This window comes from Rhodococcus spelaei (assembly GCF_006704125.1).
GTDB lineage: Bacteria > Actinomycetota > Actinomycetes > Mycobacteriales > Mycobacteriaceae > Rhodococcus_G > Rhodococcus_G spelaei.
In genome coordinates this window covers 1-114,781 of the sequence record NZ_VIGH01000003.1, presented here as the reverse complement: position 1 = coordinate 114,781, position 114,781 = coordinate 1, and the positions used below count along the sequence as shown (strand labels likewise).

The 114,781-nt window shown below is 69.3% G+C and carries 108 protein-coding genes, 3 tRNA genes, 1 other RNA gene, 5 pseudogenes and 1 riboswitch (1 of these 118 cut by a window edge); of the genes and pseudogenes, 52 read left to right on the top strand and 65 right to left on the bottom strand.

Annotation, left to right across the window (positions count from 1 at the left end):
- Together FK531_RS07235 and FK531_RS07230 are read left to right on the top strand one after the other, a co-directional pair.
- On the top strand, window positions 1-586 hold the 3' portion of the coding sequence (locus FK531_RS07235; RefSeq protein ID WP_142097027.1) for an ABC transporter ATP-binding protein. Its footprint begins 146 nt before the window's first position; the window shows 586 of its 732 coding nt (coding positions 147-732); the start codon falls outside the window, past its left edge; its stop codon occupies window positions 584-586.
- A 132-nt stretch (window positions 587-718) separates the two neighbouring features.
- The gene (locus FK531_RS07230; RefSeq protein WP_142098145.1) at window positions 719-1,657 is read left to right on the top strand and encodes an ABC transporter substrate-binding protein; all 939 of its coding nucleotides are present in this window, start codon (window positions 719-721) and stop codon (window positions 1,655-1,657) included.
- Between the two features lie 7 nt (window positions 1,658-1,664).
- Here the strand turns inward: FK531_RS07230 and FK531_RS07225 are convergent, their stop codons facing one another.
- From FK531_RS07225 to FK531_RS07210, 4 genes are all read right to left on the bottom strand, one after another.
- Entirely contained in the window at window positions 1,665-2,435 is a 771-nt protein-coding gene (locus FK531_RS07225) for a peptidyl-tRNA hydrolase (protein WP_246097989.1), read from the bottom strand.
- Window positions 2,432-3,652: a phosphoserine phosphatase SerB gene (gene serB / locus FK531_RS07220; protein WP_142097024.1), complete on the bottom strand. Its 1,221-nt coding sequence runs from the start codon at window positions 3,650-3,652 to the stop codon at window positions 2,432-2,434. Before serB ends, FK531_RS07225 begins: the two co-directional genes overlap by 4 nt.
- Window positions 3,653-3,775: 123 nt before the next feature.
- Window positions 3,776-5,509 (bottom strand): aa3-type cytochrome oxidase subunit I, encoded by a 1,734-nt coding sequence (ctaD, locus tag FK531_RS07215; RefSeq protein WP_142097021.1) that lies wholly within the window; start codon window positions 5,507-5,509, stop codon window positions 3,776-3,778.
- A 172-nt stretch (window positions 5,510-5,681) separates the two neighbouring features.
- On the bottom strand, window positions 5,682-6,455 hold the full coding sequence (locus tag FK531_RS07210) for a DUF427 domain-containing protein (protein ID WP_142097018.1): 774 nt from the start codon (window positions 6,453-6,455) through the stop codon (window positions 5,682-5,684).
- Between the two features lie 167 nt (window positions 6,456-6,622).
- Here FK531_RS07210 and FK531_RS07205 point away from each other — a divergent pair.
- From FK531_RS07205 to FK531_RS07190, 4 genes and pseudogenes are all read left to right on the top strand, one after another.
- A pseudogene (locus tag FK531_RS07205) lies at window positions 6,623-7,132 on the top strand (ABC transporter substrate-binding protein); the annotation flags it as partial.
- Between the two features lie 35 nt (window positions 7,133-7,167).
- Window positions 7,168-8,244 carry an ABC transporter substrate-binding protein gene (locus FK531_RS07200; protein ID WP_142097012.1) on the top strand — a complete coding sequence of 359 codons (1,077 nt, stop codon included), beginning with the start codon at window positions 7,168-7,170 and terminating at the stop codon, window positions 8,242-8,244.
- A gap of 28 nt (window positions 8,245-8,272) precedes the next feature.
- Entirely contained in the window at window positions 8,273-9,364 is a 1,092-nt protein-coding gene (locus tag FK531_RS07195) for an HtaA domain-containing protein (RefSeq protein WP_142097009.1), read from the top strand.
- Window positions 9,365-9,403: 39 nt separating this feature from the next.
- Window positions 9,404-9,613: pseudogene (locus tag FK531_RS07190) on the top strand (NUDIX hydrolase); the annotation flags it as partial.
- On the opposite strand, the gene FK531_RS07185 reads toward FK531_RS07190, so the two are convergent.
- The 5 genes from FK531_RS07185 to nrdH all read right to left on the bottom strand — a co-directional run bounded on the left by FK531_RS07185 (window position 9,582) and on the right by nrdH (window position 13,989).
- Complete coding sequence (locus FK531_RS07185) at window positions 9,582-9,968, bottom strand: VOC family protein (RefSeq protein WP_142097006.1); 387 nt, start codon at window positions 9,966-9,968, stop codon at window positions 9,582-9,584. The pseudogene FK531_RS07190 and the gene FK531_RS07185 sit on opposite strands and share 32 nt — an antisense overlap.
- Window positions 9,969-10,117: 149 nt before the next feature.
- A complete protein-coding gene (gene nrdF, locus FK531_RS07180) occupies window positions 10,118-11,080 on the bottom strand; it encodes a class 1b ribonucleoside-diphosphate reductase subunit beta (RefSeq protein ID WP_142098139.1) in 963 nt (320 codons plus the stop codon).
- Window positions 11,081-11,129: 49 nt separating this feature from the next.
- Window positions 11,130-13,316, bottom strand: a complete 2,187-nt coding sequence (nrdE, locus tag FK531_RS07175; protein WP_142097003.1) for a class 1b ribonucleoside-diphosphate reductase subunit alpha — start codon at window positions 13,314-13,316, stop codon at window positions 11,130-11,132.
- Window positions 13,274-13,732, bottom strand: coding sequence for a class Ib ribonucleoside-diphosphate reductase assembly flavoprotein NrdI (nrdI, locus tag FK531_RS07170; protein ID WP_142097000.1), 459 nt, complete (start codon window positions 13,730-13,732; stop codon window positions 13,274-13,276). Before nrdI ends, nrdE begins: the two co-directional genes overlap by 43 nt.
- Before the next feature lie 23 nt (window positions 13,733-13,755).
- Window positions 13,756-13,989: a glutaredoxin-like protein NrdH gene (gene nrdH / locus FK531_RS07165; protein ID WP_142096997.1), complete on the bottom strand. Its 234-nt coding sequence runs from the start codon at window positions 13,987-13,989 to the stop codon at window positions 13,756-13,758.
- Between the two features lie 475 nt (window positions 13,990-14,464).
- Here nrdH and FK531_RS07160 point away from each other — a divergent pair, with 475 nt between their 5' ends.
- Window positions 14,465-15,283, top strand: coding sequence for a siderophore-interacting protein (locus tag FK531_RS07160; protein ID WP_246097987.1), 819 nt, complete (start codon window positions 14,465-14,467; stop codon window positions 15,281-15,283).
- 83 nt (window positions 15,284-15,366) lie between these two features.
- Here FK531_RS07160 and FK531_RS07155 read toward each other — a convergent pair whose 3' ends face one another.
- The 5 genes from FK531_RS07155 to FK531_RS07135 all read right to left on the bottom strand — a co-directional run bounded on the left by FK531_RS07155 (window position 15,367) and on the right by FK531_RS07135 (window position 20,149).
- Window positions 15,367-17,106: an MDR family MFS transporter gene (locus tag FK531_RS07155; protein ID WP_246097986.1), complete on the bottom strand. Its 1,740-nt coding sequence runs from the start codon at window positions 17,104-17,106 to the stop codon at window positions 15,367-15,369.
- 71 nt (window positions 17,107-17,177) lie between these two features.
- Entirely contained in the window at window positions 17,178-17,636 is a 459-nt protein-coding gene (locus FK531_RS07150; RefSeq protein ID WP_142096994.1) for a MarR family winged helix-turn-helix transcriptional regulator, read from the bottom strand.
- Window positions 17,637-17,711: 75 nt separating this feature from the next.
- On the bottom strand, window positions 17,712-18,170 hold the full coding sequence (locus FK531_RS07145; RefSeq protein WP_181762878.1) for a MarR family winged helix-turn-helix transcriptional regulator: 459 nt from the start codon (window positions 18,168-18,170) through the stop codon (window positions 17,712-17,714).
- A gap of 96 nt (window positions 18,171-18,266) precedes the next feature.
- The gene (locus FK531_RS07140) at window positions 18,267-18,911 is read right to left on the bottom strand and encodes a response regulator (RefSeq protein WP_142096988.1); all 645 of its coding nucleotides are present in this window, start codon (window positions 18,909-18,911) and stop codon (window positions 18,267-18,269) included.
- A complete protein-coding gene (locus FK531_RS07135) occupies window positions 18,899-20,149 on the bottom strand; it encodes a sensor histidine kinase (protein WP_142096985.1) in 1,251 nt (416 codons plus the stop codon). The genes FK531_RS07140 and FK531_RS07135 overlap by 13 nt, the downstream gene beginning before the upstream one ends.
- 109 nt (window positions 20,150-20,258) lie before the next feature.
- Here FK531_RS07135 and FK531_RS07130 point away from each other — a divergent pair, with 109 nt between their 5' ends.
- The 3 genes from FK531_RS07130 (at window position 20,259) to FK531_RS07120 (ending at window position 25,346) form a co-directional block, all read left to right on the top strand.
- On the top strand, window positions 20,259-21,029 hold the full coding sequence (locus tag FK531_RS07130) for an ABC transporter ATP-binding protein (protein WP_142096982.1): 771 nt from the start codon (window positions 20,259-20,261) through the stop codon (window positions 21,027-21,029).
- Between the two features lie 2 nt (window positions 21,030-21,031).
- On the top strand, window positions 21,032-23,539 hold the full coding sequence (locus FK531_RS22865) for an ABC transporter permease (RefSeq protein ID WP_290367606.1): 2,508 nt from the start codon (window positions 21,032-21,034) through the stop codon (window positions 23,537-23,539).
- Between the two features lie 139 nt (window positions 23,540-23,678).
- Window positions 23,679-25,346 carry an amidase gene (locus FK531_RS07120; protein ID WP_220126929.1) on the top strand — a complete coding sequence of 556 codons (1,668 nt, stop codon included), beginning with the start codon at window positions 23,679-23,681 and terminating at the stop codon, window positions 25,344-25,346.
- A gap of 198 nt (window positions 25,347-25,544) precedes the next feature.
- On the opposite strand, the gene FK531_RS07115 is transcribed toward FK531_RS07120, so the two are convergent.
- The 7 genes and pseudogenes from FK531_RS07115 to FK531_RS07085 form a co-directional block, all read right to left on the bottom strand.
- Complete coding sequence (locus FK531_RS07115; RefSeq protein WP_142096976.1) at window positions 25,545-26,528, bottom strand: NADPH:quinone oxidoreductase family protein; 984 nt, start codon at window positions 26,526-26,528, stop codon at window positions 25,545-25,547.
- 62 nt (window positions 26,529-26,590) lie between these two features.
- Entirely contained in the window at window positions 26,591-27,346 is a 756-nt protein-coding gene (fabG, locus tag FK531_RS07110; RefSeq protein WP_142096973.1) for a 3-oxoacyl-ACP reductase FabG, read from the bottom strand.
- Between the two features lie 41 nt (window positions 27,347-27,387).
- Window positions 27,388-28,428 carry a phosphotransferase family protein gene (locus FK531_RS07105; protein ID WP_246097984.1) on the bottom strand — a complete coding sequence of 347 codons (1,041 nt, stop codon included), beginning with the start codon at window positions 28,426-28,428 and terminating at the stop codon, window positions 27,388-27,390.
- Complete coding sequence (locus FK531_RS07100) at window positions 28,421-29,203, bottom strand: SDR family oxidoreductase (protein WP_142096970.1); 783 nt, start codon at window positions 29,201-29,203, stop codon at window positions 28,421-28,423. Before FK531_RS07100 ends, FK531_RS07105 begins: the two co-directional genes overlap by 8 nt.
- Window positions 29,204-29,205: 2 nt before the next feature.
- On the bottom strand, window positions 29,206-30,432 hold the full coding sequence (locus FK531_RS07095) for an acyl-CoA dehydrogenase family protein (protein ID WP_142096967.1): 1,227 nt from the start codon (window positions 30,430-30,432) through the stop codon (window positions 29,206-29,208).
- Window positions 30,419-30,535 (bottom strand): annotated as a pseudogene (locus FK531_RS22965) (enoyl-CoA hydratase); the annotation flags it as partial. The pseudogene FK531_RS22965 and the gene FK531_RS07095, both read right to left, overlap by 14 nt.
- A gap of 34 nt (window positions 30,536-30,569) precedes the next feature.
- The gene (locus FK531_RS07085; RefSeq protein WP_142096964.1) at window positions 30,570-31,388 is read right to left on the bottom strand and encodes an SDR family oxidoreductase; all 819 of its coding nucleotides are present in this window, start codon (window positions 31,386-31,388) and stop codon (window positions 30,570-30,572) included.
- A 150-nt stretch (window positions 31,389-31,538) separates the two neighbouring features.
- Here FK531_RS07085 and FK531_RS07080 point away from each other — a divergent pair, with 150 nt between their 5' ends.
- On the top strand, window positions 31,539-32,018 hold the full coding sequence (locus FK531_RS07080; RefSeq protein WP_142096961.1) for a MaoC family dehydratase: 480 nt from the start codon (window positions 31,539-31,541) through the stop codon (window positions 32,016-32,018).
- 21 nt (window positions 32,019-32,039) lie between these two features.
- Here FK531_RS07080 and FK531_RS07075 read toward each other — a convergent pair whose 3' ends face one another.
- The 3 genes from FK531_RS07075 to FK531_RS07065 form a co-directional block, all read right to left on the bottom strand.
- A complete protein-coding gene (locus FK531_RS07075; protein WP_142096958.1) occupies window positions 32,040-32,732 on the bottom strand; it encodes a TetR/AcrR family transcriptional regulator in 693 nt (230 codons plus the stop codon).
- A 123-nt stretch (window positions 32,733-32,855) separates the two neighbouring features.
- The gene (locus FK531_RS07070) at window positions 32,856-33,143 is read right to left on the bottom strand and encodes a putative quinol monooxygenase (RefSeq protein WP_142096955.1); all 288 of its coding nucleotides are present in this window, start codon (window positions 33,141-33,143) and stop codon (window positions 32,856-32,858) included.
- Window positions 33,144-33,198: 55 nt separating this feature from the next.
- Window positions 33,199-33,885, bottom strand: coding sequence for a TetR/AcrR family transcriptional regulator (locus FK531_RS07065; protein WP_246097982.1), 687 nt, complete (start codon window positions 33,883-33,885; stop codon window positions 33,199-33,201).
- Window positions 33,886-33,991: 106 nt separating this feature from the next.
- Between FK531_RS07065 and FK531_RS07060 the strand changes: the two genes are divergently transcribed.
- The 5 genes from FK531_RS07060 (at window position 33,992) to FK531_RS07040 (ending at window position 38,600) form a co-directional block, all read left to right on the top strand.
- Complete coding sequence (locus FK531_RS07060) at window positions 33,992-34,810, top strand: putative protein N(5)-glutamine methyltransferase (protein WP_142096952.1); 819 nt, start codon at window positions 33,992-33,994, stop codon at window positions 34,808-34,810.
- 127 nt (window positions 34,811-34,937) lie between these two features.
- Window positions 34,938-35,522, top strand: a complete 585-nt coding sequence (locus tag FK531_RS07055; RefSeq protein ID WP_181762852.1) for a DUF3558 family protein — start codon at window positions 34,938-34,940, stop codon at window positions 35,520-35,522.
- Window positions 35,523-35,560: 38 nt separating this feature from the next.
- Complete coding sequence (locus FK531_RS07050; protein ID WP_181762851.1) at window positions 35,561-36,043, top strand: DUF3558 family protein; 483 nt, start codon at window positions 35,561-35,563, stop codon at window positions 36,041-36,043.
- 381 nt (window positions 36,044-36,424) lie between these two features.
- A riboswitch (M-box (ykoK) riboswitch) is annotated at window positions 36,425-36,597 on the top strand.
- A gap of 432 nt (window positions 36,598-37,029) precedes the next feature.
- Window positions 37,030-37,767 carry a DUF8020 domain-containing protein gene (locus FK531_RS07045; RefSeq protein ID WP_142096944.1) on the top strand — a complete coding sequence of 246 codons (738 nt, stop codon included), beginning with the start codon at window positions 37,030-37,032 and terminating at the stop codon, window positions 37,765-37,767.
- Between the two features lie 104 nt (window positions 37,768-37,871).
- Complete coding sequence (locus tag FK531_RS07040; RefSeq protein ID WP_142096943.1) at window positions 37,872-38,600, top strand: MgtC/SapB family protein; 729 nt, start codon at window positions 37,872-37,874, stop codon at window positions 38,598-38,600.
- A gap of 74 nt (window positions 38,601-38,674) precedes the next feature.
- On the opposite strand, the gene FK531_RS07035 is transcribed toward FK531_RS07040, so the two are convergent.
- The gene (locus FK531_RS07035) at window positions 38,675-39,238 is read right to left on the bottom strand and encodes an NAD(P)H-dependent oxidoreductase (RefSeq protein ID WP_142096940.1); all 564 of its coding nucleotides are present in this window, start codon (window positions 39,236-39,238) and stop codon (window positions 38,675-38,677) included.
- A gap of 121 nt (window positions 39,239-39,359) precedes the next feature.
- On the opposite strand from FK531_RS07035, the gene FK531_RS07030 reads away from it, so the two are divergent.
- Window positions 39,360-39,941 (top strand): TetR/AcrR family transcriptional regulator, encoded by a 582-nt coding sequence (locus FK531_RS07030; protein ID WP_142098123.1) that lies wholly within the window; start codon window positions 39,360-39,362, stop codon window positions 39,939-39,941.
- Window positions 39,942-39,959: 18 nt separating this feature from the next.
- Window positions 39,960-40,745, top strand: coding sequence for an META domain-containing protein (locus FK531_RS07025; protein ID WP_142096937.1), 786 nt, complete (start codon window positions 39,960-39,962; stop codon window positions 40,743-40,745).
- 5 nt (window positions 40,746-40,750) lie between these two features.
- Here the strand turns inward: FK531_RS07025 and FK531_RS07020 are convergent, their stop codons facing one another.
- Entirely contained in the window at window positions 40,751-41,305 is a 555-nt protein-coding gene (locus tag FK531_RS07020) for a nucleosidase (RefSeq protein ID WP_142096935.1), read from the bottom strand.
- A gap of 27 nt (window positions 41,306-41,332) precedes the next feature.
- Here FK531_RS07020 and nadE point away from each other — a divergent pair, with 27 nt between their 5' ends.
- Window positions 41,333-42,181 (top strand): NAD(+) synthase, encoded by an 849-nt coding sequence (nadE, locus tag FK531_RS07015; protein ID WP_142096932.1) that lies wholly within the window; start codon window positions 41,333-41,335, stop codon window positions 42,179-42,181.
- Entirely contained in the window at window positions 42,178-42,951 is a 774-nt protein-coding gene (locus FK531_RS07010) for an SDR family oxidoreductase (protein ID WP_142096930.1), read from the top strand. The genes nadE and FK531_RS07010 overlap by 4 nt, the downstream gene beginning before the upstream one ends.
- Here FK531_RS07010 and FK531_RS07005 read toward each other — a convergent pair whose 3' ends face one another.
- Window positions 42,952-43,206: a MoaD/ThiS family protein gene (locus FK531_RS07005; RefSeq protein WP_142096927.1), complete on the bottom strand. Its 255-nt coding sequence runs from the start codon at window positions 43,204-43,206 to the stop codon at window positions 42,952-42,954.
- A complete protein-coding gene (gene moaA / locus FK531_RS07000; protein WP_142096923.1) occupies window positions 43,199-44,266 on the bottom strand; it encodes a GTP 3',8-cyclase MoaA in 1,068 nt (355 codons plus the stop codon). The genes FK531_RS07005 and moaA overlap by 8 nt, the downstream gene beginning before the upstream one ends.
- Before the next feature lie 111 nt (window positions 44,267-44,377).
- Here moaA and FK531_RS06995 point away from each other — a divergent pair, with 111 nt between their 5' ends.
- The 4 genes from FK531_RS06995 to FK531_RS06980 all read left to right on the top strand — a co-directional run bounded on the left by FK531_RS06995 (window position 44,378) and on the right by FK531_RS06980 (window position 48,712).
- The gene (locus FK531_RS06995; protein WP_142096920.1) at window positions 44,378-45,562 is read left to right on the top strand and encodes a molybdopterin molybdotransferase MoeA; all 1,185 of its coding nucleotides are present in this window, start codon (window positions 44,378-44,380) and stop codon (window positions 45,560-45,562) included.
- Complete coding sequence (gene moaCB, locus FK531_RS06990) at window positions 45,559-46,557, top strand: bifunctional molybdenum cofactor biosynthesis protein MoaC/MoaB (protein WP_142098120.1); 999 nt, start codon at window positions 45,559-45,561, stop codon at window positions 46,555-46,557. Before FK531_RS06995 ends, moaCB begins: the two co-directional genes overlap by 4 nt.
- Window positions 46,550-46,963, top strand: coding sequence for a molybdenum cofactor biosynthesis protein MoaE (locus FK531_RS06985; RefSeq protein ID WP_142096917.1), 414 nt, complete (start codon window positions 46,550-46,552; stop codon window positions 46,961-46,963). Before moaCB ends, FK531_RS06985 begins: the two co-directional genes overlap by 8 nt.
- Window positions 46,964-47,212: 249 nt before the next feature.
- Complete coding sequence (locus FK531_RS06980) at window positions 47,213-48,712, top strand: DEAD/DEAH box helicase (RefSeq protein WP_142096914.1); 1,500 nt, start codon at window positions 47,213-47,215, stop codon at window positions 48,710-48,712.
- 3 nt (window positions 48,713-48,715) lie between these two features.
- Here the strand turns inward: FK531_RS06980 and FK531_RS06975 are convergent, their stop codons facing one another.
- Window positions 48,716-49,753 carry a CobW family GTP-binding protein gene (locus FK531_RS06975; RefSeq protein ID WP_142098119.1) on the bottom strand — a complete coding sequence of 346 codons (1,038 nt, stop codon included), beginning with the start codon at window positions 49,751-49,753 and terminating at the stop codon, window positions 48,716-48,718.
- A gap of 250 nt (window positions 49,754-50,003) precedes the next feature.
- Between FK531_RS06975 and FK531_RS06970 the strand changes: the two genes are divergently transcribed.
- A complete protein-coding gene (locus tag FK531_RS06970) occupies window positions 50,004-50,531 on the top strand; it encodes a hypothetical protein (RefSeq protein ID WP_142096911.1) in 528 nt (175 codons plus the stop codon).
- A gap of 86 nt (window positions 50,532-50,617) precedes the next feature.
- On the opposite strand, the gene FK531_RS06965 is transcribed toward FK531_RS06970, so the two are convergent.
- Window positions 50,618-51,739 carry an N-acetylmuramoyl-L-alanine amidase gene (locus FK531_RS06965; protein ID WP_142096909.1) on the bottom strand — a complete coding sequence of 374 codons (1,122 nt, stop codon included), beginning with the start codon at window positions 51,737-51,739 and terminating at the stop codon, window positions 50,618-50,620.
- 191 nt (window positions 51,740-51,930) lie between these two features.
- Window positions 51,931-53,256 (bottom strand): annotated as a pseudogene (locus FK531_RS06960) (MFS transporter); the annotation flags it as partial.
- 32 nt (window positions 53,257-53,288) lie between these two features.
- On the opposite strand from FK531_RS06960, the gene FK531_RS06955 reads away from it, so the two are divergent.
- On the top strand, window positions 53,289-53,936 hold the full coding sequence (locus FK531_RS06955; RefSeq protein WP_142096903.1) for a TetR/AcrR family transcriptional regulator: 648 nt from the start codon (window positions 53,289-53,291) through the stop codon (window positions 53,934-53,936).
- A 53-nt stretch (window positions 53,937-53,989) separates the two neighbouring features.
- On the opposite strand, the gene FK531_RS06950 is transcribed toward FK531_RS06955, so the two are convergent.
- From FK531_RS06950 to FK531_RS06940, 3 genes are all read right to left on the bottom strand, one after another.
- Window positions 53,990-54,062 (bottom strand) — tRNA-Ala (locus FK531_RS06950).
- Between the two features lie 189 nt (window positions 54,063-54,251).
- The gene (locus tag FK531_RS06945; RefSeq protein WP_142096900.1) at window positions 54,252-54,998 is read right to left on the bottom strand and encodes a DsbA family protein; all 747 of its coding nucleotides are present in this window, start codon (window positions 54,996-54,998) and stop codon (window positions 54,252-54,254) included.
- Between the two features lie 38 nt (window positions 54,999-55,036).
- Window positions 55,037-55,525, bottom strand: a complete 489-nt coding sequence (locus FK531_RS06940) for a MauE/DoxX family redox-associated membrane protein (protein ID WP_142096897.1) — start codon at window positions 55,523-55,525, stop codon at window positions 55,037-55,039.
- 39 nt (window positions 55,526-55,564) lie between these two features.
- Between FK531_RS06940 and FK531_RS22650 the strand changes: the two genes are divergently transcribed.
- Window positions 55,565-56,284 carry a VIT1/CCC1 transporter family protein gene (locus tag FK531_RS22650; RefSeq protein ID WP_142096894.1) on the top strand — a complete coding sequence of 240 codons (720 nt, stop codon included), beginning with the start codon at window positions 55,565-55,567 and terminating at the stop codon, window positions 56,282-56,284.
- Between the two features lie 6 nt (window positions 56,285-56,290).
- Here FK531_RS22650 and FK531_RS06930 read toward each other — a convergent pair.
- The 6 genes and pseudogenes from FK531_RS06930 to FK531_RS06905 form a co-directional block, all read right to left on the bottom strand.
- Window positions 56,291-57,466, bottom strand: a pseudogene (locus FK531_RS06930) (MFS transporter); the annotation flags it as partial.
- A gap of 12 nt (window positions 57,467-57,478) precedes the next feature.
- Window positions 57,479-59,110 (bottom strand): phosphoglucomutase (alpha-D-glucose-1,6-bisphosphate-dependent), encoded by a 1,632-nt coding sequence (gene pgm, locus FK531_RS06925; protein ID WP_142096888.1) that lies wholly within the window; start codon window positions 59,108-59,110, stop codon window positions 57,479-57,481.
- A 12-nt stretch (window positions 59,111-59,122) separates the two neighbouring features.
- Window positions 59,123-59,491 (bottom strand): fluoride efflux transporter CrcB, encoded by a 369-nt coding sequence (crcB, locus tag FK531_RS06920; protein WP_142096885.1) that lies wholly within the window; start codon window positions 59,489-59,491, stop codon window positions 59,123-59,125.
- Window positions 59,488-59,835 (bottom strand): DUF190 domain-containing protein, encoded by a 348-nt coding sequence (locus FK531_RS06915; protein ID WP_142096882.1) that lies wholly within the window; start codon window positions 59,833-59,835, stop codon window positions 59,488-59,490. Before FK531_RS06915 ends, crcB (FK531_RS06920) begins: the two co-directional genes overlap by 4 nt.
- Before the next feature lies 1 nt (window position 59,836).
- Entirely contained in the window at window positions 59,837-60,247 is a 411-nt protein-coding gene (gene crcB / locus FK531_RS06910; protein WP_142096878.1) for a fluoride efflux transporter CrcB, read from the bottom strand.
- Window positions 60,248-60,256: 9 nt separating this feature from the next.
- A complete protein-coding gene (locus FK531_RS06905; RefSeq protein WP_246097980.1) occupies window positions 60,257-60,889 on the bottom strand; it encodes an LON peptidase substrate-binding domain-containing protein in 633 nt (210 codons plus the stop codon).
- A gap of 85 nt (window positions 60,890-60,974) precedes the next feature.
- Between FK531_RS06905 and FK531_RS06900 the strand changes: the two genes are divergently transcribed.
- Window positions 60,975-62,162 (top strand): lipase family protein, encoded by a 1,188-nt coding sequence (locus FK531_RS06900; protein ID WP_142096875.1) that lies wholly within the window; start codon window positions 60,975-60,977, stop codon window positions 62,160-62,162.
- Between the two features lie 22 nt (window positions 62,163-62,184).
- On the opposite strand, the gene FK531_RS06895 is transcribed toward FK531_RS06900, so the two are convergent.
- Together FK531_RS06895 and FK531_RS06890 are read right to left on the bottom strand one after the other, a co-directional pair.
- A complete protein-coding gene (locus tag FK531_RS06895; RefSeq protein WP_142096872.1) occupies window positions 62,185-62,517 on the bottom strand; it encodes a hypothetical protein in 333 nt (110 codons plus the stop codon).
- Between the two features lie 32 nt (window positions 62,518-62,549).
- Complete coding sequence (locus FK531_RS06890; protein ID WP_220126928.1) at window positions 62,550-63,467, bottom strand: alpha/beta hydrolase; 918 nt, start codon at window positions 63,465-63,467, stop codon at window positions 62,550-62,552.
- Window positions 63,468-63,620: 153 nt separating this feature from the next.
- Between FK531_RS06890 and FK531_RS06885 the strand changes: the two genes are divergently transcribed.
- Window positions 63,621-64,772, top strand: a complete 1,152-nt coding sequence (locus tag FK531_RS06885) for a low temperature requirement protein A (RefSeq protein ID WP_181762850.1) — start codon at window positions 63,621-63,623, stop codon at window positions 64,770-64,772.
- Between the two features lie 62 nt (window positions 64,773-64,834).
- On the opposite strand, the gene ssrA is transcribed toward FK531_RS06885, so the two are convergent.
- Window positions 64,835-65,205: a transfer-messenger RNA gene (gene ssrA / locus FK531_RS06880) on the bottom strand.
- Between the two features lie 161 nt (window positions 65,206-65,366).
- Between ssrA and FK531_RS06875 the strand changes: the two genes are divergently transcribed.
- A complete protein-coding gene (locus FK531_RS06875) occupies window positions 65,367-67,484 on the top strand; it encodes a membrane dipeptidase (protein WP_142096865.1) in 2,118 nt (705 codons plus the stop codon).
- A gap of 77 nt (window positions 67,485-67,561) precedes the next feature.
- Window positions 67,562-69,601, top strand: coding sequence for an elongation factor G-like protein EF-G2 (locus FK531_RS06870; protein ID WP_142096862.1), 2,040 nt, complete (start codon window positions 67,562-67,564; stop codon window positions 69,599-69,601).
- On the opposite strand, the gene FK531_RS06865 is transcribed toward FK531_RS06870, so the two are convergent.
- The 7 genes from FK531_RS06865 to prfB form a co-directional block, all read right to left on the bottom strand.
- Window positions 69,602-70,462, bottom strand: a complete 861-nt coding sequence (locus FK531_RS06865; RefSeq protein WP_494338129.1) for an EamA family transporter — start codon at window positions 70,460-70,462, stop codon at window positions 69,602-69,604.
- Window positions 70,459-70,935 carry an SsrA-binding protein SmpB gene (gene smpB, locus FK531_RS06860; protein ID WP_142096856.1) on the bottom strand — a complete coding sequence of 159 codons (477 nt, stop codon included), beginning with the start codon at window positions 70,933-70,935 and terminating at the stop codon, window positions 70,459-70,461. Before smpB ends, FK531_RS06865 begins: the two co-directional genes overlap by 4 nt.
- A gap of 72 nt (window positions 70,936-71,007) precedes the next feature.
- Window positions 71,008-71,913 (bottom strand): permease-like cell division protein FtsX, encoded by a 906-nt coding sequence (ftsX, locus tag FK531_RS06855; protein WP_142096852.1) that lies wholly within the window; start codon window positions 71,911-71,913, stop codon window positions 71,008-71,010.
- Window positions 71,914-71,964: 51 nt separating this feature from the next.
- A complete protein-coding gene (ftsE, locus tag FK531_RS06850) occupies window positions 71,965-72,654 on the bottom strand; it encodes a cell division ATP-binding protein FtsE (protein WP_142096849.1) in 690 nt (229 codons plus the stop codon).
- A 66-nt stretch (window positions 72,655-72,720) separates the two neighbouring features.
- Window positions 72,721-73,128, bottom strand: coding sequence for an Rv3103c transmembrane domain-containing protein (locus tag FK531_RS06845; RefSeq protein ID WP_142096847.1), 408 nt, complete (start codon window positions 73,126-73,128; stop codon window positions 72,721-72,723).
- Window positions 73,125-74,015, bottom strand: a complete 891-nt coding sequence (locus tag FK531_RS06840) for a mechanosensitive ion channel family protein (protein WP_142098111.1) — start codon at window positions 74,013-74,015, stop codon at window positions 73,125-73,127. The genes FK531_RS06845 and FK531_RS06840 overlap by 4 nt, the downstream gene beginning before the upstream one ends.
- A gap of 9 nt (window positions 74,016-74,024) precedes the next feature.
- Window positions 74,025-75,128, bottom strand: coding sequence for a peptide chain release factor 2 (prfB, locus tag FK531_RS06835; RefSeq protein WP_142096844.1), 1,104 nt, complete (start codon window positions 75,126-75,128; stop codon window positions 74,025-74,027).
- A gap of 144 nt (window positions 75,129-75,272) precedes the next feature.
- Here prfB and FK531_RS06830 point away from each other — a divergent pair, with 144 nt between their 5' ends.
- On the top strand, window positions 75,273-75,770 hold the full coding sequence (locus tag FK531_RS06830) for a beta-class carbonic anhydrase (protein WP_142096841.1): 498 nt from the start codon (window positions 75,273-75,275) through the stop codon (window positions 75,768-75,770).
- 21 nt (window positions 75,771-75,791) lie between these two features.
- On the top strand, window positions 75,792-76,574 hold the full coding sequence (hisN, locus tag FK531_RS06825) for a histidinol-phosphatase (protein ID WP_142096837.1): 783 nt from the start codon (window positions 75,792-75,794) through the stop codon (window positions 76,572-76,574).
- 4 nt (window positions 76,575-76,578) lie between these two features.
- Here hisN and FK531_RS06820 read toward each other — a convergent pair whose 3' ends face one another.
- Window positions 76,579-77,427, bottom strand: coding sequence for a MerR family transcriptional regulator (locus tag FK531_RS06820; RefSeq protein WP_142096834.1), 849 nt, complete (start codon window positions 77,425-77,427; stop codon window positions 76,579-76,581).
- Between the two features lie 209 nt (window positions 77,428-77,636).
- Here FK531_RS06820 and FK531_RS06815 point away from each other — a divergent pair, with 209 nt between their 5' ends.
- Complete coding sequence (locus FK531_RS06815) at window positions 77,637-79,199, top strand: multicopper oxidase family protein (RefSeq protein WP_246097978.1); 1,563 nt, start codon at window positions 77,637-77,639, stop codon at window positions 79,197-79,199.
- Here the strand turns inward: FK531_RS06815 and FK531_RS06810 are convergent.
- Window positions 79,196-79,837, bottom strand: a complete 642-nt coding sequence (locus FK531_RS06810; protein ID WP_142096828.1) for a response regulator transcription factor — start codon at window positions 79,835-79,837, stop codon at window positions 79,196-79,198. The two genes, FK531_RS06815 and FK531_RS06810, sit on opposite strands and share 4 nt — an antisense overlap.
- Window positions 79,834-81,033, bottom strand: coding sequence for a sensor histidine kinase (locus tag FK531_RS06805; protein WP_246097976.1), 1,200 nt, complete (start codon window positions 81,031-81,033; stop codon window positions 79,834-79,836). Before FK531_RS06805 ends, FK531_RS06810 begins: the two co-directional genes overlap by 4 nt.
- 499 nt (window positions 81,034-81,532) lie before the next feature.
- Here FK531_RS06805 and FK531_RS23050 point away from each other — a divergent pair, with 499 nt between their 5' ends.
- From FK531_RS23050 to FK531_RS06785, 4 genes are all read left to right on the top strand, one after another.
- Entirely contained in the window at window positions 81,533-82,111 is a 579-nt protein-coding gene (locus FK531_RS23050; RefSeq protein WP_246097975.1) for a hypothetical protein, read from the top strand.
- 213 nt (window positions 82,112-82,324) lie between these two features.
- Window positions 82,325-83,737, top strand: a complete 1,413-nt coding sequence (locus FK531_RS06795) for an acyl-CoA dehydrogenase family protein (RefSeq protein WP_142096819.1) — start codon at window positions 82,325-82,327, stop codon at window positions 83,735-83,737.
- A 27-nt stretch (window positions 83,738-83,764) separates the two neighbouring features.
- Window positions 83,765-84,970 (top strand): acyl-CoA dehydrogenase family protein, encoded by a 1,206-nt coding sequence (locus tag FK531_RS06790; protein WP_142096816.1) that lies wholly within the window; start codon window positions 83,765-83,767, stop codon window positions 84,968-84,970.
- A 135-nt stretch (window positions 84,971-85,105) separates the two neighbouring features.
- A complete protein-coding gene (locus FK531_RS06785; RefSeq protein ID WP_142096814.1) occupies window positions 85,106-86,719 on the top strand; it encodes an acyl-CoA synthetase in 1,614 nt (537 codons plus the stop codon).
- A gap of 12 nt (window positions 86,720-86,731) precedes the next feature.
- On the opposite strand, the gene FK531_RS06780 is transcribed toward FK531_RS06785, so the two are convergent.
- Window positions 86,732-87,679 carry an NAD(P)/FAD-dependent oxidoreductase gene (locus tag FK531_RS06780; protein WP_142096811.1) on the bottom strand — a complete coding sequence of 316 codons (948 nt, stop codon included), beginning with the start codon at window positions 87,677-87,679 and terminating at the stop codon, window positions 86,732-86,734.
- A 94-nt stretch (window positions 87,680-87,773) separates the two neighbouring features.
- Between FK531_RS06780 and FK531_RS06775 the strand changes: the two genes are divergently transcribed.
- A complete protein-coding gene (locus FK531_RS06775; RefSeq protein ID WP_142096808.1) occupies window positions 87,774-88,361 on the top strand; it encodes a helix-turn-helix domain-containing protein in 588 nt (195 codons plus the stop codon).
- Window positions 88,362-88,413: 52 nt separating this feature from the next.
- On the opposite strand, the gene FK531_RS06770 is transcribed toward FK531_RS06775, so the two are convergent.
- Window positions 88,414-88,490: transfer RNA gene (locus FK531_RS06770), tRNA-Met, on the bottom strand.
- A gap of 195 nt (window positions 88,491-88,685) precedes the next feature.
- On the opposite strand from FK531_RS06770, the gene FK531_RS06765 reads away from it, so the two are divergent.
- Window positions 88,686-89,006, top strand: a complete 321-nt coding sequence (locus tag FK531_RS06765; RefSeq protein ID WP_142096805.1) for a hypothetical protein — start codon at window positions 88,686-88,688, stop codon at window positions 89,004-89,006.
- Window positions 89,007-89,098: 92 nt separating this feature from the next.
- Here the strand turns inward: FK531_RS06765 and FK531_RS06760 are convergent.
- A tRNA-Met gene (locus FK531_RS06760) sits at window positions 89,099-89,175 on the bottom strand.
- A 449-nt stretch (window positions 89,176-89,624) separates the two neighbouring features.
- Between FK531_RS06760 and FK531_RS06755 the strand changes: the two genes are divergently transcribed.
- On the top strand, window positions 89,625-90,209 hold the full coding sequence (locus FK531_RS06755; RefSeq protein WP_142096802.1) for a transglycosylase family protein: 585 nt from the start codon (window positions 89,625-89,627) through the stop codon (window positions 90,207-90,209).
- Window positions 90,210-90,277: 68 nt separating this feature from the next.
- On the opposite strand, the gene FK531_RS06750 is transcribed toward FK531_RS06755, so the two are convergent.
- Window positions 90,278-93,220 (bottom strand): UPF0182 family protein, encoded by a 2,943-nt coding sequence (locus FK531_RS06750; protein WP_142096799.1) that lies wholly within the window; start codon window positions 93,218-93,220, stop codon window positions 90,278-90,280.
- Window positions 93,221-93,343: 123 nt separating this feature from the next.
- Here FK531_RS06750 and FK531_RS06745 point away from each other — a divergent pair, with 123 nt between their 5' ends.
- Window positions 93,344-93,961 carry a PPA1309 family protein gene (locus FK531_RS06745; RefSeq protein WP_246097971.1) on the top strand — a complete coding sequence of 206 codons (618 nt, stop codon included), beginning with the start codon at window positions 93,344-93,346 and terminating at the stop codon, window positions 93,959-93,961.
- A gap of 6 nt (window positions 93,962-93,967) precedes the next feature.
- Here FK531_RS06745 and FK531_RS06740 read toward each other — a convergent pair whose 3' ends face one another.
- Window positions 93,968-94,990: a YlbL family protein gene (locus FK531_RS06740; protein WP_181762849.1), complete on the bottom strand. Its 1,023-nt coding sequence runs from the start codon at window positions 94,988-94,990 to the stop codon at window positions 93,968-93,970.
- A gap of 96 nt (window positions 94,991-95,086) precedes the next feature.
- Between FK531_RS06740 and FK531_RS06735 the strand changes: the two genes are divergently transcribed.
- The 4 genes from FK531_RS06735 to FK531_RS06720 all read left to right on the top strand — a co-directional run bounded on the left by FK531_RS06735 (window position 95,087) and on the right by FK531_RS06720 (window position 99,788).
- Window positions 95,087-96,472: a zinc-dependent metalloprotease gene (locus FK531_RS06735; RefSeq protein ID WP_142096796.1), complete on the top strand. Its 1,386-nt coding sequence runs from the start codon at window positions 95,087-95,089 to the stop codon at window positions 96,470-96,472.
- 98 nt (window positions 96,473-96,570) lie between these two features.
- Complete coding sequence (locus tag FK531_RS06730; RefSeq protein WP_142096793.1) at window positions 96,571-97,458, top strand: hypothetical protein; 888 nt, start codon at window positions 96,571-96,573, stop codon at window positions 97,456-97,458.
- Between the two features lie 7 nt (window positions 97,459-97,465).
- The gene (locus FK531_RS06725; protein ID WP_142096790.1) at window positions 97,466-98,794 is read left to right on the top strand and encodes an ABC1 kinase family protein; all 1,329 of its coding nucleotides are present in this window, start codon (window positions 97,466-97,468) and stop codon (window positions 98,792-98,794) included.
- A gap of 28 nt (window positions 98,795-98,822) precedes the next feature.
- Window positions 98,823-99,788 (top strand): exodeoxyribonuclease III, encoded by a 966-nt coding sequence (locus FK531_RS06720; RefSeq protein WP_142096787.1) that lies wholly within the window; start codon window positions 98,823-98,825, stop codon window positions 99,786-99,788.
- On the opposite strand, the gene FK531_RS06715 is transcribed toward FK531_RS06720, so the two are convergent.
- Window positions 99,733-100,026, bottom strand: a complete 294-nt coding sequence (locus tag FK531_RS06715) for a WhiB family transcriptional regulator (protein ID WP_142096784.1) — start codon at window positions 100,024-100,026, stop codon at window positions 99,733-99,735. The two genes, FK531_RS06720 and FK531_RS06715, sit on opposite strands and share 56 nt — an antisense overlap.
- A gap of 446 nt (window positions 100,027-100,472) precedes the next feature.
- Window positions 100,473-102,626 carry an ATP-dependent DNA helicase UvrD2 gene (locus tag FK531_RS06710; protein WP_142098102.1) on the bottom strand — a complete coding sequence of 718 codons (2,154 nt, stop codon included), beginning with the start codon at window positions 102,624-102,626 and terminating at the stop codon, window positions 100,473-100,475.
- Between the two features lie 69 nt (window positions 102,627-102,695).
- Between FK531_RS06710 and FK531_RS06705 the strand changes: the two genes are divergently transcribed.
- Entirely contained in the window at window positions 102,696-102,953 is a 258-nt protein-coding gene (locus FK531_RS06705) for a mycoredoxin (protein WP_142096781.1), read from the top strand.
- A gap of 18 nt (window positions 102,954-102,971) precedes the next feature.
- Here FK531_RS06705 and nudC read toward each other — a convergent pair whose 3' ends face one another.
- The 3 genes from nudC to FK531_RS06690 form a co-directional block, all read right to left on the bottom strand.
- Complete coding sequence (gene nudC, locus FK531_RS06700; protein ID WP_435531034.1) at window positions 102,972-103,853, bottom strand: NAD(+) diphosphatase; 882 nt, start codon at window positions 103,851-103,853, stop codon at window positions 102,972-102,974.
- Window positions 103,854-103,884: 31 nt separating this feature from the next.
- Window positions 103,885-104,952 carry a potassium channel family protein gene (locus FK531_RS06695; protein WP_142096775.1) on the bottom strand — a complete coding sequence of 356 codons (1,068 nt, stop codon included), beginning with the start codon at window positions 104,950-104,952 and terminating at the stop codon, window positions 103,885-103,887.
- Between the two features lie 72 nt (window positions 104,953-105,024).
- Window positions 105,025-105,357, bottom strand: a complete 333-nt coding sequence (locus FK531_RS06690) for a hypothetical protein (protein WP_142096772.1) — start codon at window positions 105,355-105,357, stop codon at window positions 105,025-105,027.
- Between the two features lie 71 nt (window positions 105,358-105,428).
- On the opposite strand from FK531_RS06690, the gene FK531_RS06685 reads away from it, so the two are divergent.
- Window positions 105,429-105,803, top strand: a complete 375-nt coding sequence (locus FK531_RS06685) for a DoxX family protein (protein WP_142096769.1) — start codon at window positions 105,429-105,431, stop codon at window positions 105,801-105,803.
- A gap of 2 nt (window positions 105,804-105,805) precedes the next feature.
- On the opposite strand, the gene FK531_RS06680 is transcribed toward FK531_RS06685, so the two are convergent.
- Window positions 105,806-109,162, bottom strand: a complete 3,357-nt coding sequence (locus FK531_RS06680; RefSeq protein WP_142096766.1) for an ATP-dependent helicase — start codon at window positions 109,160-109,162, stop codon at window positions 105,806-105,808.
- Window positions 109,159-112,470 (bottom strand): ATP-dependent helicase, encoded by a 3,312-nt coding sequence (locus FK531_RS06675; RefSeq protein ID WP_142096762.1) that lies wholly within the window; start codon window positions 112,468-112,470, stop codon window positions 109,159-109,161. Before FK531_RS06675 ends, FK531_RS06680 begins: the two co-directional genes overlap by 4 nt.
- A 70-nt stretch (window positions 112,471-112,540) precedes the next feature.
- Between FK531_RS06675 and FK531_RS06670 the strand changes: the two genes are divergently transcribed.
- The 4 genes from FK531_RS06670 to FK531_RS06655 all read left to right on the top strand — a co-directional run.
- Window positions 112,541-113,326: an alpha/beta hydrolase gene (locus FK531_RS06670; protein WP_142098099.1), complete on the top strand. Its 786-nt coding sequence runs from the start codon at window positions 112,541-112,543 to the stop codon at window positions 113,324-113,326.
- Window positions 113,327-113,623 (top strand): MGMT family protein, encoded by a 297-nt coding sequence (locus FK531_RS06665; protein ID WP_142096760.1) that lies wholly within the window; start codon window positions 113,327-113,329, stop codon window positions 113,621-113,623.
- Window positions 113,624-113,729: 106 nt separating this feature from the next.
- A complete protein-coding gene (locus FK531_RS06660) occupies window positions 113,730-114,128 on the top strand; it encodes an ACT domain-containing protein (RefSeq protein ID WP_142096756.1) in 399 nt (132 codons plus the stop codon).
- Between the two features lie 71 nt (window positions 114,129-114,199).
- A partial coding sequence (locus FK531_RS06655) for a DUF222 domain-containing protein (RefSeq protein WP_142096753.1) occupies window positions 114,200-114,781 on the top strand: 582 nt, incomplete at its 3' end.

The following is a 114,781-nucleotide window of genomic DNA, read 5'->3' as shown; positions in this document are numbered from 1 at the left end:
GGGCAAGTCGACGCTGCTGCGGGTGCTCGCGGGCCTGTCCGACGACCACACGGGCGATCTGCACATCCCGGACCGCCCGACCGTCGCCTTCCAGGAACCGCGCCTGCTGCCGTGGCTCGACGTCGCGACCAACGTCGAACTGGGACTCGCCGACCGCCGCCGCGCCGCAGGCAGGCGCGCGAAGGCGACCCGCGTCCTCGCCCAGGTCGGACTCGGCGGTCATGCGGATGCCTGGCCGCTGACCCTCTCCGGCGGCGAGTCGCAGCGGGCCGCGATCGCGCGGGCACTGGTCGCCGAGCCGAGCCTGCTACTGCTCGACGAGCCGTTCGGCGCGCTCGACGCCCTCACCCGGCTGTCGATGCACGACCTGCTGCTCCGGCTCTGGGACGAACACGGATTCGGGGTCCTCCTGGTCACCCACGACGTCGCCGAGGCGGTTGCGCTCGCCGACCGTGCGGTGATCCTCGACGGCGGTCGCATCGCGCACGAGGTGCCGATCGACCTGCCGCGCCCGCGCAGGCACGCGGCACCGGAGGCTGCACGGTACGCGGGCCGCCTGCTGAGCCTGCTGGGGGTCGATGCCTGAACACCTCGCCCCATCCGACCGAGCGTACCCACAGACACCGAAAGAGAAAGCACCGCAGTGAAACTCCACCACATTCGCCGTTCGTCCCGTGTCCGACTCGCGGGGATCGCCGTCCTCGCCGCCACCTCCCTGATGCTGAGTGCATGCAGCGGCGGCGACTCGACGCCGGCAGCCGCCGCTCCGACCGGTCCGGTGGATCTGTCGGCGGTGACGCTGAAGGTCGGCGACCAGAAGGCCATCTCGATCGAGGTACTGCTGCGGGCGTCCGGACAGCTCGGCAAGCTGCCGTACAAGCTCGAGTTCTCCACGTTCACAGCGGGACTGCCACTGGTCGAGGCGGCGAGCGCGGGCGGCATCGATCTCGCGCAGACCGGCAACACCCCAGTGATCTTCGGGGCGGCGTCCAAGGCGAACATCAAGGTCGTCGGCGCCCTCGAGGCGACCGGCAAGGGCGACGCCATCCTCGTCGGCAGGGATTCGCCGATCAAGTCGGTCGCGGACCTGAAGGGCAAGCGGGTCGCGACCTTCAAGGGCAGCTCCGCCCACGCGAACCTGCTGCTGCAGTTGAAGAAGGCCGGCCTGTCACGCGGCGACGTGGAGACGGTGTTCATCTCCCCCGCGGACGGCTACACCGCGCTGACCAAGGGCGACGTGGACGCCTGGGCCACCTGGGACCCGTACACCGCGATCGCGGAGAAGGAGTCGGGCGCCCGGGCGATCGCGACGGCGGATCAGGCCGCCAACGGGTACAACTTCTGGGCCGCGTCCACGGGCGCCCTGGCGGATGCGGGGAAGTCGGCCGCGATCGCGGACTTCTTCCAGCGCTACGCGGCGGCCACGGCGTGGTCGCAGAACAACCTCGACGAGTGGTCGACGAAGTACGCGGAGCTGACCTCGATCAGTCCGGACGCCTCGCGAACCACCTGGACCCGGTCCATCAAGCAGCCGATCGCGCTGACCGACCAGGTCGTGGCCTCGGAGCAGGAGATCGCGGACGCGTTCACCGCGGCGGGCGACATCCCGGGCACGGTGGACTTCGGCGCGGCCGTCGACCGGCGCTTCAGCAGCTGATCGGCTGTCAGTCGGGCAGCTCGGCGACAACGGTCGTCGAGCCCGGCGCCACCTCGGTGAAGCCGGCGTCGCGCACCGCGACCGCCCGGCCTGCGCCGACCGCGTCGACGAGTGCGGCCCAGCGGTCCGGGTCGGCGTCGCGGACGGCGCACCGGAAGTCGTCGTGGGCCCAGCGCCAGGCCTGCTCGGTGGTCATCGCGCCCGCGAGGATCATCGCCGCGTGCCCGACCTGTGCGGCGGCCTTGCCGACGGTCATCCCGAGCGAGCCGTCGACCCACAGCACGGGCACGCCGTCCGCAACGTCGCCGGGACTGTCGTGGTCGAGGTCGGTGCCGCCGATCTGCAGTCTGCGGATCCGCGGGTCGAGGGCGCCGACCGGACCCGGCACCAGGGCGCGCGCCTGCGCCCCGTCCACGTCGACGGTGACGCCGTCCACGTCCTGCGCGGCCAGCCACTGGGCGCCGCGGGCACGACGGGCGACCTTGCGGATGCGTGCACCGGTCCAGGCCAGGTAGTCGCCGCGCCACGGCCCCGGTTCGCCGTCCTCGCCGGTACCGACGCGCTCGTCGAGGCACAGCGTGACAGTCGCCGTCGCCGCGGCCTGCAGCACCGCACTGCGGGCGGGCGGCTCCGCCTTGGCGATGTGCAACACCAGCGGCATCGCGAGCACCAGCGACGGGTCCTCGGGGTCGGGGCGGTCGCCGTATCCGCGGGCGAGGACCGCGTGACGGTCCCGGAACCGGGCACCTGGCCGCGTGTCCGGAACCTCCTGTGTCACAGCGGGACCCGGCGTACCAGACCGTCCACTGCGTCGGCCGCCTCCACCTCGTCCCGGGTCACCCCGAGCACGAACAGAACGGCGTCGAGGAAGGGGTGGGACAGGGCCGTGTCCGCGACCTCGCGCAGGGCGGGCTTCGCGTTGAACGCGACGCCGAGGCCCGCGGCGTTGAGCATGTCGATGTCGTTGGCGCCGTCGCCGACCGCCACGGTCTGCTCCATCGGCACCCCGACCTGCGCGGCGAACTTGCGCAGCGCGACCGCCTTCGCGGCCCGGTCGACGACCGCACCGATCACGCGACCGGTGAGCTTGCCGTCGACCACCTCGAGTGTGTTCGCCTCGACGAAGTCCAGTTCCAGGTCGTGCGCGAGTCCCTCGATGACCTGACGGAAACCGCCGGAGACGACCCCGCAGTGGAAGCCGAGCCTGCGCAGCGTGCGGATGGTGGTGCGGGCGCCGGGGGTCAGTGCGAGGTCGCGGCCGACCTCGTCGATCACCGAGGCGTCGAGCCCGGCGAGTACGGCGACCCGCTGGTGCAGCGACTCGGTGAAGTCGATCTCGCCGCGCATCGCGGACTCGGTGACCGCGCGCACCTCGTCCTCCTTGCCTGCCCGGGCCGCCAGCATCTCGATGACCTCGCCCTGCACGAGCGTCGAGTCCACGTCGAAGACGATCAGACGCTTGGCGCGCCGGGCCAGGCCGGCGCGTTCGACCGCGATGTCCACCGCCTCGGCGGACGCGACCTCCGCGAGAGAGGTACGCAGGGCTCCGTTCGCATCCTCACCGGTCTCCGCGGCCGTGACCATCAGTTCGAGACCGGTGACCGGGTAGTCCGCGATGCCACGGATGGAGTCGATGTTCGCGCCCTGCTTGGCCAGTTCGCGCGCGATCTGGCGCAGCGCGCGGGCCGTGACGGGACTGCCGAGCACCACGACCGCGTGAGTGGACGGGGCGGGCTTGGCACCGGCGTCGGAACCGATCTCGACGTCGACGGTCATCCCGACGGTCGCCATCGCGTCCTCGAGCGCCTCCTGCAGGGCCTCCGGGTCCGACGGGCTGGACACCAGCACGCCCAGCGTCAACCGCCCCCGGATCACCACCTGCTCGACGTCGAGCAGACTCACGCCGTGGCGCGCGAGCGCCGCCAGCAGAACCGACGTCACACCGGGACGGTCCGGCCCTGTCACCGTGACCAGGACCGTGGTGTCTGAAGCCACCGAGAAACTCCCTCCATCCCGCGAATGCCGACGCGGGGTCTGCGAACCATTGTGCCAACCACAGTATTTCCCAAACACAAGGCCCCGCCCGATGCTCGGGCGGGGCCTTCTGTGCGGTTGTGACTAGTGCGCGTCCTCGAGCACCTTGGCCGACTTGTCGCCGTGGCCGGGGCCGACGTGCGCCTCGGCGCGCATCCGCTCGACCATGTGCGGGTAGTGCAGCTCGAACGCCGGGCGCTCCGAACGGATCCGGGGCAGCTCGGTGAAGTTGTGCCGCGGCGGCGGGCAGCTGGTCGCCCACTCCAGGGAGTTGCCGTAGCCCCACGGGTCGTCGACGGTGACGATCTCGCCGTAGCGGTAGCTCTTGAAGACGTTCCAGATGAACGGCAGCGTCGAGGCACCGAGGATGAACGCACCGATCGTGGAGATCGTGTTCAGCGTGGTGAACCCGTCCGAGGGCAGGTAGTCGGCGTAGCGACGGGGCATGCCCTCGTTACCGAGCCAGTGCTGCACCAGGAACGTGGTGTGGAAACCGATGAACGTGGTCCAGAAGTGCCACTTGCCGAGGCGCTCGTCCATCAGGCGCCCGGTCATCTTCGGGAACCAGAAGTAGATGCCGGCGTAGGTGGCGAACACGATGGTGCCGAAGAGCACGTAGTGGAAGTGCGCGACGACGAAGTACGTGTCGGTGACGTGGAAGTCGATCGGCGGGCTGGCGAGCAGCACGCCGGACAGGCCGCCGAACAGGAAGGTGACCAGGAAGCCGACCGAGAAGAGCATCGGCGACTCGAAGGTCACCTGCCCCTTCCACATGGTGCCGATCCAGTTGAAGAACTTCACACCGGTCGGAACCGCGATGAGGAAGGTCATGAAGGAGAAGAACGGCAGCAGCACGGCGCCGGTGGCGTACATGTGGTGCGCCCACACGGCGATGGACAGCGCGGCGATACCGAGCGTCGCGTAGACCAGACCGCTGTAGCCGAAGAGCGGCTTCCGGCTGAAGACCGGGAAGATCTCCGAGACGATGCCGAAGAACGGCAGCGCGATGATGTACACCTCGGGGTGGCCGAAGAACCAGAACAGGTGCTGCCAGAGCAGGACGCCGCCGTTTGCCGGGTCGAAGATGTGCGCGCCGAAGTGGCGGTCCACGAACAGGCCCAGCAGCGCCGCGGTGAGCAGCGGGAAGGCCAGCAGGATCAGGACGCTGGTGACCAGAATGTTCCAGGTGAAGATCGGCATCCGGAACATGGTCATGCCGGGGGCGCGCAGGCAGATCACCGTGGTGATCATGTTGACGCCACCGAGGATGGTGCCGAGGCCGCTGACGCCGAGGCCCAGGATCCACAGGTCCGCGCCGACACCGGGCGAGTGCAGGGCGTCGGTGAGGGGGCTGTACGCGGTCCAACCGAAGTCAGCGGCGCCACCGGGGGTGATGAAGCCGGCGGTCGCGATGGTGGAACCGAACAGGTACAGCCAGTAGCTGAACGCATTCAAGCGGGGGAATGCGACGTCGGGGGCGCCGATCTGCAGCGGCAGGATGTAGTTCGCGAAGCCGAAGACGATCGGCGTCGCGTACATGAGCAGCATGATCGTGCCGTGCATGGTGAACAGCTGATTGAACTGCTCGTTCGACAGGAACTGCATGCCCGGGACCGCGAGCTCCGTGCGCATCAGCAGGGCCATCAGGCCGCCGATGAGGAAGAACGCGAACGCGGTCACCATGTACATGATCCCAAGCACCTTGGGGTCTGTCGTGGTGACCATCTTGTAGATGTACGAGCCCTTGGGTCCCAGTCGCGCCGGGTAGGGCCGCTTGGCCGCTATCTCGGGGACTGGCTGGGGCGCTACGGCAGTCACTGATCCTCCTGAATGTGCCCTTGGTCGCTCCGCAGGCTCCGCTCTGGACATCCAGCCCCGGGCAGCGAGGCGAACGTCCTCATGGCTTGCGCTCTGAGGAATCGTAGACCGTCCCCCCTCGATCCGCGGAGTCGGTCCTACCCACTGTCGTACTTCGTGTCGCGTATCCTCGTCAGCCATTCCCTGACCAGGGAGTACGGGGCCGTTCGATCGGCACTCCGTCGACGCTGACGTCGATTCGCTCTTGATAGAAGGCGACCAGTCCGGCGATCTGCGGACAGTCCGGGAGTGGACTCTCGTAGCTCCAGGCGACGTCGATCCCGGCCTCACCGACGCCGTCGACCGAGAAGTGCGACGCCGCACCCTTGTAGGCACAGTAGGTGCGGGTCTCGCTGGGCGCCAACGGCACGCGGACGTCCTCGCGCGGCAGGTAGAACCGCGTGACCGGAAGCATGGTCTCGAACACCAGCGACGGTCGGTCCGACTCGGCGACCACCAGGCTCCCGATCGCCATCCGGACCCGCCGCGAACTGCGGCGGACGTCGACCCGGTGGAACGGATCGCGAGGGTGCCCGAGCACCGGCTCGTCCTCCTCCGACCAGTCGAATGCGGCGAAGTCCAGCAGCACCATGTCGGCCAGCTCCGGATCGGCGGGCCGGAACGCCACGTCCGCCAGCACCTCGCCCGCGACGGCAACACTGAGGGCGGCGCCGGGGCAGGTGTGCGCAGCGACCCGCGGATCGAGGACGGGTCGCAGCTCACCGAGGACGTCGGTGGCGGGCACCGCGTACGTGGGCACGACCCGGCGCGGCTCCCACACCAGGGCGGCCCGGGTCGAGTCGGCTACCACCGCACCGCCGCGAAGCGCCCGTATCCGCTTGTCCGTCGGCTGGAAGCGGAGCTCGCGGAGCGCGGTTCCCAGCACGGTGTGCATCGACACGGCCATCGCGTCATTGTGCGCCGTTCCCCGGCCCGGCGGGAGGCGGTGACCACAAGAAGTCAAGCCTTGCTAAGGTTTCGCTTACCTAAGCATTGATTGGAGTTTGCCGTGATCTTTCGAAGGGCACTGTTCGCACTCGCGAGCTGCGCGACGGTCGCCCTGCTCGGGATCACCGGCTGCTCGGGCGCGCGCTCGGCAAGGAGGACCTGGCCGCGGACAAGATCGGCGCCTACGAGCGGCGGGCTGCGGCGGTCGGAGCGGACGTGAACGCCGAGGCGGACGGCCCGACCGTCTCCGTGGTGCGCTTCGCCGGCGAGCCCACCGCACGGATCTACCGCAGCACCTCGTTCAGCGGGATCGTGCTCGCCGACGCCGGCATCGCCCGGCCCGCCAGCGCCGATCCCGACCCGGCCAAGCCGTCGAGTATCGCGAACGACATCAGCCCGGAACTGATCTCGCAGGCCGATGCCGATCTGATCCTGGTCAGCACGTACCACTCGCCGGACGACTCGGTCGTCGAGCACGCCAAGCCGTTCCTGACCAGCCCGATGTGGGCCGGTCTGGGTGGCCGCAAGGTCGATGTGGACGACACGATCTGGATGGCCGCGGTGAGCGTCCAGGGCGCCGACGGCATCCTCGACGACCTCGCGGCGGCCTTCGGCGTCGACCCGCACCGCGTCTAGTCTCGAACCGCCCCACTCGTCAGGAGGATCCACCCATGCGCAAGCCCGCGCTCATTCGCCGCCTCGCCCCCGCAGCCCTGCTCACGGCCTCGGCCGTGGTGCTCGCCGCATGTGGGGGATCGACCACCGACAACGCCGCGAGCAGCATCACGCGCAGCACCACCAGCGTGGCCGGCGCCGGCGTACTCGGCAACGATCGCGACACCGAAAATGTCTGCGGCCCAACCGCTCCCGTCGACCCCGAGGGCGTGACCGGGTCCGTCCGCAAGATCGTGCACGCGGCGGGCGAGACCGAGGTCCCCGCCGACCCGCAGCGGATCGTCGTCCTCGACACCGACAAACTCGACACCGTGTGTGCGCTCGGCCTGCAGGACCGCCTGGTCGGCGCCGCGGTGACCGGCGCGGTCGGGTCGCAGCCGAAGTACCTCGGCGCGAAGATCGCCGGGGTGGAGCCCGTCGGCACGTTGCAGCAGCCTGACATCGAGAAGATCGCGACGCTGCACCCGGACCTCATCCTCGGCTCGAAGTTCCGCACCCCCGAGCTCTACCAGCAGCTCAGCGCCATCGCGCCGACCACCTTCACCGAGAAGGTGGGCACCACGTGGAAGGAAAACATGGTGCTCGACGGCACCGCGCTCGGCCGCGGGGCCAGCGCGCGCCAGTCGCTCGACGCTTACAAGAGCGAGGCCACCGAGACCGGGAAGTCCCTGAACTCGTCGGAAACCCAGGCGTCGGTCGTGCGATTCATGCCCGGCGTCATCCGGATCTACGGACCGGACAGCTTCTCCGGCCAGGTTCTCACCGACGCGGGCGTGCAGCGTCCCCCCTTCCAGCGGCTCGAGGGCGCGAAAGACCGGCGGTTCGCCGAGATCAGCGAGGAGGAGTTGTCCAAGGCCGAGGGCGACGTGATCTACGTCAGCTTCTACGGCGACGAGGCGCAGGGTCAGGGCGTCAAGGTGATGGACGGCGGCCTGTGGCAGGGACTCGGCGCGGTCAAGGACAAGCGAGTGTTCAAGGTGGACGACGAGATCTGGATGACCGGGATCGGTGTGATTGCGGCCGGCGGAATCCTCAACGACCTGAAGGCCTCACTCAACGGCTACACCAACTAGTTTCACCGACCTTCGAACGAGGACCACCATGTCACTTCGTGTTCGCGTACTGCTCGGCTCACTCAGTGCGGCACTGATCGGATCGGTCGCAGTGGCCGGCCCGGCCGCCGCTGCTCCCGCCGCCGGGACGGCCGCATCGGCCCGCATCGAGTTGTTCGCGGCCGACGGCACCACCCCGCTCGGCACCAGTGCCGTCCATGAGGGCGACCGAATCGTCGTGCACGGCACCGGTTTCGATCCGAACGCCAACACCGGCGGGCTGCCCGTCCCGGTGCCGCCCGGCGTCCCGCACGGCACCTTCGTGGCGTTCGGTGCGTTCGCCCCGCAGTGGCGACCGTCCCAGGACGCGCCCGCCGAGTCGCGGGTCGGGCAGCAGCGTTCCGCCACGGCGTGGGTGATGTCCGAGGATGCCCTGAACCGGGTACCGGACGCGCCGTTCGACTTCCGGCGCACGATCCGGCAGCAGTGGGTTCCACTCGCCGGAGACGGCTCCTTCACCGCGACACTCACCGTCAAGAAGCCCGCGACGGTGCCGGCGGACGCCGCCTACGGCGTCTACACCTACGCCGCCGCGGAGGCGGTCAACGCGGCCGAGGAACTGTCCGTCCCGGTGAACTTCGACCCCTCCCCCGGACCGAATGCCCCGGCGACTCCCACGCAGGATCTGTTGTGGGCCTTCGCACCCGGCTACAAGGATCTCGTCAAGCGCACCACGCAGGGCTCGGTCGCAGGCAGCGACGGCGCGACGGTCCGCGGTGACGGCAGGCTGACCTTCGAGCTGGACGCGGACGAGGTCGACCCGTCGACCGGACTCGGTACCGTGCGCTATCGCGGAACCGTGGTGTCCTACACCCGATTCCACCTCGCCGAGATCGCCCTGGCGAACCCGTGGGTGGAGTTCACCCCGGAGGGCACGTTCCTGTCCGCGGAGACCTCGGACGGCAACATGGTCGGCACCGACAGGATGAACCGGATCCGGTTCGCGCAGTTGGACACACCGGCGAAGGCCGGGGCCACCGAGTTCACCGACGTACCCGCCAGGTTCGCGGCTCCGCTGCAGCCGAGCATCCTGCTGCCGTACTCCGGTCAGCAGGCCGCGCCGGTCACCTTCCGGTACTGAATGCCCGTCCCCCGATTCGTCACCGACCTCCGCGCTCACGTCGCGAGCTATCTCGACGTCTGTTTCCTCGCGCGGGCGGTCGCCGGCGAGGCCCGCGCCGCCGACGAGGAGAACCTCGAGGTCGGGTGGTTCGCGCCGGACGCTTTGCCCGGCGACCTCACCGCTAGCTCCACCCAGCGCATCGAGAAGGCATTGCGCGGCGAGGCAGAGGCCTGGTTCAGCCGCCCGCCAGCTCCCACAGGCCCATGATGTTGCCCTCGGTGTCCTTGAAGTAGGCCGCGAATCCCATCTCTCCGACCGGCTGTTTCGCCTGAATCGTCTGTCCGCCCAACAACTCGATCTTCGCCAGTGCGGCGTTGATACTGGGCACGTCGACCGTGATCACCGGACCCTGTGGGGTGTCCGTGCCGCGCTCGAACATGCCGCCGCCGATGTATCCGGGTTCCGCGGGCATCCCCGACTCCGCCGCCGGACCGGTCGAGACGATCGTGTAGCCCATCTGCGGCATCTCCGTGACCGCCCAACCGAACGCCTGCTTGTAGAACTCTCTCGCTCGGTCCCCGTCGCCGAACGGGACCTCGAAGTGCACCACTTTGCCGCTCATCGCCGTCTCCTCACCTGAGGTGACATCGGACGCCCTCGACGCTAGCCCTGTTCCCCATACGGGTGAAGGGAACCATCATTCGGTCAGACCGAATGATGGTTCCCTTCACCAGCTGTGCGGCGCGCTCTAGAAGTCCCGAGCGGGGCGGGTTAGAAGTCCCAGTCCTCGTCTTCGGTGTTGACGGCCTTGCCGATCACGTAGCTCGAACCCGAGCCGGAGAAGAAGTCGTGGTTCTCGTCGGCGTTCGGGGACAGCGCCGACAGGATCGCCGGGTTCACGTCGGTCTCGTCCTTCGGGAACAGGCCCTCGTAGCCGAGGTTCATCAGCGCCTTGTTGGCGTTGTACCGCAAGAACTTCTTGACGTCCTCGGTGAGCCCGACCTCGTCGTAGAGGTCCTGGGTGTACTCGACCTCGTTGTCGTAGAGCTCGAAGAGCAGCTCGAAGGTGTAGTCCTTGAGTTCCTCGCGCTCGGCGGCGGTGAGCTGCTCGAGGCCCTTCTGGTACTTGTAGCCGATGTAGTAGCCGTGCACCGCCTCGTCGCGGATGATCAGCCGGATCAGGTCCGCGGTGTTGGTGAGCTTGGCCCGCGAGGACCAGTACATCGGCAGGTAGAAGCCCGAGTAGAACAGGAACGACTCGAGCAGCGTCGAGGCGACCTTCCGCTTCAGCGGCGAGTCACCGTTGTAGTACTCGAGCACGATCTCGGCCTTGCGCTGCAGGTTCGGGTTCTCCTCCGACCAGCGGAACGCGTCGTCGATGTCGCGGGTGCTGCACAGCGTCGAGAAGATCGAACTGTAGCTCTTGGCGTGCACCGACTCCATGAACGCGATGTTGGTGTACACCGCCTCCTCGTGCGGGGTCAGCGCGTCCGGGATGAGGCTGACGGCGCCGACGGTGCCCTGGATGGTGTCTAGCAGCGTCAGGCCGGTGAACACCCGCATCGTCAGCTGCTGCTCGTGCGCGGTCAGCGTGTTCCAGGAAGGGATGTCGTTGGACACCGGGACCTTCTCCGGCAGCCAGAAGTTGCCGGTGAGGCGGTCCCACACCTCCGCGTCCTTCTCGTCGGGGACGCGGTTCCAGTTGATCGCCGACACGCGATCAATCAGCTTGATCTTCTGGCTCACGATGTCCTCATTCCGTTCGAAATACCGTTGGCAGGCCTCACAGCATGCACGAGACGCAACCCTCAACCTCAGTACCCTCGAGGGCCATCTGCCGCAGCCGGATGTAGTACAGCGTCTTGATGCCCTTGCGCCACGCGTAGATCTGCGCCTTGTTGATATCGCGGGTGGTGGCGGTGTCCTTGAAGAACAGCGTCAGCGACAGGCCCTGGTCCACGTGCTGGGTGGCCGCGGCGTAGGTGTCGATGATCTTCTCGTACCCGATCTCGTAGGCATCCTGGTAGTACTCCAGGTTGTCGTTGGTCAGGTAGGGCGCCGGGTAGTAGACGCGACCGATCTTGCCTTCCTTGCGGATCTCGATCTTCGACGCCACCGGGTGGATGGAGCTGGTGGAGTTGTTGATGTAGGAGATCGAGCCGGTCGGCGGGACGGCCTGCAGGTTCTGGTTGTAGATGCCGTGCTGCTGCACCGACGCCTTCAGCTCACGCCAGTCGTCCTGGGTCGGGATGTGCACGCCCGCATCGGCGAACAATGCGCTCACCCGCTCGGTCGCCGGCTCCCACACCCGGTCGGTGTACTTGTCGAAGAACTCCCCCGAGGCGTACTTCGACTCCGGGAAGCCCGCGAAGTACGTGCCGCGCTCCTTGGCGATCTCGTTCGACGCGCGGATCGCGTGGAACACCACGGTGTAGAAGTAGATGTTCGTGAAGTCGATGCCCTCGTCGGAGCCGTAGTGGATCCGTTCGCGGGCCAGGTAGCCGTGCAGGTTCATCTGCCCGAGACCGATGGCGTGACCCTCGTCGTTCGCCTTCCGGATCGACGGGACGGAGTCGATGGAGGTCTGGTCGGCGACCGCGGTCAGCGCACGAATGGAGACCTCGATGGTCTGCGCGAAGTCCGGCGAGTCCATCGCCTTGGCGATGTTCAGTGAACCGAGGTTGCAGGAGATGTCCTTGCCTATGTGGCTGTAGGACAGGTCGTCGTTGAAGGTCGACGGCGTCGAGACCTGGAGGATCTCCGAGCACAGGTTCGAGTGGGTGACCTTGCCCGCGATCGGGTTGGCACGGTTCACCGTGTCCTCGTACATGATGTACGGGTAGCCTGACTCGAACTGCAGCTCGGCGACGGTCTGGAAGAACTCGCGCGCCTTGATCTTCGACTTGCGGATCCGCTTGTCGTCGACCATCTCGTAGTACTTCTCGGTGACGTTGATGTCCGCGAACGGCTTCCCGTAGATCCGCTCGACGTCGTACGGCGAGAAGAGGTACATGTCCTCGTTCTTCTTCGCCAGCTCGAACGTGATGTCCGGGATGACCACTCCGAGCGAGAGCGTCTTGATGCGGATCTTCTCGTCCGCGTTCTCGCGCTTGGTGTCGAGGAAGCGGTAGATGTCCGGGTGGTGCGCGTGCAGGTAGACCGCGCCGGCGCCCTGACGCGCGCCGAGCTGGTTGGCGTAGGAGAAGGAGTCCTCGAGCAGCTTCATGATCGGGATGACGCCCGAGGACTGGTTCTCGATCTGCTTGATCGGGGCGCCGTGCTCGCGAACGTTGCTGAGCAACAACGCAACTCCGCCGCCGCGCTTGGACAGCTGCAGTGCGGAGTTGATGGAACGACCGATCGACTCCATGTTGTCCTCGATGCGGAGCAGGAAGCAGGACACGGGCTCGCCGCGCTGCTTCTTGCCCGAGTTGAGGAACGTCGGGGTGGCCGGCTGGAAGCGGCCGGCGATGATCTCGTCGACCAGCTTGGTGGCCAGCTCCTCATCGCCCGCGGCGAGGGTCAGCGCGACCATGCAGACCCGGTCCTCGAACCGCTCGAGGTAGCGCTTACCGTCGAACGTCTTGAGGGTGTACGAGGTGTAGTACTTGAATGCGCCGAGGAACGTGGGGAACCGGAACTTCTTCGAGTACGCGTGGTCGATCAGCGTCTTGACGAAGTTACGGGTGTACTGGTCGAGAACCTCACGCTCGTAGTAGTTCTCCTTGACCAGGTAGTCCAGCTTCTCGTCTTGGTTGTGGAAGAAGACGGTGTTCTGGTTGACGTGCTGGAGGAAGTACTGGTTCGCGGCCTCGCGGTCCTTGTCGAACTGGATCTCGCCGTTGGGGCCGTACAGGTTGAGCATCGCGTTCAGCGCGTGGTAGTCGAGCTCCCCCGCGGACGCGTCGGGTCGTGCCGCAGCGCGCTCTACACTCCCAGCCGGGGCTGCGTCTGTGATTGTCGGTGCCACTGTTCACTCTCCATGAATTGTTCCAGCCCCTCGCGAACGCGGAAGACGTCCTCGGCGGTGCCCATGAGTTCGAAGCGGTACAGGTACGGGACCTGACACTTCCTTGAAATGATGTCTCCGGCAAAGCAGTACGACTCACCGAAATTCGTATTGCCCGCCGCGATGACCCCTCGGATCAGCGCTCGGTTGTGTTCGTTGTTCAGGAACCGGATGACCTGCTTGGGGACGTAGTGGGTGTCCCTGCCGGTCACGGTCGTCCCGCCACCGTAGGTGGGCAGGATCAGGACGTACGGTTCATCGACCTCGAACGTGCCGTTGCGATCGTGGAGTGGGATTCGCGTGGCCGGGACACCCAACTTCTGAACGAAGCGATGGGTGTTCTCCGACGCGCTGGAGAAGTAGACCACCGATGTCACGGCTGATCATCTCCGTAAGTTCTTCAGGCGGCGCTCACGGTGAGCGACTTGATCCGGTCCGGACGGAAACCCGACCAGTGATCGTCGCCGGCCACCACGACGGGCGCCTGCAGGTAGCCGAGGGCCATGACGTAGTCGCGGGCCTCCGCGTCCTCGGTGATGTCGACGACCGCGTAGTCGATGCCGGCCTTGTCGAGCGCCTTGTAGGTCGCATTGCACTGAACGCACGCCGGCTTGGTGTAGACGGTGATGCTCATCTAAGTCCCTCTCTCCCCTGGCTTACGGAACCGATCAGTGAACTGTGTCGCTCGGTACTGCGGTGACTCGGCACTGCCTCAACACTGTGAAAGCTCAACACTGTGAAGCAAACGCGGTGTAACAGTCTCGCTGTCGCATTCGGGCTTCCCCGCCCGACTCGACTCACTGGCCAACCAGCGAAATCTCAACGAAACTGTGACGCCTATCTCACCTACTGGAACAGTGCTCGGGCCTGCAGTTCTCGACCGTTCCGGCTCTGCCCTCTCGGTGTTCTAGACACTACACCTAGTGGCCGACATATCCGCAAGGCGCGAGATGTTGTGAACCACATCCCTGGAATTCCCAGGTCGTAAGCATCCAGCCGGGCCGAAAAGCCACCTCGATCGGCGTGTCGCGGCTCACATTTTCGCGGTGCTGTGGATCGCCTCGCCCGCGTTGTGCATCGCCGCGCCGGATGCCACCTAAGGTGGGGCGGTGCCGACCGCCGACGACCCCCAGTTCAACGCCGACGCGGTGGCGATCGTGCCGCTGTCCCCCAGCCTGCGCCGTATCCGGTTCGCCGGTGCGGGCCTGACCGACTTCTCGTCCAGCGGCGACCCCGACGAGCGGGTGCTGGTCGAGTTCGACGGTCACCGGCGCAGCTACACCGTCCGGCGCTGGGACGAGACCGCCGGCACCCTCGATATCGACTTCGCGGTCCATGCGGGCGGTGCCGCCGCGGACTGGGCGCGCGCGGCGACCGTCGGATCGCGGGTGCGCCTGTCCCGCGCCAAGGGCTGGTACCACCCGCCGGCGGATGCGCAGTGGCACCTTCTACTCGCGGACCTGACCGGACTGCCCGCGGCGGGCCGGATCATCGAGAACCTGCCCGCGGGGACCGCGGCACACCTGGTCGCCGAGGTCCCCGACGCCCGGGACGAGCAGCGCTGGAGCACGGCGGCCGACCTGACCGTCACCTGGTTGCACGGGACCGGCAACGGGCACGGCCCGAGCGTGCTGCCCCACCACTTGGCCACGCTGGCGCTGCCCCCGGGGCCCGGGTACGTCTGGTCGGCAGGCGAGACCGGCGCCTCCCGCGCGATCCGCTCCCACCTGCGGCGTGGACTCGGCTGGGGCGCAGACCGGTTCGACGTGATGGGCTACTGGCAGGCGGACAAGGAACGCTGGCTGGCCCGGTACCGGGAGGTCGAGACACGGATCGAGGAGCTCACCGCGCGCGAGTTGTCGTCCGGCAAGAGCCTCGACGAGGTCCGCGACGCGGTGGACGCCGCACTCGACGAGGCCGGGCTCTAGCGGCGACCTCGCGGACGAGAAGGTGCCCGTCGGTTCCGGTGTGAACCGGGAACCGACGGGCACCTGTCTACCTGCCGCGGCCGTCAGTCGAGGTCGGGCGCCGCGTGCCTGCCGGTAGGGGCCGCGTGCCGGCCGGACGGGGCAGATGCCTCCACCCGGTCCTCGATCTCGTCGACCTCGGCGATCATCTCGCTGTCGATCACCGCACCTGAGACCGCCGCCACCTCGGCCGCGCCCCGCGCCGCCCGCTCGGCGTCGAGCTGCTGCATCGCGCTCTTGTCCTTGAGTGCGACCTCGCGAATGAAGAGGATCGCGACCAGGCTGAGCGCGGCGATGATGCCGGAGATCAGGAACACCCGACCGGTGGCATCGCCGTACGAGGCACGCACGATGGTGCCGATCTGCTCCGGCAGCTCCTTGAGGTTCGACAGTCCGGCACCGGATCCGCCCGCCTTGCTCATGTCCACACCGGCGTTGGCCAGGCCCTCGGTGGTCAGTTCGGTGACGTGCGAGGACAGCACCGCACCCAGCACCGAGACGCCGGCGGCGCCGCCGAGCGACCGGAAGAACGCGACGGTCGCGCTGGCTGAACCCAGGTCGGACGGTGCGACGTTGTTCTGCACCGGGAGCACCAGGTTCTGCATGGTCATACCCATGCCGGCGCCGAGGACGAACAGGTAGACCCCGATCAGCACCATGCTGGTCGCGTGGTCCGTGGTGGCGAGGAGCAGGAACCCGGCGGCCATTCCGACCGCGCCGACGACCAGGAACTTCTTCCACTTGCCGTACTTGGTGATCAGCGCGCCGGACAGGGTCGCGGAGATCATCGAACCCAACACCATCGGCAGCGTCAGCAGGCCGGCCGCGGTCGGCGAGTAGCCGCGCGCGATCTGGAAGTACTGACCGAGGAACACCGCGCCACCGAACATCGCGACACCGACGGCGATGCTGGCCAAGGTCGCCAGCGTCATGGTGCGGTCGCGGAAAAGCCGCAGCGGCACCACGGGGTCCGCAGCCTTGGTCTCGGCGAAGATCGCCAGGCCGAGCAGCACGACGCCAACCGCGACCAGCTCGTAGGAGGTGGCCGAGGCCCACTCGAAGTTCTTGCCCGCCAGGGTGACCCAGATCAGCAGCACGCTCACGCCTGCCGCGATCAGGGTGGCGCCCGCGTAGTCGATCTTCACGTCCCGCTTGACGACCGGCAGGTTCAGAGTGCGTCCGATGACGACCAGCGCGATCACGGCGAGCGGCGCTCCGACGAAGAAGCACCAGCGCCAGCCGAGCCAGCTGGTATCGACGATGAGGCCGCCGAGCAGCGGACCGGCGACGGTCGCGACGGACATCACCGCGGCCATCGGGCCCTGGTACCGACCGCGCTCACGCGGGCTGAACATCGCGGCGATGATGATGATGCCGAGCGCCTGCAGGCCGCCGAGGCCGAGGCCCTGGACTGCGCGGAACCCGATCAGCATCGGCACCGACGTCGAGAGGCCGGCGAGCACCGAGCCGAGGGTGAACAGCAGCAGGGACAGCTGGATCAGCAGCTTCTTGCTGACCAGGTCGGCGAACTTGCCCCAGATCGGGGTGGTCGCGGTCGAGGCCAGAAGGGTCGCGGTGACCACCCAGGTGTACTGGTCCTGGGTGCCGTGCAACTCGGTGATGATGGTCGGCAGCGCGTTGGAGACGATCGTCGACGACAGGAACGCGACGAACATGCCCAGCAGCAGGCCGACGAGGGCCTCGATGCGCTGCTTGTGCGTCATCGGGCCGGGTCCCTCCGCCTCGGTATTTGGCGGAGTGTCCTGGGACACGGGTGAACTCATGTGTTGGTACTCCTCGAGAACAGATCTGCCGGCGACGGGGTTCGACCCGGCCGGTGGGGTGTGGGGGCGGCTCAGTACGCCGCGGTGAGTGGAACCGGCTCGGCGTCGAGCGCGGAGCGCAGGCGGTCGAGGCGGCCGGCGAGGTCGGCCACCTCCTCCTCGCTCCAGTCGGCGATGGCCGTCCGCAGCCAGTCGAGCTGCGCTTCGCGATGGATCCGCAGCGCCTCGGCTCCCGACTCGGTGAGCGAGAGCAGGGTCGCGCGCCGGTCCAGCGGATCGGGCGTGCGCTGGACGTAGCCGAGCGCCTCGGCATGCGAGACCTGGCGGCTGAGCGCGGACTGGGTGACCCGCAACTCCTCCGCCAGCACGCTGGGCCGATGCCCCTGAGAACACTCGACGTTCCCGAGCAACGCCCCGAGCGGCGGCGGCAGCATTCCCAGATGCTGCGACCGCACGGCGACCCCGCGAGCCTGTCGAACCAGTCCACGCAGGATGTCGATCAGATTCGTGGCGGTTTCAGGACTGACCATCACACCTCCATTAGTTGATAGTCGCAACTATATACTCAGTTGGTTGCATGCTGCAACTATCAATGAGCTGGTGGGTCAGCCCCGATCGACGGAGCTACCGAGGCGGTGCAGGAGCGAGGTGAGGGTCCGGAGGTCGTCGGCGTCCCACTGGGACAACTCCCGGCGCCACGCCGCGACGGCCTCCGCACGCTGCTCCGACAGCAGGCTCCGCCCCTCCTCGGTCAACGACACGAGTCTCGCGCGGGCGTCCTCCGGATCGGGTGTGCGCCGAGCGAGCCCGAGACGGGTGAGGGCGTCGATCTGCCTGGTCAGCGTCGATTTCTCGACGACGAGCTGGGTGAGCAACACGGCCATCGGGACGGCCTCGTCCTGCCGCGTGAGCAGCATGAGCAGCGGGTAGCAGGCGGGATCGAGCTTGGGGTGGATGCGGTGCGCACGCTCCCGGGTGCGGATGGTGCCGCGCCGCCACACGTCCACCAACTCGGCCTCGAGGTCGGCAATCGGATCCGGTGTCACTGCGCACAATCCCTTCATTCGGCGTGCGCGAGTCATCAAACCAGGTCCGGACATGACGGTCGTCACGGCGGCCGGATTTCACCACAGCGTGACCCCGAGAGCGGTGACGCCGGATCAGGACCGCAGGTGCGCGAGGACCGCGAGCACGCGCCGGTGCCCGCTGTCGGATGCAGACAACCCGAGCTTGGCGAAGATGTTGCCGATGTGCTTGCTCACCGCGGTGTCGCTCACGACGAGTTTGCGGGCGATGTCGGTATTGCCGAGCCCTTCTGCCATGAGGCCGAGCACCTCGGATTCGCGCGGGGTCAGGGTGCGGATCGGATCGTCGGCGCGGCGCCGGCTCATCAGCTGCGAGATCACCTCGGGGTCCATCACGGTGCCGCCGCCGACCACCCGGCGCAGCGCGTCGACGAACTCCTCGACCCGCCCGACCCGCTCTTTGAGTAGATAGCCGACGCCGCCCGCACCGTCGGAGAGCAACTCGCCCGCGTACCGGTCCTCGACGTACGCCGACAGCACCAGCACCGGGAAACCCGGCCGTCGACGGCGGGCCTCGATCGCGGCCTTCAGACCCTCGTTGGTGAACGTCGGCGGCATCCGCACGTCGAGCACCGCGCCGTCGGGCGGGTCGGCCTCGAACGCGGCGAGGAACTTGTCGGCGTCGTCGACGGCGGCGGTCACCTCGATGCCGACACTGCAGAGCAGCAGGGCAAGGCCTTCCCGCAGCAGCGCGTCGTCCTCCGCGATCAGAATCCGCACGGCAGTTCCACCTCGAGTCTCGTCGGCCCGCCGAGCGGGCTGTCCAGTGTCACAGTTCCCTCGAACGCTGCCACGCGGCGTCGGATCCCGGCCACTCCGCCGCCCGGCGCCTCGACCGCCCCGCCCACCCCGTCGTCGCGGACGTCGATGACGAGCGTGGCACCGCGGTCGTCGTCGCGCGTGGACAGGGTCACCCGAACCTGCCCGGCGCCACTGTGTTTGGCGACGTTGGTGAGCGCCTCGGCCACCACGAAATAGGCGGCCGCCTCCACCGCGGCCGGTGCCCGCCGCAGCCCACCGGTGTCGAGGATGCACGGCACCGTGCTGCGGCCCGCGAGCGCGGAGACGGCCCCGCCGAGCCCGAGCTCGTCGAGGATCGGCGGGTAGATGTCGTGGACGAGGGTCCGCAGCTCCGACAGCGCATCGGAGGCGGCGTCCTGTGCCCGCAACAGTTGCGGCAGCGCCTGATCGGGTGCGACCCGCAGCGAGCGTTCCGCGAGGCCGAGCATCATGACGACGGCGACGAGACGGTTCTGGGCGCCGTCGTGCAGGTCGCGTTCGATGCGGCGCAGTTCCGCGGCGTGCGCGTCGAGCGCGGCGGCCCGGCTCACGGTGAGCGCCGAGACCCGTTCGGACAGTTCGGTTTCCCGTCCCGGGGCGAGGAGTTTCCCGGCCAGTCCGGCGATACCGCGGGCGAGGGCCGGGATCCCCCACCACGCCAGCATCGCGTACCCGACCCCCACCAGGGGCATCCCCGCCGCACCCCACCACGAGGTGACCGGGTAGATGTTGCTCACCGGCTCGACCGGCGGCAGCGCCCACCAGTAGAACGGGATCGCGAGCGAGTTCACGGCCGCGAGCGGGAGAATGATCGCGAGAAGCCCGGACGTGAGCGCCGCGACGGAATGGACCGCGACCCACCCGAAGTCGCGGCGCGTCGACGGCGCGGTGAGCAGTCGGCGCAGGTCGTCGAAACCGGGGCGGTCGGGGACGGTCGGATACCGTTCGGCCACGTCCCGGCCCGAGTAGGCAGACGATCGTCGCCGCGCCCGGCCCGCCCACCACCGGAGCGCCCGCACGTAGGCGGGCACCGCGAGCCAGCCGACGATCAGGATCAGCATCGACCCGACCACCAGCCCGACCACGAGGAAACAGAGCGAGACGACGGCGGCACCGGCCTCGACCAAGAGGAAACGGACGGCGCGCCACCGCTCGTTCAGGCGTTCGGTCCGCTGCATCACCCCAGCATGCCGCACGACAGTGGCGCTGTCGGTAGAGCTGACTACACCATCGATCGGGTACCGCACGGGATGTTCTGCGGCGTCGCCGATTCCTAGCGTTGTCGCCATGACCTCCTTCACCTCTCCCCTGCCCCCGGTGCAGAGTCCCCCGCAGTCGGCGGTCCGCCTCGCCGACGTGAGCAGGACGTATGGTTCCGGGCGCACGCAGGTCACGGCGCTCGACGCCGTCAGCCTGTCCCTCGCCCCGGGCAGCTTCACCGCGATCATGGGGCCGTCGGGCTCGGGCAAGAGCACGTTCCTGCACTGCGCCGCCGGCCTCGACCGGCCCACCCGTGGGTCGGTGTGGCTCGGCGACACCGAGATCAGTGCCCTGAAGCCCAAGGCCCGCACGCTCTTCCGTCGCGATCACATCGGCTTCGTCTTCCAGGCGTACAACCTCATGGCCGCGCTGACCGTCGAACAGAACGTGACGCTGCCGCTGCTGCTGGCCGGCCGCCGTGCGGACCGCGCGCACCTCGACCACGTGCTGGACGCGGTCGGCCTGGCCGACAAGCGCGGTCGGCGTCCCGCCGAGATGTCCGGCGGTCAGCAGCAGCGGGTCGCGATCGCCCGGGCGTTGATCACCCGGCCACACGCGGTCTTCGCCGACGAGCCGACCGGCGCGCTCGACTCCCGTACCGGCCGCCAGGTGCTGGACCTGTTGCGCCACACCACCACCGATCTCGGTCAGACGATCGTCATGGTCACCCACGATCCGGTGGCCGCCGCGCACGCCGACCGGGTCCTGTTCCTCGCCGACGGCCGCCTCGTCGGACGGATGGATTCGCCCAGCGCCGCGGCGGTCGCCGACCACATGACCCATCTCGGGGAGTGGTGAGTATGCGTCGTTCCCGTCTGCAGCGTCTGGCGCTCGCGAACGTGCGGCAGCGGCGAGGCAGCTTCGCGGCCGTGTTCGTCGCCGTGTTCTGCGCGGCGGCCCTCACGTGCGGTCTGGCCGTGCTGTTCGAGTCCGGGATCCGCGGTGGCGTCACCCCGCACCGGTACGCGGGGGCCGACGTCGTCGTCGGCGCGCGGCAGTCCCTTGACCTGCGGGAGGACGTCGACCAGCCGTTCGTCGAACGCGCCCTGCTCCCCGGCTCGACCGTCGACGAACTGTCCCGGATACCGGGGGTGCGGGCGGCGGTCCCCGACCTCGCGGTGCCGCTGTCCACCGACGACGGACGTCTGCTCGACGCGCATCCGTGGTCGTCGACGGTCCTGGCGCCGTACACGCTCACCGACGGCCGCGCCCCCGAATCGTCCGACGAGGTCGTGGTGACCGGCAACGGAGCGGTCGGCGACCGGATCACGTTGCGCCACGGCGGTATCGGCGACGAGTACACCGTCGTCGGTGTCGTGGCGGCCCCGCAGCCCGAGCCCGTCGACCGGCCGGGGTCGGTGTTCCTGTCCGACGCCCGGATCGGTGACCTGTGGCCGCACAGCGGCCGGGTCGCGACCGTCGGACTGCTCGCCGACGACGGCGTCGACGCCGACTCGCTCGCGGCCGGCGTGCGAGACGCGCTGCCGGGGGTCGACGTGGTCACCTACACCGGCGACGGCCGCGGCGACGTCGAATTCCTCGATGCCGGTGCCGCCCGCAGCGAGCTGATGGCGCTGTCTGCGGCGTTCGCGGGAGTGGCGATCCTCATCGCGATGTTCGTGGTGTCGAGCACCCTGTCGCTGTCGATCCAGCAGCGGCGCCGCGAGTTCGCGCTGCTGCGGGCGACGGGCGCGACTCCCGGTCAGGTCCACCGGCTGGTCGGCACCGAGGTGCTGCTCGTCGCGGGCGCCGCCGCACTGCTGGGTATCGCACCCGGCTACGCGCTCGCCCAGCTCCTGCACCTCCAGTTCGTCGACGCGGGAGTGCTGCCGTCGGACTTCGCGCTCGCACTGAGCCCGATCCCCGCCGTCGTCGGCGCCGTCCTCGCGCTCGTGACGGCCCGGATCGCGGGCGCGGTCGCGGCCCGGCGCCCGGCCCGGCTCGATCCCACCGAGGCCCTGCGGGAATCCGCGGTCGAACCGGCCACAATCGGCTGGGGTCGTCTCGTCACCGGGGTCGTGTTCGGTGCCGGCGGTATCGCGACGTCGCTGCTGCCGATGGTGCTGCCGGGGCAGGCGGCGATCGCCGGTGCCGGTGCGTCGGCGATGCTGCTGGTGATTGCGGTGGCGCTGCTGGGCCCGGTCCTCGTCGGCGGTGCGGTCCGCTGGTTCGGCGGCCCGCTGCGCCGCAGTGCGTCCCCGTCGTTCGTCCTCGCCGCCGCGAACGCGGGCACCCGGTCGCGTCGGCTGGCGTCCGCGATCACCCCGCTGGCGTTGGCGATCGCGATCGGCGCCGTCCAACTGTTCACGCAGGACACGGTCGCCACGGCCGCTGACGACCAGTCCCGCAGCGGCATCACCGCGGACCTCGTCGTCACCGCACCAGCCGGGTTGTCCCCGGCACTGATCGACGGCGTCGTCGCGAACGGCGCTGTCCGCGAGGTGAATCCGATCGTCCGGACCACCGCCCTCTTCACCACCGGCGGGGAGTCGCCGAACACGGAAACGTACCCGGTCCAGGGCATCGACCCGGCCACGACCGCATCCACCCTCGACCTCGACGTCCGCGACGGCGACCTGGGACGGCTGCGGGACGGCACCGTCGCGCTGTCCACCGACGCGGCGTTCGCGATGAGCGCCCGCATCGGCGACACCGTCGCGCTGCGACTGGGCGACGGCACCCTCGTCGCCCCGGAGGTGGTCGCGACGTACGGGCGCGGTCTCGGCTTCGGCGACGTGACCCTGCCGGTGTCGCAGGTGCTCGCGCACACCACGTCCGGCCTGACCGACACCCTGCTGGTGTCCGCGCAACCCGGCCGCGTCGACGAGGCGCACACCGCGATCACCGCGCTCGGTGGTGTCGCCGTCGCCGACCGGGGCGAGTTCGCGGCGGCCGGGCAGGACCAGCGGCGCATGCAGTCGGGGGTGAATCTGGTGGCGCTCGTCGTGCTGCTCGGCTACCTCGCGGTGGCCGTCGTGAACACCCTCGTGCTGGCCACCGCCGAACGCGGCCGCGAGTTCGCGCTGCTCCGCCTGGTCGGGGCGAGCACCCGTCAGGTGCGGGCGATGATGCGCACCGAATCGGTGATCGTCGTGACGGTCGCCGCGGTCCTGGGCACGGTGATCGCGGCACCCCCGCTCACGGGGATCGCGGTCGCGGTGTCGGGGCGTCCGATCCCCACCGTGTCGCCCGCCGTCTACGGGCTGATCGTCGCCGGCACAGTACTGCTGGGTCTGGTCGCGATCGCGATCCCGACCCGCGCCGCGATGCGCGCCGATCCGGTCGCCGCGATCGGCACCCGCGAGTAGGAAGTGACGGCCGAGGTGACCCCCGGCCTGTCTCGATCATGGATGTCAGGACCAGCGATCGCTGATCTCGACCGTGACTCGAGCGGAAACATTGTGTGAGAACGTATCCCGCGCTCGTGATGGATCGCCTGGAGGAACCGTGTTCAGTCTCGTCAAGTCGGCACTGCCCCGTACTGCTGTCGCCGCAGCACTCACTTCTCTGGTCGTGGCCTGCGCTCCGGGGACCGCCGCTCGCCCCGACGCCACGCGCGCCGAGGTTTCGAATGCCTCGACCGCCGGCGGCAGCGCGGGCACCGCGACACCGCCGTCCGGGCTCGACCTCGATCGCGTCACCATCGTCGACCTCCAGAACGCCATGGACGACGGGACGATCACCTCCGAGCAGCTGACAGCGGCCTACCTGCAGCGGATCGAGCGCCTCAATCCCCTGATCGGAGCGGTAGTGCGGACGAATCCGGACGCGATGAGCATCGCGCGCGCCAGCGACGACCTACGCAGGGGCGACGGCACACGAGGGCCGCTGGAGGGGATCCCGGTCCTGTTGAAGGAGAACATGGACACGGCCGACCGGCAGCCGACCACCGCGGGCTCGAATGCGCTGCTCGACGCCCGGCCGGACGACGACGCCTTCCTCGTCACTCGGTTGCGCGAGGCCGGGGCAGTGATCCTGGGAAAGGCGAACATGTCGGAGTGGGCCAACTTCCGCTCCCCTGGGGCGATCGCCGGCTGGAGTGCAACCGGTGGCCAGACGCGCAATCCCTACGTCCTCGGCCGAAGCCCCTGTGGTTCGTCCAGCGGTTCCGCCGCCGCCGCGGCGGCTGGCCTCGCCGCCGTGACCATCGGCACCGACACCGACGGATCCATCGTGTGCCCCGCGAGCGTCACCGCCACCGTCGGCGTCAAGCCGACGCTGGGTCTGGTCAGCCGCAACGGCATCGTGCCGATCACCTCCCGGCACGACAGCCCCGGACCGATCGCTCGCTCCACCACCGATGCAGCGCTGACCTTGGCGGCAATCCACGGCACCGACCCCGCCGACCCGGACTCGGTCGACGCCGACGACGTCCTGCCCGCCGATTACCGGACCATGCTGGACCCGAATGGACTGCGAGGCAAGAGGATCGGCGTGTGGCGCGAGGGCCGCATCGGCGTCGACCCCGACGTGGACCGCGTGTTCGAACAAGCAGTCCAGCAGCTCGAAGACCTGGGCGCGACCGTGGTCGAGGGCACCGAGGTGCCCAACTCCGACGAGGTCGTTGCCGAGCACCTGCTTCCGGCAGTCATGACCGAGTTCAAGCACGACCTCAACGCCTACTTGGCCGCCACCCCCGGCGGGCATCCAAACGATCTGACCGGGCTGATCGACTACAACCGGCAGCATGCCGACACGGAGCTGGCCGGCTTCGGGCAGGAACTGTTCGAGATGGCCGACCAGACCGACGGTGACATCACCGATCCCGTCTACCGTGCGCATCGGGAGGCCGCGACCGAGGGTGCTCGCCGCGCCATCGACAACACGCTGGCGAAATACCGGCTCGACGCGATCGTCACACCCAGCGAGCGGCCCGCGCCGGCGCTCGACTACCAGGGCGGCGGAAAGCCTTTCGCCAGCTCCACCCGCAACTCTGCGCTCGCCGGATACCCCATCGTCACGGTGCCCGCCGGGTACGCGCGGGGCGAGTTGCCGCTCGGGCTGTCCTTCATCGGCACCGCCGCGAGCGACGCGAAGTTGATCACCTACGCGTTCGCCTTCGAACAGGCGACGCAGGTGCGCAGACCGCCGAACTACCGACCGACACTGCCCTGACGTAGGAGCGGTGTCCGACGCCGGCTCCGCGAGGCCGAGGATCTCGTCGAGGGGTGCCACGGGCGCTCCCGGTTCACAGGTCCGTGGGTGCACGTCCGGGGGGCGGGATCGACCAGCGATCCCGCCCCTCGAGGTCGGCCTGTCAGCGGGTGCCGCCGGTGACGACGACCGTCTTTCCGGCGACGTCGAACAGCCCGGTCACCGCTGGAACACCAAGCGGCCGACGGTGCTGCCGTCGCCGAGGCGGCCGACACCGTCGGCGGCGTCGGTCAGTGCCAGGCGCTCGCCTATCAGCGGCTTGAGCAGACCCTCGTCCGCGAGCCGCGTGAGCTCCTCGTGGCAGGCGTCGATGACGGCCGGGTTCTTGGCCTGGTAGAGACCCCAGTGCAGGCCGACGATCGAGTAGTTCTTGATCAGCGCGTGGTTCAGGGCCGGCTGCGGGATGGTGCCGCCCGCGAAACCGATCACCACGATGCGGCCCTCGAAGGCGATGCACTTGGTCGAGCCGGCGTAGGCGTCGCCGCCGACCGGGTCGAAGACGATGTCGGCGCCGTGCCCACCGGTGAACTCCTTGACCGCCGCGACGAAGTCCTCGGTGCGCCGGTCGACCACCAGGTCCGCGCCGAGAGCCTTTGCGTACTCGACCTTCTCGGGTCCACCGACCACGCCGATGACCTTGGCGCCGGCCGCCTTGCCGAGCTGGACCGCCGCGCTGCCGACACCGCCCGCGGCGGCGTGCACGAGCAGGTAGTCGCCCTCGACGATCTGGGTGCGGCGGTGCAGCGCGAACCACGCCGTCTGGTAGCCGATGCTCAGCGCGGCGGCCTCGGCGTCGTCGAGGGCCTTCGGCGCGGGAAACACGTTGGCCTGGTTCATCACCGCGAACTCGGCGAACGCGCCGCCCGGCAGCGCCGGGTTGCCGACGACCCGGTCCCCGACCGCGGCGCGGGTGACACCGGCACCGACGGCGACGACCTCACCGCACAGCTCCACACCGGGAGTGAACGGCAGCGGCGGCTTGATCTGGTATTGACCGCGGCACAGCAACACGTCCGGGAAGTTGGCCGGGGTGGCCAGCACCTTCACCAGGACCTGCCCGTCACCGGCGGTGGGTTCGGCAACGTCCTCGAGCTGCAGGACGGTGCGGGGCTCGCCGAGTTCGTTGACGCGCCATGCCTTCATGATGTCTCCGCCTTCATGGTTGTCTTCCTGACGAGAGTCGGTGGATGTGCGGTGGGCGGACGTCAGTCCTTCGGTCCACCAGCGACGTAGATGACCTGACCGGACACGAAGCCGGCGCCCTCACTGGCGAGGAACGAGGCGGTGTTCGCGATGTCCTCGGGCTGGCCGACACGGTTCACCGGGATCTCGGCCGCGGCCATCGTCTTGAAGTCCTCGAAGTCCACACCGAGCCGAGCCGCGGTCGCCGCGGTCATCTCGGTCTCGATGAAGCCCGGTGCGATCGCGTTGGCCGTCACGCCGAACTTGCCGAGCTCGAATGCGAGGGTCTTGGTGAAGCCCTGCACACCGGCCTTGGCTGCCGCATAGTTGACCTGCCCGCGCGCGCCGAGCGCCGAGACGCTCGACAGGTTGACGATGCGGCCGAACTTGGCTTCCACCATGTACTTCTGCACCGCGCGGGTCATCAGGAACGAGCCGCGCAGGTGCACGTTCATGACCGAGTCCCAGTCCTCGACGGTCATCTTGAACAGCAGGTTGTCGCGGGTGATGCCGGCGTTGTTGACCAGCACCGTCGGGGCCCCGAGTTCGGTGGCAACCCGCTCCACGGCCTCGGCGACCGAGGCCTCGTCGGCGACGTTCGCGCCGACGGCCAGGGGTGCGCCACCGGCGGCCTCGATCGCGTCGACCGTTGCGGCGCAGGCCGCCTCGTCGAGGTCGATCACGGCCACCGCGTAGCCGTCGGCGGCGAGCTTCTTCGCGACGGCAGCACCGATTCCGCGCGCCGCGCCGGTGACGATCGCGGTCCTACGTTCACTCATGGATGATCACTCCTACTCGAAAGGAAATACCGCGGGTGTGTCTAAATGCCTGCCGCGTCGGCAATTTCGCGGGCCTTGTGCACCAACGCATCGATTCGCTCGACGGTCGGCGTGCCCGCCGCGGCCTTGTTCGCGGGGTTGTCCCTCGCCCGCCGCATCACGCCCTCGGCGATGATCGAGACCTTCCACAGCCCCAGCGTGTGCCAGAACTTGAGGGCCTGCGGGTCCCGCCCGGTCTCGTCCAGGTAGATCTGGGCGACCTCGGCTCGGTTCGGGAAGCCCTCGAGGGTGGAAGCCGGGAAGTCTCCCCCGGTGTCTTCACCCGGCTCGGGCCAATAGGCGAGCATGGATCCCATGTCCGCCAACGGATCTCCGAGGGTGGACAGCTCCCAGTCGAGCGCACCGATGACCTCGCCGTTGTCGCGGGAGACGATCACGTTGCGGAGGTGGAAGTCGCCGTGCACCAGCGACAGCTCACGCTGCTCCGGCATCGCGGCCACCAGCCGTCGGGTGAGGTCGTCGAGCGCGGGCAGCTCCCGGGTCTTGGACTGCTCCCACTGACCCGCCCAGCGCTTGAGCTGGCGGGCCGCGTACGGCTTGTGGCTCGCGAGGTCGGACAGACCGACCTCGTCGAGGTTCACCGCGTGGATCTTCGCGAGGGTGCGCGGCAACGACATCGCGATCTCGCGGCGCCGCTGCGGGGTCAGCGACCGCGCGATCTCCATCGTGTCGACGACCTGGCCGTCGATGAACTCCATCAGCACCAGCGGCACGTCGGAGATCGCCGGATCCTGTGCGACACCGAAGATCCGGGGCGCCGGCACGTCGGTGTCGGCGAGCGCGGACATGATCCTCGCCTCGCGGACCACGTCGTGGGCCGAGGCCAGCAGGTGCCCGAGCGGCGGCCGCCGCAGCACCCAGCGTCGGCCCTCGGTGTCGCGGACCAGGAAGGTCAGATTGGACTGGCCGAGGCCGATCCGGTCGAAACTCAGCGGACCGGTGAACTCGATTCCGAGGTCGTCGACCCAGCGGGTGACCGCGACCGGGTCGATCCCGACGATCTCCTGCACGGCATCAGACACCGACGGACGCTCCGCTCCGGTACTGGAGGGCGTCGCCGAGGCGCTGTCCGCCGTCGATCACCATGGTCTCGCCGGTGATCCAGCTCGCCGCGTCCGAGGCCAGGAAGGCGATCGCCGAGGCCACGTCGTCGGGTTCGCCGATCCTGTTCAGAGCGGTGGACGCCGAGACCTGCGCCTCGTGTTCCTTCCACAGCGCCTCGGCCAGCTTGGTGCGCACCACCCCGGGTGCGACCGCGTTGACCCGAATTCGCGGCGAAAGCTCCAGTGCCAGTTGCTTGGTCACGTAGATCAGCGCGGCCTTGGACGCGTTGTACATCCCGATTCCGGCCTCGTGGCCCAGCCCGCCGATCGAGGCTGTGTTGATGACCGAGCCGCCGTGCGCGCCCATCCACGCCTCGGTCGCCAGTCCGGTCCACAGCAGCGGAGCCCACAGGTTCACGTCCATGGTCTTCGCGAACCGGCCGTGGTCCTGGTTGACCAGCGGCCCGAAAGCCGGGTTGGTGCCGGCGTTGTTGACCAGGATGTCGAGGCTGCCGAACGTCTCGAGGGTGCGCTCGATGCACGCGCGAGCCTGGTCCTCCTCGACGGCGTGCGCGCCGACACCGATGGCGCTGCCGACGATCTGCGCGGCGGCCGCATCGGCAGCCTCTTGCTTGCGCGAGGTCAGTACGACGTTCGCGCCGGCGGTGGCGAGGGCCTGCGCCGTCGCCAGGCCGATGCCGCGGGAGGCACCGGTGACGATCGCGGTCTTTCCGGTCAGGTCCGAATTCGTCATGGTCACAGTCCTTCGGGTCGCCGGTCGCGGTACTGGCGCAGCTCGCGGCGGGCGATGGCGCGCTTGTGCACCTCGTCCGGGCCGTCGGCCAGGCGCAGGGTGCGCAGGTGCGCGTACGCCATCGCGAGCGGGAAGTCGTCGGTGACGCCGGCGCCGCCGTGCACCTGGATCGCGCGGTCGACGATCTTGAGGGCGATGTTCGGGGCGGCGACCTTGATCGCGGCGATCTCGGTCTGCGCCTCCTTGTTGCCGACGGTGTCCATCAGGTAGGCGGCCTTGAGCGTGAGCAGGCGGATCATCTCGATGTCGATGCGCGCCTCGGCGATCCAGTCCTGAATGTTGGCGTTGTCGGCGACCGGCTTGCCGAAGGTGACCCGGGACTGCGCGCGCTTGCACATCAGTTCGAGTGCGCGCTCGGCCATGCCGATGGCCCGCATGCAGTGGTGGATGCGGCCGGGTCCGAGGCGGGCCTGGCTGATCGCGAAGCCCTCGCCCTCACCCTTGAGTACGTCCTTCGCGGGAACCCGGACGTCCGCGAAGTCGATCTCGGCATGGCCCTCGCGGTCCTGGTAGCCGAAGACGGGCAGCCCGCGCATCACGGTGACGCCGGGGGCGTCGATCGGCACGACCATCATCGACTGCTGGCGGTGCGTGGGTGCAGTCGGATCGGTCTTGCCCATCACGATCATCACCTTGCAGTTCTGGTGCAGGGCGTTGGAGGCGAACCACTTCCGGCCGTTGAGGACGTACTCGTCGCCGTCCTTGACCATCGACAGCTCGACGTTGGTGGCATCCGAGCTGGCGACCCGCGGCTCGGTCATCGCGAACGCGGACGCCATGGTGCCGTCGAGCAGCGGCTCGAGGTACTTCTTCTTGTGCTCCTCGGTGCCGAAGAGCTCGAGGACCTCCATGTTGCCGGTGTCGGGGGCGTTGCAGTTGCACGCCTCCGAGGCAATGTGGCTGCGGCCCATGATCTCTGCGAGGGGCGCGTACTCGAGGTTGGTCAGGCCCGCGCCGGTGCCGGGGTGCGGGTGGAAGAGGTTCCACAGGCCCCGCTTCTTGGCCTCGTCCTTGAGCTCCTCGAGGATCGGGGGCTGGAAGTGCGGGTTGCCGGACTCGCGCATCTGCTCGTCGTAGACGGCCTCGGCCGGGTAGACGTGCGACTCCATGAAGTCGAGCAGCTCGACCTCGAGCTGCTTTGCCTTGTCCGAGATGTCAAACAGTGACATGTGAACTCCTGACGGGTAGGGAGGGAAAATTCGGGGTTCGTCGGTCGAGGTGGCTGGCGACGCCTTCCACGACGTCGGGGCCGCGGAAGGCGGCGAGCATCAGTTACCGCGTGCCTCTGCGAGGACCAGCGAATCCATCAGCCCTGCCCCAGCAGCGAAGCCTGGTACCTGCGCATGCCGCGCAGCCAGCGGTCGTAGTCGGATCCCTTCTGCCGGTACATGTCCAGTACGTTGGCGTGCGGCAGGATCAGGAAGCGCTCCTCGTCCACGGCGGCGAGCACATCGGCGGCGACCTGGGCGGGTTCGAGCACGTCGCCCGCGGACGTCACGGCCCGAGTCGCGGCGACGCCGAGCCCCTCGCCGGACTCCTCTCCCGAGTACAGCAGTTTGGTGTTGACGCCCATCGGACACAGGCAGCTGACTCGGATTCCGCGGTCGCCGTAAGTGACATTGAGCCATTCGGCGAAGCCGACCGCGGCGTGCTTGGTGACCGCGTAGGTGGCGGACCCGATCTGCGTGAGCAGTCCGGCGGCCGACGCGGTGCTCACGAAGTAGCCCTCTCCGCGCTCGAGCCAGCCGGGAACGAGCAATTGCGCGGCGCGGATGTGTGCCCGCAGGTTCACGTCGAGTGACAGGTCCCACGCCGCCTCGTCGGCCTCGAGGCCGGGCGCACCGGTGATGCCGGCGTTGGCAAAGTACATCTCGACAGGGCCGAACTCGCCCTCCGCCAGGGCGATCAGCCCTCGGATCTGGTCGGTGTCGGACACGTCCGCGCCGGCGGCGACCGCGGTCTCGGGGCGCTCGGCGTTGATCTTGTCGGCAACGGCCTGCGCGGTGGACGCGTCGAGGTCCGCCACGACGACGCGGGCACCCGCCGCGGTCAAGGCCTCCGCTAGCGCGCCGCCGATGCCTCCCCCGCCGCCGGTGACGATGGCAACCTTGCCTGCAACCTTCACTCCGAGTCCCTCTTTCGTGTGGGTGGCGTACGTGATCCAGGTCTCTCCGTCATGTATAGTTGAATCCGGCGTCATATTCAACCTCTGGCCGGTCCGAATCCGGACCCGCCCACCGACACCCTCGTTGACCTGCGACATACAGGGAGAATCATGATCGACACCACTGCGCTTCCCGTCCGCCCGACCACGGCCGGCGACCTGACCGAACTGATCGGCGCCGAACTCGGCCCCACCGAGTGGTACGACGTCACCCAGGAGCGCGTCAACGCGTTCGCGGACGCGACCGACGACCACCAGTGGATCCACATCGACGTGGAGAGGGCCGCGGCCAGCCCGCTCGGCGGGACGATTGCGCACGGCCTGTTCAGCCTGTCCCTCGGCCCGCACCTGTCCTCGCAACTGATGGCCTTCGACGGCTTCACCCACAGCCTCAACTACGGCTACAACAAGGTGCGTTTCCCCGCGCCGGTCCCGGTCGGTTCGCGAATCCGCATGCGCGCCACCATCATCTCCGCCGAGGAGGTCGGCGGCGGCATTCAGGTCACGATGAGCCAGGTGGTCGAGCGCGACGGCTCGGACAAGCCGGTGCTGGTCGCCGAGTCCCTGGCCCGCGTCGTCGCCGCGTCCTGAACCGCTACCTTCGATCGTCGCTCAGCGGCAGTCGGGGAACCGCAGGGCGTTCGCCCACAGCCGGGTGACCGTGAAGACGAGCGCGTCGAAGTCGAACTCCACGCCGCCCTCACCCGCCTCCCCCAGCACGAAAACTGCGTACGCGAGCCGGCTGACCATGCCGGACAGCGCCCTCGACGCCATCAGCGGATCCACCTCCGGATCGACGATCGACCGCGCCTGCAGGTCCGCGATACCGCGTGCGTTGCGCCGGATGAACGCCTCCGCCCGTCGGGTGCGAAACTCCCTGAAGCTCGGGTCCACGTGCGCGACCTGCTCGAGCAACCCCATCAACTGGGCGTTGCGCCGGTATGCCGCAAGGTAGGCCCGGTTACTCGCCTCCAGTACGGCGTACGGGTCGTCCGAACCCTGCACCCGGTCCATTCCGGGATGCATCATCTCCTGCTGCGCTTCCTCGAGGACGGCAGCGAAGACCTCTTCCTTGTTGGCGAAGTAGGTGTAGAAGGTTCCCGTCGCACACCGCGCCCGCTTGGCGATGTCGGTCAGCCGGGTCTCGAGGTATCCGTCGCGTTCGAACACCGCCCTCGCCGCCGCGACGAGCGCGGCCCGGGTGCGGACTCCGCGCGCGGTGGCCGGCGGATCCCGCAGCAGGTCCGGCGGCACCATCGAGGTCGGTCCGTCGCCGGAATCCCGTACGTACGCAATCGCGTCCATCTCCCGGTTATACATGAATCCGGCGTCAAGTTCGACTTGAATCACCAGCTCGCGACACTCGATCCGCGCGGAACGCGGCGGGCCCCCGGCAGCCGGAGGCCCGTCGCGGGTGTCCCGATCAGCTCAGAGCGCGTCCAGGTACTCGATCTGCGGCTCACCTACGAGCAACGGCGCCATCGCCTTGAACGCGGCCGTGAAGTACTCGGTGGAGGCGTGCGCCTTGATGGCGTCGCCGTCGCGGTAGAGCTCCATGAACTTGTAGATGTTCGGATCGGCCTTCGAGCGGGTGAGCTGGAACAGTGGGGTGCCCTCCTCGTTCGCCCGCACCTGGGCAGCGAGCTCGGCGACGACGGCCTCGAACTCCGCTCCGCTTCCGTCCTTGACGGTCATCACTGCGATGACGGCGATCATGTGTTCTCCTCGGGGTTGATGTGTGGCTGCATGTAATTCGGCGTCGATGTGGAGTTCAGCGCGCGATGCGCAGCGCGTTGACCCACAACCGGGTGGCGGTGCGGATCACCTCGTCCAGGTCGACCTGCGCGCCGTCCGCCTGGCCGTCGCGCGCGACAAAGTACCCGAACCCGAGGCGGCTGATCATGCCGGACAGGGCGCGCGACGCGAGCATCGGATCGAGGTCGGCGTCAGCGAGCCCCCGCTCCTGCAGGTTCTCGATGCTGCGGGCGTTCCGTCGCACGAACGCGTCGGCGCGCTGCTGGCGCAGCCGACGGAACTCCGGGTCGACGCTGGCGACCTGTTCGAGCAGACCCATCAGCTTGGCGTTGCGCTTGTACGCCTCGAAGTACGCCCGGTTACTCGCCTCGATGATCGCGGCCGGGTCGTCGTCGGCGGCCACGTGCGGCATGCCGGGGTGCATCATGTCCTCTTGCGCGAGCTCGAGAACCGCGGCGAAGATCTCCTCCTTGCTGGAGAAGTACGTGTAGAACGTTCCCGCCGAGCACTTGGCCGCCTTGGTGATGTCGATCAGCCGGGTGTCGAGGTAGCCCGACTTCTCGAAGACCTTGCGGGCCGCCGCGATCAACGCCGACCGGGTGCGCAGACCGCGCTCGGTCGAGGGCAGCTCACGCAGCAGCGAGGAGCGCGCCATCGACGGTGGCGCGTCCTCGCGATTGTCCTTGGCGGCGGGGCGTGGCATGCGACTAGTTATACGTCAATGCAGGTACCCTGCACTATCCGCCGCACCCCTACGCGTTGGTGTAGCGTGCGTCCGCAGCCCCTTCGGCATTCCCGAAAGGCCTTTGATGACGGCTTCCGCTTCACCGTTCGATCTCGCGGCCGTTGTCGGCGCACTCCGTGCCGCAGGCTGCGTCTTCGCAGAGGATGAAGCAGGCCTACTCCTGGACGCGGCGAACACCCCGTCCGAACTCGCCGCGATGATCGAGCGCCGCACCGCGGGCCTGCCGCTCGAGCAGGTGCTCGGCTGGGCCGAGTTCCGCGGCCTGCGCATCGCGGTCGACGTGGGCGTCTTCGTCCCACGTCGCCGCACCGAGTTCCTGGTGCACCAAGCCGCTGCGTTGCTCAGTCGCGACTGCGAGGGCCGCAACCCCCCAGTGGTGGTCGACCTGTGCTGCGGGTCGGGAGCGGTCGGCGCGGCCCTCGTCGCTTCGCTGGCACGAATCGAGTTGCACGCCAGCGACATCGACGGCGCTGCGGTCGCCTGCGCCCGCCGCAACCTTCCGGGCGGTCGGGTGCACCGGGGCGACCTCTACGGCGCACTGCCCGGGGCACTGCGCGGCCGCGTCGATGTGCTCGCCGTCAACGCACCGTACGTGCCTACCGACGCGGTCGCCCTGATGCCGCCCGAGGCGCGCCTGCACGAACCGCGGGTCGCGCTCGACGGCGGCACCGACGGCGTGGACATCCAGCGCAGGGTGGCGGCCGGAGCGCCGGCGTGGCTGGCACCGAACGGACACCTGCTGATCGAGACGAGCAGGCAGCAGGCACCGCTGACCGCGGCGGCCTTCGCCGATGCCGGACTGGTGCCGCGGGTGGTGCACGGCGAGGACGTCGGCGCGACGGTCGTCGTCGGGGCCCGGCGGACCGACCAGCGGCCGGGATGAGCCGGCTCGTCCGACGACGAACTGCGTGGTGCACCGGTGGACACACCGACCACGCTGCCCATCGCCAGTGCCGATACCGGGACCTCGGCAGCCACTTTTCCCGCGGCGCCGGAATAGAGTCGGGTGCGTGCACCGAGCAGCGCTCTCGCCCCTCGCCCGTACGGCCATCCGTGCCCCACGTCGGGGCCACCGGTGGCGCTACATCGGGGTGATCGGGACGTTCTCCGGGATCGTGACGGTGTCGTCCCTGCTCACGGGCTGCTCGGGTGACGAGAACCGCGACGCCGCCGCACCGACGAGCACGCCGGTTGCCTCCGGGTTCCGATTCGCGGCGTGTGCGTCGATGACCGACGCAGAGGTGTCACAGACAACGTCCCTGCCCTCGCTGACTCGGGTCGTGCAGAACCCGATCGGCTGTCGCTGGGAAGGGTCACGCAGCTACGTGCAGGCCTGGTGGTATCGAGGTAGTCCCTTGGCAGTCGAGAGGACAGCGGCCGCGAGCGCGAACCTCGAGCCGACCGACCTCACCGTCGCAGGGCTTGCGGGGTTCGAGGCGCATTCCGCCGACGACAGGGTCTGCGAGATCGTCGCAGCGGCCGGACCCGATCTCATTGCGTGGACAGTCGACATCGGTGACAGCGCCCGTCGGGGAGCATGTGACGCAGCGACGGCGCTGACGTCGTCGAGCGTCACCCGGGGTGTCGAACGATGAGGACGAGAACCCTCGCGACCGCGGCTGCCGCAGCGCTCATGCTCCTGATCGCCGGGTGCGGCGGCAGCGGCACTGGAACACCCCTCGCCGCGACGCCCACGCCGACGCCGACGGAACCGAACTCGAGCTACCCCTGCGGACTGGCAGGTGAATCCGAAGTTGCGGGCGCCGTTGGCGAAAGCACCGCCCACCGGACGACGCGCGGCGCGATATGCCAGTGGTCGCTCGACGGTAACGACGGGGGCGCGGAAGCCGTGTTCTCCTGGTTCGTCGACGGGTCGCTGGAACGAGAACGATCAACGGACACCGAACTCGGCTACGCCGTGACGGCGATCAGGGTCGCACGAGCGACCGCCTTCACGGCAGAGCTGCCGAGCAACCCGGCCGCGTGCAGTGTCACCGCCGGAACCGATTCGGGAGTGGTGAGTTGGTGGGTCGGATATCGCAACGGCGGCCGACATCCTGATCCCTGCGCCGGCGCGGCGACGCTGACCGCCTTCACTCTGAACGAAGAACCCTAGGCGGATTCAACCCGTCGTCGCAGCGCGGCGCGCAGGTCCCTGCCGAGAACGCCGCATCTGATCGATCGACCCGAGCCGGCGTCGGAGCTGGCCGACAACCCGGCAATTCGGACCGATCGCATGTGGAATGACTCACACCTCAGGTCGGCCGGTCACGACCACCGGCGAACGCGCCCGATCGACACTGGCAGCCGCCCGGCCGGATGATGTTTTCACATCCATTGGCATACAACATGATTGAATCATTCACCTGAACTGTCGGCAATTCCCGAGCTGTCCGGAGCGCACCCCTGCTGTCGACACACCCGCCGATTCGACCTTTTTGCGTATATCGCACGCAGGCCTTGACTTTCGCACGAACGGGCGGACAGTATTTCCCGGCAAGCACCTCGCTAGGTGAGGCTCCTGCACGAACACAGGCCACTGATCTGACGACGTCGAAAGACGCCCAAGGTTAGGACAGATCTCCCCGGATTAAGGGGTTATCCGAAGTGGCTTCTCGATCGGTCGAGACACGTCGTGCAGTGCCGAAGCTCTGACGAGAGGGGTGCCCGCCCAGATTCTGCTTCTGGGTCTCCCTGCCTGCATTTGGTTCGACGCCCCCGTGCGTCCCAGCCGCGAGGAGGTGAGAACACAGTTGAGTACCAGCGACAGTCCCTGTCCGAATTCTGTTGTGTTCCCACTCGGACACGGCCTGGTCCCCGCCGTCAGAACCTGACAACACCCGCACAGGCGACCCGTACGACACCCGATCGGGTGCTCGCTCGTCGCACGATGCCGTGTTGCGATGCTCGACGACTGCTGCACCGGCCGCGCCCCTCCCCAGCGCGCGAACCTACGTGCGTCCTGGACCCAACCGTCGATCATCGCCGCCTCCCTCGGCGGCGGAACCCAGTGGTGACCCCCACGCCGACAGCCAACTGTGTTCGGCAGCAAGAAATCATGTCCAAATCTTCACTTCGTCCGAGAGACGGGAACTGACACCCATGAAGATCAAGAAGCTCGCCGCGACCGCCGCCGTCGTTGTCGCCGCAACGGGCATCACGGCGGCTACCGCCGGGGCGGCACCGGCGCGCACCGACCGGCCCGACAACTCGACGGTGAGCGCCGACGTGCTGCCTGGAATCCACTACAAGGCCGCTCTGGTGGACAAATCCGTAGTGCTGACCACCGATACCGGATCGCTCACCGTCCGAGGTGATCAGTTCCAGGTGCTCGACGGTTCGGGCACGCTGGTCGCCGGGGTCCCGCTGACGTACCAGCGGGACGGCAGGCAATGGCCGATCGCCGCACGAATCGACGGCAACACCGCGACCCTGACGCCGAGCACCGATCCCGCGGTCGCCCGACCGCTCGAGAACACCTGGCTTCCGCTCCGAAGCATCGATGCCACCAAAGACGCCAACTTCAACCAGGCCCTGACCAACTTCGGCGCCGAGGTCAGCCTCGGGGTGGCGATCGGCAGCCTGATCGGCACCGCGGTGGGCGCCGGAATCGGCTGCATCGCCGGTGGCGCCATCCTGGGCGCGGGCGCGACCGTCGCCACCATCGGAACACTGACGGTGCCCGGCGCGATCGGCGGCTGCCTTGTCACCGGTGCCGCGGCGGGCGCGATTGGCGCCGTCGCCGGCACCATCCTCGTTGGCGGTCCAGTCGCGATCGTCAGTGGCATTCAGTTCGCCAACGACCTGAACACCCCTCCCGCCCCGGCACCGGCCGGCTGACCGCCTCGTCCGACATTCGGCTCGCGCCACCACCGGGGCCACCGCTGCCCCGCCACGCGGCGTGGGTTCACCCGCCGATCGGTGGCCGGCAGGAAAGGAATTTGATGGATACAACAGTGATTCTCCTCCGTGTCGCGCTGGGCCTGGGCCTCGGCGCCGCCGTGGGGATCGAACGACAGTGGCGGGCACGAATCGCGGGCTTGCGAACCAATGCCCTGGTCAGCCTCGGAGCGACGCTGTTCGTGATCATGGGCGCATACAGCTTCGACGGACCTGGCGATCCGACCAGGGTTGCCGCACAGATCGTTTCGGGAATCGGCTTTCTGGGCGCCGGGGTGATCATGAAGCAGGGCGCTTCGGTCACCGGGCTCAACACGGCCGCGACCTTGTGGGCGACTGCCGCCGTGGGCGCGCTCGCCGGGGGTGGCATGTACTGGGTCGCGGTGATCGGCACGGTGGCGATCATGGCGGCCAATACGCTGCTTCGCCCGCTCGGTCGGCTGATGGACCATCAGCCGGCCAAGACCGGACGCGAATTGCCGTCGGCCGACTACCGATTCGAGGTGACCTGCCGCGAAGACGCCGAAGCGCACGTGCGTGGACTCACTGTGCAGGCGATAACCCGGCCAGAGTTCCGACTGCGGTCGGTACAGTCGTTCGACACACCGGGCGCGGGCCAGGTCAAGGTCGTTGCGGAACTCACGGCCACCGAACGGGACGACCGTCTGCTCGAAGCCGCGGTCAGCAGGTTGAGCCTGGAGCCACTCGTCACACACGTGCGGTGGACTGTCGAACACCCCGACAACCAGGGCCTCTTCGACCTCGGCGAGTGAAGGCGATGCGAGACCCGCACGGCGACGGCCCCGCCCGGCGCGGACGCCGGACGGGGCCGAAAGGTGTTGCAGTATCAGGCGTTGACGAGCTCGCCCGCGGCGGCGGCGAGGCCGGCGACGACGTCGGCGACCTGACCGGAAACCTCGGCATGCTCGCTCGGATGGGCCGCGCCGAACTTCTCGGCGGTGGCACCGATGGAGATGGACGAGTCCTCGACCACCGAGCCGCCGGCGATCCGGATGGCCTTGACGGTGTCCTCGTGCGCCCACTTCGCACCGTTCGGGCTCGGCGAGGCGCTGATCACGGCGACCGGCTTGTCCTTGACCGCGCCGACTCCGTAGGGCCGGGAGATCCAGTCGATCGCGTTCTTCAGCACGGCGGGGATGGTGCCGTTGTACTCGGGGGTGACCAGCAGCAGGGCGTCGGCCTCGGCCGCGGCGGCGCGCAGCGCCTCCACGGAGGCGATGGTGCCGGCGACGTCGATGTCCTCGTTGTAGAAGGGCACCTCCGCGAGGCCCTCGTAGACGGTGACCTCGACGCCCTCGGGCGCGGTGCGGGTGGCGGTCTCGGCGAGCTGGCGGTTGACGGAGCCGGCGCGCAGGCTACCGACGAGGGCGAGGACTCGGGTCTGTGACATAGGTGCTGAATTCCTTCGTGTGGTGCGGGGTCGTCCATCTAGGTATACCAACCAACCGGACCGCGGTCCACTTATGTTCCCGACGGGGTACGATCGCGGCGTGCAGCCCACCGAAGTCCCCATGGCCGACCCACACGAGGTCGAACGCTGCGACGCCGCACGAAACCGGGCGTTGCTGCTGGACGCCGCCGCGATGCTGGTCGCCGAGCGCGGAGCCGACGCCGTGACCATGGACGCGGTGGCCGCCAAGGCCGGTGTGGGCAAGGGCACAGTCTTCCGCCGGTTCGGCAGCCGGTCCGGCCTGATGCAGGCCCTGCTCGACCACACCGAGACCGAACTCCAGCACGCCTTCATGTTCGGCCCGCCACCGCTCGGTCCCGGCGCCGATCCCGTCGACCGACTCGTCGCCTACGGCCGGGCCCGACTGTCGATGGTCGAGGTCCAGGGCGACGTCCTGCGTGCGGTGGAGACCGCACCCGAACTCCGCTTCGGCGGACCCGCCCGCAACGTGGGCCTGACCCACACCGTCACGCTGCTGACCGCCGCGGACACGCACGGCGACCTTCGACTCCTCGCGATCAGCCTGCTCGCCCCGCTCGAGGCCAGCCTGGTGCTGCACCAGGTGCGAAGCCTGCACATCCCGATCGACCGGATCGCCGACAGCTGGGAGGATCTCGTGCGACGCGTCACGCGCGCGCCGTGACTTCACTAGGCTCCGAGGATGCGCATCCTCCGAGCAGCCGTTCCCGCACTGTTGGCCGTCGCAGCCCTCACCGCATGTTCGAACGGCCAGACGCCGGCGTCACCGCCACCGCAGGACGACCTGCTCAACCGGACCTTCGTCTCGACCACTGTCTCGGGCACGCCGATCCCCGGCGGCGGACCGCTGACCGTCGAATTCGTGGAGCCCGACCGGATCTCCGCGACCGCCGGCTGCAACCGCGCCTCGGGCACCGTTGACCTGCGCGACGGCAAGCTCACCACCGGAACGCTCGCCACCACGATGATGGCCTGCATCGGCGACAAAGGAGAGGCCGACGCCTGGATGACCTCGCTCCTCGAGGCGAGTCCCGCCTGGAGCCTGACCGACGACACCCTGACCCTGCGTTCCGACTCGACCACCGTCACCCTGCTCGACAAGAAGGTCGCGCAGCCGGACCGCCCACTCGTCGGCACCACCTGGGTGGTCGACACCACGATCGACCCGAACGCCATCACCACCTCCGCGGCGCTCGAACAGTCCACTCCCACACTGACTATCGCGCCCGACGGGAACGTGACCGGGTCCACCGGCTGTAATCGATTCACCGGCACGGCCCAGGTGTCCGGCGACACCGTGACCTTCGGACCGCTGGCCACCACCAGGATGGCGTGCATGGGCGAGGTCGCCGACGTGGAACGGGCGGTGCTGACGGTCCTGGACGGACAGACCACCGCGACGGTGGACGCCGACCGACTGCGGTTGATGCGCGCAGACGGTCACGGACTGGGACTGCACGCCCAGTAGAGAGATCAGCAGTTGTCGGTGAGCCAGGTACCGAGGACTCGTGCGCTGGCGTCCACCACGGTGGGCCAGTCCAGCGCCGAGTCGTCGGCACTGTCACTGACGTGCTTGACGATTCGGCACGCAGCGCCCATCCGGTCGCACGCCGCCGCGATCGCGAACCCCTCCATGTCGACCAGGTCCGCCCGGGCCGCGAGATCCGCGCGCACCACCGGGTCGGTGACGAACATGTCACCGGTCGCGAGCACCGTCCCGTCGCCGCCGTCGATCGAGATGCGGTCGCGGACCGGATAACCCAGCGATGCGAGCACCTCGGCGCTGATGTCGTGGTTGAGCACCGTCGACGGGACGAACAAACCCGCGTGGTGGTCGTGCAGCGCCCCGGCGGTCCCGATGTTGACCACAAGCGGCCGCGCACCCTCCGGATACCGGCCGAGCGCCTGCGCCACCGCGACCGCCGCGTCGACCTTGCCCATTCCGGTGACCAGCACGTCGAAACCGGACGGAACGTACGCGGCCTCCGCGGCGGTGGCGGACACGACGAGAATCTGCTGGGTGGTCACGCCCCGAACTCTATTAGAGTGGCCCGCATGGCCACACTGCGTGCTCGTATCCTGCAGGAACTCGGCGCGAAGCCGACCATCGATCCGGCGTCCGAGGTGCGCGAGCGGGTGCAGTTCCTCAAGGACTACCTGCGCTCGACCCCGGCCAAGGGCTTCGTCCTCGGCATCAGTGGCGGACAGGACAGCACCCTCGCGGGACGGCTCGCGCAGCTCGCCGTCACCGAGCTGCGCGCCGAGGGACACGCGGCGGAGTTCGTCGCCGTCCGGTTGCCTTACGGGGTGCAGTCCGACGAGCACGACGCCCAGGTCTCGCTGAAGTTCATCGCGCCGGACCGCTCGGTGGTGGTGAACATCAAGCCGAGCACCGACGCGGCCGCCGCCGAGAGCGCGGACGGCCTGCACGAGATCATCGGTCACGACGGTGAACTGCGAGACTTCGTGCGCGGCAACATCAAAGCGCGTGAACGGATGGTGATCCAGTACGCGATCGCCGGCCAGCTCGGCCACCTGGTGATCGGCACCGACCACGCTGCCGAGGCGATCACGGGCTTCTTCACCAAGTTCGGCGACGGGGGCGTGGACCTGACCCCGCTGACCGGACTGTCCAAGCGGCAGGGTGCGGCGCTGCTCGCGCACCTCGGTGCCCCCGAGAGCACGTGGAGCAAGGTCCCGACCGCCGACCTCGAGGACGACCGGCCCGCACTGCCGGACGAGGAGGCGCTCGGCCTCCGCTATTCGGAGATCGACGACTACCTCGAGGGCCGCGAGGTCACCGATGCCGTCGCCACGAAGCTCGAGGGCATGTTCCTGGCGACCCGGCACAAGCGCTCGGTGCCCGTCACCCCGCTCGACGACTGGTGGAAGGTGACGCGATGAGCACCGTCCTCGTCGTGGGCGGCACCGGCACCGCGGGCGCCGCGGTGGTCGCCGAGCTGCACGCCCGCGGGCAGCGGGTGCGGGTACTCAGCCGGCACGCGCCGGCGCCGGCGGTCGCCGGCATCGAGCACGCCCCCGGCGACCTGCTCACCGGGGAGGGCCTGGCCGCCGCGCTCGACGGCGTGGAGGTGCTGGTCTCCGCCGTCAACGGCCAGACCCGCAAGACCCGACCCGTGTTCACCGAGGGTGCCCGGAACCTGACCCGCGCGGCCGAGGCTGCGGGTGTGCGCCGCGCAGTGCTGCTGTCGATCGTCGGGGTCGACCAGGTCCGGTTCTCCTACTACGACGCCATCGCCGAGCAGGAGCGGATCTACGCCGCATCCGGCCTGGACACGACGATCGTGCGGTCCACCCAGTTCCACACGCTGCTGCGGTCGATCTTCGCCACGACCGCCCGCATCGGCGTCCTGCCGGCGGTCCGGGGCGCGCGGTTCCAGCCGATCGCCCCCGCCGACCTCGCCCGGGCGCTCGCCGACGCGGCGCTGGCCGAGTCCCCCGGCAGCCGGATCGAGGTCGGCGGACCGGAGGTCGCGACCATGCGCGAGCTCGCCGAGACCTGGAAACGGGTGACGGGGAGCCGGGCACTGGTGCTCGGCCTGCCGGTGCCCGGCCCGCCCGGCCGATTCCTGCGCGCCGGCCTGAACCTGACACCTGAGAACCGTTGCGGCACGGTCACCTTCGAACAGTGGTCGATCGAGAACCGGTCCTGATCAGCCGCCGGCGAACGGCGGCAGCACGTCCACCCGCGCGGCCACGGCCAGCGCGAGATCGCGGGTCAGCTCGTCGTCCTGCAGGAAGGCGGCCACCCCGAGCACCCGTTCCATGCCGGCGCCGTGCCGGTCCACGAGCAGGGCGCGCAGGTCACCGAGGCTCGCGCCCTCGTCGAGTCGGACGTCCTCCTCGGTGCAGCCGGCAGCCTCCGCCGCCGCCGCGAAGTAGCGCACCGCCACGGATCGCTCAGCCACCGATTGCCCCCATACTGCGTTGCGGCGGTTCGAAATCCGCCGTGTCGATGCCGTGCCCGGCCCACTTGTTCCACATCGCCCCGCGCCACATGCCGGCCAGGTCCTCGTCACTCGCCCCCGACCGCATCGCGCCGCGCAGGTCGACCTCCTCGTCGCTGAACAGGCAGGACCGCACCGTGCCCTCCGCGGTGAGCCGGGTCCGGTCGCAGTCGGCGCAGAAGTTCCTGGTAACCGAGGCGATGATGCCGACCGTCGCCGGTCCGCCGTCGACCCGCCACTCCTCGGCGGGCGCCGACGGGTCCTCGCGTCCGACCTCGGCAAGGTCGAACCGCTCCCCCAGCACCGCCAGCAACCGCTGCGCGTCGACCATCGAGGAGCGGTCCCAGGCGTGGTCCGCGTCGAGTGGCATCTCCTCGATGAAGCGCAGATGCACTCCTTCCGCGAGGCACCACGCGAGCAGATCGCCTGCCCCACTGAGAGTTTCGGGCATCAGTACCGCGTTCACCTTGAGGGGCGCGAGGCCCGCACGGGCGGCGGCGCGGATCCCGGCCAGCACCGACGGCAGGCGGTCGCGGCGGGTGAGCTCGGCGAAATGCGCGCGGTCGATCGAGTCGAGCGAGATGTTGACCCGCGTCAGGCCCGCGTCCACGAGTCGCTGGGCGCGGTGCTCGAGCCCCACCGCGTTCGTGGTCATCGACAGCGGGGTGCCGGGAACTGCGCGGGCGCAGCCGGCCACGATGTCCTCGAGGTCACGCCGCATCAGCGGCTCCCCACCGGTGAACCGGATCTGGTCCACCCCCAGGTCCTCGACCGCGATCCGCACCAGGCGCACGATCTCGTCGGCGCTCAGCAGCCGATGCTGCGGAATCTCCGGCAGTCCCTCGGCGGGCATGCAGTAGGTGCAGCGCAGCGAGCACTTCTCGGTGATCGACACCCGGAGGTCCTTCGCCACCCGACCGAACCGATCGACCAGTCCGGGCACCTCGGGACGGTCGGAGATCTCGGCGAGGCTGCGCACGCGCGGCAACCCGATGTGGACCGGCCGCACCGTCGCCGTCATCGCGTCGCCTTCTCACTCACGTGACCAGTATGACCGCCGACGTGTTACAGCCGCCGACCTCGGTGTTACGTCTGCCGTCCTAGTATGGTGCATCACGCCACCGGGAGGGCCATGACCAGCAGATCCGTCGACGAGCACGTGAGCCGCGTTCGTGCACTCCTCGAACCCGCCCTCGCACGCAGAACCGAGCTCGTCGCGGTCACCGCCGCACTCGGCCGCGTCCTGGCCGACGACGTGCACTCTCCCCTCGACCTGCCGCTGTTCCGCAACTCGCAGATGGACGGATTCGCCGTTGCCGCGGCGTCGGTGACCGACGCGCCGGTCACCCTGCCGGTGGCCGTGACGGTCGCGGCCGGGGACGCGGGCCCGGCCCGCCTCGAGCCGGGAACCGCGGTCCGGATCATGACGGGCGCACCCGTACCCGAGGGCGCCGACGCAATCGTGCCGGTCGAGGACACCGAGTCCACCACCGACGCCGTCACCGTCCGGGTTGCCCGGCGCGAGGGCGAGTACGTGCGCGAGCGCGGCAGCGATGTGCGCGCCGGCACCCTGCTGCTGGCCGCCGGCGCCACGCTCACCGCCCGTCACCTGTCGATGTTCGCGGCGGTCGGGATGGTCGAGGTGCCCGTGCTGCGTCGCCCGCGGATCGCGGTTATCACCACCGGCGCCGAACTCGTCGGGGCCGGCCTACCGCTGCGGCCCGGACAGATCTACGACTCCAACTCGATCGCGCTCTCGGCGAGCCTGGCGGCCAACGGCGCGGAGGTGGTCTCGGTGGACCGGAGCACCGACGACCCCGAGCAGTTCCGCGAAATCCTGTACCGCGCAATCGCATCCGCCGACGCGGTAATCACCTCGGGCGGTGTCTCGATGGGCGAGTTCGAGGTGGTGCGCGAGGTGCTCACCCCGCTCGGCGGCTGGTTCGGGCACGTGGCGATGCAGCCCGGAGGACCGCAGGGCCTGGCCGAGGTGGACGGTGTGCCGGTGCTCAACTTCCCCGGCAACCCGGTGAGCACGCTGGTCTCGTTCGAGGTGTTCGCCCGTTCCGAACTGCGACGGGCGGGTGGCCTCGCGCCGGTGGCCGAGGAGCGCGCGCCGCTGACGGTCGCCCTGACCTCGGCGGCGGGCAAGCGCCAGTTCCTGCGTGGGCGGCGCGTTGACGGGGGTGTGACACTGGAATCGGGACCGGGATCGCACCTGGTTGCGGCGCTGGCCAGGGCCGACGTACTGATCGACGTCCCGGCGGACGTGACGGCAATGGAAGTGGGAGACGACGTGCGGGTGTGGCAACTGTGACCGAGAACCTGACCCATCTGGACGGCGAGGGCCGGGCCCGGATGGTGGACGTGGGCGCCAAGGCGAGCACCGCCCGGATCGCGGTCGCGGCCGGCGAGTTGCAGACCACCGCCGAGGTGATCGGGCTCGTCCGCGCCGACGACATGCCCAAGGCCGACGTGCTCGCGACCGCCCGGATCGCCGGCATCGCGGGCGCCAAGCGGACGTCGGAACTGATCCCGCTGTGCCATCAGCTCGCGCTGTCGTCGGTGAAGGTCGAGTTCGGATTCACCGACACCGCCATCACGATCGAGGCGACCGCCAAGACCACCGGACAGACCGGGGTGGAGATGGAGGCGCTGACCGCCGTCGCGGTAGCGGGACTGACGCTGCACGACATGGTGAAGGCGGTCGACCCCGCGGCCAGCCTGAACGCGGTGCGACTGCTCACCAAGGACGGCGGCAAGCGCGGACACTGGGTTCGCGGCGAGACCGACGCCACGCGGCCCGCCACGGCGGTCGAGGCGCCCTCCCCGGGCGACCGCTCGGCGGTGGTGCTGGTTGCATCGACCGGCGGCGCCAACGGCACCCGGGAGGACACCACCGGCCCGATGCTGGCGAACTGGCTGTCGGCACAGGGATTCTCGGTGCGCGGACCTCTGGTCTACGCCGACGCCGACATCGCCGACGGACTCGCGGACGCCCTCACCGGCGGACCGTCGCTGGTGGTGAGCACCGGCGGCACCGGCGCCTCGCCGACCGACCAGACCCCCGAGGCCACCCGGGTCGTACTGGACCGCGAACTACCGGGCCTCGCGGAAGCCATGCGCCGCAAGGGAACCGAGAAGACGGTGCACGCCTCCCTCAGTCGCGGGCTGGCCGGCCTCGCCGGACGGACGGTCGTCGTGAACCTGCCGGGCTCGCCCGGCGGTGTGCGCGACGGCATCTCGGTATTGGAGCCGGTCCTCGACCATCTCCTGGCGCAGGTCGCGGGCGGAGGAATGCACGATGAGTGAACTGCTGGCGGGCATCTCGTCCGAACCCCTCGACCTGGGCGCGGTCGACGCAGCGGTCGCCGGTCCCGAGCACGGCGCCGTCGTCCTGTTCAGCGGCGTCGTACGCAACCACGATGGCGGGCAGGCTGTTTCGGCCCTGGAGTACCAGGCCCACCCGGACGCGGAACGCTTCCTGCGGCGCTGCTGCGAGGAGGTGTCCGCGGAGTCGGGGCTGCCGGTGGCCGCGGTGCACCGGGTGGGTGCGCTCGTGGTGGGAGATCTCGCACTCGTCGCGGCGGTCGCCGCGCCGCATCGCGCGGAGGCCTTCACCGCGTGCGCCCTCCTGGTGGAACGGATCAAGGCCGAAGTGCCGATCTGGAAGCGTCAGCACTTCGCGGACGGGGTCACGGAATGGGTGGGGCTGTAGCACGGGTGTGACGCAGACTACGCCGAGGCGGGTCCGTTCTTCGGCTATGCTGGGGATCACTTGGCGCTGACTTTCTGCGCCGGACGTCGTGGACGTTTCCTCTGTGCACCCAGCACGAGCTCTTCTTGCGGCGATCGATTTTGCCCACCGGCAATCTCGCCACTTTTGTGCTGACTCTCACGTGTGGACCGAGTGGTCCTCCCGTGCGGTGCCCAGCGCAACCCGATGCCCGAAAGGCACTCGACCACAATGACGCAATCCTTCGCCGACCTCGGCGTGCGCGAACCCCTCGTCAAGGCGCTGGCCGACGGCGGGATCACCTCGCCGTTCCCCATCCAGGTCGACACCCTGCCCGACACCCTTGCGGGTCGCGACGTGCTCGGCCGCGGTAAGACCGGCAGTGGCAAGACGCTGGCCTTCTCCATTCCCATGGTCGCCCGCCTCGCCGGCGACCTCGCGGGCGGCAACCGCCGTCCGGGCCGCCCGGTCGGCCTGATCCTCGCGCCGACCCGCGAGCTGGCCACCCAGATCTCGGCGACGCTCGAGCCCCTCGCGGCCGCCTACGACCTGCGGGTGACCACCATCTTCGGCGGCGTGTCCCAGCACCGTCAGGTGCAGGCACTCAAGGCCGGGGTCGACATCGTCGTCGCCTGCCCGGGTCGCCTCGAGGACCTGATGAAGCAGAAGTTCGTCTCGCTCGACGCCGTGGAGATCACGGTCCTCGACGAGGCCGATCACATGGCCGACCTCGGCTTCCTGCCGGTGGTGACGCGGATCCTGTCCGCCACTCCGCAGAACGGCCAGCGACTGCTGTTCTCGGCCACCCTCGACAACGGGGTGGACAAGCTGGTCAAGAAGTTCCTGCACAACGAGGTGCTGCATTCGGTCGACGAGGCCAACTCGCCTGTCGCCGCGATGACCCATCACGTGTTCGATGTCGCCGGCGTCGAGGCGAAGAAGGAGCTCGTGCACAAGCTCGCCTCCGGTACCGGTCGCCGAATCCTGTTCATGCGCACCAAGCATCAGGCGCGCAAGCTCGCCCGCCAGCTCACCGAGGCGGGCATCCCGTCGGTCGATCTGCACGGAAACCTCTCCCAGGCCGCGCGTGACCGCAACCTGGCCGCGTTCTCCGCGGGCGAGGCACGCGTGCTGGTGGCCACCGACGTCGCCGCTCGCGGTGTGCACGTCGACGAGGTGCAGCTGGTCGTGCACGTGGACCCGCCGGCCGAACACAAGGCGTACCTTCACCGTTCGGGCCGCACCGCCCGCGCGGGCAGTGCCGGTGACGTGGTGACGGTGGTGCTGCCCGAGCAGCGCAAGGACCTGGCGATCCTGATGCGCAAGGCCGCCATCAAGGTGACCCCGCAGCAGGTGACCGCCGATTCCGATCCGGTCAACCAGCTGGTCGGCGAGATCGCGCCGCACGTGGTGCCCGCACCCAAGCCCGCGACCCAGCCTCAGGGGCAGGGCGGCGGCCGCCGTGGTGGCGGCGCCGGCGCCGGTCAGCGCCGCGGCGGTCAGGGTGGCGGTGCCCGCAACGGCGGCGGCCAGGGTGGCGGCCGCGGACGCGGGCAGTCCGGTTCGGGCGCGGGCCGCGGCGGCGAAGGCGCCTCCTCCGGCGGCGGGCGGGGTTCGGGCGGCCGCGGGCGCGGTCAGGGGTCCGGCCAGCCCACGGTGATGTACAGCAGCGAGACCCCGGGGTCGGGCGGCGGCAGCAACCAGCGTCGCAGGCGCGCCACGCGTCCCTGACTTCTAGTTCTCCACCACGTAGCGGTGCACGCCAGTCATGGCCTCTGCACCGCTTTCGTGTTCCCGGACGCAGTCGTCGAGGCGCCGCCTCAGGTCGTCGGCGTCGAGTCCTGATCCGATGAGCACCAGTTCCGTCGCGCGCGACTGCCCGCGGCGCCAGGCCGCCGTCTCGAAGCGGATGTGACTGCCGACGGTCTGCACCGTGTACCGCAGCGTGTGACCCGGAATGCCGAAGTACACAAAGCCTTTGAGGCGGTACAGGCCCGGCGGCGGATCCTCGAGGAAGTCCACCAGGGCCCGCGGATCCATCGGCCGCGCACTGGCGAACGTCACGGATTCGTAGTGGTCGTGCAGGTGCGCGTGGTCACCGCAGTCGTGTCCGTGGTCGTGCGATTCCGCCAGCAGTTCGTCGAGGCTCAGCTGCCGCGGGCCGTCGTCGGCGCGGGCCACCTCGTCGAACAGCAACCGGGGATCGACCCGGCCGTGGGCGGTGGGCAGCACCGGCGAGCGGGCGTTGAGCGCCTCGACGCGGGTGCAGATGGGCTGCAGTTCCGATGGCGAGACCCGGTCGGTCTTGTTGAGCACCACCAGATCCGCCATCCGCACGTGCAAGTCGAGTTCCGGGTGCCGGGTCCTGGTGTCCTCGAACTCCGCCGCATCGACGAGCACGACCAGGCCGCCGTATCCGATCCGCGGGTTCTCGCTGCCGAGGATCAGCCGCACCATGTTGCGGGGTTCGGCGAGCCCGCTCGCCTCGACCACGATGACGTCGATGTCCGAGCGAGGGTGCGCGAGCCGATCCAGCATCGCGTCCATCTCGCTGACGTCGACCGCGCAGCACAGGCAACCGTTGCTGAGCGAGACCGTCGAGTCGACCTGGCCCGCGACCATCATCGAGTCGATGTTGACCGAGCCGAAGTCGTTGACGATCACGCCGATCCGCACCCCGTGCCGGCCCCGCAGCAGGTGGTTGAGCAGGGACGTCTTCCCCGAGCCGAGAAACCCGGCCACCAGGATCACCGGTATCCGCCGCTTGGCCACGTTCACACCCTCCTCGAATCGACCACTCATCCTAGGCGGGCGGAACCGACTGTGACGCGTGCGGCATCGGGGCGCAATCGTGGCTGCGGTCATAGAGCGGGGTCAGCGCCGGTCCGGTCACATCGGCCGACCAAGGTGTTGCAGCAGCCTGTGTATCTCGATGTAATAGCGCTGCGTTACAGGGCATTTCACGGTCCCTCGACGCGGCACGAAATCATCTCGTACACAACATACTTCGGGGGAACACAGGATGAACACCAAGCGAATCACAATATTCTTCACCGCCCTGCTGCTGGCGCTCGGGCTCGGCACGGGTCTCGCCAACGCCTCGGAGAACCCGCGAGGCATCGAGAATCCCGCAGCGGTCGTCTCGATCGCCGACTCGACCACCGCCACGAAGGTCGGCGAGGTACCCGTCGCACCCGCGAACTCGCCCGGAGTGGTCGGCCCGGCCGCCAGGGAGGACGTCGACACGGCGGCCCAGTCGTCGGCGGGCACCGTCGTGGTCAAGGCGATCAGGGAGTGCGGTCTCGGCGCGCTCGTCGGGAACACCACCAGCGAACTCTCGCTCGAGAATGTCATCGTCTTCGTCAACGCCGCGGGCAAGCGCCTGGCCGCGGTCGCGGGCGGTCCGGTCGCGCTCATCACCGTCGCCGCACAGGGTTGCATGGAGCGGGTGATCGACGCGTTCGGCGGCGGCACAGGCTCGCTGTCCGGGTTCGGCTCGCTCGGCAGCGGGTCGCTCGGCAGCGGCTCGACCGGCTCACTCGCCGGCTGACCCACCACGACACCGCAACAGACCGAAGGCCGGACACCCGGAGAGGTGTCCGGCCTTCGGTCTGTCGGTGGCCTACCGGGTGACGGTCAGCCCTGCGGAGCGCTGATCACGCCGAGCAGCTTGCTGATCAGCTCGGCGAACACTCCGAGGTTCTCCGCGGTCGCGAAGTCCTTGAGCCCGTCGAGGCCGAAGGTCTGCAGCAGGGTCTGCAGGGTCGCCAGCCCCTGCGTGATGATGTTCGCCTGCGCCGCCTCCGGCGTGGCGGTCGTGGTCGTGGTCGCCGGCGCCGGCGTCGTGGTCGTGGTCGTGGTCTCGGTGGCCGCGGCCGGTGCCGTGGTACTCGGGGCGGCCGTGGCCGGAGTCGTCGTCGCGGCCGGGGTGGTGGCGGTGTTGCTGGTGACGCCCATCAGGTAGTTCACGGCGCCGGTGACGATCGCGATCGCGTGCTTGAGCTGACCCTGCTGGCTGTCGAGCACCGCGGCGTCGTCCGGGTTGGATCCGTTGCCCATCTCCACGAACACCAGCGGCACGGTGGTGAGCGCGGGACCGGCGATGTCGCTGCGGCTCTGGATGCCGTCGACCACGCCCGCGTAGTTCGCCGCGGTGAAGCCGTTCTTGACGTAGGCGTCGCGCATCAGCTTCGACGCCTCGAGGCCCGTGGTGGACTGCACGGCCTGGACCTTGGCGTCGGGCACCGGCAGCGTCGGCACGATCAGGTGGAAGCCGTGGTCCTTGTCGTCCGCACCCGTGGTGGTCGAGTCCGCGTGGATGCTCATCGCGAGGTCCGCGCCCGACTTGTTGGCCGCCTGGGCGCGCTCGTCGACGCAGCCGCCCCACCCGGAGTCGTCGGCGCGGCTGAGCACGACCTTGGCGCCGAGGGTCTCGAGGCTGGTCTTCACCAGTTGCGAGACGTTCCAGTTGATCGTGTGCTCGGGAACGCCGCCGAGACTGGTCATTCCGGTGGTCTGGCAGTCCTTCTTGCCGCCGCGACCGTCGTCCACCTGCCTGGACAAGTTCTCGCTGTGGTTGGTGCCCTGATGTCCGGGATCGAGGAAGACCGTCTTGCCGGTCAGCGGCGTCGGGTTGGCGGCGCCTTCGGCGGCCGGGGTGGCGGGGGCAGTGGTGGGGTCGGCGGCGGCCACACCGGGCACCAGCATGGCGGTCAGTGAGGCGGCGACGAGGCCGGCGGTCACGAGGGTCTTCTTCATCCCGGATGGGTGCGTGCGGGATGACCGCTGCACCACTCTCCTTTCACTGCGCTGTACACGAGTCACACTGGTCACAAGCGCCCCAAGTGAAACAGAGGCGAGCGGGGCGAGGCCAGGCTTCGTGGCAGTTCTCAGGGAACCGTTGACGTTCTGTGACCTCCCGACGGCACCACGTCGTGCGTAGATCACCCTCACCCGTGCTCATCGGTCGATCGCGAGTCGGTCAGTGTCAGCGCACCCCAGGTCGCGATCACGCCGACGACCACCGCGAGAACCGCGTAGGCGATCCGCTCGCCGTGAAAGAACGACTCGACCAGCCCACTGCTCCACATCCCGGTAGGAAGGCTGGTGGTGACCAGGACCGCAATGAAGGTGCCGATCACCGCAGTACCGATGCTGGTGCCGACTTCCTGCGCCGTGTCGTTGAGCGCTGCGCCGATCGACGTGCGATTGTCCGGCATCGCATCGACGAGTGCGACTGCGCAGATCGTCATGACCGTCCGCAGGCCGATGGTCATCAGCACCATGCACACGGCGATCACCAGGTAGCCGTGCTGCACACCCCAGGCCATACCGGCCAGCGAGGCGGCGAGGAATCCCGCGCCGATCAGGCACGCGATGCGATGCCCGAAACGCTTCGTCAGGAACTCCGAGAACGGTGTCGCGACGATCATCGTGAGAATCATCGGCAGGTTGGCCAATCCGGCGCGCATCGGACTCCAGCCGTAGGCGTACTGGAAGTGCAGGATGAGGCCGAACATCACGCCCGCCATCGCGATCGACGTAGCGACCTGCGCGGTGGCGGCACCACGCACCGTGCCGGTGGTGAACAGACCGAGGTCGAGCATCGGGTCGGGCGTACGACGCTCGTGCCAGACGAACGCCACCAGCGCACCGAGGGCGCCGAGAGCCGACGCCCAGGTCCACACGGACATCCAGCCGTGCTCGACGCCGGCGGTCAGGGTGTAGCAGCCGAGGCCGATCGCGAGAATGCTCAGGGCCGCGCCCGGCAGGTCGAGCCGATCCGAGGTCAGCCCGGCGGCATCGTCGGCGGGGACGCCGAGTCGCACGCCGATCCAGGCGACGAGCGCGATCGGGGCGTTGACCAGCAGCAGCCACTCCCAGCCGACGTGCGCCAATGCGGTGCCTCCGAGCACAGGGCCGAGAACGAAGCCGCTCATGCCGACGACGATCATCAGCGTCATGGCCCGCATCCGTAGCGCGTCGTCGCCGAAAAGCCGGAACACGAGGGAGTTGGTGATGGGCGCCATCGCTGCGGCGGCGAGCCCGAGCGCGGCACGCAACGCGATCAACTCCCCGGTCGACGTGACGGCGAGGACACCGAGACTGATCAGGCCGAATGCGGCGAGTCCGACGAGGAGCACCCGGCGCCGGCCGAGCCGGTCGGCCATCGATCCGGCGGTCAGCAGCAGTCCGCCGAACACCAGCGAGTAGGCGCCGGTGACCCACTGCAGGGCAGTGGTGCCGCTGCCGAGGTCGCGGCCGATGGTCGGCAGGAGCCAGTGGACGGCGCCGCACGTCCCATTCGATGGAAGCCGTGATCGGCGAAGCCGTCGCCCTGCTCGACGAGGCAGGCGAATCCGCCCTGACGTTCCGAGCACTCGCCGCACGGCTCGGCGGCGGCGTGGCCAGCATCTACTGGTACGTGTCCAACAAGGACGAACTGCTCGACCGCGCCACCGACCATGTTCTCGGCGACGTCGTGGCGCGGACCGACCAGTTCCCCGACACCGACGACCCGATAGCCGACCTCCGAGCGATCGCCGTCGCCCTGTTCGACGCGGTCGTCGATCGCCCCTGGCTCGGCGGCTACCTGATGCGGGACACCGGAGTCCAGCCCAACGGACTACACCTGTACGAGAGCCTCGGACGACAGGTGATGCGACTGGGCCTGAGCCCACGCGACACATTCCACGGCGTCTCCGCAGTGTTGGGATTCGTCATCGGCACCGCGACCGACCTGGGACAGCAGATCCCGCCCGAGGTCGCCGACGGCACAGTGACCGGCGCGGAGTACATCACTCGATTCGCAAATCAGTGGCGGGCGCTCGACCCCGACGAACACCCGTACATCCACTACATCGTCGACGAGTTCGACGGCCACGACGACGGCGACCAGTTCCGGGCGGGACTCGACCTACTGCTCGCCGGATTGAGGTTGCAGGCAGACGAGTGAGCCGACACAGAAAAAACCCGCTCTGACGGATTGTCAGAGCGGGTTTCTTTCTGTGGAGCTAAGGGGACTCGAACCCCTGACCCCCACACTGCCAGTGTGGTGCGCTACCAGCTGCGCCATAGCCCCGTGTTCAGTTGTCGCAGTCGGAAACCGTGTCCCGCTTGCTTGGAAAAAGTTACACCATCGCGAGCGCGGCCAACAAATCGGCTGGTCAAAGCCCGAACACCCGGAGAAAGGGAACGGGTACCGGGATCCGCCATACCCCTCGGAGATGGCCTACCCGATACCCGTTCGTCTGTCCCCCGGTCCGCCGGGTCAGTTCAGCTTGGTCACCCAGTTCACGTCGCCCAGGGCGTCGATGATGGTGCCGTCCTTGATCACCGTCGGCGTGCCGCGGGCACCGCTCGCCGCCAGGGCTGCGCTGCCCTTCTCCGCGGCGGCGGTGGCGTCGGCCACCTTCGCGCCGGTCGAGATGCACTGTGCTGTCGCGTCGTCGGCGCCGGAGTCCTTGGCGATCTGCGCGAGGTCGTCATTGCTGTGATCGGACTTGCCGTTCTCCTTCGGCTGGTTCGCCGGCGAGAACAGGGCCGAGTGGAAGCTCGAGTAGGCGATCGCGTTGCCGCTGTCGGCGACGCACAGCAGCGCCCCGGCCGCGCGACTGGAGTAGTCACCGCTGGCGGAGAGCCGGTTCAGGAAGTCCAGGGTGTGGTACCGGACGGCGAGGGTGCCCTCGTCGATCTTCTGCGCGATCTCCTGGCCGTTGGTGTTCTCCAACTCGGCGCAGTACGGGCACATCGGATCCTCGAAGACCTCGATGGTGGTCGTCGCGCCCGGGGTTCCCAGGCGGACTACCCCGTCCTCCTGGATCGCGACCTGGACCGCCGAGTTCGACACCCCGCCGTAGCCCTCGTTGCGGGGCTTGCTGCGGTTGTTGTTCCACAACACCCCACCGATGACGACCGCGGCGATCACCACGATCGCCAGCCCGCCGAGGATGTACGTCGTGCGACTCGACGTCGGCTGGGGCGAGTACTTGACGGGCTTGACCTTCTTCGCGCTCACAGTTGCAGTCCTTAGGGTCCGATTCCGTATACGGCTCGTTACTCTGCCACCTCTTGCTGAGCCGGCACTGAGACTTGGGGGCGCGAGCGCGGGCCGAGCGCGAGTGGGCTGCGGGGAAACACGATCAGCCACACCGCGAGGGCCATGAACCCGACGTCCCGGGCGATCTCCCGGGCGTAGTCCCAGCCGTCCACGTCGGCCGCACCACCGCCGCCGAAGCAGCCGCAGTCGATCGACAGGCCCCGCGCCCAGGCCGAGGCGACCGCGGCGATCAGGGTGGCCAGGGCCAGCACCGACACGATGGCGGTCAGCCGGACACCCAGGCCCACGACCAGCAGCAGACCGAGTGCGATTTCGAGCATCGGCAGCGCGGACGCCACCGGGCGAACCAGGTCCTCGGGCAGCAGTTGGTAGGCCCGCACGGCGACCACCGTCTGCGTGGGGTCGGCGAACTTGATCCAACCCGAGATCAACCACACCGCGGCGAGTCCGAGGCGGGCGAGGAGGCTGACGACACGAATCAACACGGGTCCCACGGTACCGAGGTCGCGCGTAGATTCGCGGTCATGGACCCGCACGGCGGTGCTCTGCCGCATGAGTTCGACCACACCCACGCGAACGTGTCGGGCGGCTGGCTCCGCGCGGCGACGTTCGGCGCGATGGACGGGCTGGTGACCAACACGTCGCTGCTCGCGGGCGTCGGCGGCGGCGGACTGGACGCGCACGCCATCGTCCTCAGCGGCGTCGCGGGACTGGCGGCGGGGGCCTTCTCGATGGCCCTCGGGGAGTACACCTCGGTGTCGACGGCGAACGAGCAGATCGACGCCGAGGTGCGGGTGGAGACCCGCGCCCAGGCCAGACATCCGCAGGCCGAGCAGGCGGAACTGGTCGGGATGTTCGTGGACATGGGGATGAGCGAGAGAACGGCCCGCGCCGCGGCCACCGAGGTGCACGGCGACTCCGAGCGCGCGGTGACCATTCACCTGACGCACGAACTCGGCGTCGATCCCACCGAGAAGCCGTCGCCTTTGGTGGCCGCCGGGTCGTCGTTCGTGATGTTCGCGATCGGCGCGGTCATCCCGCTGCTGCCGTACCTCTTCGGATTCGACTCGCTCCCCACCGGACTCGCGCTCGGCGGCCTCGGCCTACTCGTCGCGGGCGCTCTCGCCGCCGGGTTCACGTCGCAGTCCAAGGTCCGTGGGGCCGTGCGGCAACTGCTCTTCGGCGCGGTCGCGGTCGGCGCCACCTACCTGGTCGGTCTGCTCATCGGCGGCGTCCCCGGCTGACGGCTGCGCGACCGTCCGCGGCACGAGCAGCCACGCGGCGAACGCGGGGACGGTCAACGCACCGGTGACCGCGAAGGCGGTGCCGTACGACAGGTTCTGCGCCAACGCGCCGGCGACGAGTGGACCGACCACCGACCCGACGTCCGAGGCCATCTGGAACGCGGCCAGCACCGGCCCGCCGCGCGCCTTCGCACCGACCACGTCCGCGACCGCGGCCTGCTGTGCTGGGTTCATCAACCCGGAACCCACTCCGGCGACCGCCGACAGCGCGAGGAACACCCACAGGTTGGGGCTGAACCCGAGGCCCGCCGTGCACACCCCGGTGATCACCAGCCCCACGAGCACGAACGGCCGTCGCCCGTGCTCGTCCGACAACCGGCCCGCGGGCAGCTGCACGAGTGCGTTGCCCACCGCGAACACCGTCAGCGCGATGCCCGCCAATGCCGCGTCCTCACGCAGCGCCTCGACCACGAACAGCGGCACCATCGCGACCCGGACGCCGAACACGGCCCACCCATTGGCGAAGTTCGACAGCAGTGCCGCCCGGTAGGTCGACGAGTGCACCGCCTGACGGAACGTCATCGCAGGCACCCCGGAGGCCTTCTCGGGCGCCGCGAGTGCGGACTCCCGGAGGCTCACGTACACCACGGCCGCCGCGATCAAGAGCGCCACCGCGTAGATCAGGAAGGGCACCCGCAGTCCGAAGCCGACGAAGGCGCCGCCGACGAGAGGGCCGCCGATGCTGCCGAACAGGAACGAGGTGGCGTAGAGACCGGAGACGCGGCCGCGGATCGCGGGCGGGGTGATCCGGATCAGCAGCCCGAGCGCGGAGACGGTGAACATCGTCGAGCCGATGCCGCCGATGGATCGAAACAGCAGCAACTGCCAGTAGTTCGACGCGAAGGCCACCGCACCGGTCGAGGCTGCCACGATCAGCAGACCGGTCAGGTAGGTCGGCCGCTCCCCCAACCGCTGCACCAGCGTGCCGCTGAGCGGCGCGAACAGCAGCCGCATCAGGGCGAACGAACTGATGACCATCGTCGCGGCGAGGACACCGACGTCGAAGCTGCGGGCGAACTGCGGGAGAGCGGGCGCGACGATGCCGAAGCCGAGTGCAATGACGAAGCTGGCCGAGACCAGCACCCAGATCTCGCGCGGCAGCTTGGTTTCGGAGGTGTTCATGTACCCCCGATGCTAGTGCGCTCCCAGCGCCCGCGAGACCACCTCCCGCGCCTCGTCCTGCACCTGCGCGAGATGCTCTGGGCCACGGAACGATTCGGCGTAGATCTTGTACTTGTCCTCGGTGCCGGACGGTCGTGCCGCGAACCACGCACTGTCCGTGCACACCTTGAGGCCACCGATCCGAGCACCGTTGCCGGGGGCGACGGTCAGCGCCGCGGTGATCGGCTCGCCCGCGAGTTTCGTCGTGCTGACCTGTTCCGGAGACAGCGCGGCCAGGGCGGCCTTCTGCGCCCGGTCGGCCGGCGCATCGACCCGCGCGTAGGCGGGGTCGCCGTACCTGGCGACCAGTTCGCGGTACCGCTGCGAGGGCGCGCTGCCGGTGACCGCGAGGATCTCCGAGGCGAGCAGGGCCAGCACGAGACCGTCCTTGTCCGTCGTCCACACCGTGCCGTCGGTGCGCAGCAGGCTCGCCCCCGCGCTCTCCTCGCCGCCGAACCCGAGCTCCCCGGACAGCAGCCCGGGGACGAACCACTTGAACCCGACCGGCACCTCCACCAGCTCCCGGCCGAGCCCGGCGACCACCCGGTCGATCATCGACGAGCTGACCACCGTCTTGCCGACCCTGGCGCCCGGCGACCAGCCCGGCCGGTGCGCGTACAGGTACTCGATCGCGACGGCCAGGTAGTGGTTCGGGTTCAGCAGCCCCGCGTCCGGGGTGACGATGCCGTGCCGGTCGGCGTCAGCGTCGTTGCCGGTGGCGATGTCGTAGCGCTCGCGCGCCCCGATCAGCGACGCCATCGCGTCCGGCGACGAACAGTCCATCCGAATCTTGCCGTCGGTGTCGAGGGTCATGAACCGCCACGTCGCGTCGACCAGCGGATTGACCACCGCGAGGTCGAGGCCGTGCCGGTCCGCGATCGCGCCCCAGTAGTCGACGCTCGCGCCGCCCATCGGGTCGGCGCCGATCCGGATGCCGGCGCCGCGAATCGCGTCGAGGTTCACCACGTTCGGCAGGTCGTCGACGTACGTGCCGAGGTAGTCGTACGGTCGGGCGGTCGCCCTCGTCACCGGCACCCGGCGCACCCCCGCGAGACCGGCGGCGAGCAGTTCGTTCGCACGCCGCTCGATCACCGACGTCGCGTCCGAGTCGGCCGGTCCGCCGTGCGGCGGGTTGTACTTGAAGCCACCGTCGCGCGGCGGGTTGTGCGACGGCGTCACCACGATGCCGTCGGCGCGGGCGGACGGCCCGGACGCGTTGTGGCGCAGGATCGCATGGCTCACCGCGGGGGTCGGGGTGTACCTTCCCGCCGCGTCGATCAGCACGTCGACCTCGTTCCCCGCGAGCACCTCGAGCGCGGAGGTCCAGGCCGGTTCGGAGAGTGCATGTGTGTCGCGGCCGAGGAAGAGCGGCCCGGTGATGCCCTGTGCCGCACGGTATTCCACGATGGCCTGAGTGGTGGCCAGGATGTGCGCCTCGTTGAACGCGCCGTCCAGGCTCGACCCGCGGTGCCCGGACGTCCCGAACGCCACCCGCTGGTCCGGGTCCTCGGGGTCGGGGGTGCGGGTGTAGTACGCCGTCACCAGGTGGGGCAGGTCCTCGAGGTCCTCGGGGCGGGCAGTCCGGCCCGCACGTTCGTGCGCCATGGGTTCATTCGATCACGCGAGCACGGCGTGCGCCGCGGCGAATCCGAGGAAGGCCGCCCCGATGCCGGCGACCAGGGTGACCGCGACGTTGGCGAACGCGTACAGCCGCGCCCGGTCCTCGAGCAGTCGCAGCGTCTCGTAGCTGAACGTGCTGAAGGTGGTCAGGGCGCCGCAGAAGCCGGTGCCCACCAGCGTCATCAGCGCGCCGCCGTGCGCGCTCGCGCCGCCGACGAGCGCGCCGAGGATCAGCGACCCGATCACGTTGACCGCGAGGGTGCCCCAGGGGAACTCGCTGTCGTGGCGCGACTGCACGGTCCGGTCGAGCAGGAAGCGGGCGGGCGCGCCGACAGCACCGCCGACCAGCACGAGCAGCACCGTCACGCGGGGACCTCGGCCACGTGCACCCGCTCGACGTCCTCGAGCGTGACGGTGGCCTGGGTGAGCAACTCGGCGACGGTGTCGACGAACGCGCGAACCCGCGTCGGCTCGTCGAGAATCACCACGAGCACCGGCAGACCGTCCGCGAGGTCGAGCAGTCGCGTGGTGTGGATGTGCGAGGACGCGCCGTACCCCTCGACCCCCCTCCACACGCTGGCCCCGCTCAGGCCTGCGTCGCGGGCCCGCCGCACGATCTCCTGGTACTTGGGTTTGTGATGCCAGAGGTCGTCCTGGCCGAGGATGATCGACAGGCGCAACTCGGTCTGCGAGGAGGTCGTGTACGACATCTCAGGTTCCTTTCCCGATCCGGGCGCCTGCGGCGACCCGGGTGAGCCATACCCCGGCCAGTGCGGCGGCGAGCGCCGCGATCACGCTGCCCGCGAGGTATCCGAACGCAATCGGATAGTGACCGTCCGCGAGGAGCCCGCGGACCTCGACCGCATACGTGGAGAAGGTGGTGAAACCTCCGAGGATGCCGACCCCGAGAAACGGCCGCAGCAGGCGGTGTGCGGTCCAGACCTCGGTGATGACCACCATCAGGACGCCGATGAGGAAGCAGCCGGCCACGTTGGTGACCAGGGTGGCCCACGGAAGTTGACCCTGCTGGACCGGAACTGCTTGCGCCACACCGAACCTCGCCAGCGCGCCGACGGCCCCGCCGGCCGCGACGACTGCGAGCAACGACCCGTCACCGCGCATCCACGTCTCCTAGTCAGCCAGGCGGAACCGCGCCGCGGCGATGACGTCGGCGAGCGCGTCGGCGAGGACGATCAGCCGCTCGCCGGGGCCGGGCGCGGACAGCACTCGAAGTCTATCCGCGGCCCCGAGCGGCAGGCGGGCGGCGAGCGTCAACGCCTGCTCTCCCGGACCGCCCGGCAACGATCTCAGTGAGGGGAAGTCGGGTGGGCGCGCGCCCCCCGCCCGGGCGAGGTCGGCGGCCACCTCGCGCAACTCGTCGACCCGATCGTCGACCTCCTCGACAGCGCCGGCCCCGATCACCGAACCCTCGTCGGGCCAGTCCTGCACCTCGGCCTGGGGATAGGGGTCGTCGGGAAGCCATCGGCGGACTTTGATCCGGCGCTCACCGACACACCCGAGCAGGAAGCGGCCGCCGACGCCGGGGCGGCATTCGACGATCCGTGCCGTGGTCCCGACGTCCGTGCGCTGATCGCCGCCGCCGACCTCGTGACCACGCGAGATGAGCACGACCCCGAACTGCATTCGGTCCGGCGAGGACGTGCAGTGCTCGACCATCTCGCGGTAGCGCGGCTCGAACACCTGCAGCGGGAGCGCCTCGCCGGGAAGCAGCACCGCGCCGAGCGGAAACATCGGGAGATGCATGGCCACAGGCTAGCAATCCGCGCCCGCCGGAACCGGGACGCGGTACGGCGACCGGGGCTAGGGTGTGACGTGGAAAGGGACGTCTATGGACACCTGGCTCCGGCGGTCAGCAGCCGCCACGTTCACGATCCTCGCCAGTCTCGCACTGGCGTCACCGACGGTGTCGGCCCAGCCGGTCGTCCCCGTCTCCGACCCCGACCCCTTCTACTGGTCGCCACCTGACCTGGCCCCGCACGCGAACGGTGACGTACTCCGCGCGCGACCGGTCGACGTGTCGCGCTACGGCAACGCCGACGGCTGGCAGATCCTGTTCCGCTCCACCAATTCCACCGGTGCCCCGATCGCGGCGACGACCACCGTGATGGTGCCGCGCGGCGGTGTCGACCGGCCACTGCTGTCGTTCCAGGCGATCATCAACTCGCTGGGGACTCAGTGCGGGCCCTCGCACACCCTGTTCAACGGCCAGCTCACGGAGGCACCCGCACTCCCGGCGCTGCTGGCCCGGGGATGGGCGGTCGCGCTGCCCGACCATCTCGGTCCGACCAGCGCCTACGGCGCCGCCCGGCTCGGCGGTCAGATCGTGCTCGACGGGATCCGAGCGGTCCAGCACCTGCCACAGGCCCGGGTCGGACGGAGCCCGGTGGGGCTGACGGGATATTCGGGTGGCGGCATGGCGACCGGTTGGGCCGGCGCGCTGGCACCGACCTACGCTCCGGAACTGAACATCGTCGGAATCGCGCAGGGCGGTGTTCCCACCAACCTCAGCGAACTGGCCAACGGACTCGGGACCGCGCCGCATCCGATGTTCGGCCTCGCGTTCGCGGCCACACTGGGGCTGGAGAGGGAGTACCCCTCCCGCGTCGCGGTCGACAACTTCCTCACCCCGGCCGGCATCAAACTCCGAGATCAGATCGCGAACGCCTGCTCGCAACAGATCATCGACGACGGCGCCGGGCACAGCACCGCCGAGGTGTCGAAGGACCCGACCCAGATCAATGCGCCGAGCCTGCGGGCGGTGTTCGACGAGAACAGCCTGCTGATGTACCCCGGCACCCCACGCGCGCCGGTCTTCGCGTGGCACGGCAGCGGCGACCAGCTCGCACCGCTCGACTCCACGGCCGCGACCATACGGAGATGGTGTGGCGCAGGCGTGCCCGTCCAGTTCGACGTCCTCCCCGGCGACCACGGACCAGCCGCGGTGGAGGGTGTGCCCGGGGCCTTCGCCTGGCTGGACGGCCGCTTCGCCGGGACGCCCCCGCCGAGCAACTGCTGACTCCCCCGCAGGCCTGAGAGAGCTACCGCGACGGCCAGGGCGGCAGCGGCGGTTTGACCCACATGATCTTCTCGTCTGCGTGCGCAGGCACCGCCCGCGGGTCGTCGGGATGCACTGCCGCCCAGCGCGACTTCTCGTCGAGCATCTCCGCGACCACTGACCACGTCTCGCGAGTACTCGGCGGGTTCGCCCCCGCCGCCCGAGCGAGCTTGCGTAGCCGGTCGTCGGGCAGGGCGAGCAGTTCGGGTCCGCCGATCCCCCGGTCCCAGACGTACCGGGCCAGCCCGACCGCCTTGTCACGCCGCTTGCGCGCCGCCTCGTCTGTGTGCGCAAAGTCGACGTCGCCGGAATCCACGCCCCGAGCCTATCGGCGTCGTCCCCCGGAGATCAGTGCGCCGTGGTCGCCTGCACGAGGTGGTCGTCGAACCAGTCCGCACACGCCTCGATCGCGGGTTCGACGTAGCGAGGCCGGTCGTACAGGTCGATGTGGTTGGTCGTATCGATCCACATCAGGTCGCGGACGCCGTCGATCCGATCGAAGACCTCCTGGGCGGCGGTGGGCGAGCAGTACTCGTCACGCGTGCCGTGGATGATCCGCGCGGGCGTGACGGCGAGGAAGTCGGCCCCGACCGCGGCGTCGAAGGTCAGCAGTTGGCGGATGGATCCGTAGGTCACCTCGTTGCGCCATCCGGGTACGGCGCCTCGGTCGGTGCCGTAGTAGTCGAACGGCTCCGCTCCCGGCATCGCGGCCTCGCCGGCTCCGTCGCGGACCGCGGGCAGCATCATCGGCTGTCCGTCGGAGGTGGCCTGCTCCTTGACCGTGAGTTCCCGAAGGGTGTCCCGGTAGGCGTCGAGTCCCATCCCGGCCCGCATGGCCTGCGGGCTGTTGTAGGCGCCGGCAACGGTGACCAGCGCGCGCACCCGCGGGTCGAATGCTGCGGACTTGAGCGCATATCCCGCACCCAGGCAGATTCCGATGAGGCCGACACGTTCGGGATCGACATCGGCGTGAGCGGCCACGCAGGTGACGGCGGCACTCAGATCGGCGAGCTTGCCGGCGGAGTCCTCGTGTTGGCGAGGGTGTCCTCCGCTGGCGCCGAAGTTCCGGTGGTCGAAGGCGAGGGTGACGTAGCCGCGCCGCGCCAGACCCTCCGCATAGATCGCGACCACCTGCTCCTTGACTCCCGTGAACGGGCCGGTGAGGACGATCGCTGCCCGACGCGTTACGTCGTCAGGCTCACGGAGCATCCCGGCGAGCGTGATGCCGTCGGGGGTGGTGAAGGTGATCGGTCGGGCGATGGTCACAGCACGATCCTGCTTTCGTTCATGCCTTCAGTGGAGGTGCTCCAGATTGTGCCACGAGCTCGTCGTGCACCTTGTGCGCCGATCGGTGCAATTCGCCGCTGCGCCGGGGCTTTTGGGTCACCTCGCCGAGGGTGGGTGCCGTACCTTGTCGGCATGTCGATATTCGGTCGACGATTGTCGGTGGAGGTTCCCGCGTCCCGAGTGACGAACCTGGAACTGTTCTTCGACCTCGTCTTCGTGTTCACCATCACCCAACTCACCGCCCTTCTCGAGCACGAACTCTCGATCGCGGGGGCCCTGCGGGTGCTCCTGGTTTTCGCGGCCTTGTGGTGGATGTACGGCGGGTACGCCTGGCTGACGAACCAGGTGCCGCCGACCACTCCGCGGCGGCAACTGCCGATGCTGGTCGCGATGGCGGGCTTCCTGATATGCGCGATCTCCGTTCCGAGTGTCTTCGACGGCTCCGGGATCGCGTTCGGCATCGGCTACCTGATCGTCGTGTGCGTGCACCTGGTGATGCTGAACCAGTCCAGTACCCGCAAGGGAGTATTACGGCTGGCGCCGTTCAATCTTGTTTCCGCCCTGCTGATCCTGGTCGCCGGGTTCGTCGACGGCGTGCCGATGTACGTGCTGTGGGTGGTGGCGATCGCCATCCAGATGATCACGCCCTACCTCGGGGTGGCCCCACAATTCGAGCTCAACGCGGAGCATTTCGTCGAACGGCACGGCCTGCTGATCATCGTCGCGTTGGGCGAGTCAGTCATCGCCATCGGGCTCAGTGCCCAGACCGACAACGTCAGCGCCGGCCTGGCCGCCGTCGTGGTGCTCGCGCTCGCGCTGCCTGCGGCGCTGTGGTGGACGTACTTCTCGTCCGGCGACGACCTCAAGGCCGAACACGCCTTGGCGACGGCGGAACCCGGCCCCCGTGCGCTGCTGGCGATCCGGGGCTACTTCTACGCCCACATCCCCATGCTGATCGGCATCCTGGCCATCGCGGTGGGGATGCACCAGATCATCGCTCATCCGACCGCCCGGCTCGGCGCCGCCGGCTCCGTCGCGCTCGCCACCGGCGTGGCCCTGTTCTACCTCGGCGACGCGGAGTTCCGACGGGTGTTGCAGATCGGCCCGAGCCGGGTCCGGGTACTGGTGGCGGTGGCCGGACTCGCGACGATCCCGCTCGGGCTCTTCGTCGCAGGCTGGGTGCAGCTGGCGGCCGCAGTGGCGGTGGTCTCCGCACCGCTCGTCGTCGAGCAGATGCGGCGCACCACCGCCTCGGGGTGGGGCCGGCTGCAGGAAACCCATTGACGGCAAATCCACGAAAAGCGGCGAGGCCCCGGACCATGTGGTCCGGGGCCTCGCCGCCATCTCGGTGGAGCTGCCGGGAATTGAACCCGGGTCCTTCGCCGAATCGCCAGGGCTTCTCCGTGTGCAGTTCGCTATGCCTCTACTTGGATCTCCCGGTCTCGCGAACAAGCCGTGATGACGATCCCAGTCACTGTTTGATGTCCCATCCGACTCCGCGACCGAGCCGGTAGGTAAAGCCCTCTAGCTGATGCCAGTACCCGACCCGAGGGCGAGATCGGACTGACAGACACGCTTCGCTACTTAGGCAGCGAGAGCGTAGTCGCGCTGATTGGAATCGGCGCTTATATGTTTGCAGCGACGCTTACGGTGGTCTCTTGCCTGCACCGACACGCTTCCCCTGACTCAACGTACAAAGTCGAAACCGTTCAGCCCCGTACGCGCCCAGCAACCTGCTGGGACCACACACTGTAACGCCCCGGCGCCGGAAAATCATCCTCATTTCTCCCGCCGCGCCAATACTGGACATTTGTCCAAAATGATCTACGCTTCCGACCACAATCAGGTAGTTGTTTCGATGGGGGATCGCGGACACACATGACACCTCTCGCCCGGCGCACCCGCCGCCGTCTCGTGCACGCGCTGTCCCTCTCACTGGCGCTCGTCGTCGCGACCGCCGGAATCGCGGCCTCCGCACCGTCGACCGCCCCGATCGGCCCCGGCGACGACCCGGTCTTCGGCCTTGCGAACGGCTGCTACGCCCTGAAATCCGAGCCCACCGGCAAGTTCGTCCGGCGCGCCGACGCCGGCTACCGCGCCGACGGACCCGCAGTGAGCGACGCCGAACCGTTGCGCATGCACGCCTCCCAGTTGGGCCGGTTCATGTTCTACGGCCCCGGCGGCGACTTGCTCGCCGGCGACGGCACCCAGAAGGTCGTCTCCACTCGCGACGCCACCCCCGCAACCGACTGGACGCTCACCCACACCGACGGCATCTACGCCGTCACCGCGACATCCAACGGCAACCAGCTCACCGCCGGCCCGAACGGGCTGGCATTGAGCAACCCCGGGGTCGACCCGACCGGCGGACGGTTCACCCTCGTCCCGACCGGCGGCTGTGCCGACTTCCCCGACTCCGAGGTGGGCGCCACCGGCACCCCGCTGTCCGGGACCGGCCCGAACGGCGAGGTCCGCGGCTTCATCGACGCACACGTGCACCTGGACGCGAACCTGTTCATCGGCGGCGAGGTGCACTGCGGCAAGCCCTTCGACCCACAGGGCATCACCGTCGCGCTGCGGGACTGCCCGGACCACGGCAGCAACGGCCTGCCCGCGCTGCTCGAGAACGTCATCTCGCACGGCAGCCCGTTCGAGGAGCACGACACCACCGGCTGGCCGACCTTCGCGGACTGGCCCGCGCACGACTCGCTGACCCACGAGCAGACCTACTACAAGTGGGTCGAGCGGGCCTGGCGCGGCGGCCTGCGCATCTTCACCAACCTGCTGGTCAACAACCGGGTGCTGTGCGACGTCTACCCGCTCAAGAACCGCTCCTGTAACGACATGGACACCATCCGCGCCGAGGCCGTCCAGGTCCACGAGATGCAGGACTACATCGACGCCCAGTACGGCGGACCTGGCCGCGGCTGGTTCCGGATAGTCAGCTCCCCCGAACAGGTCCGGCAGGTCGCCGCCGAGGGCAAGCTCGCCGTCACCCTCGGCATCGAGACCTCGGAACCGTTCGGCTGCAAGGTCGTGGGCGACGTCCCGCAGTGCACCGAGGCCGACATCGACCGCGGCCTCGACGAGGTGTACGCGATGGGCGTGCGGCAGATGATCGTCACGCACAAGTTCGACAACGCCTTCGGCGGCGTCCGGTTCGACCCGGCGGTGCAGGGCGTCGCCGTCAACGTCGGCAACTACCTCAGTACCGGGAAGTTCTGGGAAGCCGAGCCCTGCACGGGTGCGGCACACGACAATCCGCTGCTCAGCGTCGGCGACGGTCCGGCCGCGGCACTGTCCGCACTACCCGCGGGCGTCACGACACCGGTGTACCCGAAGGGCCCACTGTGCAACACCCGCGGCCTGACCGCATTGGGCGAGCACATGATTCGCGGGATGATGGACCGCGGCATGATCGTCGACATCGACCACATGAGCGTCAAGACCGCCGAGGACACTCTCAAGATCCTCGAGGACGCGAAGTACTCGGGTGTGGTGTCCAGCCACAGTTGGTCGGACCCGCTGCTCTACCAGCGGGTCTACGCACTCGGCGGGTTCGTCGCGCTGTACGCCAGCCAGCTCGAACCCCAGAAGGCCGAGCCGGGTCAGGACCCGAAGGCGGACCGTGAGCCCGGCTTCGTCGCGGCCTGGCGCAAGGCGCGCGAAGCCCGCAGCGACAAGTACTACTTCGGTTTCGGCTACGGCGCCGACACCAACGGCTTCGGCCCGCAGGCCGCCCCTCGGGACAGCGCCGCAACCGACCCGCTGCAGTACCCGTACACGACGTTCGACGGCGGCACCGTGATGGACCGCCAGCGGACCGGGCAGCGTGTCTTCGACCTCAACAAGGACGGCGTCGCACAGTACGGCCTGATCCCGGACTGGATCGCGGACATGAAGATCGTGGCGGGTGCCGACGGGGACCAGATCATCGAGGACATGAGCCGCGGCGCCGAGGCCTACCTGCAGATGTGGGAGCGCGTCGCCAAGTAGCTCAATCCCCGGTTGCCGTGCTGGTGCGGGCCTAGACTCGACTGACGAGCCGACACCGCAACCGCGAGGAGGCCGACGTGGCCGACCGAACCTCATCCCGTGCGAGCCAGGTCACGCCCGTCACGTCGCCCGAACAGATCCGCAATGTCGTGCTGGTCGGATGCAGCGGCGCGGGCAAGACCACCCTCGCCGAATCTCTCGCCCTGGCCGCCGGCGCGATCGGCAAGGCCGGCCGGGTCGCGGACGGCAACACGGTCTCGGACTACGAGGACATCGAGCACCAGCAGCAGCGGTCGGTGCAGTTGGCGGTGCTACCGCTGGACTGGAACGGTGTCCGGATCAACCTGCTCGACCCGCCCGGACACCCCGACTTCGCCGCGGAACTGCGCGCCGGACTGCATGCCGCCGACTCCGCCGTGTTCGTCGTGTCCGCGACCGACCCGGTCACCGCGCCGACCCGCGCGCTGTGGCGTGAGTGCGCGGCCGCCGGTATCCCGCGGGCCATCGCGGTCGCCAAACTCGACGTCGCCCGGAGCAGTTTCGACGCGATACTCACCGCCTGCCACGACGCGTTCGGTCTCGGCACCGACACCCTGCGACCGGTGTTCCTGCCGGTCTTCGCCGACGGAAGACCGTGCGGTTCGGTCGATCTGCTGACCGGCCGCCGCTACGGCGAGCCCGGCGACGAACCCCAGATCGGCTCCGCCCGCGAGAGCCTGGTCGAGGCAATCTCCGGTCAGGACGACGCCCTGATGGAACGCTTTCTCGCGGGTGAGCAACTCGACAACGACGCCCTGGCCGAGGGACTGCGGCGCGAGATCGTGGACTGCGCACTGCATCCCGCGTTGGCCGTCACCGAGTACGGGGTCGGCGCAGCCGAACTGCTCGACCTCGTCGCCGGCTCGTTCCCCGACCCGACCCACCGCGTCGGTGACGAACCCGCCGCCGACCCGGAGGCCCCGCTGGCGGCGCAGGTCGTCCGCATCACCGGCGACCCCTACGTCGGGCGGATCAGCCTGATCCGGGTGTTCGCGGGCACCCTGCGCCCCGACACCCACGTCCACGTGGTCGGACCGGGCGGCGGCGAGCCCACCGAGGAGCGGATCACGACGCTGAGCGGGCCGTTCGGGAAGCAGCAGCATCCCGTCCCGGAGGCGGTCGCGGGCGACCTGGTCTGCGTCGCGAAGGTCGCCAGCGCACACATCGGGGACACCCTCGCCGACGACGCCGCGGCCGCGCCACTCGACACGTGGCCGCAGCCCGCCGCACTGCTCCCGATCGCCGTCGAGGCACACAGCAAGGCGGACGACGACAAGCTGTCCCAGTCCCTGGCCCGGCTCGTCGCGGAGGACCCGGCGCTGCGCCTCGAGCAGAACCCACAGACCCACCAGATCGTGCTGTGGTGCACCGGCGAGGCGCACGCCGAGGTCACCCTCGACCGGTTGCGCAACCGGCACGGCGTGCACGTCGACACCGCCGAGTACCGGGTCGCGCTGCAGGAGACGTTCGGCGCCAGTGCATCCGGTCACGGCCGGCTGGTCAAACAGTCCGGTGGGCACGGCCAGTACGCCATCTGCGACCTCGAGGTGGAACCGCTGCCGACCGGTGAGGGCTTCGAGTTCGTGGTCCGGGTGGTCGGCGGCTCGGTGCCCAAACACTTCATCCCGTCGGTGGAGAAGGGCGTGCGTACCCAACTTCTGACCGGCGTCGCGACCGGGCACCCGCTCGTCGACGTGCGCGTCACCCTGGTCGACGGCAAGGCCCATTCGGTGGACTCGTCGGACTCCGCGTTCCAGACCGCCGCCGCGCTGGCACTGCGGGACGCCGCCTCGCACACCGACATCCGACTGCTCGAACCGGTGTCGGCGGTGCGGGTGATCCTGCCCGACGACTACCTGGGCGCGGTGATGACCGACCTGTCGGCGCGGCGCGGCCACGTGCTGGGCACCGAGAGCCCTGAGCCCGGACTGGCGCTGCTCCGCGCCGAGGTCCCGGAAATCGAACTGGCCCGCTACCCGGTGGACTTGCGCTCGCTCACGCACGGCACCGCCGAGTTCGCGCGGGCCCACCTGCGCTACGAGCTGATGACGACCGCCGTGGCCGAGCAGTTCATCTAGTCAGGCGACCGCGATCATCGCGACCGCAGCCAGCGCGAGCACCATCCCGACCCGCTGCAGTCGCCCGACCCGCTCACCGAGCACCGTCATCGCCAACAGCACCGTGGCCGCCGGGTACAGCGAACCGATCACGCTGACCAGTGAGAGCAGTCCACCCGAGAAGGCGTACATCATCGCGGCGTTTGCCGTCACGTCCAGGAGAGCGATCCCGAGCGCGAGCCGGATCACCCCGCGCGGCGGGGCGGCGAACTGTCGCGCGGCGAGCGCGACCACCCACACCACGACCGTCGCGGACGCTCTCGACGCCGCCAGCGGCCACAACCCCGACCCGTCCCCGATCTCGTGCAGGCACACGAACGCCAGCGCGAAGGCGAGCCCGGACCCGACCGTCAGCCAGGCCACTCTCGGGGTGAAGTTCACCCGGTGCCCGTCCACCGCCTCGCCCGCGGTCTCTGCGGTCTCCCGGCTGACCATCACCACCGCGACCAACGCCAGCACGACGCCGGCGAGGGCCAGGGGGCCCGGCCGCTCCCCGATCGCGAACCCGACGGCGACCGGGACGCCGGCCACCAGCACCGCCGTCAACGGCGAGACGACGGACATCGGCCCCTCGGCGAGAGCGAGGTAGAACCACCACACCGCGAGACCGCCGGCGACGCCGGAGGCCGCACCCCACAACATCGCGTCGGACGAGAACTCGCCACCCGCCAGCGGCGCGACGGCGAGCACGATCAGCAGCGACACCGGGTAGGAGACGATCACCACCCGCAGGGCAGCCACCCGTCGCGATGCGATGCCACCGACGAAGTCGCTGACCCCGTACCCGACGGCGGCCAGCAGTGCGAGCAGGACCGCGGTCAGCGGCTCATGCCCTTGACCCGCCTACCCAGTTCGCGGGTCACCTCGCGCTCGGCGGTGCGGCGGGCGAGGTCCTGACGCTTGTCGTAGTCCTGCTTGCCCTTGGCCAGAGCGAGTTCGACCTTGACCTTGCCGTCCGAGAAGTACATCGACAGCGGCACCAAGGTCTGGTTGCCCTCGCGGGTCTTGCCGACCAGGTGCTCGATCTCGCGCTTGTGCAGCAACAATTTCCGGGTGCGCCGCGGCGAATGGTTGGTCCAACTGCCCTGCGTGTACTCGGGGATGTGGAGCCCCCTCAGCCACACCTCGCCGTCGTCGACAGTGGCGAACGCGTCGACGAGCGAGGCCTTGCCCTCGCGCAGGCTCTTCACCTCGGTACCGACGAGCGCGATGCCCGCCTCGTAGGTGTCGATGATGGTGTAGTTGTGCCGCGCCTTGCGGTTACTCGCGATGACCTTGCGGCCCTTTTCCTTCACGTCCGGGCCCTTCAGTCCGCTGAGGTGTACAAGAAATGTCCTGTACCTAAGGATAGTTCGACGGGCAACTCGTTATTCCCGCACGTAGAGGCGCAGGGTCACGTACGCGGTCACCGCGGCCATGCCGACGCCGACGAGCGCGAGGAACGGCGAGACCAGGAGCACGTCGCTGTTGGAGATCCGCGCGACGATGTTCGCGTCGTAGACGTCGCTGAGCATGTCGTCGACGAACAACGTCTTCGCGGTGAACAGGCCTGCGACAGCGAGGGCGGCGCCGACCAGAGCGGCCACGACGGCCTCGAGGAGGAACGGCAGTTGGGTGTACCAGCGGGTGGCGCCGACCAGTCGCATGATGCCGACCTCGGTGCGGCGGGTGAAGGCGGCGATCTGGACCATGTTGGCGATCAACAGGATCGACGCGATCGCCTGCACGATCGCGATGGCGAACGCGGCGTTGCGAATACCGTTGAGCACGCTGAAGAGGCGTTCGACCAGGTCGCGCTGGTTGAGCACGCTCTGCACGCCGGGCCGGGTCGCGAACGCGTCGTTGATGACGCCGAAACGCTCCGCATCCGACAGCTTGACCTTGAACGAGGCGGGCAGCGCGTTCGGGCTGACCATCGACGCGAGCTCGGGCTGGTCCTTGAACACCCGGTTCTTGGCGTCCGCGACCGCGTCATCCCGGTTGAGGTACGTCACCGAGACCACCGACGGGGTGTTCTCCAGGTCCGTGCGCAGGCCCTTGCAGATGTCCTGGGTGCAGCCCGGGTCGCCGACCGACACGTCGTCGGTGAGGAAGATCTGCACCTCCACGCGGTCCAGGAAGATCTGCTGCGTCTTGCCCGCCATCTGGACGACGAGCAGGCCGCCGCCGAAGAGGCCGAGCGAGATCGCTGTCGTCAGGATCATCGCGATCGTCATGGTGATGTTGCGGCGCAGGCCGGTGAAAACCTCGCCGAAGATGAAGCTGGCGCGCATCGGAAGTCGTTGTCCTTCGTGTGTCGGGGTGGGACGGCGGGCGGGTTGCGGCTAGCGCCCCACGCCGTACACACCGCGGGCCTCGTCGCGCACCACGCGTCCGAGATCGAGTTCGACCACCCGCCGCCGCATCGAGTCGACGATGTGGTTGTCGTGGGTGGCCATCAACACCGTCGTTCCGGTTCGGTTGATCCGTTCGAGCAGCAACATGATGTCGCCGCTGGTGTCCGGATCCAGGTTTCCGGTCGGCTCGTCGGCGAGCAGGACCAGCGGGCGGTTCACGAACGCCCGCGCGATGGCGACGCGCTGCTGCTCACCGCCGGACAGTTCGCTGGGCAGCCGGTCCGCCTTGCCGGACAGTCCGACGAGGTCGAGCACCTCGGGCACCGTGCGGTCGATCATGTTGCGCGGCTTGCCGATCACCTCGAGGGCGAAGGCGACGTTCTCCGAGACCGTCTTCTGCTGCAGCAGACGGAAGTCCTGGAACACGCATCCGACGGTCTGCCGCAGCTTCGGGATGCGGCGGCCCGAGAGCCGGTTGACGTGGAAGTCTGCGACGTGCACCTCACCCGCGGTCGGGGTCTCCTCCTTGAGGAGCAGGCGCATGAAAGTGGACTTCCCGGACCCGGACGGACCGATGAGAAAGACGAACTCGCCCTTGTCCACCGAGACGCTCACCTTGTCCAGGGCGGGCCGAGACGACGCCTTGTACGACTTCGACACATTCTCCACGCTGATCACGAGGCGCCAGTCTAGCCGTGATCGGACCGTGCCCTGTCTGTAACCGACGGGCCGCAGGCCAGAGCGTTACGGGGTGCTGGTGGTGGCCTCGGTGGTCTGCGGCGTCGACGACTCGACCGCCACACCCGGCGGCAACTCGACCCCGGGCGGAACCACTCCCGGCGGCAGCACGATCAGCGGCGGCGTGGTGACCGTCGGAGTCCCACTCGACTCGGCCGAGGAACTCGGTGTCACGGAGGGCGCGGTCTTCGAGCTCGACGGTGTGGGCGCGGGCGTCTTGGATGCGGGCGGTGGTGCCGGCGCACTCGTCGCCGCCGGGACCGGAGGCTGCTCGGTACCCGTCGTCCCCTCGTTCGGGTTGGCGATGTCGTAGATCACCGCCGTGGCCAGGAACGCGAGCACCAGGAACACCGTCGAGGTCCGCACCCGACCACCGAGGAGCGTGGTCGGCATGGTCCAGCGATGGTCGGTCATCGGTGTTCCTCACCCGGCTGGTCGACCGCGAGTTCCGGACCGACGAAGATTCCGTCGCGACCGAGCGCCGCCGCGACGCGGACCCGCAACTCGCGTCCCACCTGGAACTGCTTCCCCGGCAGGGTGCGGGCAACCATGCGGATGTTCACCGTGTCCACCTCGATGCTCTCCACCCCCATCACCGACGGCTCGTCGAGCAGCAGTGGTTCCAGGTCCAGGTCCGCGAACGCCTCGCGACCGACCGTCCGCAGAATGTCGTTGACGTGGTTGATGTCGGCCGACGTCGGCACCGGCACGTCGACGACCGCCCGTGCCCAGTCCTTCGACAGGTTGACCACCTTGACGATCTGGCCGTTCGGGATGGTGATGACCTCGCCGTCGGAGGACCGCAGCCGGGTCACCCGGAGCGTGACGTCCTCGACGGTGCCGAGGGCCGACTCCCCCGCCCCGACCGCCATGATGGAGACGACGTCGCCGAACCCGTACTGCCGCTCGGTGATGATGAAGAACCCGGCCAGGATGTCCTGCACCACCCGCTGGGCGCCGAAACCGAGTGCCGCGCCGAGCACGGTGGCGGGCGCGACCAGGCTGCTGACCGCGAAGCCGAGCCGCTGCAGCACCTCGATGGTCACCAGCACGTAGACGATCGTGATGAGCACCCAGGTGATCACCTGGGCCAGGGCGTGCCGGTGCTTGGTCGCTTCCGACCGGACCAGCGCGTCACCCTCCTGGTAGTTCAGGTCGATCCGGTCGGTGATCCGGTTCCCGACCCAACTGAGGAAGCGCGCGACGATCAGCCCGCCGAGCACGTACAGGACGATCTCGAGGCCGCTCGTCTTCGCCCAGTGGCTGAAGCCGCCGGTGCTGGTGCCGAAGTCGAGAGCCAGCGAGAGCACCTAGTCCTGCTCTCCGCGCATCCGCCAGCGGATGCCGGATTCGATGAATCCGTCCAGGTCGCCGTCGAGCACCGCGGACGGGTTGTTGACCTCGTACTCGGTCCGCAGGTCCTTGACCATCTGGTACGGGTGCAGCACGTAGGAGCGCATCTGGTTACCCCAGGAGCTGCCGCCGTCGCCCTTGAGCGCGTCCATCTCGGCGCGCTCCTCCTGGCGCTTGCGCTCGAGCAGCTTGGCCTGCAGCACCCGCATCGCCGACACCTTGTTCTGCAGCTGCGACTTCTCGTTCTGACAGGTCACCACGATGCCTGTCGGCACGTGCGTCAGGCGCACGGCGGAGTCCGTGGTGTTGACGGACTGCCCGCCGGGACCGGACGAGCGGTACACGTCGACGCGGACGTCGTTCTCGTCGACGTCGATGTGGTCGGTGGTCTCGACGACCGGCAGCACCTCGACCTCGGCGAAGGAGGTCTGGCGGCGGCCCTGGTTGTCGAACGGGCTGATTCGCACCAGCCGGTGCGTACCCATCTCGATCGAGAGGGTGCCGTACGCGTAGGGCGCCTTGACCGCGAAGGTCGCGGACTTGATGCCTGCCTCCTCGGCGTAGGACGTGTCGTAGACCTCGACGCCGTAACCGTGCTTCTCCGCCCAGCGGATGTACATGCGCATCAACATCTCGGCCCAGTCCGCCGCGTCGACACCGCCCGCACCCGAGCGGATGTTGACCAGCGCGTCACGCGGGTCGTACTCACCCGAGAGCATGGTCTTGACTTCCATCGCCTCGATGTCGGTGCGCAGACTGGTCCGCTCGGCGTCGGCGTCGGCCACCGCGTCGGCGCCCTCTTCCTCGGCGAGTTCGTAGAGCACGGACATGTCGTCGAGTCGCGAGCGCAGGTCCACGACGCGCCGCAGTTCGGCCTGCGCGTGCGAGAGCGCGCTGGTGACCTGCTGGGCGTGGTCCTGGTTGTTCCACAGATCCGGATCCGCCGCCTGGTGCTCGAGCTCGTCGATGCGGCGGCGCAACTCCTCGACGTCCAACACCGCCTCGACGGTCGTCAGAGTGGTGTCGAGCTCGGCGAGGTCAGCGGAAACGTCGGGATGCACAAGAGTCAAGGTTACCGGGTCCGCCGCCCGTTCCAGGTCACGCCCGCACGCAGCCGGTCATTGCGATCGCCGGGAGCCGAAACCTTGCCCGACCGGGCGTACCCGCGTTGCATGGGGGCACGACCGATCGGACGGAGCCGACCCATGAGCGTGACCGACGAATACCTGCGCAACAACGCCGAGTACGTCAAGACCTTCTCCGGCCCGCTGCCGCTGCCGCCGAGCCGGCACGTGGCGGTGCTCGCCTGTATGGACGCGCGACTCGACGTGTACCGGATCCTCGGACTGCGCGAGGGCGACGCCCACGTGATCCGCAACGCCGGGGGCGTGGTCACCGACGACGAGATCCGGTCGCTCGCGATCAGCCAGCGACTGCTCGGCACCACCGAGATCATCCTGATCCACCACACTGACTGCGGCATGCTGACGTTCACCGACGACGACTTCAAGCGCTCGATCCAGGAGGACACCGGTATCAAGCCGGCATGGGCGGCGGAGGCGTTCGTCGACCTCGACGAGGACGTGCGGCAGTCGCTGCGACGCATCGAGGCCAGCCCGTTCGTGACCGCGACGACATCGCTGCGCGGGTTCGTGTTCGACGTCGCGACCGGGGCGCTGCGCGAGGTGCAGGCATCGTCCTGACCGCCGGTAGCCTGTACCCCCGTGACCGATCGCGCAGCCGACCTCGCCCTCGCCCTCCGTATCGCCGACGAAGCCGACGCGATCACAAGGACCCGTTTCGGTGCGCTCGACCTGCGGGTCGACGACAAGCCGGACCTGACTCCGGTCTCCGACGCGGACCTCGCGGTCGAACGTGAAGCCCGCGCGATCCTGACGCGGGAACGCCCGGCCGACGCGGTGCTCGGCGAGGAGTTCGGCGGCGACGTGTCCTTCGCGGGTCGGCAGTGGGTGATCGACCCGATCGACGGCACCAAGAACTTCGTCCGGGGTGTGCCGGTGTGGGCGACGTTGATCGCGTTGCTCGAGGACGGCGTTCCGGTGGTCGGCGTGGTCAGCGCGCCCGCATTGTCCCGGCGCTGGTGGGCGTCCGCGGGCAGCGGCGCCTTCGCCACGTTCGACGGCAGTGCGCCGGCCCGACTGTCCGTCTCCGCGGTCGACCGGCTCGAGTCCGCGAGCCTGAGCTTCTCCAGCCTGAGCGGCTGGCGCGACCTGGGCATCCGGGACGAGTTCCTCGCCCTCACCGACGAGGTGTGGCGCGTACGAGGTTTCGGCGACTTCCTGTCCTACTGCCTGCTGACGGAGGGCGCGCTGGAGATCGCCGCCGAGCCGGAGGTCTCGCTGTGGGACCTGGCCCCGCTGGACCTGCTGGTCCGCGAGGCGGGCGGACGCTTCACCTCGCTCGACGGCCGTCCCGGCCCCCACGGCGGCAGCGCGGTCGCCACCAACGGACTGCTGCACGACGAGGTCCTTCAGCGGTTGCGCTGAGCGGTCAGCGGACCGGCATGTACACCGCCGTACGCACGTCCTGCTCCGGCGTGCTGCTCGGGTCGTCGACGTACACGTTGAAGTGGTGCGTCGTGACGTCGGCCTCGGTGCGCGACGCGGACAGTCCGTGCTCGGCGAGGAACACCGCGATCGCGTCATGGGCGCGCGGAATCGACTCGGCGAACGCGCCGGTCACGGTGGCTACGACCACACGGCGGGCCGGGACCGTCACGGTCACCAGTGGCTGTTCGGCGCGCGTGCCGTCCGGCACGGTCACGAACACCGATTCGTCGACGTCGGCTTCGAGGAACTCGCCGTCGTGTTCGATGCAGCCGCCGAGCCCTGGCTCGATCCCCTGCTGCTGCAGGGCGGGCAGGAATCGCTGCCACAACTCACCCTCCGCGGCATAGTTCGCGACGGTGCCGCGCAGGCACACCAGGGTGTGCGCGGGCATGTCGGCCAGTTCGACGGTGGTCGTGTCGGCGGTGGTCATGGTGGTCTCCTCTGAGGATTCGTCGAGCATTCGGTCAAGAGCGGCGAGCCGAGTCCGGGCGCGTTCGACCTCTTCCGCCAGGGCGTGTCGCTGGATTCGCAGGGCACGCACGTAGCCGGGGGTGTCAGCGGCGGTGAGCAGTGCCCCGATGGCGGACACCCCGAAGCCGACGTCGCGGAGCCGCCGGACACGGGCGGCGACGGCAGTCTGCTCCGGGCGGTACCGGCGGTAGCCGGTGATCGCGTCGACCGCCGCCGGGACCAGCACGCCGTGCGCGTCGTAGTGGCGCAGCATCCGCACACTGATTCGGGTGGCGGTGGAGAACTCGCCGATGGACATCAACCTGGGGGTGCCGGTCACATCGACGAGTCTGCGGTCTCACACGGTGTGAGAGTCAAGGCTCGCCGTGCCGATCCCGGGGCCATAACACTGTTTGGTCTGCCAGACAAGGGCCCTGTGGAGGAATGCGACGACGGAATCCGCGGCCCGCGGGCGGACGTCCGGGCGGCCGGTTCCGCGAAGACTCGATGTCGTCCCCCGCCACGTCGAAGTCGTCACCGAGGAGCACCGTGAAGCCCCCGTCCACCGCAACGTTGTCCCGCCGAGCCCTGCTGCTCGGGCTGGTCGCCACCCCCATCGTGCTGTCTGCGGGATGCGGTCGCGGACAGTCGAACCCGACCGGCGATGCGGCCACGAGCGGCAGCGCCACCGGTGGCCGCCGGCCACTGCCGGTGCCGCCCCTCGCCAAATCCACCGTCGACTCGTCCGGGGTCCGGCACTTCACCCTCACCGCCGCCGCGGGCACCACCGAGATGCTTCCCGGAACCTCCACGCCGACCTGGGGATTCAATGGTCCGGTGCTCGGCCCGACGATCCGGGCCCGGCGCGGCGAGACGGTCGCGTTCGACATCACCAACGACCTGCCGGAGGCGACGACCGTGCACTGGCACGGGGTGCACGTCCCGGCCCGATTCGACGGCGGACCACACCAGACGATCGAGCCCGGTGCGCGCTGGGAACCGACGTGGACGGTGAACCAGCCGGCGGCGACCCTCTGGTACCACCCGCACCCGCACGGCTCCACCGAGAAGCACGCCTACCGTGGTCTGGCCGGGCTGTTCGTGGTCGACGACGACGAGGCTGATGCCCTCGACCTGCCGAAAACCTATGGTGTCGACGACATCCCATTGATCATCCAGGACCGCCGGTTCACCGCCGACGGCGCGCTCGACGAGTCCGACCCCACCGACGTCGGACTGCTCGGCGACACGATCGTCACGAACGGGATCGCCGGTGCCCACCTGAAGGTGGGCACCGAGAAGGTGCGACTGCGGATCCTCAACGGGTCCGGCGGCCGGATGTACAACCTCGGGTTCGCCGACAACCGCGAGTTCGCGATGATCGCGAGCGACGGCGGCCTGCTAGCGAAGCCGGCGACCATGACGCGGATCGCACTGAGCCCCGGTGAGCGCGCGGAGATCGTGGTCGCGACCGGCGAAAGTCCGGTGCTGCTGCGCGCGTTCGCGTTCGACGACCACGCCGGGGTGGCCGCCGGCGAGGCCGCGAAGTTCGGTCTCGCCGACATCTTCGACATCCTCGAACTGCGCCCCGCCGCGAACCCGGGCCGGTCCGCCGCACTGCCGACGACGCTCGCGACCCTCCCCCGACTCGACCCGTCGGCCGCCGCCGCGCAGCGCCGCTTCGAGTTGCGGTGGTTCATGATCAACGGCGAGCGGATGGACATGAACCGCATCGACTTCACCCCCACCGTGGACAGCACCGAGATCTGGACCGTCCGCAATGTCGACAACTGGCCACACAACTTCCACGTCCACGACACCCAGTTCCGGATCCTCGACATCGACGGGGCGGCGCCGCCGCCGGAACTGTCCGGCTGGAAGGACACCGTGTACGCGCGGCCCGGCGCCACGATCCGGTTGACGCTGCGGTTCAGCGAGTACGCCGACCCGACCTACCCGTACATGTACCACTGCCATCTGATGCTGCACGAGGACCAGGGCATGATGGGCCAGTTCCTCGTTCTCGAACCCGGCCAGCGCCCGGCGCCGATGCCGATGGCCATGCCCCCCATGCAGATGGGCGCGGGCGGGCACGGCGGCCACGGCGGTTAGCGCGCACCGCCCTTGTGCGAGAAGATCGCCAGCCGCACCCGGTTGTCGCAGCCGGTCTTGTCCATCAGGTTCGCGACGTGTGTCTTCACTGTGGTGACGCCGAGGTGCAGGCAGTCGGCGATCTCCTGGTTGCCGAGTCCCTCGCCGACGAGTGCGAGTACCTCGCGTTCCCGCTCGGTCAACCGCACCGCAGGCAGCTCCGATCCCGCCGCCGGGCCGGTGTCGACCGCGCGAGCGACCACACGCCGCAGCACTGTCGGCGAGAACGGCATGTCTCCGTCCACCGTGCGACGGACCGCTCCGAGCAGGTCCGCCGGCGCGGTGTCCTTGACCAGGAAGCCCGCCGCACCCGCGGCGAGCGCGGGATAGAGGTGATCGTCGTCGTCGAAGGTGGTGAGCACCAACACCTTCGACCCGGGTCCCGACGCGTGGATCTGGCGGGTCGCCTCGATCCCGTCGAGCCCCGGCATTCTCAGGTCCATCAGGACCAGGTCCGGCGCCAGCTCCGCGCAGAGCCGGACGGCCTCGGCGCCGTTCGATGCCTCACCGACGACCTCGAGGTCGTCGGTGGACTCGCACAGCATCCTCAGACCAGCCCGGACGAGTCGCTGGTCGTCGGCGATCACGAGCCGGATCATCGGTCGCCGCCCGCGCTCGCGCGCTCGTGGGCGGGCGCGACCGCCACCTCCGGCAACCAGGCGTCCACTTCCCAGCGGGAGCCGGTGGCGCCCACGTCGAGCGTTCCGCCCGCGAGTTCGACCCGCTCGCCCATCCCGAGGATGCCGTGCCCGTCCGGGTTCGACGCTTCATCACCGCGCGCGGTGCTCGTGATCCGCACGGCGATTCCTGCGCTCCGGCGCAGTACGGCCAGGTGCACCTCGCCGGCCGGGTCCCCGTGTTTCATCACGTTGGTCAGCGCCTCCTGCACCACCCGCAGCAGGGTCAGCCGCCCGATCGCGTCCAGTCGACCGAAATCGGGGTCCACCTCCGTGCTGACCACGAAGCCGGCCGCACGGGTTCGCTCGACGGCGGCGTCGACCTCGGTCCGCACCGCGTCCGATTCGACGAGCGCGACCTCACCGAGCGCCGGATCACGCAGCGCCACCAGCAGTCTGCGGATGTCGGACAATGCATCGGAGGCGGTGGCGTGTACGTCGTCGAGCACATCCTGGACGCGCGGGTCGGCATCGGCGAGCACGTGCCGGGCCACCCCGATCCGGAGCACGATCGAGGCCATGTGGTGCGCGACGAGGTCGTGCAGTTCGCGTGCCACCGCGTTGCGTTCGACCACCCGCGCGTGCACCGCCGCCTGCTGTCGGCGCGCCTCGGCCGCGGCCGCCTGCGCGCGGTAGGTCGTCGCGAGGTCGCGCTGTGCGCGCAGGTACAGCCCGAGCAGCAGCGGAAGACCCACGTATGCCGCCGTCTCGACAGCCGTAGCCGCTCGCCAGAAGACCGAGTAGCTGTCGAACCAGAGCCCGGCCAGCACCGCGAGCGCCCAGCACACGGCGGCAGTGACGACGGGTCCAGCCTTTCGTTCACGCATCGTGACCTCGGTCAACGCGATCGCACCCAGGTACGGGACGAGTCCCGACAACCCCCACGAGTGCGCCGCGAACATCGGTACCGCCAGCCCGGAGATCGCGACTGACGCCGGCAGCGGCCACCGGTCGCCCACCAGGAACACCGCCGCGGCGGCCAACCCGAGCAACCAGTAACTCAGCGGTACCCGGTACTCACCCGGATACGTACTCGCCAGCAGCAGAATCGGCACCAGGACCAGCGGCGCGCAGCGCACCAGCAGTCGCGGGTTGCGGGGCGCGCGGATTGCGGTCACCACCCCACGGTAGGTGACGCCCAGTCCGGGAACCTCCTGCTCAGGGAGGAGACAGTGCGGTTTCACCATCGCCAAGCAATGCAATGGCAAAGTTCTCGACCTGTCGCGCGCGAATTTCACGATACGTCTCCATAATTGTCGCGCAGAACGCGCAATTCACGACGAACAGGAGTCGACAATGTCGATTGATCGACACAGTTGTCGCTACCAAAGGCATCACGCTCGCAGGCCTGGCATTCGCGCCGGGACGGTGTGACGTGGGCGTTCCACGGCAGCGCCTTCAATTACGACAAATCGGCAAATTCGCGTGTTCGCCGGCCGCCTTCTTCCACGATCCGCCGATGAATATGGTCTGCGCGTTGCCGCCGATCCCCATCGGCGACGTCGTTCAATCTCTAACCTGATATTTCCGCAAGGCTGAACTAATTCCGCAAGTCTGAAAACACGGCGGCCGTCGCGCGGCGCCACAATCGAGGAGGCCCACTTGAAAAGTTGGATGATGATCGCGGTACTCGCCGGTGCACTGGCAACCGGCGCGGGGTGTTCGAGCAACACATCCTCCGACACCTCCACCACAACGAAACCGGCAGCTACAACGACCGCCGTCAGCAGCGCGCCGACCCCGGCCGCCAGTCCGGTGGTCCCGACAGACAATTCGGGTGAGTCGTCAAACAACCAACACGCCAATGCACCGGCACCGGCACCGGCACCGGCACCGGCACCCAACAACCAGGGCGACCGGGGTGCTGACGGGTCGACCGGCAACAACCTGACGAAGCAATACTGCGCCCAGAACCAGGACCCCGGATGCCCCGCCGGCAGCTACGTGGGCGCCAACGCCATTCCGAACCCCAATGGCGACGGCACCTACGTTCCGTGCGAGGGCACGATCTGCACCAACCCTAACCACGGCGCCGGGACCGACCCCAAGGACAACGGCGGCGTCACCAGTAGCAACACGGACGGGAACGCACAGGGGAAGGTTGCCGGGGCCCCCTGCGAGAACGGCGGAACGTGGGTCCACCTCGAGGACGGAAACGCCGCCCATTACGGCACCGAATGGATGTGTCAGCACTGAGCCGGACCCGCATCGGCGCCAACGCATGATCTGAGGAGCCGGCTCGGTGTCGGGCGGTGAGATTGATTCTCACCACCCGAGATCGGGCCGGTTCCGGCGTCTGGGGCCGGTCGGAGCTCGACCGTGACCGCCGTCACTTGCGACGAACACTCGACTTCACTTCTTACTCCGGAGTAAGATAACGACCGTCCAAGACCGAACACCGAGAAACTGGTGATCATGAGCAAGCAAGACAGCGTTGTGAAATCGAACGGTGCGACGCGCAAGCCCCGCGACACCTCGGCGGTCGGCCTCAACCCGGTCAAGCGGGACGCGATGGGTGCTGCCATGCGCGTGCTGACCAGGATCACCGGGTCGGAGCTCGCCGAGAAGTACAACCTGCGTCAGACCATCGACCGGGTCACCTACGAGGGCACCAAGACCGGCTTCAAGACCCTCGGCGCGGCCACCCGCACCTTCACGAAGGTCACCGGCGGCGGCAAGCCCAAGCGTCTGCCCGACGGCGCGAGCAAGAACGCCGACTACTTCGACCTCACCCCCACCGACGAGCAGCAGATGATCACCTCGACCGTGCGCGACTTCGCGGCGGAGATCCTGCGCCCGGCCGCCCACGACGCCGACGAGGCCGCCGCCGCGCCCGCCGACCTCACCAAGCGGGCCGCCGAGCTGGGCATCACCCTGATCAACGTCCCGGAGGAGCTCGACGGCGCCGCCTCCGAGCGCGGTGCGGTCACCAACTCACTCGTCGCCGAGGCCCTCGCGCACGGCGACATGGGCCTGGCCCTGCCGATCCTCGCGCCCAGCGGCGTCGCGGTCGCACTGACGCAGTGGGGCACCGACGGCCAGCAGAAGACCTACCTGCCGGCGTTCACCGGCGAGCAGGTCCCGAACGCCGCAGTCGTGGTGAACGAGCCGCGCGCGCTGTTCGACCCGTTCGCGTTGCAGACCAAGGCCGTTCGCTCCCCCAGCGGGTACAAGCTCAACGGCGTCAAGTCGCTGGTGCCCGCGGCCGCGGCGTCGGAACTCTTCCTCGTCGCCGCCGAGCTGGACGGCAAGCCTGCCTTCTTCATCGTCGAGTCCGACGCCAAGGGACTTGTGGTGGAAGCGGATCCGAGCATGGGTCTGCGCGCCGCCGGACTCGGCCGGCTGATCCTGACCGACGTCGCGGTGCCGGAATCGGCGATCCTCGGTGACGGCGACGCCGACCAGCGTGCCGCGGACTACGCCGACGCGATCCGCCTCGCCCGCCTCGGCTGGGCCTCGATGGCGGTCGGCACCGGTCAGGCCGTGCTGGACTACGTGATCCCCTACGTCAACGAGCGCGAAGCGTTCGGCGAGCCGATCAGCCACCGCCAGGCGGTCGCGTTCATGGTGGCGAACATCGCCATCGAACTCGACGGCCTGCGACTGGTGACGCTGCGTGGCGCCTCCCGCGCCGAGCAGGGCCTGTCCTTCGCCCGCGAGTCCGCGCTGGCTCGAAAGCTGGCGTCCGAGAAGGGCATGCAGATCGGCCTCGACGGAGTGCAGCTGCTCGGTGGCCACGGCTTCACCAAGGAGCACCCGGTCGAGCGCTGGTACCGCGACCTCCGCGCCATCGGCGTTGCCGAAGGCATCGTCCTCATCTGACGCCGCTGCTGTCCACTAGGAGACATTGTGATCAATCTCGAACTCCCCAAGAAGCTCAAGGCGTCCGCAAACCAGGCGCATCAGGTCGCGGCGCAGATCATGCGCCCGGTCTCGCGTAAGTACGACCTCGCCGAGCACGAGTACCCCGTCGAACTCGACACCATGGCCGCCATGGTCGAGGGCCTCAACGACTCCGGCACCGGCGCCTCCGGCGCGGCCCTCGGCCGCGGTGACGCCCCGTCCGTCATCGGCAACGCCAACGGCGGCAACATGGCCTCGTTGATGAACGTCATCGAAACCTGCTGGGGCGACGTCGGACTCACGCTGTCGATCCCGTACCAGGGCCTCGGCAACTCCGCGATCGCGGCGGTCGCCACCGACGAGCAGCTCGAGCGCTTCGGCAAGGTGTGGGCCTCGATGGCCATCACCGAGCCCAGCTTCGGCTCCGACTCCGCCGCCGTGACCACCACCGCGGTCCTCGACGGCGACGAGTACGTGCTCAACGGCGAGAAGATCTTCGTCACCGCGGGCGAGCGCTCCACCCACATCGTCGTGTGGGCGAGCGTCGACAAGACCAAGGGCCGCGCCGCGATCAAGTCGTTCGTGGTACCCCGCGACGCACCGGGCCTGTCGGTGGCCCGGCTCGAGCACAAGCTCGGCATCAAGGCCTCCGACACCGCCGTGCTGCTGCTGCAGGACTGCCGGATCCCGAAGGACAACATCCTCGGAAGCCCGGAAGTCAACGTCGAGAAGGGTTTTGCCGGGGTCATGCAGACCTTCGACAACACCCGTCCGATCGTGGCGGGCATGGCCGTCGGCCTGGGCCGGGCCGCGCTCGAGGAACTGCGTGCGGTGCTCACCGACGCCGGTGTCGAGATCTCCTACGACACCCCGGCCTACAACCAGCATGCTGCGGCCGCGGAATTCCTTCAGCTCGAAGCCGACTGGGAGGCTGCGTACCTGCTCTCGCTGCGCGCCACCTGGATGGCCGACAACAAGCAGCCGAACTCACTCGAGGCCTCGATGTCGAAGGCCAAGGCCGGCCGCACCGGTACCGCAGTCTCGCTCAAGGCCGTCGAACTGGCCGGCACCTACGGCTACTCGCAGCGGCCACTGCTCGAGAAGTGGGCCCGCGACAGCAAGATCCTCGACATCTTCGAGGGCACGCAGCAGATCCAGCAGCTGATCATCGCTCGTCGCCTGCTCGGCAAGTCGTCGGCTCAGCTGAAGTAGACCGAACGCCGAGACAGACGGAAGGGCATCGCCGCGGCGGTGCCCTTCAGTCTGTCGGCAAACCCTGTCGCGCGCACCCCACCCCGCACTAGGCTTGCGGCCGAAGGTCCCGAGCCGTTCCGCAGGGGGGAAGCGATGCCAGGCGTACTGACCAAGGTCACCGACACTGTCGGCGCGGCGCGGGTGATGATCCGCTCCGGACTCGTGCCGTTCCCCCGCCTCGACCGGGGCCTGGCCTCGATTCGCGCGGTCGGCAAGTACGGCCCCTTCGCCGGCGCGATCCACGCGCACGCCGCGCACGGACTCGACGCCGTCGCGATCGTCGACGAGCGCGGCCAGCTCACCTACACCGACCTCGAGCAGCAGTCCAACGCCCTGGTGCGCGCCTGGTCCGCGGACGGCATCACCCCGGGCTCGGTGATGGGCGCGATGTGCCGCAACCACCGTGGACTGGTACTCACCATGCTCGCCGCCGCCAAGCTCGGCGCGAAACTGGTGCTGATGAACACCGGGTTCGCCCCGCCCCAACTCGTGGACGTCGCCGCCCGCGAACAGGTCGGCGCGTTCGTCTACGACGAGGAGTTCGAGGCGGTCGCGGCAGCGCTGCCGCCCGAAGTCCGGCTGTACCTGTCCTGGGGCGAGGACTCGTCCGGTCGCGCAGCCAACCTCGACGACCTCCGCGCGGGCAGGCGCACCGATGCGGTTCCGGTTCCGGCAGTGTACGGAAGCTTCGTGCTCCTGACCTCCGGCACCACCGGAACGCCGAAGGGCGCTCCGCGCGAACACACTTCACCACTCGCCTCGGCCCAGTTCCTCGACCGGGTGCCGCTGCGACGCGCCCAGACCATGGTCATGGCAGCTCCCGCCTTCCACGGCACCGGGCTGTCGCAGTTCGCCCTCGCGCTCGCGCTCGGTCAGACCGTCGTGATGCAGCGACGGTTCGACCCCGAGCAGGCGCTCGCGCTCACCGCCGACAACCGGGCCGACGTCCTCGTGGTCGTCCCGACCATGTTGCAGCGGATCATCGACCTCGGCCCCGAGATCCTGCCCCGCTACGACACCACCAACCTCAAGGTGATCTTCGCGGCCGGGTCGGCCTTGTCCCCCGACCTCTGCCGGCGGACCACCGAGACCTTCGGGCACGTACTGCACAACCTCTACGGGTCGACCGAGGTCGCGGTCGCGACGGTTGCGACGCCCGCCGACCTCGCCCGCGCGCCCGGCACCGCAGGCCGCGCCCCGGTCACCTGCCGCGTCGAACTGTTCGACGACACCGGCACCCGCATCACCGAACCCGGGGTGGTCGGCCGGATCTTCGTCTCCAGCGGGCTCAGCTTCAACGGCTACACCGACGGTCGCGACAAGGAGCGCATCGACGGCCTGCTCTCCACCGGCGACGTCGGACACTTCGACCGCGACGGACTGCTGTTCGTGGACGGTCGCGACGACGACATGATCGTCTCCGGCGGCGAGAACGTCTACCCCCTCGAGGTCGAGAACCTGCTCGCCGATCGACCGGACGTGTTGGACGCCGCGGTGATCGGGGTGGAGGACGCCGAGTTCGGCCACCGGCTGAGAGCTTTCGTCGTCGCCGCCCCCGACGCCACACACGACGCTCAGGCCCTGCAGTCCTACGTCAAGGAGCACCTGGCCCGGTACAAGGTGCCCCGCGACATCGTCTTCCTCGACGAGTTGCCACGCAACGCGACCGGGAAGTTGCTGCGCCGGGTCCTCGCCGAGATGGACTGACGCGGAGTCGGATCAGCGCGCCGCCACCGCGTCCGCGACGTCCTCGTCGATCAGGCTCGCACTGATCGCCGCGCCCGCATTCACTCCCGCCGCGGCCGCGACGATCACCTGCGCGCGCAGGTCGGCGACATTGCCCGCGACCCACACGCCGGGCACCGCGGTGGCGCCGGTGGGATCGGCCGCAACGTAGGTGCCGATGACCTCGCCCGCCATCACCTGCTCGGTCGGCTCCAGACCCAGGCTCGTGAGCACCTCGGACCGCGCTGTGAAGCGAGGCGCGACCACCACGGCCTGGCGGGCGACCAGTTCGCCGGTCGTCATACGGACCCCGGCCAGCCGGTCGTCCGCCACCTCGAGGCCCGCGACTTCGCCTGGAACGACAGTGATCCCGCGTGCCGACAGCTGCTTGCGCTCGGCGTCGGTCGGCTCCGGCGCGGTGTGGGCGAACAGCGTCACGTCCGCGCTCCACTGCCGCCACATCAGGGCCTGGTGTACCGCGAAGGCACCGGTACCGAGCACACCGATCGCCTGGTCCCGCACCTCCCAACCGTGGCAGTAGGGGCAGTGCAGCACGTCGCGACCCCACCGCTGCGCCACACCGGGGATGTCGGGCAACTCGTCCACCAGGCCGGTGGTCACGAGCAGACGGCGCGCCAGGACCGATCCCCCGGTGTCGAGCACGACGCGGAACCCGTCCGCGCCCGCCGGCTGCGCCGCCACGACCGTGCCAGCGACGATCTCGCCTCCGTAGCCGGCCACCTCGGCCCGCCCGGCCGCGATCAGGTCGGCGGGCGGCGTGCCCTCCCTCGCCAGGTAGTTGTGCACGTGCCCGGCGGGCGCGTTGCGCGGCTCGCCGGCGTCGACCACCAGCACCGAGCGTCGCGCCCGCGCCAGGGTCAGTGCTCCGCTGAGCCCCGCCGATCCGCCGCCGACGACCACCACGTCGTACTTCTCGTTCACTGCGTCACCCTTCACTCGTACCGATGCTCACTCGACTGTCCACCCCCGCTGGCGGTCTTGACAAGAAACCTTGCCGAGACGGCAAAATGGTGGGATGAGCGAGGACCTACCCGACCTCGATGGCGTGCTCGACGCGGTCGGCCCGCGACTGCGCGCCGTACGACGGCAACGCGGCGCGACGTTGGCCCAGGTGTCCGAGTCGACCGGAATCTCGGTCAGCACGCTGTCCCGGCTCGAGTCCGGCCGCCGCCGCCCCACCCTCGAACTCCTGCTGCTGCTCGCCCGGGCCCACCAGCTCCCCCTGGACGAACTGGTGGGCGCGCCCGAGACCGGCGACCCGCGCATCCACCGACGTCCGATCACCCGCAACGGCGTCACCATCATCCCGTTGACCCGACGCCCCGGCGGGGTGCAGGCCTTCAAACACGTCATTCCCGCGCACTGGCCGCCAGGCGAGCCCCGACTGCAGACGCACGAGGGATTCGAATGGCTCTACGTACTCTCGGGCCGGCTCCGCCTGCTCCTCGGCGAGCACGACGTCGTCCTGACGCCGGGTGAGGTCGCGGAGTTCGACACCCACATCCCGCACTGGTTCGGCAACCCGTCCGACGAACCCAGCGAGATTCTCAGCCTCTTCGGCCCTCAGGGTGAGCGTGCGCACGTGCGCGCAACGCACGGTTGATCCGTCGCCACAAACGACGAAAGCCCGGTCCGAAGACCGGGCTTTCGTTCTGTGGTAGCGGGGACAGGATTTGAACCTGCGACCTCTGGGTTATGAGCCCAGCGAGCTACCGAGCTGCTCCACCCCGCGCTGCAAGAACTACTCTACACGAACTTTCGAGCGCCCCCGACCACCTGACGCCGCGGCAGACGGAAGCGCCCAAGTTCCACCCCCCATGGTGGGGGGGTCTTCCACCCTTGGGGGCGTTCTCTGCACTCGCCGTCCGCGGAAGGCTTTGCTACGTCCGCACATCGCGGAATCCCGAACATTCGTGAGGAGCACCGCATGTCCACCACCAAGACCCGCGTCCACACCGCAGCCGGACTGGGAGTCGGGATCGCCCTCGGCCTGGGTGCGCTCGTCGCGCAGAGCGCAGTCGCCAGTGCCACGGCTGTCGACACGGCCGATCGCATCGGCTGCGCCAACGCGTGGCCCGCCGTGGCCTGCGACTCGCAGTCGGACGTGCCCCCGCCCGTCTCCCTGTACGACTCTCCGGGGACATCCCTGTACGACTCCCCGGCGACGCCCCTGTACAACTCCCCGGACCTGTACAACGACCCGGACACCATCCTGTACGGACCCGGCGGTATCTACCTGTACAACTGACTCCCCCGGTCCGGTCGTCACTCCGTGACTGCGCGCCGAACCCTGACCCAGAAACGACGAAAGCCCGGTCCGAAGACCGGGCTTTCGTTCTGTGGTAGCGGGGACAGGATTTGAACCTGCGACCTCTGGGTTATGAGCCCAGCGAGCTACCGAGCTGCTCCACCCCGCGCTGCATGAACGAAGTTACACGAGCGTCTGAACGAAACACAAATCGCGAGACTTTCGTGCGCGCACCGCCCCCAGGCGAGGTCGCAGTTGTGACCGGGGGCACAAATTTGCGGTGATCCCCGGCACAATAACGGACCGGTAACGAACCGGTGGACAACCTACAACAATCCCGACTGACCTGGCCGAACATCGGAATTCTGGGGAACCGGCGGCCATTCGGGGCCGCCGATCGACGATGTGACCGCCCCAAAGTTGTTGCGTACGGTCGCAATCGGCCCGAAACGACCGGGCCCAGCCGACCCGCCGCTGCACCACTCTGCCCCGCGGGATCGGAACCCCGAAACCTTCGAGGGGCAGGGACGGAAGCGCCGATTTCGCACGCCGGGCGATGGAGAGAATTCGACCCGCCCAGGCCGGCCCCGTCAGCAAGCGCGGAGAGGATTCACCCGCATGACCACTCGCAAGATGACCACGCGTGCGCTCGGTTGGGCCGCCGTCACCGGCGCCCTCGTCGCAGTCCCCTTCGGCCTCGCTTCCGGAACCGCCTCCGCTGCCACCCACAACTGGGACGGCGTCGCACAGTGCGAGAGCGGCGGCAACTGGTCGACCAACACCGGCAACGGCTACTACGGCGGCCTCCAGTTCTCCCAGAGCACCTGGACCGCCAACGGCGGCTCCGGCTCCCCGCACGGCGCGTCCAAGGCCGAGCAGATCCGCGTCGCTGAGAACACCCTCGCGAGCCAGGGTGCCGGTGCCTGGCCCGTGTGCGGCCAGTACCTCAGTGCCGGCACCTCCGAGGAAGCCGCACCGGCACCCGAGCCCACCCCGGCACCGGCACCGGCCCCGGCTCCCGCACCCGCCCCCGCTGCGCCCGCCGCCCCGGTCCTGCCCGCCAACTTCCCGGCGCCGTCCGCGGACCAGGTCAAGCAGGCCACCGACACCGCCGTCACGACCGCCAAGCAGTACGGCTACGGCGACCAGGTGCAGCAGCTGCTCGATCACAACAGCGTCTTCCTGGCCAGCCTCACCCGCTGACCCGAGACAACGAGTGGGGCCCTGCCATCCGAATCATCGGACGGCAGGGCCCCACTCGTTGTCGACTGTTACTTCGGCAGCGCCTGGTACGCCGCGACCGCCTTCTGCAGGCGATCGAGTGCCGCACCGTACGCATTGAAGTCGCCGCTCTGCTGCGCCGACTTCAATGCCGTCAGCGAGGCATCCACCTCGGCCAGCGCCTTGCCCACGTCAGCGGACGGAGCGGGCGCCGGCACCGGGATCGGCGGCGCTGTTCCACTCGGCGGCGAGGTCGCCTGACCCTGCTCGCCCTGCGCGGGTGGCGTGGCCACCGCGCTCGGCGCAGTCGCCAACGCTCCGACGGCCGGAGTGAACACCTGACTCAAGGCCTCCGCGAGCGTCGGCGCGTACCCGACCCGAATGCCCGTGCTGTCGCTGAAGCTCACCAGCACACTGGTCAACTGCGGGAACGCGTTCGCCGAATTCCGTTGCGTGTACAGCGGTTCGACGTAGAGAATCCCGCCGTTCTCGACAGGCAGCGTGAGCAGGTTGCCGTACTGCACCTTGTTGGACTGTTTGAGCAGCGACAGCGCGCTCGCCACCCGCGAGTTCGACGTCATCGACGACTGCGCCTGCTGCGGACCCTGGGTCTGGGTGTCCGTCGGCAACTGCAGGACCGTGAACTTGCCGTAATCCGTCGGATCCGAGTTCACCGAGATGTACGCCGAGAGCAGCTCTCGGTTGTAGCCGACCATCGGACTGGTCAGCCGGAACTCCGGCTTCGCCGTCTCCTGGTTACCCAGCAGCACGTAGTACGGCGGCTGGTTCTTGTCCGTCTCGATCGTCGGATCGCTGGGCACCGACCAGAAGGCGTTGTTGGTGAAGAACTCGTTGGGATCGTCGACGTGGTACTTCGCCAACATCTCCCGCTGCACCTTGAACAGGTCCTCCGGGTACCGGAAATGCGCGCGCAGGTCGTCGGTGATCGCACTCTTCGGCTGGACCGTGCCGGGGAACACGCCCATCCACGCCTTGAGCACCGGGTCCTTGTCGTCGACCTGGTACAGGGTCACCGTGCCGTCGTACGCATCGACGGTGGCCTTCACCGAGTTCCGGATGTACGAGACCTCCTTCTTCGGCAGCAGTCGACCCGTGTTTGCGTCCACGCTGTCGGTCACCAGACCCTCGAGCGAGCTGCGCTGCGCGTACGGATAGGTGTCCAGCGTCGTGTACGCGTCGACGATCCACTGCATCTTGCCGTCGACGACCGCGGGATAGACCGTCCCGTCGGTGGTCAGCCACGGAGCCACCTTGCTCACCCGGTCGCGGGGATCCCGGTTGTAGATGATCTTCGAATCGGATCCGATCGCTCCGGAGAACAGGATGTTGCGTTCGGTGTACTTCGCCGCGAACGCAAGGCGGTTGAACCAATTCGAAATCGACACGCCGCCCGCGCCGGTGTAGGTGTACTTCGAGTCGTCCGTGTCGTATTCACGCGGGGCACTACCGGCGGCGCCGACGATCGCGTAGTCGGCATCCGACTTGGCGATCACCTCACCGAAGTAGATACGCGGATTATCCACGCGCAGTGCGGGTTCGGTGGGCTGGGTCTTGAGGTCGCTGACGCTGTAGATGGGGTACCCGCCCGTGGCGTTCTGGCTCTCACCCTCCACTGCGGTGACCTGGTTGGCGGGCGCGGCGACGAAACCGTTGCCGTGGGTGTAGACCGTGTGCCGGTTGATCCAGTCGGTCTGGTTGCCGCTGAGATTCGACGGTGACAGCTCACGCGCGGCCACCACGAAGTCACGCAGCTGCCCGTTCATGCTGTAGCGGTCCACATTGAGACTCGGTGGGAACGCGTAGAAGTTCTTCAACTGCTGCTGCGCGGTGAACGTGGGCGAGAGGATGTTCGGGTCGAGCAACCGGGTGTTCGCGATCGTCGTGACGTCAGCGGGCACGTCCTGCGGCTGCTTCTTGCCGATGCCGGGATAGTCGACGTACTGCACCTGGTCGTTGGTGATCCCGTACGCCTCGCGCGTCGCCTGAATGTTGCGCTCGATGTACGGCGCCTCCTTCTGGGCCGCGTTCGGCTTGACCGAGAACTGCTCGACCACCAGCGGATACACCGCACCGACGAGGATCGAGGACAGCACCAGCAGTGCCGTGGCCATCGCCGGGATCCGCATGTCGCGCAGGAATATTGCCGCGAAGAACGCCAGCGCGCAGATCACCGCGATCGCGAGCAGGATCAGCTTCGCAGGCAGCACCGCGTTGATGTCGGTGAAACTGCCGCCGGTGAAGGTCGGTTCCTTGCGGCTGCTCGAGAGCAACGAGTACCGGTCCAACCAGTAGGCCACCGCCTTCAACAAGACGAAGGTGCCGGCCAGAACCGCCAACTGGACCCGTGCGGCACGAGTGAGGGCGCCATCACGTCCGGTCAGCCGCAGGCCGCCGAAGATGTAGTGCGTCACCAGGTTCGCGAGGAAGGCGATGACGACCGCGACGAAGAGCCAGTTCAGCACCAGGCGGTAGAACGGCAGGTCGAACGTGTAGAAACCGATGTCGAGACCGAACTGCGGATCCTTCACTCCGAACGATCCACCGTGCAGGAACAACTGCACGGCAACCCAGTTCGACTGCGCGACCAGACCGGCGAGCACACCGATGACGGCGGGCACCACAATGCCGAACAGTCGCAGCCGACCCATCACCGTGGTGCGGTACCGCGCGATCGGGTCGTTCGGTCCGGCCACCGGGACGAACACCGGACGGGACCGGTAGGCGAGGAACATCGCGAGGAACACCGCGCCGCCGACGATCAGTCCGACCACCAGGAACAGCAGCAGTCGGGTGAAGAGGACGGTGGTGAAGACGTTGCGGAACTTGACCTCGCCGAACCACAACCAGTTCGTGTACGCGTCGATCAGGCGAGGCCCGATCAGCAGCAGCGCCGCCGCGACGAGCGCCAGTACCAACAACACTCGGCTCCGTTTGGACAACGACGGTAGACCGGTGGGGGGCCGCATGCCCACGTGCCACACTCCCGTGAGTCGGGCGGCGCACAGGGCGACCGCGTGGTGTTTTGTCCCACTCTACGCAGCTTCGCCATGCGAGCAGTGGCGTCGTCCGAGTTGCCCGAGTGCGAGGATGGACCCGTGAGCGATTTCGATGGCGAGTACCGCAGCCCGGCCGATCTGTCCCCCGACGCACTGCCCCGGTGCGTACACGAAGTGGCCGACTATGCCGACGCGGGCGGCTGGGGCCAGCCCCCGCAGATGTTCGCCCTCGTTCCCACCGCGATCCTGGCGGCCGCCGAGCCCGACCTGCTCGACCAGCTCGAGGAGGGCGCCGAGCTGACCCCGGTCGAGCAGGAACCGTTCCCCGAGGACGTCGGCGGCGGCTCCCCCGCTCTCGACGAGTTCCTCTCGACCACCAGCTGGCCGGCCGAGGTGGCCGGCTGTGTGCTGGTCCAGGAAATCGTGGTGCTGCCGCCGACCGCCGAGTCGGACCTGGACAGCGCGGTCGCACCGGTGATCACCGATCAGCATGCCGCCGACGAGGTGGCCCGGGCCACCGCTCAGGCTCACCCCGAACGTCGCGACGCCCGGCTGATCGCCGCGGTCCTGCGCGACGGACCGTCCGCCTGTGTGTTGCAGCTCATGCCGACCGACGACGATCCCGACGCCGAGCCGGAGTTGCTGACCTACGAGGACCTGGCTCCGAACCTGATCAACGCGCTGTACGCCACGTTCGACGCGCCCGACGACTACTGACCGCCGTCAGCAGGCGGGCGCGTCACCGCCGGCGTTCAGCGACTCCAGCGCGTGCACGGCGCCGTCGAGGTTCTCGACCTTGACCAGTCGCAGTCCGTCCGGGGTCCGCTGCTTGGCCTCGTCGCAGTTCCGGGCCGGCACCAGGAAGGTGGTCGCGCCGGCGTCGCGGGCCGCGATGAGCTTGTAGGGGATGCCACCGATCGGACCGACGTCGCCGTCGGAGTCGATGGTGCCGGTGCCCGCGACGAACTGCCCGCCGTTGAGCTCCCCCGTGGACAGCTTGTCGATCACCGCGAGGGTGAACATCAGCCCGGCCGACGGCCCGCCGACCTCCGCGAGATTGAAGTTCACGGTGAAGGGGACGTCGGGTCGTTCGGTCGGTGTGATCCCCAGGTAGCCCTTTGCCGGGGATCCCGGGCGTGCCCCGAGCGCGACGGGCACCGTCACGTCCTGGCCGTCACGCTTGACGACGACGCTCACCTCCGTGCCCGGTGCGAGCTCGGCGACCGCGCGCTGCACGTCGCCGACGGTCCGCACGGGCGCCCCGTTGATGCTCACCAGCTGATCACCGGCGCGCAGCGCGTCCTTCGACGGACCGTCCGGGCTCACCTCGGACACCTCGAGGATCACCGGCTTGTTCAGGAAATGCAGTGCGGCGAGCTCCGCGGACTGCTCGGACTGCTGGAAGTCCGCCTGATTCTCCTGTTTGACCTCGTCCCGGCTCTTGTCGGCCGGGTAGACCTCCTCGCGGGGACGGAGGCCGTGGTCGCCGCTTAGCCAGAACCCGAACGCCTCGAAGATGTTCAGTCCGTCGCGGACCGAGACCGTGGTCATGTTGAGGTTGCCCGAGGTCGGGTCCAGTTCGGTGCCCTCGATGTCGACCACCGGCTTGTCGTCGACGTCGCCGAGAGTGTTGAACGTCGGACCCGGGCCCAGCGCCACGAACGGCACCGTGACCCACATTCCGACCAGAAGCAGCGCCACGACCGGCACCAGCGCCGCGACCAGGGTCACCATCCGTCGATTCACCCGGTCCAGGGTAGAGGGCGGTCGGCGGCGGTCATGTTCGCCCTCGGCGTGATTTCCGCGGTCACTTCACGGGGCAGCGCCTTGTACCGTTGAGATATGAGCAATCTGCCGTTTGGTTTCTCGAACTCCGACGACGACAAGGATCCCGACAAGGATCGGTCCGGCGGCGACCCGACCGGTCCCGGCGGCATGCCGTTCGGATTCAACCCCGAGGGCTTCGACCCGGCGCAGCTCGGCCAGATGCTCACCCAGTTCGGCCAGATGCTCAGCGGCATGGGCAGCGCGATGGGGCCCGGCGGCTCGACCGGCCCGGTCAACTACGACGTGGCCAAGAAGCTCGCCCTGCAGCAACTGGGCACCGTCCCCCCCGTCCCCAGCGGTACCGCAGCGGCCGTCGCCGATGCCGCGCACCTCGCCGAACTGTGGCTCGACGGGTCGACGACGCTGCCCGCAGGCGCCACCCGCACGGTCGCCTGGACGGCGGCCGAATGGCTCGACAACACCCTCGACACCTGGAAGCGGCTGTGCGATCCGGTCGCCGAGCAGGTCTCCGGAATGTGGGTGTCCGGACTTCCCGAGGAGGCCCGCCAGATGGCCGGGCCGATGCTCGGCATGCTGGGCCAGATGGGTGGGCTCGCCTTCGGCTCGCAACTCGGCCAGGCCCTCGGCCAGCTGTCGTCCGAGGTGCTGACCTCCACCGACGTCGGCTTGCCGCTCGGCCCGACCGGGGTCGCGGCGTTGCTGCCGACGGCGATCGAGAAGTTCAGCGAGGGCCTCGAGCAGCCCGACCGCGAGATTCTCGTGTTCCTGGCCGCCCGTGAGGCCGCCCACCAGCGGTTGTTCGTGCACGTGCCGTGGCTGCGACAGCGACTGCTCGCCACCGTCGAGGAGTACGCCCGCGGCATCAAGATGGACTTCTCCGCGATGGAGGAGGCCGCCCAGGGCATCGACCCGAGCGCGCTCACCGATCCGGCGAAGCTCGAGGAACTGTTGCAGCAGGGCACCTTCGAGCCGCAGACCACCCCCGAACAGAAGCAGGCACTCGAACGCCTCGAGACCCTGCTCGCACTGATCGAGGGCTGGGTGGAGACGGTGGTCGCCGCGGCCCTCGGCGAGCGGTTGCCGGGTGTGGCCGCACTCAGCGAGACGCTGCGTCGCCGCCGCGCGACCGGCGGTCCCGCCGAGCAGACCTTCGCCACCCTGGTCGGTCTCGAACTTCGGCCGCGCAAGGTCCGCGAGGCGTCCCAGCTGTGGCGTCAGCTCACCGAGGCTGCCGGGATCGACGGCCGCGACGGCGTCTGGGCGCACCCCGACCTGCTGCCCGACTCGACCGACCTGGACAACCCGGCCGCCTTCGTCGATCGGGTGGTCGGCGGCGGCACGAGCACGTTCGACGATCCGATCGCGCAGCTCGAGGCCACCGAGGCCCGCGAGCGGGAGCAGCGTGAAGGTCCCGGCGGCACCGAGTCGCCGGAGAAGTAGTCCGCCAACCCAAATCATGCAGGTCACAGCGCTGTAGCCCTGTGGACAACCGGCGTCGAACCGACCGCCGGCGGCGGTGGCCCTGGCACTGTCGGACCATGACACCGGTCTTCGCACGCACCGCCGCACCCCGGCTCGACCCCCGGATCCCAGTCCTGGTCCGGCCCAGCGGAACGCTGCAACTGGGCTGGGATCCCGAGCGCGCGCTCCTTCTCCGGCCGCCTCGCGGGGTGACCGCGGCCGCGTTGTCCGCTCTCCTGCGCCTGCTCGACGGCCGACACAGCCGTTCGGACATCGTGTGGCAGGCGAACACGCTCGGCATCGACACCGCCGACATCGCGCAGATCCTCGCCGAGCTCGAAGAGGCCGCCGTCCTGACCTCCACGCCACGTCGCACCCTGGTCCGGTCGGTGCACCTGCACGGTCGCGGGCCGCTCTCGGACGGGATCGCCGCCGCGCTCGCCGACGGCCGGGTCAGGCTTTCCCGGACCGCTCCCGGCGAGCTCGGCGAACGGCGACGGCTGCCGAGCGCGGATTGCATCGTGCTCGCCGACGAGCTGGTGCCCGACCCTCGACTGGTCGCCGAACTGGTCGCGGAAGGCATTGCGCACCTTCAGGTCCGGCTGCGCGACGGCCGCGGCGTGGTCGGCCCGCTGGTGCTCCCGGGGCGCACCAGCTGCCTGCGCTGCGCCGACCTGACCAGGACCGAACTCGACGGGGACTGGCCGCACCTGGCCGCGCAGCTGCTCGGTGCGGTGGGGCACGCGGGACCGGACACGGTGCTCGCGACCACGGGTCTGGCGCTGGCCCAACTGGACGCGCTGATCGGCGGCGACCCGACCCGCGCCCCCGCCAGCCTGGACGCCACCCTGGAACTCGATCTGGCCGTCCCGCGTCTGGTCCGGCGACGTTGGCACCCGCACCCGAACTGCGTCTGCCGCGGGCGTACCTCGGATGTAGGCGAATCTCAGGATCGTCAGCCATGATGGGGACGTGCCTGACATCCCCCGCCGCAGCTCCGCCCGGACCGCCAAACTCGCGAGCATTCCGCTGGGGATCGCCGGGCGCGCGGCGGTCGGATTCGGACGCAAGCTCGCCGGTGGGGACCGCGACGAGATCGACGCGAAACTGACTCAGCAGGCCGCCGAGCAGCTGTTCACCGTGCTCGGGGAGCTCAAGGGTGGCGCGATGAAGCTCGGGCAGGCCCTGAGCGTGATGGAGGCCGCAGTCCCGGAGGAGTTCGCCGAGCCTTACCGGGACGCATTGACCAAGCTGCAGGCGGAGGCGCCGCCACTGCCCGCGCGGAAGGTGCATCGCGTCCTCGACGAGCAGCTCGGCACCCGCTGGCGGGAGCGTTTCAGCAGCTTCGACGACGCGCCCACCGCTTCGGCGAGCATCGGGCAGGTGCACCGGGCGGTGTGGTCGGACGGCCGCGACGTGGCGGTGAAGGTGCAGTACCCGGGGGCGGACGAGGCGCTGCGCGCGGACCTGAAGACGCTCTCCCGGCTCGCCGGGCTGTTCAGTTCCGTGATGCCGGGTGCCGACGTCAAGCCCGTCCTCGACGAACTGAGCGCACGGACCGAGGACGAACTGGACTACCGCATCGAGGCGAACAACCAGCGCGCCTTCGCGACGGCGTTCGACGGCGACGCGAAGTTCGCCATCCCGCGGGTGATCGCGAGCGCACCCAAGGTGGTGATCACCGAGTGGATGTCCGCGACCCCGCTGTCGGCGATCATCAGCGGCGGCACCGTGGACCAGCGCAACAACGCCGGCGCGTTGCTCGCCGAGTTCCACTTCGCCTCGCCCGCGCGGGTCGGCCTGCTGCACAGCGATCCGCACCCCGGCAACTTCATGATGCTGGCCGACGGCCGGCTCGGTGTGCTCGACTACGGCGCGTGCGCCCCGATGCCCGGCGGGCTGCCCCCGGTCCTCGGCCGAATGGTCCGGCTGGCGCTCGAGGAACGTTTCGAGGAGCTGACAGAACTGTTGCGCGCCAACGGTTTCGTGCTCCCCGGCAAGAAGGTGACCGACGAGGAGATCGCGAACTACCTGCGCCCCTTCACCGATCCCATCCACACCGAGTCGTTTCACTTCACGCGGGCGTGGCTGCAGCGTGCGGCCGGCACGGCAACCGACTTCTCCTCCGCCCAGTTCCGCACCGCCCGCGCTCTGAACCTGCCCGCCGAGTACGTGATGATCTTCCGCGTGCTTCTCGGCTCGGTCGGCATCTGCGCCCAACTCGACGCCGAGGCGCCGTACATGGGGATCCTGACGCAGTGGCTGCCCGGCTTCACCGAGGACGTGCGGCGCGCGGAGTAGCTCGGCACTGCACCTACACTGTGCGATCGTGCGGATCGCGACCTTCAACGTCAACGGCATCCGAGCTGCGCAGCGACGGGGATTCGAACAGTGGCTGCGCGAGCGCGATCCGGATGTGGTGGCGCTGCAGGAGGTCCGGGCCCGGGCATCCGCTATTCCCCACGGCGTGTTCGGCCCGTACCACCTCGCCTACGACGAGGGCACCCTCGCCGGACGCAACGGTGTCGCCGTCCTGACTCGGCACGCACCCGAGTCGGTGCGCACCTGGACCGGCACCGCACTGCTGCGGGCACCCGGTGAAACTCACACCGACACAGTCGAACTCGAGCCGACTCCGCTGGCCCGGGGACTGCGCGAGTTCGCGAATCAGGGCCGCTACCTCGAGGTGGACCTCGCGGACGCGCCGATCACGGTCGCCTCGCTGTACCTGCCCAAGGGCGGCCTCCCCGCGCACCTCCAGAAGCCGGGGCGGATGCGGGAGGCGCCGGACGGCGGCGCCCGCTACGAACGCAAGATGCGCTTCCTCGACGCCTTCGCACGTCAGCTGACACGCTCACGCCGGGACGCCCGCGCCCGCGGCCGGGAATTTCTGCTCATGGGCGACCTCAACATCGCCCACACCCGCTACGACGTACGGAACTGGCGGCGCAGCAACCAGATGGAAGGTTTCCTCCCCGAGGAACGTGAGTGGTTCGACTCGATCCTGTCCCCACGCACGCTCGTCGACGTCGTCCGCGGCCGGCATCCGGACACCGACGGGCCGTACACCTGGTGGTCGTGGCTGGGCCAGTCGTTCGTCGGCGACGTCGGCTGGCGCATCGACTACCACCTCGCGACGCCGCGGCTCGCCCGGGCTGCCGTCGCCGCGGGCACCGACCGCGAACCGTCACCGGACCGACGGATGAGCGATCACGCCGCCGTCGTCGTCGACTACGACCTCACGCACACACCGCCACCTTCCGGGGACGGCCGCGGGGACGCTTACGGGCGATGACGACGCCCTGCTCGAGGATCTCGCCGCCCCACACCCCCCACGGCTCGGCGCGGTCGAGCGCGGCGCTGAGGCAGCGGGCGCGGACCGGGCACTGCCCACACAGGGTCTTGGCCTGCTCGAGTTCGGCGGGGGTCTCGCCGAACCAGAGGTCGGGGTTGTCGGCGCGGCAGGGCAACTCGCGACGCACAGGGCGGATCACCGTCGGCTCGATGGGGTTGGCGACTGTCGCGGTAGACACGTCGTGCTCCTTTGGCTCTGGATTGGAAACAGGAAAGTGGTGCGAACCTGTAGCCGGGCCTGGAGCGGGTGCTCGAAAACAAAAAGGCCACGGTCCGCTGGTGCGTCCGTGGCCGAGAGGAAGGAGAGGTTCCTACCGAGTGGTGACTCGGTGTCTACTCCTGGGCACGGACGAGAGAGCTGCTGCGTCTGCTGCGCGATGGCGATCGACGCGCTTGGGCGCCACCGACCACGCTGCCGCGGGCAGGTGAGCGGCGGGAGCGATACGAGTGGTCGCTGCGACGCCCTGCGCGCTGCCGTTCCAATCGATCATGGCCAATCACCTCCCTCTCGTTCGTGCGGACTGTCGTTCCTTCGGGGTACCACTGCGACAAGCCGAAGCTCACCGCGTCGGAAACCAGGGTATGCGGTCTCCCGCGGACCGCACAACCCATTTTTGACCTGCGGTTACACGTCCTCGATGAGCGACGCCTGTGCCGTGGCGACCGGATCATCCCCGCGGACTACCGCGAGTACGTCCGCTCCGAACCGTTCGAGTTTCTTCGCTCCGATCCCCGGAATCGTCACCAATGCGCGATCGTCGCGCGGTTGTTGCTCGGCGATCGCGGTCAGCGTGGTGTCACTGAACACCACGTACGCCGGGACCTTCAGCTCCTTGGACTTGGCGGACCGCCAGGCCTTGAGGGCGTCGAACAACGCGGCGTCGAGGTTCGACGGGCAGGTCTCGCAACGCCCGAGCATCGTCGCCGCGGTGCCGAGCAGCTGCTTGCCGCACACCCGGCAGCGCGGTCGCTTCTTCTGCGGCGCGGGCGCCGCGATCCGGGAGGCGGGCGAGTCCTCCGGAACGAGGCCGTGCAGGAAGCGGGAGCGCCGGCGAGACTTGCGACCGCCCTCGTTGCGGGCCAGCGCCCACGACAACTGCAGGTGCTCACGCGCACGGGTGACGCCGACGTACAGCAGCCGACGCTCCTCCTCGATGCCGGCCTCGTCGGGTGCGCTCTTGCTGTCGCCGAGCACGTGTGCGATCGGCAGCGTGCCGTCGGTGACCCCGACCAGGAACACCGCATCCCACTCGAGGCCCTTGGCCGCGTGCAGCGACGCGAGGGTCACACCCTGCACGGTCGGTGGGTGCCGAGCCTCCGCACGGGCGGCGAGGTCGCGCAGCAGGCCTGCCAAGTCGAGGTCCGGCTCGTGGGTGAGCAACTCCTCGGTCAGTGCAACCAATGCGCCGAGCGAGGCCCACCGTTCCCGCGCCTGGGCACCCGCCGGCTCGGCATCGGTGAGACCCATCGGCACCAGGACCGCCTTGACCAGGGTGATCAGTGCCGGCCCACGATCGGCCCCCTCGGGCAGATCCGCCCGCGACGCCGTCTGCCGCAGTGCCGAGACCGCCTGCCGGACCTCGGGCCGGGTGAAGAACCCCTCCCCGCCACGGACCTGGAACGGGATGTCGAGTTCGGTCAGCGCCTGCTCGTGTACCTCGGACTGGGCGTTGATCCGGTAGAGCACCGCGATCTCCGCGGCGGGGGTGCCGTTCGCGATGAGCTTGGCGATCGACTTCGCGACCGCGGCGGCCTCCGCCGGCTCGTCGTCGAACTCCGCGAACTCCGGCTCCGGACCGGACGGTCGCTGGCCGATCAGCTGCAGTCGGGTCCCGGCGATCCGGCCGCGGGCGGCACCGATCACCTGGTTGGCGAGCGAGACGACCTCCGGGGTCGACCGATAGTCGCGTTCGAGCCGGACGACGGTGGCCTCGGGGAACCGCCGCGAGAAGTCCAGCAGGTAGCGCGGGGTCGCGCCGGTGAAGGAGTAGATGGTCTGGTTCGCGTCGCCGACGACGGTCAGGTCGTCGCGTTCGCCGAGCCACGCGTCCAGCACCCGCTGCTGCAGGGGCGTCACGTCCTGGTACTCGTCGACGACGAAGCAGCGGTAGCGGTCCCGGAATTCCTCGGCGACGGTCGAGTGCTCTTCCAGCGCCGCCGCGGTGTGCAGCAACAGGTCGTCGAAGTCCAGCAGCATGGCGCCGTCGCGAACCTTGAGCGCCTCGTAGGCGGCGTAGACGTCGGCGACCTTGCTCGCGTCCGCGGGCGGTTCGCGCCGGGTCCGGGCCGCCGCGACCGGGTAGTCCTCGGGCGCGATCAGGGACGCCTTCGACCACTCGATCTCGCTCGCGAGGTCGCGCACACTCTCGGTACTGGTGGACAGGCCCACCCGGTTCGCCGCCTGCGCGACGATCGCGAACTTGCGGTCCAGCAGGTCCCACTGGGTGTCACCGACGACCTGCGGCCAGAAGTAGCGCAGCTGCCGCAGCGCCGCGGCGTGGAAGGTTCGGGCCTGCACCTGACTCGCACCCTCACCGATGCCGAGGGTGCGCAGCCGCGCCCGCATCTCCCCCGCGGCCCGCGCGGTGAAGGTGACCGCGAGCACCTGCCCGGCGGAGACGTGCCCGCCCGCGACGAGGTGCGCGATCCGGCGCGTGATGGTGCGTGTCTTGCCGGTGCCGGCGCCGGCGAGCACACACACCGGCCCGCGGGGGGCGAGCACGGCGGCCGACTGCTGCGGGTCAAGTCCTGTTGCGTCGGCTGACATGGCACCCATCATCGCAGGGACCACCGACAGCGCTCGCAGCCGCACGGAACAATTCGCGCCGGTCGTGGTGTTGTATGCGCCGTGACCGTTACAGACACCGACACCGCCCTGACCATCTACTCGACCACCTGGTGCGGGTACTGCCGCCGACTCAAGAAGCAGCTCGACGAGTCCGGTATCGGCTACATCGAGATCGACATCGAGGACGATCCCGCCTCCGCCGAGTTCGTCGGCAGCGTGAACGGCGGCAACCACGTCGTCCCGACCGTCAAGTTCGCCGACGGCAGCACCGCCACGAACCCGACCCTCGTCGACGTCAAGAAGGCGCTGGGTCTCTAACTACTTGGCCCCACGCCTCTACTTGGCCCACGCCTCGAGCATGCCGCGGGCGATGGACACCGAACCCGGGACGAGCAGTCGCGCGTCCGAGGTCGAGGTCCAGTCGCCCGCGGCGAGCGCCGCCCGCACCTCGTCCCGGCCGAACCAGTGTGCCTCCACGATCTCGCCGTCCGCGAAGGTCAGCGGGGCATCCGGGTCACCGACCGCGGAGAAACCGATCATCACCGACCGCGGGAACGGCCAGGGCTGACTACCCAGGTAGCGCACGTCCCGGACCACAAGCCCGACCTCCTCGGCGATCTCGCGAGCCACACACGCCTCGAGCGACTCGCCCGCCTCCACGAAGCCGGCGAGCACGGAGAATCGGCGTTCCGGCCAGCTCGGCCCCCGTGCCAGGAGTACCCGGTCGGCACCGTCGTGTACGAGGCAGATGACTGCCGGGTCGGTGCGCGGAAACTCCTCGTGCCCGGTGCTGGTGCTGTGCCGCGACCAGCCGGAGATCGTCGGAGTGGTCGGCGCGCCGTCGATCGAACTGAAACCGGCACTGTCGTGCCAGTTCAGCACCGCGACGGCCGTGGTCAGTAGGCCCGCGCTCGAATCGTCGAGCCGGTGCCCGATCAGCCGGAGGTCACCGAGTTCACCGGTCAGCGCCGTGACCCGCACCGCCCACAGGTGACGGCCGTCGCGCCGGCCGAGAAACACCGCGCCCGGTAGCGGCTCATCGCCGAGGCCCGAGGCCGGTTCCAGCACGAGCTCCGCGCCCTCGATCCGGGCCTGTCCGCGATGATTGACGCGCAGCACGGAGGCATCGCGCCAGCCGGCGCGCAGCGCATCCGCGTCACCGCGCAACTCCTCCGCCCGGTCGAGGGCCGACCGCGACAGCAGGGGCAGTTCGGTCATTTCGAAGTGAGGCACGTCAGCAACCCTAGGACTAGTTGCTGACGCGGCGGATGTAGAGCAGGCGGTCGTTCTCCTCGACCGCGTCGACCTCCGGCGAACCCACCCGGACCAGCCGGCCGTCACGCACGACGCCGAGGACGATGTCGGACAGGTGCCGCGGCGACCCGCCGATCTCGTCCCGCTCGACCTCGCGCTCGGCGATCGCGAACCCGGCCTCCGGCGTGAGCAGGTCCTCGACCATCTCCACGACGGTGGGGGTGGTCCTGGCGATGCCGAGCAGCCGGCCCGCGGTCTCCGAGGAGACCACCACCGAGTCGGCGCCCGACTGACGCAGCAGGTGCGAGTTGTCGGTCTCGCGGATCGCGGCGACGATCTTCGCCTTCGGCCCGACCTCGCGCGCGGTCAGCGTGACGAGCACCGCGGTGTCGTCGCGGTTGGTCGCGACGATGACCGAGGCCGCGTTCTGGACACCCGCCAGCCGCAGCACGTCCGACTTGGTTGCCGAACCGAGCACGGTGACCAGGCCGAGCGCCGCGGCGGAGTCGAGCGCGGTCTGGTCCGTGTCGACGACGACGATCTCGGACGGCTTGATGTCGTCACCGAGCATGGCGTCGACCGCGGTCCGGCCCTTGGTGCCGTAACCGACGACGACGGTGTGATTGCGCACGGCGTGCCTCCAACGCTGGATCTTGAATGCCTGGCGCGATCGCTCGGTGAGCGCGGCCATGGTGGTGCTGATCAGGATGATGAGGAAGAGCACCCGCAGTGGGGTGATCAATATGACGTTGATCAGTCGAGCGCTCGGGGTGATCGGGGTGACGTCGCCGTAGCCGGTGGTCGAGAGCGAGACCGTCGCATAGTAGAGGCAGTCCAGGAACGACAGTTCGTTGTCCTGCGCGTCCTTGTACCCACCACGATCGAGGTAGACGACGAAGACTGCGAGCATCAGGACCGCGACGGCCATCATCACGCGCCGGAAGATCATCTGGAACGGACTGCGGACCAACTCCGGAATCCGTACGACGTTCACCAGGGCGAAGTCGGGTCGCTCGGTCAAGTTCTCCTGATCCCGCAGGCGCGCACGCAATTTACCGGCCATGAGGGCGTTTCCAGTTCGCAGACATCGGCTGGGAGCCTAACCGAGCCGCGGACGCGCGGCGGCCCAGACCGATCAACGGCGCCGCGCGCCGACGAAGTCGAGCGCCTCGCGGCCCAATGCACGCCACAATTCGTCGGTGCCGCCGGCTACGCTCATCCACTCCTTCATGGGCACACCCTTGCCCGCGTCGTAGGGCGACCCCACCCCGTCCGCGATCAGCGATACGACCCGCTCGCGTGGCAGTTTCACCACCAGTCGGCCGTGCGAGAGCATCGCGAATATCGAACCGTTGACCTTCAGGGCCGCGGAGCCGAAGCCGCGCGTGCCGCCAACTCCGGGGGCCGTGACACCGGGTGCCCCCTCGAAATGGTCGACCAGCGCGGAGAAGCGCTCCTCCGGATCCATGCGTTCCATTCGACGCCTGCCGACGTTGCTGCACAACCCCGATCCCCCCAACACACCAGTACCGTCGAGGCATGGCAATCACTCCCAGCACCGGACTGTCGGCGATCCTCCTCGGCGCGGGCGCCCTGCATTTCGTCAATCCGAAGCCGTTCGACGCGATAGTGCCGAGGCAACTTCCCGGTGATGCTCGGACGTACACCTACGCCTCCGGGGTGGCCGAACTCGCGGTCGGCACCGCAATCGCCATTCCGCGGACGCGCCGGCTCGGCGGCACTCTCGCTGCCGCGCTGTTCGTCGCGGTGTTCCCGGCCAACGTGCAGATGGCGGTCGACTGGCTCGGCCGGAGCTCGACTCCGTTGCCCCTGAAGATCCTCGGAGTCGCGCGCCTGCCGTTGCAGATTCCGTTGATCGCCGCGGCGCTGAAGGTCCGACGCGACGCGGCCTGAGGTCAGCTCCCGGCGGAACTCGCGCCCGCCGATTCGATCAGCGCGATCAACTCGGGCGCGTCCGGCAAGTCCGAGGGCGCGATCGTCCGTCCGGTCCGCACGTAGTGGAATGCTGCGCGCACCCGGTCGACCGCAATCGGCTCCTGCCCGCGTGCAGCCGCGCGCGCCGACATCAACTCGGCCCAGGCCAACCGGTACGCGGCCAGCTGCATGGCGACCGCGTGCTCGTTCGCCGCGGAGGGTTCGGCCCCGGTCTTCCAGTCGATCACCGTCCAGCCGCCGTCCGGGTCGGCGAAGACGGCATCGATCCGACCCCGCACGACCGTGCCCGCGATAGACGTCTCGAACGGCACCTCCACCTCGACGGGGCTGCGATTGGCCCACGCCGACCGCAGGAACGCGTCCTGCAGTGCGGCAAGGTCGTCGTCGCCTGCCCCGTCCACGTCCGCCGCGCCCGGCAACTCGTCGATGTCCAGCAGTCGGGTTGCCCCGAACCTGCGCTCGATCCAGGCGTGGAATGCGGTTCCCCTGCGCGCCAACGGGTTCGGCGAGAAGGGTAGCGGTCGACGCAGCCGGGCCGCGAGCTCGTCCGGGGAGGCGGCGAGGTCGACCAGTTGACTGACCGACAACTGGGTCGGCAGCGCGACCTCCGCACGCGCGGCCGCCCGCCGTGCGCGCTCGACGAGCAGCGCCTCGACGTCCGCCGCCCAGCCCTCCGGATCGTCCTCGGTCGCGTCGGCGGCCTCGGGTGCGGCGAGCGCGTCGAGCACGAGCTGCGCGCCGCGGACGACCCCGGCACGCCTCTCCCCCAACGGATCCTGCGGCCACAGCGCCGTCACCGGCTCCGCCGTCAGCGGGTTCTCCGCGTCCGCCTCCGGGTCCGGCGCCCACTGTTCCACCACCCCGATCGGCCGACCCTCCGCCTCAGCGGCGTCGACCAGGGCACGCATCTCGATCAGGAACTCCGACGGGCCCTTCGGTGTGGACCCCGTCTCCGACCACTGGTGGCCGGAGACGTAGAGGGCACGTTCGGTCCGCGTCAGTGCCACGTAGAACAGGCGCCTGTCCTCGTCGAGCTTGCGGCGGGTCAACGCGTCCTTGTGCGCGGTCAGCGCGTCCTCGAGGTCCTTGCGATCGCATACGTCCTCGAGGTCGAGCACCGGAACTCCGTCCGCGCCGTCACCCTCGTGTGCGCGGTCCCCGCGCAGCGACGGCGGCAGTTCGGCAACCGCGCCGAGCCAACTCCCCGATGCCGTGGTGGAGGGGAACACCCCGCCGACCACGTGCGGCACCGCGACGACCTCCCATTCGAGCCCCTTGGCGGAGTGCACGGTCAGCACCTGCACCCGGTCCTTCGCGACCTCGACCTCGCCTGGCGCGAGCCCCTTCTCGACGGTTTCTGCGGCGGACAGGAACGCGAGCAGTCCGGTCAGCGTGGCCGACGGGTTGCGGGCGTACCCCGCCACCGCGTCGGCAAATGCGTCGAGATGTTCGCGGCCGGCCCCGCCGTCGCGACTCCAGGGCAGGCGGGCCTGCGCCTCGATGCCGATGCCGAGCACCCGCTCCACCTCCGCGACCAGTTCGGTCAACGGCTGGCCGATCCGCTCGCGCAGCGAGGCCAATTCCGCCGCGAGCGCGCCGATTCGGGCGTAGCCGAGCGTCGAGTAGCGCCCAGCCCGGCCTGGGTCCGCGATGGCGTCGGCGAGGCCGGCCAGCTCGGCATGCTCACCGGGCAGGGCCGCCTCCAGCGCCTGGTCCAGGCTCGCCGCGTCGGTCACCGCGCCCGCGGTGCCGCGGGTCGCACCGATCGCCAGCTCACGCGCCCGCCGCCACAGCGCGGCGAGGTCGGACACGCCGAGTTGCCAGCGGGCACCGGTGAGCACCCGCATCGCCGCGCTGCCCGCGAGCGGGTCCGCAACCAGGCGCAGCATCGCGATGACGTCGGCGACCTCCGGGATGTGCAGCAGCCCACCGAGACCGACCACCTCGACGGGCAGTCCGCGTCGGCGCAGCGCGGCCGCGACGGGCGCCGCGTCGGCGTTGCGGCGGATCAGGACCGCTGCGGTCGGCGGGTCCTCGCCCCGGTCGCGGGCCGCGGCGTAGTCGGCGGCGATCCGCTCGGCAACCCAGTCCCGTTCGCGTTCCACGTCTTCCGCGAGGGCGAGCCTGATGTCCCCGGGTTCGGCACCCGGCTTGGGTCGCAGCTCCTGCACGGGCACACCCCGCTCGCGCAACGGTGCGGAGACCGCGTTCGCGAGAATCAACGCCTCCGCCGGGTTCCGCCAACTGGTGAGCAGCTCGAGTCGCGGCGCGGGCGTTCCGTCCGGGAGCGGGAAGTCGGTGGCGAAGCGTGGCAGGTTCGCCGCCGACGCGCCGCGCCAGCCGTAGATGGACTGCATCGGATCGCCCACCGCGGTGAGCGCCAGTCCGCCGTCCTCACCGCCACCGAACAGCGAGGACAGCAGTACCCGTTGGGCGTGTCCGGTGTCCTGGTACTCGTCGAGCAGCACCACCCGGAACCGCCCCCGCTCGGACCGCCCGACCTCGGGATGCTCGGCTGCCACCCGCGCGGACAGCGACATCTGACTGCCGAAGTCGAGTGCGCCCTCGCGGCGCAACGCCTCGGACACCCGCTGCACCAGCGGCAGCAGTGCGATCCGCTCGTGCTGGGTGTCGAGGATGTCGAGCAGGTCCTTCTTCGGCCCGCCGCGTTGACGCGGGCCCGCGGGCAGGGTGTGGATCAGCTTGTCCAACTCCGTGTGCGCCTCGCGCAGGTCGTCGGGTTCGACGAGGTGCTCGGCGAGCTGACCGGACAGCGCGAGGACAGCCTCGGTCAGCGAGGTCGGGTTGCGGTCGGTGTCGAGGTCGCCGTCCCACGAACTGACCACCCGGTACGCCAGCTGCCACAACGCGGTCTCGGAGAGCAGTTCCGCGGACGGCTCCATCGGCAGCAGCAGTCCGTGCTCGGTGAGCAGCCGTCCGGCATACGAGTGGTAGGTGCTGACCTCCGGTTCGCCCGAGAGGATTCGCCCGCGCAGCTGACCACTGGGGTCGAGGGTGCGCAGCAACGGCGAACCGGCAAGGCGCGCAAGACGTTGCCGGATCCGGCTGGTCAGCTGCTGAGCGGCCTTGCGCGTGAAAGTGAGCCCGAGCACCTGCTCGGGGTCGACCAGTCCGTTGGCCACCAGCCACACCACGCGCGCTGCCATCGTCTCGGTCTTGCCTGCCCCGGCGCCCGCCACCACGAGCGTCGGTCCGAGCGGTGCGGCGATCACCGCTTCCTGCTCCTCGGTCGGCGGGAACTGACCGAGCGCGGCCGCGAGTTCCGCAGGCGTGACCCGCACCTGTCGCGTCGTCACAGGCCGGTCACCTGCCGTCCTGTCTCCTGAGCCGGGCAACTCGACGTCACCGGGCAGTGCCGGCAGCCGTCGTTCGGCTTTGCCATGAACTGCGGCCCGCGGGTCGCCGCGGCGGCTGCGTGGACCGCGTCGAGCCACTGCTCCTCGGACTCCTCGGTGAGCGGCGCTTGCAGGCGTTGGGTGGCGCCCTCCTTGCGACTCGGCTTGGCTACGAACACCAGTCGGGCGCCGCCGGACTTCGCCGGGGGTTCGCCGTCGATCGCGCCGGCCAACGCTGCGACCTGGTAGGTCGCCAGCTGGGCGTGCTGCTCGGCAGCCTCCTTGCTCACCGGTGAGCGCGCGGTCTTGACGTCCACGATCACCGGCCGACCGTCCTGGTCGTGCTCGAGCCGGTCGATGCGGCCGCGCAACCGGATCGACGGTTCGCCGGGCCCGCGGGGCTCGAGCACCCCGTCCACCGCAACCTCCACCCCGACCTCGGTGAGCTCACCGCGAGTCGACCGCAGCCACTCGGAGAACGAGTCGATCATCTGCGCGGTGCGGTCCATCTCGCGCCGCGAGTACCACTGCGAGCCGAGGTCGACCGCGTCCCAGGCGGTGGCGAGCGCCTGCCGGACCTGCTCGGGCGGCATCTTGCCGGCAACCGCCTGTACCAGCGTGTGCACCAGGGTTCCGGTGACCGCATGGGTGTTCTCGCCGTCGGTGCCGCCGTGCCGTTCGAGCGCCCAGCGGAGAGGGCACGCGTCGAGCTGCTCGATCGTCGACGGCGACAGCGGGACCGGGCCGTCCTCGAGCTCCCAGAGCGGTGCCTCGGAGCTGGCGCCGCCGACGCCGTACCAGTGCTCGGGGTGCGCGCCGCGCACGCCGGCGCGCGCCAGGCGGGCAAGCTGCTTCGCGGCGCGCGCCTGCGCCTGCGGGTCGGTGTCCGCCAGCTCGGGATCGCACACGACCCTGCGTAATTCGGCGATCAGCGACGGTAGTGCCAGCACCCGGCTCGGGAGCACGGGTTCCGGCCACGAGTCCGAGTCCCCGAGCTCGCCCTCGACATCCCCGCGGCCGAGCAGTTCGTCCACGAACCGGGACTGAACCAGGTCGGCGTCGCCGACGGCCGACCGCACGGCCGTGACGAGCAGGGTGCGCCGGGCCCGGCTGCAGGCGAGCAGGAACAGGCGTCGTTCCTCGGCGAGCAGGGGCGCGGTGCGAGAGAGCGTCGTGCCGCCGCCCGGCGAGGGATCGACAACACCGGCGGTGAGGTCGACCAGCGCCTCGGTGCCGAGCAACGTCCCGCGCGCCCGCAAGCCGGGCCACAGACCCTCCTGCACGCCGGCGACCACCACGACATCCCACTCGCGGCCCGCCGCGGAGTGCGCACTGAGCACCGCGACCGCCTCGCCGGGCACCGCAGCGACATTCCGCGGGTCGCTCGGGATCTCTTGGTCGGCAAGGTATTCCACGAAGCCAGCGAGGGTGGAGCGGGGTAGCCGGTCGACATAGTTGGCCGCCGCGTCGAACAGCGCGACCACTGCGTCGAGGTCGCGATCGGCCTGCGCCCCGATCGGACCGCCACGCGCGGAGGCGGCAGCCCACCGCTTCTCCAGGCCGGTGGCCTGCCAGCAGGCCCACAGGACGTTCTCCACGCCGCGACCGTCGCGGTGGGCCTTCCTGGCCCTGGTGAGGATGGTGAGTACGCGCCGCAGCGCGGCGAATTCGCCGTCGGTGAGCTTGCCGACCAGATCCTGGTGCGCCTGTTCGCCCTCCGCGATCAGCACGCGCAGCAGTTCCGCCGAGTCCCGCTCGCCGCCGGTCGCGAGCTCGACCCGGCGCAGTCCGCGCCGGAGTCGCCGCAGCGTCACCGGGTCCGCCCCACCGACCGGGCCGGACACCAGCGCGAGGGCGTCCTCGCCGGTGAACGTCCCGCCGGCGACCGCGCGGAGCACGAGGAGCAGTCCACCGACCGAATGCTGTCGGGCGAGAGGCAGTTCGGATGATGCGGTGGTGACGGGCACACCCGCCGACAGCAATGCCCTGCGCAGCGGCGCCAACGCCCGCGGGACCGACCGCACGATCACCGCCATCCGGGACCACGGCACTCCGTCTCGCAGGTGCGCCCGCCGCAGGGTGTCGGCGATCAGGGCGGATTCCTTGCCCGGGGTGCCGAGCACTGCCACCTGCGCCTCGCCCACCTCGCCGCCCTCGGCTGGTCGGACGATCGCACCGCGGTGCGGCGGCAGTCCGGGCAGCCGGGCCGCGATCGCCCCGGTGATCTCCGAGATGCGTTCGGCGTTACGGAAGTTGGTGTCGAGCACGACCTGCCGGTCGGACCCGGCCTCGGCGAGGTCCGTCAGGAACCGCGAGTCCGCACCGCGGAAACCGAACACGGACTGGTCGGGGTCACCGGCGACGACCGCCAGGTCCGCGCCCCGCCCGAGCAGTCGGATCAGTTCGGCTGCCTGCGGGTCGAGATGTTGGGCGTCGTCGACGAACAGGTACCGCACGCGCGCACGTTCGCGGGCGAGCAGGTCAGGATCGGTGGCGAAGGCGGACAGCGCCGCACCGACCAGCTCCGCCGCGTCGAGGGCGGGGGCCGTCGCCTCCGGGGCTTCCACGCCGACGGCACCACGCAGGAGCGTCACCTGCTCGTAGCGGGTGGCGAACTTGCCCGCGGCGACCCATTCCGGCCGATGGTGGTCGTGGCCCAGCTTGACCAGGTCCTCCGGGCCGATCCCGCGTTCGCCCGCGCGCAGCATCAGGTCACGCAATTCGACGGCGAACCCGGCCATGGGCAGCGCGGGTCGCAGCCGCTCGGGCCACTGGCCGGCTCCGTCCTCGACGTCGCCGCGCAGCATCTCGCGCAGTACCGCGTCCTGCTCGGCGCCGGTGATCAGCCGCGGCGGGGGGTTCGAATGCGCGGCGGCCTGCAAGCGCAGCACAGCGAACGCGTAGGAGTGCACGGTGCGCACCAGCGGCTCGCGGGTGGCGCGTGAGGATCCGGCGCCGAGCAGTCCCGCCGTGATCGCCTCCCGGACCGCGGTCGCTGCCTTGCGTGAATGTGTCAGCACCAGAACCGATTCCGGGTCCCCGTCCGGTCCGGCGATCCGGGACACCGCGAGGTCGACCAGTAGCGAGGTCTTACCCGTGCCGGGACCTCCGAGCACCTGCCACGGTCGCCGAGCCGACCGGCCGGGCACCTCGGCCGCGATCCGCGCGGCGTCGGCGCCCCATACTCGCGGCGCCGCGGCTTCTGGCGCGCGACGGACCAGGGTCGCGCCCGACCGCTGCACCCTGTCCTGTCCCTCCGCGTCCGTCATGGCAGGCATTCCACCACGGGGCACCGACAACGCCGCCGCCCGCACATCGGTCTCGCGCCGATCGGGCAAGATGGCGGTCGTGGCGGACCTCGAGATCCATAGATACGGCCCGGTGGACGGACCCCCGGTCCTCGCGCTGCACGGGATGACCGGGCACGGGCAACGCTGGCAGCACCTGGCGGACGGATACCTGCCGCAGGTGCGGATGCTCGCCCCCGACCTGCGGGGTCACGGCCGATCGACCTGGGCGCCGCCGTGGTCGATCGACAACCAGGTGGACAGCCTCGTCGAACTGCTCGAGGCCGAGGCCCGCGAACCGGTCGTGCTGGTCGGGCACTCGTTCGGCGGCACCATCGCCCTGCACCTGGCAGCCCGGGCACCCGAGCGAGTGCGGGCACTGCTCCTGCTCGACCCGGCGATGGCACTCGATCCCGCGAAGTTGCTGGAGATCGCGGACCTGACGGTGCGCTACCCGGACTACACCGATGCCGCGGAGGCGAGGTCGGAGAAGGTGCACGGCGCGTGGGCCGACGTCCCCGACGAGGTGCTGGACGCGGAGATCGCCGAGCACCTGATTCAGCTCGAGGGCGGCCGGGTCGGCTGGCGGTACGCGGTGCCCGCTGTAGTCGCGTCCTGGGGCGAGCTCGCGCGCCCGATCGTGGTTCCGCCCGCGGACCTGCCCACCGTGCTCGTGCAGGCGATGCGTGTGCAGCCGCCGTACGTGAGCGCAGAGTTGCGCGGCGCGCTGACCGAACGGCTCGGCGACCGGCTGACCGTTGTCGAGATGGACGTCGACCACATGGTGGCGCAGTCGCGGCCCGCGGAGGTGGCCGCGCTGATCGAGAAGCTGCTGTAGGTGGCCGCGACCACCGAGGATCAGGTCGAGCGGGTGCGCGAGCTGGTCGCGTCGATCCCGCCGGGCAGGGTCGCCACGTACGGCGACATCGCGGCCGCGGCCGGACTGTCGAGCCCGCGGACGGTCGGCTGGATCATGCGCACCGACAGCTCCGACCTGCCCTGGCATCGGGTGGTCCCGGCGTCGGGTCGGCCCGCGCCGCATCTCGCGCACCGGCAGATCTCGAAGCTGGCGTTGGAGGGTGTACCGATCAACGACGGCAGGGTGGACCTGAGCGCCGCCCGCCACCGATTCTGACCCCGGAATCAGTCGCCGTTCGACCACAGCGGGACGACGCGGGCCGCCCGGTTCGGGCTCGTCCATGCCGCGATGAGTACCCACACACTGTGACATCGTCGAACCCATGTCCGGTGAACGCGACCTCGACGTCCTGCTCTCCTCGATGAGTCCGGTCAGACGCGCCGGCACCTATGTGTTCGTCTCGGTCCTGGAACCGGACCAGGTCTGCGCGGAGGCGACCGTCGTCGAAGACGAAGGCACCACGCTGGTGGTGACGAAAGCCGTGGCGGACAACCACGGCTGGCACTACGACTTCGAGGCCGCATGGATCACGCTGCGCGCACACTCCGCGCTCGACGCAATCGGGCTGACCGCGGCAGTGAGTGCCCGACTCACCGCGGCTGGCATCAGCTGCAACGTGATTGCCGGGTTCCACCACGACCACCTGCTCGTACCAGTAGCGAAGGCCGGTCTCGCGCTCGCGGCGTTGGCGGAGCTCGCAGCCGAAGGTCGCACGAGATGAACGTGGTTGCCACACTTCACAACCGGAGGTAGACTCGAACACACATTCGAACTCACGGGGGGGTGGTCGCGATGAGCGCAACAGCAGAACACACACCCCTCACCGACCACGAACGATCCCTCCTCACCGAGATCAGCGACACCGCCCGCACCGAGAACGCCGCCGCCGCGAACCTGATCGCCCAGATCATGAACTACACCACCTCCCGCGCCACCTACGCCCACCGAGCACCCGGCACCATGTTCGACTCCGAGACCGCACACCGATCCGCCGTCGCCGAAATCGCCCTCCAACTCTCCATCAGCCACCAAGCCGTCAACACCTACATCCGCCTCGGCTACACCCTCGTCCGACTCCCCGACGTCCGCGCCGCCTTCACCACAGGCGAACTGCCCCTGAGCAAGATCCGAGTCATCGACGAACGCACCCGCGCCGCCACCGGCGCCGCACTCCAACGCCTCGACGAGGCCATCCTCGCCGCCGCCCGCCGACTCGCCCCCACACCACTGGGCACCGAAATCGACCGCCTGCTCATCGAAGACGACGCCGACTGGGCCGCCCGCGCCCGCCGCGACGCCGAAACCCGCCGCAAGGTCCGCACCCGCAAACTCCCCCACGGCATGGGACAACTCACCGTCACCCTCACCGCGACA

Coding starts and splice junctions, on each gene's coding strand:
- FK531_RS07230 (WP_142098145.1), top strand. CDS start 719: ATGCTGAGTGCATGCAGCGGCGGCGACTCGACGCCGGCAGCCGCCGCT.
- FK531_RS07210 (WP_142097018.1), bottom strand. CDS start 6,455: ATGGCCGTGTCGATGCACACCGTGCTGGGAACCGCGCTCCGCGAGCTC.
- FK531_RS07200 (WP_142097012.1), top strand. CDS start 7,168: ATGCGCAAGCCCGCGCTCATTCGCCGCCTCGCCCCCGCAGCCCTGCTC.
- FK531_RS07195 (WP_142097009.1), top strand. CDS start 8,273: ATGTCACTTCGTGTTCGCGTACTGCTCGGCTCACTCAGTGCGGCACTG.
- FK531_RS07185 (WP_142097006.1), bottom strand. CDS start 9,968: ATGAGCGGCAAAGTGGTGCACTTCGAGGTCCCGTTCGGCGACGGGGAC.
- nrdH (WP_142096997.1), bottom strand. CDS start 13,989: ATGAGCATCACCGTCTACACCAAGCCGGCGTGCGTTCAGTGCAATGCG.
- FK531_RS07155 (WP_246097986.1), bottom strand. CDS start 17,106: ATGAGTTCACCCGTGTCCCAGGACACTCCGCCAAATACCGAGGCGGAG.
- FK531_RS07150 (WP_142096994.1), bottom strand. CDS start 17,636: ATGGTCAGTCCTGAAACCGCCACGAATCTGATCGACATCCTGCGTGGA.
- FK531_RS07145 (WP_181762878.1), bottom strand. CDS start 18,170: ATGAAGGGATTGTGCGCAGTGACACCGGATCCGATTGCCGACCTCGAG.
- FK531_RS07135 (WP_142096985.1), bottom strand. CDS start 20,149: ATGCAGCGGACCGAACGCCTGAACGAGCGGTGGCGCGCCGTCCGTTTC.
- FK531_RS07130 (WP_142096982.1), top strand. CDS start 20,259: ATGACCTCCTTCACCTCTCCCCTGCCCCCGGTGCAGAGTCCCCCGCAG.
- FK531_RS22865 (WP_290367606.1), top strand. CDS start 21,032: ATGCGTCGTTCCCGTCTGCAGCGTCTGGCGCTCGCGAACGTGCGGCAG.
- FK531_RS07115 (WP_142096976.1), bottom strand. CDS start 26,528: ATGAAGGCATGGCGCGTCAACGAACTCGGCGAGCCCCGCACCGTCCTG.
- fabG (WP_142096973.1), bottom strand. CDS start 27,346: ATGAGTGAACGTAGGACCGCGATCGTCACCGGCGCGGCGCGCGGAATC.
- FK531_RS07100 (WP_142096970.1), bottom strand. CDS start 29,203: ATGACGAATTCGGACCTGACCGGAAAGACCGCGATCGTCACCGGTGCC.
- FK531_RS07095 (WP_142096967.1), bottom strand. CDS start 30,432: ATGTCACTGTTTGACATCTCGGACAAGGCAAAGCAGCTCGAGGTCGAG.
- FK531_RS07080 (WP_142096961.1), top strand. CDS start 31,539: ATGATCGACACCACTGCGCTTCCCGTCCGCCCGACCACGGCCGGCGAC.
- FK531_RS07075 (WP_142096958.1), bottom strand. CDS start 32,732: ATGGACGCGATTGCGTACGTACGGGATTCCGGCGACGGACCGACCTCG.
- FK531_RS07070 (WP_142096955.1), bottom strand. CDS start 33,143: ATGATCGCCGTCATCGCAGTGATGACCGTCAAGGACGGAAGCGGAGCG.
- FK531_RS07065 (WP_246097982.1), bottom strand. CDS start 33,885: ATGCCACGCCCCGCCGCCAAGGACAATCGCGAGGACGCGCCACCGTCG.
- FK531_RS07060 (WP_142096952.1), top strand. CDS start 33,992: ATGACGGCTTCCGCTTCACCGTTCGATCTCGCGGCCGTTGTCGGCGCA.
- FK531_RS07050 (WP_181762851.1), top strand. CDS start 35,561: ATGCTCCTGATCGCCGGGTGCGGCGGCAGCGGCACTGGAACACCCCTC.
- FK531_RS07045 (WP_142096944.1), top strand. CDS start 37,030: ATGAAGATCAAGAAGCTCGCCGCGACCGCCGCCGTCGTTGTCGCCGCA.
- FK531_RS07040 (WP_142096943.1), top strand. CDS start 37,872: ATGGATACAACAGTGATTCTCCTCCGTGTCGCGCTGGGCCTGGGCCTC.
- FK531_RS07035 (WP_142096940.1), bottom strand. CDS start 39,238: ATGTCACAGACCCGAGTCCTCGCCCTCGTCGGTAGCCTGCGCGCCGGC.
- FK531_RS07030 (WP_142098123.1), top strand. CDS start 39,360: ATGGCCGACCCACACGAGGTCGAACGCTGCGACGCCGCACGAAACCGG.
- FK531_RS07025 (WP_142096937.1), top strand. CDS start 39,960: ATGCGCATCCTCCGAGCAGCCGTTCCCGCACTGTTGGCCGTCGCAGCC.
- nadE (WP_142096932.1), top strand. CDS start 41,333: ATGGCCACACTGCGTGCTCGTATCCTGCAGGAACTCGGCGCGAAGCCG.
- FK531_RS07010 (WP_142096930.1), top strand. CDS start 42,178: ATGAGCACCGTCCTCGTCGTGGGCGGCACCGGCACCGCGGGCGCCGCG.
- moaA (WP_142096923.1), bottom strand. CDS start 44,266: ATGACGGCGACGGTGCGGCCGGTCCACATCGGGTTGCCGCGCGTGCGC.
- FK531_RS06995 (WP_142096920.1), top strand. CDS start 44,378: ATGACCAGCAGATCCGTCGACGAGCACGTGAGCCGCGTTCGTGCACTC.
- FK531_RS06985 (WP_142096917.1), top strand. CDS start 46,550: ATGAGTGAACTGCTGGCGGGCATCTCGTCCGAACCCCTCGACCTGGGC.
- FK531_RS06980 (WP_142096914.1), top strand. CDS start 47,213: ATGACGCAATCCTTCGCCGACCTCGGCGTGCGCGAACCCCTCGTCAAG.
- FK531_RS06970 (WP_142096911.1), top strand. CDS start 50,004: ATGAACACCAAGCGAATCACAATATTCTTCACCGCCCTGCTGCTGGCG.
- FK531_RS06965 (WP_142096909.1), bottom strand. CDS start 51,739: ATGAAGAAGACCCTCGTGACCGCCGGCCTCGTCGCCGCCTCACTGACC.
- FK531_RS06955 (WP_142096903.1), top strand. CDS start 53,289: ATGGAAGCCGTGATCGGCGAAGCCGTCGCCCTGCTCGACGAGGCAGGC.
- FK531_RS22650 (WP_142096894.1), top strand. CDS start 55,565: ATGGACCCGCACGGCGGTGCTCTGCCGCATGAGTTCGACCACACCCAC.
- pgm (WP_142096888.1), bottom strand. CDS start 59,110: ATGGCGCACGAACGTGCGGGCCGGACTGCCCGCCCCGAGGACCTCGAG.
- FK531_RS06915 (WP_142096882.1), bottom strand. CDS start 59,835: ATGTCGTACACGACCTCCTCGCAGACCGAGTTGCGCCTGTCGATCATC.
- crcB (WP_142096878.1), bottom strand. CDS start 60,247: ATGCGCGGTGACGGGTCGTTGCTCGCAGTCGTCGCGGCCGGCGGGGCC.
- FK531_RS06905 (WP_246097980.1), bottom strand. CDS start 60,889: ATGCATCTCCCGATGTTTCCGCTCGGCGCGGTGCTGCTTCCCGGCGAG.
- FK531_RS06900 (WP_142096875.1), top strand. CDS start 60,975: ATGGACACCTGGCTCCGGCGGTCAGCAGCCGCCACGTTCACGATCCTC.
- FK531_RS06885 (WP_181762850.1), top strand. CDS start 63,621: ATGTCGATATTCGGTCGACGATTGTCGGTGGAGGTTCCCGCGTCCCGA.
- FK531_RS06875 (WP_142096865.1), top strand. CDS start 65,367: ATGACACCTCTCGCCCGGCGCACCCGCCGCCGTCTCGTGCACGCGCTG.
- ftsX (WP_142096852.1), bottom strand. CDS start 71,913: ATGCGCGCCAGCTTCATCTTCGGCGAGGTTTTCACCGGCCTGCGCCGC.
- FK531_RS06845 (WP_142096847.1), bottom strand. CDS start 73,128: ATGACCGACCATCGCTGGACCATGCCGACCACGCTCCTCGGTGGTCGG.
- FK531_RS06830 (WP_142096841.1), top strand. CDS start 75,273: ATGAGCGTGACCGACGAATACCTGCGCAACAACGCCGAGTACGTCAAG.
- FK531_RS06810 (WP_142096828.1), bottom strand. CDS start 79,837: ATGATCCGGCTCGTGATCGCCGACGACCAGCGACTCGTCCGGGCTGGT.
- FK531_RS23050 (WP_246097975.1), top strand. CDS start 81,533: ATGATCGCGGTACTCGCCGGTGCACTGGCAACCGGCGCGGGGTGTTCG.
- FK531_RS06785 (WP_142096814.1), top strand. CDS start 85,106: ATGCCAGGCGTACTGACCAAGGTCACCGACACTGTCGGCGCGGCGCGG.
- FK531_RS06775 (WP_142096808.1), top strand. CDS start 87,774: ATGAGCGAGGACCTACCCGACCTCGATGGCGTGCTCGACGCGGTCGGC.
- FK531_RS06765 (WP_142096805.1), top strand. CDS start 88,686: ATGTCCACCACCAAGACCCGCGTCCACACCGCAGCCGGACTGGGAGTC.
- FK531_RS06755 (WP_142096802.1), top strand. CDS start 89,625: ATGACCACTCGCAAGATGACCACGCGTGCGCTCGGTTGGGCCGCCGTC.
- FK531_RS06735 (WP_142096796.1), top strand. CDS start 95,087: ATGAGCAATCTGCCGTTTGGTTTCTCGAACTCCGACGACGACAAGGAT.
- FK531_RS06730 (WP_142096793.1), top strand. CDS start 96,571: ATGACACCGGTCTTCGCACGCACCGCCGCACCCCGGCTCGACCCCCGG.
- FK531_RS06710 (WP_142098102.1), bottom strand. CDS start 102,626: ATGATGGGTGCCATGTCAGCCGACGCAACAGGACTTGACCCGCAGCAG.
- nudC (WP_435531034.1), bottom strand. CDS start 103,853: ATGACCGAACTGCCCCTGCTGTCGCGGTCGGCCCTCGACCGGGCGGAG.
- FK531_RS06695 (WP_142096775.1), bottom strand. CDS start 104,952: ATGGCCGGTAAATTGCGTGCGCGCCTGCGGGATCAGGAGAACTTGACC.
- FK531_RS06690 (WP_142096772.1), bottom strand. CDS start 105,357: ATGGATCCGGAGGAGCGCTTCTCCGCGCTGGTCGACCATTTCGAGGGG.
- FK531_RS06685 (WP_142096769.1), top strand. CDS start 105,429: ATGGCAATCACTCCCAGCACCGGACTGTCGGCGATCCTCCTCGGCGCG.
- FK531_RS06675 (WP_142096762.1), bottom strand. CDS start 112,470: ATGACGGACGCGGAGGGACAGGACAGGGTGCAGCGGTCGGGCGCGACC.
- FK531_RS06670 (WP_142098099.1), top strand. CDS start 112,541: ATGGCGGTCGTGGCGGACCTCGAGATCCATAGATACGGCCCGGTGGAC.
- FK531_RS06660 (WP_142096756.1), top strand. CDS start 113,730: ATGTCCGGTGAACGCGACCTCGACGTCCTGCTCTCCTCGATGAGTCCG.